Annotated in this window: 102 protein-coding genes, 4 tRNA genes and 1 pseudogene; 30 read left to right on the top strand and 77 right to left on the bottom strand. The window is 69.8% G+C overall.

The genetic code is table 11. The features are described 5' to 3' along the window. Position 1: 1 nt before the first annotated feature. The 10 genes from coaBC to pyrR form a co-directional block, all read right to left on the bottom strand. On the bottom strand, positions 2-1,204 hold the full coding sequence (coaBC, locus tag ACYVIP_RS14450; RefSeq protein WP_460396232.1) for a bifunctional phosphopantothenoylcysteine decarboxylase/phosphopantothenate--cysteine ligase CoaBC: 1,203 nt from the start codon (positions 1,202-1,204) through the stop codon (positions 2-4). A 35-nt stretch (positions 1,205-1,239) separates the two neighbouring features. Beyond that, the gene (gene rpoZ / locus ACYVIP_RS14445) at positions 1,240-1,530 is read right to left on the bottom strand and encodes a DNA-directed RNA polymerase subunit omega (protein ID WP_075123567.1); all 291 of its coding nucleotides are present in this window, start codon (positions 1,528-1,530) and stop codon (positions 1,240-1,242) included. Continuing rightward, positions 1,527-2,135 (bottom strand): guanylate kinase, encoded by a 609-nt coding sequence (gene gmk / locus ACYVIP_RS14440; RefSeq protein WP_460396231.1) that lies wholly within the window; start codon positions 2,133-2,135, stop codon positions 1,527-1,529. Before gmk ends, rpoZ begins: the two co-directional genes overlap by 4 nt. Further along, complete coding sequence (mihF, locus tag ACYVIP_RS14435; RefSeq protein WP_460396229.1) at positions 2,132-2,449, bottom strand: integration host factor, actinobacterial type; 318 nt, start codon at positions 2,447-2,449, stop codon at positions 2,132-2,134. Before mihF ends, gmk begins: the two co-directional genes overlap by 4 nt. 412 nt (positions 2,450-2,861) lie before the next feature. Beyond that, the gene (gene pyrF, locus ACYVIP_RS14430; protein ID WP_460396227.1) at positions 2,862-3,695 is read right to left on the bottom strand and encodes an orotidine-5'-phosphate decarboxylase; all 834 of its coding nucleotides are present in this window, start codon (positions 3,693-3,695) and stop codon (positions 2,862-2,864) included. After that, the gene (gene carB / locus ACYVIP_RS14425; RefSeq protein WP_460396225.1) at positions 3,692-7,018 is read right to left on the bottom strand and encodes a carbamoyl-phosphate synthase large subunit; all 3,327 of its coding nucleotides are present in this window, start codon (positions 7,016-7,018) and stop codon (positions 3,692-3,694) included. Before carB ends, pyrF begins: the two co-directional genes overlap by 4 nt. After that, positions 7,005-8,126 carry a glutamine-hydrolyzing carbamoyl-phosphate synthase small subunit gene (carA, locus tag ACYVIP_RS14420; RefSeq protein WP_460396223.1) on the bottom strand — a complete coding sequence of 374 codons (1,122 nt, stop codon included), beginning with the start codon at positions 8,124-8,126 and terminating at the stop codon, positions 7,005-7,007. Before carA ends, carB begins: the two co-directional genes overlap by 14 nt. Continuing rightward, the gene (locus ACYVIP_RS14415) at positions 8,123-9,430 is read right to left on the bottom strand and encodes a dihydroorotase (RefSeq protein ID WP_460396221.1); all 1,308 of its coding nucleotides are present in this window, start codon (positions 9,428-9,430) and stop codon (positions 8,123-8,125) included. The genes carA and ACYVIP_RS14415 overlap by 4 nt, the downstream gene beginning before the upstream one ends. Next, a complete protein-coding gene (locus tag ACYVIP_RS14410) occupies positions 9,427-10,359 on the bottom strand; it encodes an aspartate carbamoyltransferase catalytic subunit (protein ID WP_460396219.1) in 933 nt (310 codons plus the stop codon). Before ACYVIP_RS14410 ends, ACYVIP_RS14415 begins: the two co-directional genes overlap by 4 nt. Before the next feature lie 154 nt (positions 10,360-10,513). Next, positions 10,514-11,104 (bottom strand): bifunctional pyr operon transcriptional regulator/uracil phosphoribosyltransferase PyrR, encoded by a 591-nt coding sequence (gene pyrR / locus ACYVIP_RS14405; RefSeq protein ID WP_460396218.1) that lies wholly within the window; start codon positions 11,102-11,104, stop codon positions 10,514-10,516. Positions 11,105-11,361: 257 nt separating this feature from the next. Here pyrR and bldD point away from each other — a divergent pair, with 257 nt between their 5' ends. Together bldD and ACYVIP_RS14395 are read left to right on the top strand one after the other, a co-directional pair. Then, a complete protein-coding gene (bldD, locus tag ACYVIP_RS14400) occupies positions 11,362-11,850 on the top strand; it encodes a transcriptional regulator BldD (protein ID WP_075123575.1) in 489 nt (162 codons plus the stop codon). 113 nt (positions 11,851-11,963) lie between these two features. Further along, a complete protein-coding gene (locus ACYVIP_RS14395; protein ID WP_460396216.1) occupies positions 11,964-12,599 on the top strand; it encodes a DUF3558 domain-containing protein in 636 nt (211 codons plus the stop codon). Positions 12,600-12,602: 3 nt separating this feature from the next. Here ACYVIP_RS14395 and ACYVIP_RS14390 read toward each other — a convergent pair whose 3' ends face one another. The 6 genes from ACYVIP_RS14390 to ACYVIP_RS14365 form a co-directional block, all read right to left on the bottom strand. Then, on the bottom strand, positions 12,603-13,658 hold the full coding sequence (locus ACYVIP_RS14390) for a hypothetical protein (RefSeq protein WP_460396214.1): 1,056 nt from the start codon (positions 13,656-13,658) through the stop codon (positions 12,603-12,605). Between the two features lie 32 nt (positions 13,659-13,690). Beyond that, on the bottom strand, positions 13,691-14,095 hold the full coding sequence (locus ACYVIP_RS14385; protein ID WP_460396212.1) for a hypothetical protein: 405 nt from the start codon (positions 14,093-14,095) through the stop codon (positions 13,691-13,693). A 101-nt stretch (positions 14,096-14,196) separates the two neighbouring features. Continuing rightward, a complete protein-coding gene (locus tag ACYVIP_RS14380) occupies positions 14,197-15,114 on the bottom strand; it encodes a DMT family transporter (protein ID WP_460396210.1) in 918 nt (305 codons plus the stop codon). Positions 15,115-15,191: 77 nt separating this feature from the next. Further along, positions 15,192-15,611: a transcription antitermination factor NusB gene (nusB, locus tag ACYVIP_RS14375; protein ID WP_460396208.1), complete on the bottom strand. Its 420-nt coding sequence runs from the start codon at positions 15,609-15,611 to the stop codon at positions 15,192-15,194. Further along, positions 15,611-16,174: an elongation factor P gene (gene efp, locus ACYVIP_RS14370; RefSeq protein WP_460396206.1), complete on the bottom strand. Its 564-nt coding sequence runs from the start codon at positions 16,172-16,174 to the stop codon at positions 15,611-15,613. The genes nusB and efp overlap by 1 nt, the downstream gene beginning before the upstream one ends. 32 nt (positions 16,175-16,206) lie before the next feature. Further along, entirely contained in the window at positions 16,207-17,295 is a 1,089-nt protein-coding gene (locus tag ACYVIP_RS14365) for a M24 family metallopeptidase (protein ID WP_460396204.1), read from the bottom strand. 38 nt (positions 17,296-17,333) lie between these two features. Between ACYVIP_RS14365 and ACYVIP_RS14360 the strand changes: the two genes are divergently transcribed. Then, a complete protein-coding gene (locus ACYVIP_RS14360) occupies positions 17,334-17,753 on the top strand; it encodes a B-4DMT family transporter (RefSeq protein WP_460396202.1) in 420 nt (139 codons plus the stop codon). Between the two features lies 1 nt (position 17,754). Here the strand turns inward: ACYVIP_RS14360 and ACYVIP_RS14355 are convergent, their stop codons facing one another. From ACYVIP_RS14355 to aroC, 7 genes are all read right to left on the bottom strand, one after another. Then, a complete protein-coding gene (locus ACYVIP_RS14355) occupies positions 17,755-19,305 on the bottom strand; it encodes a glycoside hydrolase family protein (protein ID WP_460396200.1) in 1,551 nt (516 codons plus the stop codon). A 55-nt stretch (positions 19,306-19,360) separates the two neighbouring features. Then, entirely contained in the window at positions 19,361-20,266 is a 906-nt protein-coding gene (locus ACYVIP_RS14350) for a GNAT family N-acetyltransferase (RefSeq protein WP_460396198.1), read from the bottom strand. Further along, a complete protein-coding gene (gene aroQ, locus ACYVIP_RS14345) occupies positions 20,263-20,691 on the bottom strand; it encodes a type II 3-dehydroquinate dehydratase (protein ID WP_460396196.1) in 429 nt (142 codons plus the stop codon). The genes ACYVIP_RS14350 and aroQ overlap by 4 nt, the downstream gene beginning before the upstream one ends. 99 nt (positions 20,692-20,790) lie before the next feature. Continuing rightward, positions 20,791-21,861: a 3-dehydroquinate synthase gene (gene aroB / locus ACYVIP_RS14340; RefSeq protein ID WP_460396194.1), complete on the bottom strand. Its 1,071-nt coding sequence runs from the start codon at positions 21,859-21,861 to the stop codon at positions 20,791-20,793. Between the two features lie 95 nt (positions 21,862-21,956). Continuing rightward, positions 21,957-23,090 carry a DNA glycosylase AlkZ-like family protein gene (locus ACYVIP_RS14335; protein ID WP_460396192.1) on the bottom strand — a complete coding sequence of 378 codons (1,134 nt, stop codon included), beginning with the start codon at positions 23,088-23,090 and terminating at the stop codon, positions 21,957-21,959. Between the two features lie 46 nt (positions 23,091-23,136). Next, positions 23,137-23,658: a shikimate kinase gene (locus ACYVIP_RS14330; protein WP_460396190.1), complete on the bottom strand. Its 522-nt coding sequence runs from the start codon at positions 23,656-23,658 to the stop codon at positions 23,137-23,139. Between the two features lie 5 nt (positions 23,659-23,663). Next, a complete protein-coding gene (aroC, locus tag ACYVIP_RS14325; RefSeq protein WP_460396188.1) occupies positions 23,664-24,851 on the bottom strand; it encodes a chorismate synthase in 1,188 nt (395 codons plus the stop codon). 127 nt (positions 24,852-24,978) lie between these two features. On the opposite strand from aroC, the gene ACYVIP_RS14320 reads away from it, so the two are divergent. Next, on the top strand, positions 24,979-25,641 hold the full coding sequence (locus tag ACYVIP_RS14320) for a prepilin peptidase (RefSeq protein WP_460396186.1): 663 nt from the start codon (positions 24,979-24,981) through the stop codon (positions 25,639-25,641). 6 nt (positions 25,642-25,647) lie between these two features. On the opposite strand, the gene ACYVIP_RS14315 is transcribed toward ACYVIP_RS14320, so the two are convergent. The 8 genes from ACYVIP_RS14315 to ACYVIP_RS14280 all read right to left on the bottom strand — a co-directional run bounded on the left by ACYVIP_RS14315 (position 25,648) and on the right by ACYVIP_RS14280 (position 33,858). Next, positions 25,648-26,235, bottom strand: coding sequence for a GrpB family protein (locus ACYVIP_RS14315; RefSeq protein WP_460396184.1), 588 nt, complete (start codon positions 26,233-26,235; stop codon positions 25,648-25,650). A 10-nt stretch (positions 26,236-26,245) separates the two neighbouring features. After that, a complete protein-coding gene (locus ACYVIP_RS14310) occupies positions 26,246-27,139 on the bottom strand; it encodes a shikimate dehydrogenase (protein ID WP_460396182.1) in 894 nt (297 codons plus the stop codon). Beyond that, positions 27,120-28,319 (bottom strand): endolytic transglycosylase MltG, encoded by a 1,200-nt coding sequence (mltG, locus tag ACYVIP_RS14305; RefSeq protein ID WP_460396180.1) that lies wholly within the window; start codon positions 28,317-28,319, stop codon positions 27,120-27,122. Before mltG ends, ACYVIP_RS14310 begins: the two co-directional genes overlap by 20 nt. After that, positions 28,316-28,801 (bottom strand): Holliday junction resolvase RuvX, encoded by a 486-nt coding sequence (ruvX, locus tag ACYVIP_RS14300; RefSeq protein WP_460396178.1) that lies wholly within the window; start codon positions 28,799-28,801, stop codon positions 28,316-28,318. Before ruvX ends, mltG begins: the two co-directional genes overlap by 4 nt. A 121-nt stretch (positions 28,802-28,922) precedes the next feature. Further along, the gene (gene alaS, locus ACYVIP_RS14295; protein WP_460396176.1) at positions 28,923-31,592 is read right to left on the bottom strand and encodes an alanine--tRNA ligase; all 2,670 of its coding nucleotides are present in this window, start codon (positions 31,590-31,592) and stop codon (positions 28,923-28,925) included. Between the two features lie 71 nt (positions 31,593-31,663). Next, on the bottom strand, positions 31,664-32,002 hold the full coding sequence (locus ACYVIP_RS14290) for a hypothetical protein (RefSeq protein ID WP_460396174.1): 339 nt from the start codon (positions 32,000-32,002) through the stop codon (positions 31,664-31,666). Then, on the bottom strand, positions 31,999-32,409 hold the full coding sequence (locus ACYVIP_RS14285) for a DUF948 domain-containing protein (protein ID WP_460396172.1): 411 nt from the start codon (positions 32,407-32,409) through the stop codon (positions 31,999-32,001). Before ACYVIP_RS14285 ends, ACYVIP_RS14290 begins: the two co-directional genes overlap by 4 nt. 111 nt (positions 32,410-32,520) lie before the next feature. Next, a complete protein-coding gene (locus ACYVIP_RS14280) occupies positions 32,521-33,858 on the bottom strand; it encodes a replication-associated recombination protein A (protein WP_460396388.1) in 1,338 nt (445 codons plus the stop codon). A 109-nt stretch (positions 33,859-33,967) separates the two neighbouring features. Here ACYVIP_RS14280 and ACYVIP_RS14275 point away from each other — a divergent pair, with 109 nt between their 5' ends. Further along, on the top strand, positions 33,968-34,552 hold the full coding sequence (locus ACYVIP_RS14275) for a hypothetical protein (RefSeq protein WP_460396170.1): 585 nt from the start codon (positions 33,968-33,970) through the stop codon (positions 34,550-34,552). 5 nt (positions 34,553-34,557) lie between these two features. Here ACYVIP_RS14275 and ACYVIP_RS14270 read toward each other — a convergent pair whose 3' ends face one another. The 4 genes from ACYVIP_RS14270 to aspS all read right to left on the bottom strand — a co-directional run bounded on the left by ACYVIP_RS14270 (position 34,558) and on the right by aspS (position 39,247). Then, positions 34,558-35,142 (bottom strand): SMI1/KNR4 family protein, encoded by a 585-nt coding sequence (locus tag ACYVIP_RS14270; protein ID WP_460396167.1) that lies wholly within the window; start codon positions 35,140-35,142, stop codon positions 34,558-34,560. Positions 35,143-35,187: 45 nt separating this feature from the next. Then, positions 35,188-36,387 carry a hypothetical protein gene (locus ACYVIP_RS14265; RefSeq protein WP_460396165.1) on the bottom strand — a complete coding sequence of 400 codons (1,200 nt, stop codon included), beginning with the start codon at positions 36,385-36,387 and terminating at the stop codon, positions 35,188-35,190. A 132-nt stretch (positions 36,388-36,519) separates the two neighbouring features. Next, positions 36,520-37,461: a DUF389 domain-containing protein gene (locus ACYVIP_RS14260; RefSeq protein WP_460396154.1), complete on the bottom strand. Its 942-nt coding sequence runs from the start codon at positions 37,459-37,461 to the stop codon at positions 36,520-36,522. A gap of 4 nt (positions 37,462-37,465) precedes the next feature. Beyond that, the gene (gene aspS / locus ACYVIP_RS14255) at positions 37,466-39,247 is read right to left on the bottom strand and encodes an aspartate--tRNA ligase (protein WP_460396152.1); all 1,782 of its coding nucleotides are present in this window, start codon (positions 39,245-39,247) and stop codon (positions 37,466-37,468) included. Positions 39,248-39,465: 218 nt separating this feature from the next. Between aspS and ACYVIP_RS14250 the strand changes: the two genes are divergently transcribed. Beyond that, a complete protein-coding gene (locus ACYVIP_RS14250) occupies positions 39,466-40,470 on the top strand; it encodes a hypothetical protein (protein ID WP_460396150.1) in 1,005 nt (334 codons plus the stop codon). A 9-nt stretch (positions 40,471-40,479) separates the two neighbouring features. Here the strand turns inward: ACYVIP_RS14250 and ACYVIP_RS14245 are convergent, their stop codons facing one another. The 8 genes from ACYVIP_RS14245 to pqqA form a co-directional block, all read right to left on the bottom strand. Next, positions 40,480-41,508, bottom strand: a complete 1,029-nt coding sequence (locus tag ACYVIP_RS14245) for a PLP-dependent cysteine synthase family protein (RefSeq protein WP_460396148.1) — start codon at positions 41,506-41,508, stop codon at positions 40,480-40,482. Between the two features lie 111 nt (positions 41,509-41,619). Next, the gene (locus tag ACYVIP_RS14240; protein WP_460396146.1) at positions 41,620-43,545 is read right to left on the bottom strand and encodes an intein-containing Rv2578c family radical SAM protein; all 1,926 of its coding nucleotides are present in this window, start codon (positions 43,543-43,545) and stop codon (positions 41,620-41,622) included. A 565-nt stretch (positions 43,546-44,110) separates the two neighbouring features. Then, a complete protein-coding gene (idi, locus tag ACYVIP_RS14235) occupies positions 44,111-44,686 on the bottom strand; it encodes an isopentenyl-diphosphate Delta-isomerase (protein ID WP_460396144.1) in 576 nt (191 codons plus the stop codon). A gap of 58 nt (positions 44,687-44,744) precedes the next feature. Then, a complete protein-coding gene (gene pqqB, locus ACYVIP_RS14230; protein WP_460396142.1) occupies positions 44,745-45,635 on the bottom strand; it encodes a pyrroloquinoline quinone biosynthesis protein PqqB in 891 nt (296 codons plus the stop codon). Continuing rightward, on the bottom strand, positions 45,632-46,732 hold the full coding sequence (gene pqqE / locus ACYVIP_RS14225; protein ID WP_460396140.1) for a pyrroloquinoline quinone biosynthesis protein PqqE: 1,101 nt from the start codon (positions 46,730-46,732) through the stop codon (positions 45,632-45,634). Before pqqE ends, pqqB begins: the two co-directional genes overlap by 4 nt. Further along, positions 46,729-46,986, bottom strand: a complete 258-nt coding sequence (pqqD, locus tag ACYVIP_RS14220) for a pyrroloquinoline quinone biosynthesis peptide chaperone PqqD (protein WP_460396138.1) — start codon at positions 46,984-46,986, stop codon at positions 46,729-46,731. The genes pqqE and pqqD overlap by 4 nt, the downstream gene beginning before the upstream one ends. A gap of 2 nt (positions 46,987-46,988) precedes the next feature. Further along, positions 46,989-47,696, bottom strand: coding sequence for a pyrroloquinoline-quinone synthase PqqC (pqqC, locus tag ACYVIP_RS14215; RefSeq protein ID WP_460396136.1), 708 nt, complete (start codon positions 47,694-47,696; stop codon positions 46,989-46,991). Positions 47,697-47,773: 77 nt separating this feature from the next. Beyond that, complete coding sequence (pqqA, locus tag ACYVIP_RS14210; protein WP_260190578.1) at positions 47,774-47,872, bottom strand: pyrroloquinoline quinone precursor peptide PqqA; 99 nt, start codon at positions 47,870-47,872, stop codon at positions 47,774-47,776. A gap of 349 nt (positions 47,873-48,221) precedes the next feature. Here pqqA and ACYVIP_RS14205 point away from each other — a divergent pair, with 349 nt between their 5' ends. Continuing rightward, positions 48,222-50,225: a YibE/F family protein gene (locus ACYVIP_RS14205; protein ID WP_460396134.1), complete on the top strand. Its 2,004-nt coding sequence runs from the start codon at positions 48,222-48,224 to the stop codon at positions 50,223-50,225. 39 nt (positions 50,226-50,264) lie between these two features. Here ACYVIP_RS14205 and ACYVIP_RS14200 read toward each other — a convergent pair whose 3' ends face one another. The 4 genes from ACYVIP_RS14200 to ACYVIP_RS14185 form a co-directional block, all read right to left on the bottom strand. After that, on the bottom strand, positions 50,265-50,894 hold the full coding sequence (locus ACYVIP_RS14200) for a hypothetical protein (RefSeq protein WP_460396132.1): 630 nt from the start codon (positions 50,892-50,894) through the stop codon (positions 50,265-50,267). A 1-nt stretch (position 50,895) separates the two neighbouring features. Continuing rightward, the gene (locus ACYVIP_RS14195; RefSeq protein ID WP_460396130.1) at positions 50,896-51,594 is read right to left on the bottom strand and encodes an MBL fold metallo-hydrolase; all 699 of its coding nucleotides are present in this window, start codon (positions 51,592-51,594) and stop codon (positions 50,896-50,898) included. A gap of 104 nt (positions 51,595-51,698) precedes the next feature. Continuing rightward, complete coding sequence (locus ACYVIP_RS14190) at positions 51,699-52,475, bottom strand: GGDEF domain-containing protein (protein ID WP_460396128.1); 777 nt, start codon at positions 52,473-52,475, stop codon at positions 51,699-51,701. A gap of 193 nt (positions 52,476-52,668) precedes the next feature. Continuing rightward, complete coding sequence (locus tag ACYVIP_RS14185) at positions 52,669-53,244, bottom strand: LOG family protein (RefSeq protein WP_460396126.1); 576 nt, start codon at positions 53,242-53,244, stop codon at positions 52,669-52,671. A 67-nt stretch (positions 53,245-53,311) separates the two neighbouring features. Between ACYVIP_RS14185 and ACYVIP_RS14180 the strand changes: the two genes are divergently transcribed. Beyond that, complete coding sequence (locus ACYVIP_RS14180; RefSeq protein ID WP_460396123.1) at positions 53,312-54,265, top strand: nucleoside hydrolase; 954 nt, start codon at positions 53,312-53,314, stop codon at positions 54,263-54,265. Here the strand turns inward: ACYVIP_RS14180 and ACYVIP_RS14175 are convergent. Next, positions 54,254-56,497, bottom strand: coding sequence for a tetratricopeptide repeat protein (locus ACYVIP_RS14175; RefSeq protein WP_460396121.1), 2,244 nt, complete (start codon positions 56,495-56,497; stop codon positions 54,254-54,256). The two genes, ACYVIP_RS14180 and ACYVIP_RS14175, sit on opposite strands and share 12 nt — an antisense overlap. A 192-nt stretch (positions 56,498-56,689) precedes the next feature. Here ACYVIP_RS14175 and ACYVIP_RS14170 point away from each other — a divergent pair, with 192 nt between their 5' ends. The 3 genes from ACYVIP_RS14170 (at position 56,690) to ACYVIP_RS14160 (ending at position 60,123) form a co-directional block, all read left to right on the top strand. Continuing rightward, on the top strand, positions 56,690-57,523 hold the full coding sequence (locus ACYVIP_RS14170; RefSeq protein ID WP_460396119.1) for a peptidylprolyl isomerase: 834 nt from the start codon (positions 56,690-56,692) through the stop codon (positions 57,521-57,523). A 148-nt stretch (positions 57,524-57,671) separates the two neighbouring features. Beyond that, a complete protein-coding gene (locus ACYVIP_RS14165) occupies positions 57,672-59,366 on the top strand; it encodes a flavin monoamine oxidase family protein (protein ID WP_460396117.1) in 1,695 nt (564 codons plus the stop codon). Between the two features lie 43 nt (positions 59,367-59,409). Then, positions 59,410-60,123, top strand: a complete 714-nt coding sequence (locus ACYVIP_RS14160; RefSeq protein WP_460396115.1) for a helix-turn-helix domain-containing protein — start codon at positions 59,410-59,412, stop codon at positions 60,121-60,123. Between the two features lie 19 nt (positions 60,124-60,142). Here the strand turns inward: ACYVIP_RS14160 and ACYVIP_RS14155 are convergent, their stop codons facing one another. Further along, positions 60,143-62,500, bottom strand: coding sequence for a RelA/SpoT family protein (locus tag ACYVIP_RS14155; protein WP_460396113.1), 2,358 nt, complete (start codon positions 62,498-62,500; stop codon positions 60,143-60,145). A 30-nt stretch (positions 62,501-62,530) separates the two neighbouring features. Here ACYVIP_RS14155 and ACYVIP_RS14150 point away from each other — a divergent pair, with 30 nt between their 5' ends. Further along, positions 62,531-63,295: a dioxygenase family protein gene (locus tag ACYVIP_RS14150; protein ID WP_460396111.1), complete on the top strand. Its 765-nt coding sequence runs from the start codon at positions 62,531-62,533 to the stop codon at positions 63,293-63,295. A 79-nt stretch (positions 63,296-63,374) separates the two neighbouring features. Here the strand turns inward: ACYVIP_RS14150 and ACYVIP_RS14145 are convergent, their stop codons facing one another. The 7 genes from ACYVIP_RS14145 to ruvC form a co-directional block, all read right to left on the bottom strand. Further along, positions 63,375-63,896, bottom strand: coding sequence for an adenine phosphoribosyltransferase (locus tag ACYVIP_RS14145; protein ID WP_460396109.1), 522 nt, complete (start codon positions 63,894-63,896; stop codon positions 63,375-63,377). Between the two features lie 11 nt (positions 63,897-63,907). Next, positions 63,908-65,179, bottom strand: coding sequence for a protein translocase subunit SecF (gene secF / locus ACYVIP_RS14140; protein ID WP_460396107.1), 1,272 nt, complete (start codon positions 65,177-65,179; stop codon positions 63,908-63,910). A gap of 2 nt (positions 65,180-65,181) precedes the next feature. Continuing rightward, positions 65,182-66,948: a protein translocase subunit SecD gene (gene secD, locus ACYVIP_RS14135; RefSeq protein ID WP_460396105.1), complete on the bottom strand. Its 1,767-nt coding sequence runs from the start codon at positions 66,946-66,948 to the stop codon at positions 65,182-65,184. Positions 66,949-67,102: 154 nt separating this feature from the next. Then, positions 67,103-67,474: a preprotein translocase subunit YajC gene (gene yajC, locus ACYVIP_RS14130; protein WP_460396102.1), complete on the bottom strand. Its 372-nt coding sequence runs from the start codon at positions 67,472-67,474 to the stop codon at positions 67,103-67,105. Between the two features lie 41 nt (positions 67,475-67,515). Next, positions 67,516-68,616, bottom strand: coding sequence for a Holliday junction branch migration DNA helicase RuvB (gene ruvB, locus ACYVIP_RS14125; RefSeq protein WP_460396099.1), 1,101 nt, complete (start codon positions 68,614-68,616; stop codon positions 67,516-67,518). Positions 68,617-68,622: 6 nt separating this feature from the next. Continuing rightward, complete coding sequence (ruvA, locus tag ACYVIP_RS14120; RefSeq protein WP_460396097.1) at positions 68,623-69,234, bottom strand: Holliday junction branch migration protein RuvA; 612 nt, start codon at positions 69,232-69,234, stop codon at positions 68,623-68,625. Further along, positions 69,231-69,812, bottom strand: a complete 582-nt coding sequence (ruvC, locus tag ACYVIP_RS14115; RefSeq protein WP_460396386.1) for a crossover junction endodeoxyribonuclease RuvC — start codon at positions 69,810-69,812, stop codon at positions 69,231-69,233. The genes ruvA and ruvC overlap by 4 nt, the downstream gene beginning before the upstream one ends. Positions 69,813-69,930: 118 nt before the next feature. On the opposite strand from ruvC, the gene ACYVIP_RS14110 reads away from it, so the two are divergent. From ACYVIP_RS14110 to ACYVIP_RS14090, 5 genes are all read left to right on the top strand, one after another. After that, positions 69,931-70,704, top strand: a complete 774-nt coding sequence (locus ACYVIP_RS14110; protein WP_460396095.1) for a phosphotransferase family protein — start codon at positions 69,931-69,933, stop codon at positions 70,702-70,704. A 121-nt stretch (positions 70,705-70,825) separates the two neighbouring features. After that, positions 70,826-72,091 (top strand): sugar ABC transporter substrate-binding protein, encoded by a 1,266-nt coding sequence (locus ACYVIP_RS14105; RefSeq protein ID WP_460396093.1) that lies wholly within the window; start codon positions 70,826-70,828, stop codon positions 72,089-72,091. A gap of 4 nt (positions 72,092-72,095) precedes the next feature. Further along, on the top strand, positions 72,096-73,010 hold the full coding sequence (locus tag ACYVIP_RS14100; protein WP_460396091.1) for a carbohydrate ABC transporter permease: 915 nt from the start codon (positions 72,096-72,098) through the stop codon (positions 73,008-73,010). Next, entirely contained in the window at positions 73,000-73,842 is an 843-nt protein-coding gene (locus ACYVIP_RS14095) for a carbohydrate ABC transporter permease (RefSeq protein WP_460396089.1), read from the top strand. Before ACYVIP_RS14100 ends, ACYVIP_RS14095 begins: the two co-directional genes overlap by 11 nt. A gap of 12 nt (positions 73,843-73,854) precedes the next feature. Beyond that, positions 73,855-75,411, top strand: coding sequence for a glucoamylase family protein (locus tag ACYVIP_RS14090; RefSeq protein WP_460396087.1), 1,557 nt, complete (start codon positions 73,855-73,857; stop codon positions 75,409-75,411). A 5-nt stretch (positions 75,412-75,416) separates the two neighbouring features. Here ACYVIP_RS14090 and ACYVIP_RS14085 read toward each other — a convergent pair whose 3' ends face one another. Continuing rightward, positions 75,417-77,126 carry a metallophosphoesterase gene (locus ACYVIP_RS14085; protein ID WP_460396085.1) on the bottom strand — a complete coding sequence of 570 codons (1,710 nt, stop codon included), beginning with the start codon at positions 77,124-77,126 and terminating at the stop codon, positions 75,417-75,419. A gap of 29 nt (positions 77,127-77,155) precedes the next feature. On the opposite strand from ACYVIP_RS14085, the gene ACYVIP_RS14080 reads away from it, so the two are divergent. Then, positions 77,156-77,602, top strand: a complete 447-nt coding sequence (locus ACYVIP_RS14080) for a cupin domain-containing protein (protein WP_460396083.1) — start codon at positions 77,156-77,158, stop codon at positions 77,600-77,602. 14 nt (positions 77,603-77,616) lie between these two features. Here ACYVIP_RS14080 and ACYVIP_RS14075 read toward each other — a convergent pair whose 3' ends face one another. The 6 genes from ACYVIP_RS14075 to ACYVIP_RS14050 all read right to left on the bottom strand — a co-directional run bounded on the left by ACYVIP_RS14075 (position 77,617) and on the right by ACYVIP_RS14050 (position 81,189). Further along, on the bottom strand, positions 77,617-78,006 hold the full coding sequence (locus tag ACYVIP_RS14075) for a hypothetical protein (protein WP_460396080.1): 390 nt from the start codon (positions 78,004-78,006) through the stop codon (positions 77,617-77,619). A 46-nt stretch (positions 78,007-78,052) separates the two neighbouring features. Beyond that, positions 78,053-78,556: a DUF4262 domain-containing protein gene (locus tag ACYVIP_RS14070; protein WP_460396078.1), complete on the bottom strand. Its 504-nt coding sequence runs from the start codon at positions 78,554-78,556 to the stop codon at positions 78,053-78,055. Positions 78,557-78,663: 107 nt separating this feature from the next. After that, a complete protein-coding gene (locus ACYVIP_RS14065; protein WP_460396076.1) occupies positions 78,664-79,416 on the bottom strand; it encodes a YebC/PmpR family DNA-binding transcriptional regulator in 753 nt (250 codons plus the stop codon). Positions 79,417-79,486: 70 nt separating this feature from the next. Next, complete coding sequence (gene pdxT / locus ACYVIP_RS14060) at positions 79,487-80,113, bottom strand: pyridoxal 5'-phosphate synthase glutaminase subunit PdxT (RefSeq protein ID WP_460396074.1); 627 nt, start codon at positions 80,111-80,113, stop codon at positions 79,487-79,489. 30 nt (positions 80,114-80,143) lie between these two features. Continuing rightward, positions 80,144-80,500: an AzlD domain-containing protein gene (locus ACYVIP_RS14055; protein WP_460396072.1), complete on the bottom strand. Its 357-nt coding sequence runs from the start codon at positions 80,498-80,500 to the stop codon at positions 80,144-80,146. After that, positions 80,497-81,189, bottom strand: coding sequence for an AzlC family ABC transporter permease (locus ACYVIP_RS14050; protein WP_460396070.1), 693 nt, complete (start codon positions 81,187-81,189; stop codon positions 80,497-80,499). The genes ACYVIP_RS14055 and ACYVIP_RS14050 overlap by 4 nt, the downstream gene beginning before the upstream one ends. A gap of 74 nt (positions 81,190-81,263) precedes the next feature. On the opposite strand from ACYVIP_RS14050, the gene ACYVIP_RS14045 reads away from it, so the two are divergent. Beyond that, positions 81,264-81,815, top strand: a complete 552-nt coding sequence (locus ACYVIP_RS14045) for a helix-turn-helix domain-containing protein (protein WP_460396067.1) — start codon at positions 81,264-81,266, stop codon at positions 81,813-81,815. Between the two features lie 5 nt (positions 81,816-81,820). Here ACYVIP_RS14045 and pdxS read toward each other — a convergent pair whose 3' ends face one another. Beyond that, the gene (gene pdxS / locus ACYVIP_RS14040; RefSeq protein ID WP_460396065.1) at positions 81,821-82,726 is read right to left on the bottom strand and encodes a pyridoxal 5'-phosphate synthase lyase subunit PdxS; all 906 of its coding nucleotides are present in this window, start codon (positions 82,724-82,726) and stop codon (positions 81,821-81,823) included. Positions 82,727-82,953: 227 nt separating this feature from the next. Here pdxS and ACYVIP_RS14035 point away from each other — a divergent pair, with 227 nt between their 5' ends. Beyond that, positions 82,954-85,077: an elongation factor G-like protein EF-G2 gene (locus ACYVIP_RS14035; protein WP_460396063.1), complete on the top strand. Its 2,124-nt coding sequence runs from the start codon at positions 82,954-82,956 to the stop codon at positions 85,075-85,077. An 81-nt stretch (positions 85,078-85,158) separates the two neighbouring features. Here ACYVIP_RS14035 and ACYVIP_RS14030 read toward each other — a convergent pair whose 3' ends face one another. From ACYVIP_RS14030 to ACYVIP_RS14010, 5 genes are all read right to left on the bottom strand, one after another. Continuing rightward, a complete protein-coding gene (locus ACYVIP_RS14030; RefSeq protein ID WP_460396061.1) occupies positions 85,159-86,172 on the bottom strand; it encodes an NUDIX hydrolase in 1,014 nt (337 codons plus the stop codon). Positions 86,173-86,179: 7 nt separating this feature from the next. Further along, positions 86,180-87,310 carry a glycosyltransferase family 4 protein gene (locus ACYVIP_RS14025; RefSeq protein ID WP_460396059.1) on the bottom strand — a complete coding sequence of 377 codons (1,131 nt, stop codon included), beginning with the start codon at positions 87,308-87,310 and terminating at the stop codon, positions 86,180-86,182. A 10-nt stretch (positions 87,311-87,320) separates the two neighbouring features. Continuing rightward, positions 87,321-88,250: a phosphatidylinositol mannoside acyltransferase gene (locus ACYVIP_RS14020; protein ID WP_460396057.1), complete on the bottom strand. Its 930-nt coding sequence runs from the start codon at positions 88,248-88,250 to the stop codon at positions 87,321-87,323. After that, complete coding sequence (gene pgsA, locus ACYVIP_RS14015) at positions 88,247-88,873, bottom strand: phosphatidylinositol phosphate synthase (protein ID WP_460396055.1); 627 nt, start codon at positions 88,871-88,873, stop codon at positions 88,247-88,249. Before pgsA ends, ACYVIP_RS14020 begins: the two co-directional genes overlap by 4 nt. A 62-nt stretch (positions 88,874-88,935) precedes the next feature. After that, positions 88,936-89,418, bottom strand: a complete 483-nt coding sequence (locus tag ACYVIP_RS14010; protein ID WP_460396053.1) for a MarR family winged helix-turn-helix transcriptional regulator — start codon at positions 89,416-89,418, stop codon at positions 88,936-88,938. Positions 89,419-89,535: 117 nt separating this feature from the next. Between ACYVIP_RS14010 and ACYVIP_RS14005 the strand changes: the two genes are divergently transcribed. After that, positions 89,536-90,108, top strand: coding sequence for a YceI family protein (locus tag ACYVIP_RS14005; protein WP_460396051.1), 573 nt, complete (start codon positions 89,536-89,538; stop codon positions 90,106-90,108). Positions 90,109-90,161: 53 nt separating this feature from the next. Here ACYVIP_RS14005 and ACYVIP_RS14000 read toward each other — a convergent pair whose 3' ends face one another. The 3 genes from ACYVIP_RS14000 to ACYVIP_RS13990 all read right to left on the bottom strand — a co-directional run bounded on the left by ACYVIP_RS14000 (position 90,162) and on the right by ACYVIP_RS13990 (position 93,537). Then, positions 90,162-90,719, bottom strand: coding sequence for an HIT family protein (locus tag ACYVIP_RS14000; protein ID WP_460396049.1), 558 nt, complete (start codon positions 90,717-90,719; stop codon positions 90,162-90,164). Between the two features lie 10 nt (positions 90,720-90,729). After that, positions 90,730-92,754, bottom strand: coding sequence for a threonine--tRNA ligase (gene thrS / locus ACYVIP_RS13995; RefSeq protein ID WP_460396047.1), 2,025 nt, complete (start codon positions 92,752-92,754; stop codon positions 90,730-90,732). A gap of 87 nt (positions 92,755-92,841) precedes the next feature. Further along, the gene (locus ACYVIP_RS13990; protein WP_460396045.1) at positions 92,842-93,537 is read right to left on the bottom strand and encodes a DUF305 domain-containing protein; all 696 of its coding nucleotides are present in this window, start codon (positions 93,535-93,537) and stop codon (positions 92,842-92,844) included. A gap of 184 nt (positions 93,538-93,721) precedes the next feature. Here ACYVIP_RS13990 and ACYVIP_RS13985 point away from each other — a divergent pair, with 184 nt between their 5' ends. The 6 genes from ACYVIP_RS13985 (at position 93,722) to ACYVIP_RS13960 (ending at position 96,580) form a co-directional block, all read left to right on the top strand. Then, the gene (locus ACYVIP_RS13985) at positions 93,722-95,065 is read left to right on the top strand and encodes an LVIVD repeat-containing protein (RefSeq protein WP_460396043.1); all 1,344 of its coding nucleotides are present in this window, start codon (positions 93,722-93,724) and stop codon (positions 95,063-95,065) included. A gap of 245 nt (positions 95,066-95,310) precedes the next feature. Next, positions 95,311-95,382 (top strand) — tRNA-Val (locus tag ACYVIP_RS13980). A 362-nt stretch (positions 95,383-95,744) separates the two neighbouring features. Then, entirely contained in the window at positions 95,745-96,170 is a 426-nt protein-coding gene (locus tag ACYVIP_RS13975; RefSeq protein WP_075123646.1) for an SsgA family sporulation/cell division regulator, read from the top strand. 105 nt (positions 96,171-96,275) lie between these two features. Next, a tRNA-Gly gene (locus ACYVIP_RS13970) sits at positions 96,276-96,348 on the top strand. Between the two features lie 84 nt (positions 96,349-96,432). Further along, positions 96,433-96,504 (top strand) — tRNA-Cys (locus tag ACYVIP_RS13965). A 1-nt stretch (position 96,505) separates the two neighbouring features. After that, a tRNA-Val gene (locus tag ACYVIP_RS13960) sits at positions 96,506-96,580 on the top strand. 14 nt (positions 96,581-96,594) lie between these two features. Here ACYVIP_RS13960 and ACYVIP_RS13955 read toward each other — a convergent pair. Both ACYVIP_RS13955 and ACYVIP_RS13950 read right to left on the bottom strand, forming a co-directional pair. Then, positions 96,595-97,800 (bottom strand): tyrosine-type recombinase/integrase, encoded by a 1,206-nt coding sequence (locus ACYVIP_RS13955; RefSeq protein WP_460396041.1) that lies wholly within the window; start codon positions 97,798-97,800, stop codon positions 96,595-96,597. Between the two features lie 102 nt (positions 97,801-97,902). Further along, on the bottom strand, positions 97,903-98,145 hold the full coding sequence (locus ACYVIP_RS13950; RefSeq protein WP_460396384.1) for a helix-turn-helix domain-containing protein: 243 nt from the start codon (positions 98,143-98,145) through the stop codon (positions 97,903-97,905). Between the two features lie 840 nt (positions 98,146-98,985). Here ACYVIP_RS13950 and ACYVIP_RS13945 point away from each other — a divergent pair. Both ACYVIP_RS13945 and ACYVIP_RS13940 read left to right on the top strand, forming a co-directional pair. Then, positions 98,986-102,939, top strand: a complete 3,954-nt coding sequence (locus tag ACYVIP_RS13945; protein WP_460396039.1) for a P-loop NTPase family protein — start codon at positions 98,986-98,988, stop codon at positions 102,937-102,939. Positions 102,940-103,203: 264 nt separating this feature from the next. Beyond that, positions 103,204-109,161 carry an NACHT domain-containing protein gene (locus ACYVIP_RS13940; RefSeq protein ID WP_460396382.1) on the top strand — a complete coding sequence of 1,986 codons (5,958 nt, stop codon included), beginning with the start codon at positions 103,204-103,206 and terminating at the stop codon, positions 109,159-109,161. Here the strand turns inward: ACYVIP_RS13940 and ACYVIP_RS13935 are convergent. Next, positions 109,139-110,336 (bottom strand): annotated as a pseudogene (locus ACYVIP_RS13935) (IS3 family transposase). The gene ACYVIP_RS13940 and the pseudogene ACYVIP_RS13935 overlap by 23 nt on opposite strands. Positions 110,337-111,159: 823 nt before the next feature. On the opposite strand from ACYVIP_RS13935, the gene ACYVIP_RS13930 reads away from it, so the two are divergent. Next, positions 111,160-112,296, top strand: a complete 1,137-nt coding sequence (locus tag ACYVIP_RS13930) for a hypothetical protein (protein ID WP_460396037.1) — start codon at positions 111,160-111,162, stop codon at positions 112,294-112,296. 329 nt (positions 112,297-112,625) lie between these two features. Here ACYVIP_RS13930 and ACYVIP_RS13925 read toward each other — a convergent pair whose 3' ends face one another. Further along, positions 112,626-114,773, bottom strand: a complete 2,148-nt coding sequence (locus ACYVIP_RS13925; RefSeq protein ID WP_460396035.1) for an ATP-binding protein — start codon at positions 114,771-114,773, stop codon at positions 112,626-112,628. Positions 114,774-114,924: 151 nt separating this feature from the next. After that, positions 114,925-115,343, bottom strand: a 419-nt coding sequence (locus ACYVIP_RS13920) for a tetratricopeptide repeat protein (RefSeq protein WP_460396033.1), incomplete at its 5' end; no start/stop codon positions are given.

Here is a 115,343-nt window from a genome sequence, read left to right as displayed (position 1 = left end):
GTCACGCCTGTATGAACGGCACTACCGCATCCCATATATCGGACGCCATGTGCGACTTGCTACTCAGCGCGACAGCCCGTTCCGATCCATCGGCAGATAGTAGCCACCCGGAGTTGTCCTCGGTCTCGAAGGCCTTGCCCTCGCCGACGGCGTTCACCACCAGCAGATCGGCGCCCTTGCGTTTGAGCTTGACCCGCGCGTGCTCGAGCACGTCGCCCGCGCTGTCGCCCGTCTCGGCCGCGAAACCCACGATGACCTGCCCGACGACCTGCCCGTCGGTGCGCGCCCGCACCAGCTCGGCGAGGATGTCGGGGTTGCGGGTGAGCGCGATCGGGTCGGGGTCGCGGTCGGTCTTCTTGATCTTGTACGTGGCCCGGTCGGTCGGCCGGAAGTCGGCGACCGCGGCGGCCATCACCACCACGTCGGCGCCCACCGAGACCGTGTGCATGACCGCGCGCAGTTCTTCGGCCGTGCCGACCTTGACCAGCTCCGCGCCGGCGACGTCGGGCAGCGCCACGGTAGCGGCCGCGACCAGCGTGACGGTGGCGCCGCGCTGCACGGCGGTACGGGCCAGCGCGTAGCCCTGCTTGCCCGACGAGCGGTTGCCGAGGTAGCGGACGGGGTCGAGCGGCTCGCGGGTGCCGCCGGCGGAGATGACCACCCGGCGGCCCTCGAGGTCACGCGGGAGCGCGTCGGGGCGGTCGAGCAGCAGCCGGGCGAGGTCGACGATCTCGGCCGGGTCGGGCAGCCTGCCCTTGCCGGAGTCCTTGCCGGTCAGCCGGCCGCTGGCCGGCTCAGCGACGACCACACCGCGCGCACGCAGCGTGGCCACGTTGGCCGTGGTGGCCGCGTGCTCCCACATCTCGGTGTGCATGGCCGGGACCATCAGCACCGGGCAGCGCGCGGTCAGCAGGGTGTTGGTGAGCAGGTCGTCGGCCAGTCCGCCCGCGGCTTTGGCGAGCAGGTCGGCGGTGGCCGGCACGACCAGGACGAGGTCGGCCTCCTGCCCGAGACGTACGTGCGGCACCTCGGGCACGTCGGCGAACACCTCGGTGTGCACCGGGTTGCCCGACAGCGCCTCGAAGGTGGCCGCTCCGACGAACCGCAGCGCGGCCGCCGTCGGCACCACCCGGACGTCGTGTCCGGACTCGGTCAGCCGGCGGAGGACCTCGGCCGCCTTGTAGGCCGCGACCCCGCCCCCCACGCCAAGAACGACGCGAGGTCGGGACGCGGCCTCGGTCACTCGCCCTCGGTGTGTTCGAGCAGGCCGGCGTGGATCTCGCGGAGCGCGATGGACAGCGGCTTCTCCCGCGGACCCGGCTCCACCAGTGGGCCGACGTACTCCAGCAGGCCTTCGCCGAGCTGCGCGTAGTAGTCGTTGATCTGCCGAGCACGCTTGGCCGCGTAGATCACCAGCGCGTACTTCGAGCTGACCTTGTCGAGCAGGTCGTCGATCGGGGGGTTGGTGATGCCTTCGAGCTGTGGGCTCGTCGGGTCACCCAGTGCGCCCAACTCGGTGGGGGTGATCACTCGTGGTTCTCCAGCTGGTCAGAAGATTTGTCAAGTACCAAGGTTAGCAACTCCTTGGCGGCGGTCCGCACGTCGGTGTTCACCACGACGGCGTCGAACTCGTCCTTGGCGGCGAGTTCCTCCTTCGCGGTGCGCAGCCGGCGCTCGACGATCTCCGGCGACTCGGTCCCCCGCCCGACAAGGCGTTCGACCAGAGCCTCCCAGCTCGGCGGGCTGAGAAAGACCAGGAACGCCTCCGGCATGCTGCGCCGCAGCGCCCTGGCGCCCTGCAGATCGACCTCGACCAACGCCGGCTGGCCGGCGTCGAGACGATTCTCGATCGGTGCCCTCGGAGTGCCGGAACGATGAGTGCCGCGGTGGATCTCCGCCCACTCCAACAACTCGTCCTCGGCGACCATGCGGTCGAACTCCGCGGGGCTGATGAACGTGTAGTCCACGCCGTCGCGCTCACCCGGCCGCTGTTCGCGGGTGGTGACCGAAACGCTGAACCACAGGTCGGGATAGGTCACGAGCAGCTCGCGCACCACGCTGCTCTTGCCGACGCCGGAGGGGCCGGCCAAAACAATCAGCCGACCCCTCCGGTTGTCGCGGGGCGAGTAACTCACTCGCCGCTGAACTCGGCGAGCAGCGCCTTACGCTGACGCTCGCCGAGACCGCGCAGGCGGCGGCTCGGCGCGATTTCCAGGCGCTCGATGATCTGCTGGGCACGCACCTTGCCGACGCCTGGAAGGGCCTCGAGTAGTGCGGTGACCTTCATCTTGCCCAGGACCTCGTCTTTTTCAGCTTGGGTGAGCACGTCCTTGAGGGTGGTGCCACCTCGCTTCAAGCGCTCCTTGAGCTCAGCTCGGGCGCGACGGGCGGCAGCCGCCTTCTCCAGCGCTGCGGCCCGCTGCTCCTCGGTCAGCTGGGGAAGGGCCACGATTTCCTCCGGGGGGGTGGGGTTGTCTGTGGATCGGTGCCGCGACGTTACCGAGGTCGGAGCGGTCGCGACAACGCGGGTCCACCTTAGTGCGCAACGTAGCGCTTTCCGAAGCCGAGATCTACTCTCCGTAGCACTCAACGCCCGGACCTGGGGCAACGCGGACACAGACCTTGATCATTTTCGGGTTTTCCGCTACAGGGGGTGCCGGAATCAGATCATCGAACGCATACAGAAAATGCCGGAATTCAGATTGGACAATGCGGTGGGAGTGCCATTCTCCGGGCCGCGCGGCACGCCAGTTCAGTCCGTATGAAGACTCGTGCCGACCAGCGCATGCCATCGACCGTCCGGCGATTCGCCACGATGCAAGAACTCGCAGCTCGGGAGGCACTACCTACGGCCGAACGGCCTAATGCGGGTGCGCAAGCGCCAATGAGTCGCGCACGCGGTGCGCGGCGGCCCGCAACGAGGCCACCTCCGGGCCGTGTTGGAGCACCGCACGCGACGTGGACGGCAGGACATGGCGCAGGTTCTGGCCGAAGACCGTGCGCAGATCGGCCACCGTGCCGCCCTGCGCACCGAAGCCCGGCGCCAGAAACGCACCGTGGTGCGCCGAAAGGTCGAGACCGTGGTCGCCGACCGTGGCCCCGATGACCAGCCCGACCGGGCCGAGCGGACTGCCACCGGCGTTGCGTGCCGCGGCCTCGTCGACGATCGACTGCGCCACCGTGCGCTCCCCGGACACCGCGCGCTGGACCGAGGCCCCCTCCGGGTTCGAGGTCAGCGCCAGGACGAACACCCCTCGGCCGGTCTGCTCGGCGAGCGCGAGCGCCGGCTCCAGCGAGCCGAAGCCGAGATAGGGAGACACCGTCACCGCGTCGGCCGCGAGCGGCGAGTCGTCGGCGAGGTAGGCCGTGGCGTAGGCGGCCATGGTCGAGCCGATGTCGCCGCGTTTGACGTCCAGCAGCACCAGCGCACCGGCCTGCCTGCTCTCGGCGATCACCCGCTCCAGGACCGCGACCCCGGCCGAGCCGAACGTCTCGAAGAAGGCCGACTGCGGCTTGAGCACCGCGACCTCCCCCGCCAGCGCCTCGACGCAGGTCAGCGCGAAGCGCTCCAGCCCGGCCGAGGACACCGGCAGGCCCCAGTCGACCAGCAGCGACGGGTGCGGGTCGATGCCGACACACAACGGCCCCCGCAGGGAGACCGCGGTCGTCAGCCGTGCGCCGAACGGTGCCCTCATCGCGCGCTCCTCATGGTCGCCTGCAACGACTGCAGCGACTCGACGTGGATGTCCTGGCGGATCAACGCCTCGATGCCGTGCACCGCGGCCGCCGCGCCCTGGATCGTGGTCACACACGGGATGTCGCGGGACACCGCGGCGGTGCGGATCTCGTAGCCGTCGACCCGGGGGCCGGGGTTGCCGTACGGGGTGTTGATCACCATGTCGACCCCGCCCGCCCGGATCAGCTCCACGATGTTCGGCTCGCCGTCCCGCGAGGTCTCGAAGTGCTTGCGCACCTCGGTACACGGGATCCCGTTGCGCCGCAGCACTTCCGCGGTGCCGGCGGTGGCCAGCACCTCGAAGCCGAGGTCGGCCAGCCGCTTGACCGGGAACACCATGGCGCGCTTGTCCCGGTTGGCCACCGAGACGAACACCCGGCCCGAGGTCGGCAGCGAGCCGTAGGAGGCCGTCTGCGACTTGGCATAGGCCTTGCCGAACGACGCGTCGATGCCCATCACCTCGCCGGTCGACTTCATCTCCGGGCCGAGCAGCGAGTCCACGCCGTGGCCGTCTGGGGTGCGGAAACGGTGGAAGGGCAGCACCGCCTCCTTGACCGCCACCGGGGAGGCCGGCGGCAGCTCGCCGCCGTCGCCGGTCGCCGGCAGCAGGCCCTCGGCCCGCAGCTGCGCGACCGAGGCGCCGAGCATGATCCGGGCGGCGGCCTTGGCCAACGGCACCGCGGTGGCCTTGGACACGAACGGCACGGTCCGCGACGCGCGCGGGTTGGCCTCGAGCACGTAGAGCACGTCGTCCTTGAGCGCGTACTGCACGTTCAGCAGCCCGCGCACCCCGATGCCCTCGGCGAGCGCGGCCGTCGACCGGCGGATGGCGGCGAGGTCGGTCCGGCCGAGGGTGATCGGCGGCAGCGCGCACGCCGAGTCGCCGGAGTGGATGCCGGCCTCCTCGATGTGCTCCATCACCCCGCCGAGGAACATCTCCTCGCCGTCGTACAGGGCGTCGACGTCGATCTCGATGGCGTCGTCGAGGAACCGGTCGACCAGCACCGGGTGCTCCGGGGTGATCTCGGTGGCGCGCTGGATGTAGCCGGCCAGCGACGACTCGTCGTAGACGATCTCCATGCCGCGCCCGCCGAGCACGTAGGAGGGCCGGACCAGGACCGGGTAGCCGATCTCGTCGGCGATCCGCTTGGCCGCGGCGAACGAGGTCGCCGTGCCGAACCGGGGAGCCGGCAGCCCGGCGGTGGCGAGCACCTCGCCGAACGCGCCGCGGTCCTCGGCGAGGTGGATGGCCTCGGCCGGGGTGCCGACGACCGGCACGCCCGCCTCGGTCAGCCGCCTGGCCAGACCGAGCGGGGTCTGCCCGCCCAGCTGGACGATCACCCCGGCGACCGTGCCCGACTGCCGCTCGGCGTGCACCACCTCGAGCACGTCCTCGAACGTCAGCGGCTCGAAGTACAGCCGGTCGGAGGTGTCGTAGTCGGTGGAGACGGTCTCCGGGTTGCAGTTGACCATGACGGTCTCGTAGCCGGCCGCGCGCAGTGCCATGGCCGCGTGCACACAGGAGTAGTCGAACTCGATGCCCTGCCCGATCCGGTTCGGCCCGGAGCCCAGGATCAGCACCTTGGGCCGGTCGCGCTGCTCGGTCACCTCCGACTCGGCTTCCGGATCGAACTCGTAGGCCGAGTAGTGGTAAGGCGTGCTGGCGGCGAACTCGGCGGCACAGGTGTCGACGGTCTTGAACACCGGCCGGACCCCGAGGCGGTGGCGCAGCGTCCGCACCCCGTCCTCACCGGCCAGCTCCGGGCGCAGGGCGGCGATCTGCCGGTCGGCGAAACCGGACCGCTTGGCCCGACGCAGCAGGGGCTCGTCGAGCACGGGCGCGTCGCTGACCTCGGCCCGCAGCTCGACCAGCGAGGCGATCTGGTCGACGAACCACGGGTCGATCCCGGACGCGTCGCTGACCTGCGCGACCGTCGCGCCGAGACGCAACGCCCGTTCCACGGTGTACAGCCGGCCGTCGTGCCCCACCCGCAGCGCCTCGATGGCCTCCTCGACGGCCTCCTCGACAGTGGCCGAGTCCGGGTCGGGGGTGGTCCAGAAGCCGGCGGCCTTGGTCTCCATCGAGCGCAGTGCCTTGCCGAGCGCCTCGACGAAGTTGCGGCCCATCGACATGGCCTCGCCGACCGACTTCATCGTGGTGGTCAGCGTCGGGTCGGCGCCGGGGAACTTCTCGAAGGCGAACCGGGGCACCTTGACCACGACGTAGTCCAGCGTCGGCTCGAACGAGGCCGGGGTCTCGCCGGTGATGTCGTTGCGGATCTCGTCGAGGGTGTAGCCGATGGCGAGCTTCGCGGCGATCTTGGCGATCGGGAAGCCGGTGGCCTTGGACGCCAGCGCGCTGCTGCGCGACACCCGCGGGTTCATCTCGATCACGACCAGCCGGCCGGTGCTCGGGTGCACGGCGAACTGGATGTTGCAGCCGCCGGTGTCCACGCCGACCTCGCGCAGCACGGCGATGCCGACGTCGCGCATGTGCTGGTACTCGCGGTCGGTCAGGGTCATGGCCGGGGCCACGGTCACCGAGTCGCCGGTGTGCACGCCCATCGGGTCGATGTTCTCGATCGAGCAGATGACCACGACGTTGTCGTTGCGGTCGCGCATCAGCTCGAGCTCGTACTCCTTCCAGCCGAGCACGCTCTCCTCGATCAGCACCTCGTGCACCGGGCTCTCCGCGAGCCCGGTCGAGGCGAGCCGGTCGAGCTGGTCGGCGGTGTGCGCCATGCCGGAGCCGAGCCCACCCATGGTGAACGACGGCCGGATCACCACCGGCAGACCGAGGTCGGCCACGGTCTTGCGGACCTCGTCCATCGAGTGGCACACCGCGCTGCGCGGGGTCTGCGCGCCGACCGCGGCGCAGATGTCCTTGAACCGCTGGCGATCCTCGCCGCGCTGGATGGCCTCGATGTCCGCGCCGATCAGCTCGACGCCGTACTTGTCGAGCACGCCCCGCTCGTGCAGCGCGACCGCGGTGTTGAGCGCGGTCTGGCCGCCGAGGGTGGCCAGCAGCGCGTCCGGCCGCTCCTTGGCGATCACCTTCTCCACGAAGTCCACGGTGATCGGCTCGATGTAGGTGGCGTCGGCGAACTCGGGGTCGGTCATGATCGTCGCCGGGTTCGAGTTGACCAGGCTGACCCGCAGGCCCTCCTCGCGCAGCACCCGGCAGGCCTGGGTGCCGGAGTAGTCGAACTCGCACGCCTGGCCGATGACGATCGGGCCGGACCCGATCACCAGGACGTGTTCGAGGTTGTCACGTCGAGGCATGCGCGTCCTCCATGAGGCTGACGAACTCGTCGAACAGGGGGGCGGCGTCGTGGGGCCCGGCGGCCGCCTCCGGGTGGTACTGCACGGAGAACGCCGGCACGTCCAGCGCGCGCACGCCCTCGACGCAGCCGTCGTTCGGGCAGTAGTGGCTGATCTTCGCGTCGCCGAACGGGGTGGCGAACCGCTCCCCCGGCTCGCCGGCGAGCGCGAAGCCGTGGTTCTGCGAGGTGATCGCGACCCGGCCGGTGTCCACGTCGATCACCGGGATGTTGATGCCGCGGTGGCCGTAGCGCAGTTTGTAGGTGTCCTTGCCCAGGGCCCGGCCGAGGATCTGGTGGCCGAAGCAGATGCCGAACACCGGCAGCCGCCGGGCCAGCACGTCGCGGGTGAGCTTGACCGGGCCGTCGGCGGTCGCCGGGTCACCGGGGCCGTTGGCCAGGAAGAAGCCGTCCGGTTCGAGCGCGAGGACGTCCTCGATCGTGGCGGTCACCGGCAGCACGTGGGTCTCGATGCCGCGGGCGGCCAGCATGCGGGGCGTGTTGGTCTTGATGCCGAGGTCCAGGGCGGCCACCCGGTACCGGCGCTCGCCGACGGCCGGCACGACGTAGCCGGTCGGGGTGCTGACCTGCCCGGCGAGATCGGCGCCGGTCATCGGCTGACTGGCGAGCACCTGGTCGACCATGGCCTGGAGGTCGGTGACCGCGTCGCCGGCGAAGACCCCGCCGCGCATGGCGCCGCGCTCGCGGAGGTGCCTGGTCAGCGAGCGGGTGTCGACCCCCGCGATGCCGACGACCCCCTGCTCGGCTAGCGCGGCGTCCAGCGGGCGCCGGGAGCGCCAGTTGGACGGCACCCTGGCCGGGTCGCGCACGACGTAGCCGGCGACCCAGATCCGGCGGGACTCGTCGTCCTCGTCGTTCCAGCCGGTGTTGCCGATCTGTGGCGCGGTCGCGACCACGATCTGGCGGTGGTAGGACGGGTCGGTCAGGGTCTCCTGGTAGCCGGTCATCCCGGTGCAGAACACCACCTCGCCCAGGGTGGCGCCGGTGGCGCCGAACGCCGCACCGCGGAACACCCGGCCGTCCTCGAGAACCAGCGCGGCTGGCGTCATGCGCGTACCTCTCCTTCCCGAGCGGTGATCCGCCCGCGCAGCAACGTGGTGACCACTCGGCCGGGCAGGTCCATGCCCTCGTACGGGGTGTTGGCGGCGATGCTGGCCAGCTCCGCGCCGCGCACCGTCCAGGTCGCGGCAGGGTCGACCAGGGTCAGCGTCGCCGGCTCGCCGACCGCGATCGGCCGGCCGTGGTCGGCCAGCCCGGCGATCTCGGCTGGGCGTTCGCTGAGCACCCGCGCGACCCCGCGCCAGTCCAGCAGCCCCGGCTCGACCATCGTGGCCACCACGATCGGCAGCGCGGTCTGCAGGCCGAGCATGCCGGGACGGGCCGCCGCCCACTCGCAGTCCTTGTCCTGCGGCGCGTGCGGGGCGTGGTCGGTGGCCACACAGTCGATGACCCCGGTGGCCAGCGCCTCGCGCAGCACCTTTGTGTCCTCGGCGGTGCGCAGTGGCGGGTTGACCTTGTTCACCGGGTCGTAGGTGGCCAGCCGATCGTCGTCGAGCAGCAGGTGGTGCGGGGTGACCTCGGCGGTGACCTGGATGTCCCGCTCCTTGGCCCAGCGCAGGATCTCGGCGGTGCCGGCCGTGGAGACGTGGCAGATGTGCAGGCGGGCGCCGGTGTAGCCGGCCAGCAGGCAGTCGCGGGCGACGATCGACTCCTCGGCGACGGCCGGCCAGCCGGCCAGGCCGAGCCTGGCGGCCTGCTCGCCCTCGTGCGCCTGGGCGCCCGCGGTCAGCCTGGGCTCCTCGGCGTGCTGGGCGATGACCACGTCCAGCGCGGTGGAGTACTCCAGGGCGCGGCGCATCAGCAGCGGGTCGTGCACGCACTTGCCGTCGTCGGAGAACACCCGGACCCTGGCCTGGGAGTTGGCCATGGTGCCCAGTTCGGCGAGCCGCTCCCCGCCGAGGCCGACAGTGACCGCGCCGACCGGGTGCACGTCGACCAGGCCGACCTCACGGCCGCGCCGCCAGACGTGTTCGACGATCACCGCGTTGTCGGCCACCGGGTCGGTGTTGGCCATGGCGAACACCGCCGTGTACCCGCCGAGCGCGGCGGCGGCCGAGCCGGTGGCGATGGTCTCGGTGTCCTCGCGGCCGGGTTCGCGCAGGTGGGTGTGCAGGTCGACGAACCCGGGCAGCAGGACCTGCCCGCGCGCGTCGATCACCTCGGCGGCCGCGATGTCCGTGGCGGCGTCCACGGTGGGTTCGATGGCGGCGACCAGGCCGTCGCGCAGCAGGACGTCGACCGGGTCGCCGTCGCCGTAGGGCCGTACGCCGCGCAGCACCAGCGGTGTCGTCACGCCATCTCCTCTTCGTGGGCGAGCAGGTGGTAGAGCACCGCCATGCGGACGTGCACGCCGTTGGCCACCTGCTGGGTGATCGCGGCACGCGGCGAGTCGGCCACCGAGGAGGCGATCTCCATGCCGCGCAGCATCGGGCCGGGGTGCAGCACGACCGCGTGTGCCGGCAGCGTGGCCAGCCGGGCCTCGCTCAGGCCGTAGGCGATGGCGTACTCGCGGGCGGAGGGGAAGAAGCCGCCGTGCATGCGTTCGGCCTGCACCCGCAGCATCATCACGGCGTCCACGCCGGGCAGCTCGGCGTCGAGGGTGTGCGAGACGGTGACCGGCCAGCGGCCGACGTGCGCCGGCAGCAGGGTCGGCGGGGCGACCAGCACGACCTGCGCGCCGAGGGTGGTGAGCAGGTGGACGTTGGAGCGGGCGACCCGGCTGTGCAGCACGTCGCCGACGATCGCGATCCGCCTGCCGGCCAGGTCGCCGAGCCGTTCCCGCAGGGTGGCGGCGTCGAGCAGGGCCTGGGTCGGGTGCTCGTGCATGCCGTCGCCCGCGTTGACCACCGACGTGCCGGCCTCGGCCAGCCAGCCGGCGAGCCGGTGCGCGGCGCCGGAGGCGGGGTGGCGCACGATCACGCAGTCCGCGCCGGCCGCGGCGAGAGTGAGCGCGGTGTCGCGCAGGGACTCGCCCTTGCCGACCGAGGAGCCGCTGGCCGAGACGTTGATCACATCGGCGCTCATCCATTTGCCGGCGATCTCGAAGGACACCCTGGTGCGGGTGGACGCCTCGTAGAACAGGCTGATCACGGTGCGGCCGCGCAGCGTCGGGAGCTTCTTGACCTCCCGGCCGAGCAGGGTGCGCTTGAGCGCCTCGGCGGTGTCGAGCACGGCGGTCGCGGCCGCGGCGTCCAGGCCCTCGGTGCTGAGCAGGTGCCTCACTGTGCCGCCTCCCCGCGCTTCAAGGTGTTGGTTGCGTTGGGGAGGAAGGGTGCTGTTTGTGTGCGTCCTTGTGGCTGGGTTGCGTCACGTTCCCCTGAGGTGCGGTTGGGGAGGACTCGGGATGGCTTCGATCCTGAGGTTGGCCGAGGGTGCCTCACAGGGTGTCCTCCGCCCGCTGCAGCAGGACGGCGTCGTGGCCGTCGGTCTCGGCCAGTCGCACGTGGACCTCCTCGCCGCGGGAGGTTGGCACGTTCTTGCCGACGTAGTCGGCGCGGATCGGCAGCTCCCGGTGGCCGCGATCGACGAGTACCGCGAGCTGGACCGCGCGCGGCCGGCCGGCGTCGCGCAGCGCGTCGAGGGCGGCGCGGATGGTGCGGCCGGAGTAGAGGACGTCGTCGACCAGGATCACGAGCAGGTCGTCCACGCCGACGGGGGGCAGTTGGGTGGCGACGAGCGGACGGGTCGGCTTGCGGCGCAGGTCGTCCCGGTAGAGGGTGACATCAAGCACACCGGTCGGGACGGAGACGCCGCTGAAATCGGCGATCCTGGCTGCCAGCCGGGTGGCGAGTGGGGCTCCCCTGGTGGGGATGCCAAGCAGGACGACCGGTGCGGCGTCTGGCACGTCGAGTGCCGTTCGCTCGATGACCTGATGGGCCATTCGGGCGACAGTGCGTGCGACGTCGCCGGCGGAGAGCAGCTCACGCTGCCCAGCCGGTTCCGCCGCACCGCGGTTGCGCGGTGCCACGGCTTGACCTCCTTCCCCGCCTCGCTGGACGGGTCTTAAAGGACGTCGGACTCGCGCCCAGGTCGGGCGCGCTAGCACCGTACCAGGGCCAATGGATCCACCAACCGGGTGGTACTAATGCGGATCAACCACAGATATTCACAGATCAGCTTGACCTGGTGACAACACTAAGTAACCATTACTCTGCGTGTTGATATGCGGCTACCCGCGGCGTACACAGATCGGCCAGCGGGGCGAATGAATGGGAGAATCGCCATATGGGCGACTACGCCAAGGCGCTGGGGAGCAAGCTCCGCGGCATCCGCCAACAGCAGGGCCTGTCCCTGCATGGCGTCGAGCAGAAGTCCGGCGGCCGATGGAAGGCCGTCGTGGTCGGCTCGTATGAGCGGGGAGACCGCGCGGTGACCGTGCAGAAGCTGGCCGAACTGGCCGACTTCTACGGGGTCCCGGTGGTCGAGCTGCTGCCAGAGGGACGGGTGCCCTCCGGTGCCGAGCCGGCGACCAAGATCGTGATCAATCTGGAACGTCTACAGCAGCTGCCCGCCGAGAAGGTCGGTCCGCTGGCCAGGTACGCGGCGACGATCCAGAGCCAGCGCGGCGACTACAACGGCAAGGTGCTCTCCATCCGCACCGAGGACCTGCGCTCGCTGGCGATCATCTACGACATGACACCCGGCGAACTGACCGAACAGTTGATCGACTGGGGCGTGCTGCCCCCGGAAGCTCGACCGTCCAAAGAAGACTGATCGCGGCCGAGCCGGTGGCTGGCGCGCCGGCTCGGTTTTCGATGCCGTTTTCCAGGTCACAAGACAGTTCTACCGGTAGGCTCACCCTCTGACGCACGCGATCAGGGGGGCCGATGCGCATGCCACGGGTCAGGTTCCACCACGTCGCCGTCGTCTTGTCGGCAACGCTGCTGGCCGCATGCGACAGCGAGGCCTCACCACCACCGCCGACCTCCACGACGTCCTCCCCCACGGTCACGACCACGACGTTCACCCCGCCGGCTGGCGTCCCCCGTGTGGCAAACCCGCTGGACGGCAGCACCTTCGAACAGGACCCGTGCACAAGCCTCACCCCCGCCCAGCGCACCCAGTTCGATCTGGGTGACGGCAGGCTTGGCACCGGCCAAAACCCGGAGCAGTCCGACGACAACTGCACCTATTTCGACCACGACCCCAAGACCGAACTCCTGGTGTACGTCAACTACTACCCGGACGACGGAACCGGCCTGACCCACCGGTACAAGCAGCACCACGACGGCCAATGGCCCGAATGGGAGCCGACCGATGTCAACGGGTATCCGGCCGTGGGATTCCACTACAACCCCGCTGAGCCGTCCGAGTGCAACCTCGACGTCGGCATCAGCGACACCACGGTCTTCAACATCAAAGTGCTCTACTACCAGTGGAAAGGCCTCCACGGCCAGGACGTCTGCGCCGAGGCGAAAACCATCGCCTCGGCGGTGCTGACGACCATCAAGGCCGCGAACTGACCCTCATGGCAAGTAGCTGCCAATCCTGGGAACAGCGCCCGAAGTCTCGCCGCTCTGCGGCACGACCTCCTGGATGCGGTCCTGCCGTAAACTGTCCAACTGGCGTCGAAGGCTGTCGCGGAGGTCGTTGATCGCCTGGGCGGTGTCACGCTCGATCTTGTCGACCTGATCCAGGTACTGCCGAGCGGTGTCTCGCAGGTACGTGTGGATGTCCAGCACCAGTTCGTTCTTCGTGCCCTTTACCTCGGCGGTCTTCACCGCCTCACCGATCATCTCGGTCACGACAACCCCCAGCAACACCGGAGTGGTCACCCCACCGGACCCGGCACCGATGACCGTAGCCGCGGCTGCGACCAGCCCGGTGACAAGCACCGAGAACAGATTGAGGCCACCCTGTCCCTCCGGTACTTTCTTCGGACACATCTCCACCATGGCCTGTACGAGTTCCAGGATGTCCTCGCCAGCCTTGTGCAGGACGGCTCGGTAGCGAACCAGGTGCTCGGCCACCACGAAGAAGGCGTTCTCCGTGAAAACCTGGTACCGGAGAAAATCCTCCTCATAGGCATGCGCCGATGCTGCCTCGATCGCCGTCCAGCCCGTACGCATCGCCACCCAGTTCGCCCGAGTGGCGTTCTTCTCCTCATACGAGATGTCGCCGACGCGTCCATTGCCCGGGTCTTTCGCGTCCTCTGCGTCCTTCCAGGTCAGGCAGCCCTTGGTGAGCTTGTCGTAGGTGACCTCGATCATGGCGGTGCTGATACCGCTCACCGCCTGGGCCGCCTTGTGGAACACCGTGGTGTCGGCCGCGAAGTCCTCAAGCACCGAGATCGTCTCGTACTCGCGCGGGTCGTCGAACTGGGGCGCGCCTTCCCTGAGCTCCATGCGGTACGGGCTTTCCACCTCCCCGATCGCTTCCATCTCCGGAGTCATCGGGGGTATTGGCCGGTAGATGCGCGGACCGTCGTTCGACTCCGGCCGCAGCAGGAACTCGACCCACGCGGCCAACTCGCCGGACGCCTTCGACAACCGAGGATTCGTCGACTCCTCGATGCCTGGCACCGGAACAGCGTCACGCCCAGGAGGAAGCGCCATCAGGACCACCGGAACCCTTCCAGCTCACGCTGGATCGCCGCGAACCGGTCAGCATGCAACTGGTCCTGCTTGCGTGCCCAGTCGGCGTGGTTGAGCAGAAACGCGCGGTACTCCGTCAACGAGGACGCCAGCCCGCTCTGGTCGGCAACCAGTTGCTCCAGCTGAGAGCTGACCTCGCTGAGAAACGAGCTGCTCGCAGCCTTCACCTCGCCGTTGCCCTCGCCACCGAACCAGCCGGGAGTCTCGTTGCCGTGCGCCGCCCGTACCTCGGCCCCGGCCTCGGTGTAGCCGTCCCGCAGCTCGCCGAGCTTGTTGATCACCGGCGTGAGGTACCACTCGATCATCTGTTCCATGTAGCCCGGGCTGATCTTGTAGACCTTGGTCGGATCGTCGTCCTCGTCCATGTGCGTTCGCCCCCTCAGGCGGACACTCCCAGTCGTGTCCACGCGCTCACCCATCGTGGCAGAACGCGGGAGTCATGCACACAAGAATTGAGGATCCGGGGTCAGCTGACGGCCACCGCCTCACGGTGGACCGGCCTGACTCGCCGTCGCATGCGGGAGACCGCGACGCCGGCCAGGCACAGCGCGCCGCCGGCGACGCTCAGCCAGCCAGGCACCTCGTCCAGCAGCAGCCACGACATCGCGACCACGAGCGCGGGCACCACGTAGGTCGTCGCGCCCATCTTCGCCGCCGTGGTCCTGGCCAGCGCGTAGGCCCAGGTGAGGAACGCGAGCGCGGTCGGGAACACGCCGAGGTAGACCAGGTTGAGCGTGGCCGACAGCGGCGCGTCCCCGAGTTCGCCGACCAGTTGGCCGGCGAAGGGTAAGCAGGCGACCATGCCGACCAGACAGGCGAACGTGGTGAACTGCACGCCCGACACGTGCCGCAGGGCGGGCTTCTGGCACGTCACGCCGATCGCGTAGGTGATCGCGGCCACCACGCACAGCACGACCCCGAGCACCGACGCGTGCGTGTCACCGGAGATGGAGACGCCGACCACCACGGCGCCGGCGAACGACACCGCGATCCCGATGAGCACCTGGCGGGAGAAGCCCTCCTTGAGCAGCCAGCCGGCGAGTAACGCGATCAGCACCGGGCCGATGTTGACCACCATGGCCGCCGTGCCGGCGTCGACCTCGCGCTCGCCCCAGTTGAGCGCGACCATGTACACGCCGAACCACAACACGCCCGCGCCGAGGATGGCCGGCCAGGCGGCCCGAGGCGGCCAGCTCTCCCGCCGCCACAGCAGCACGGTCACCAGCACCGCCGAGCCGGCGAGCAGCCGCCCCAGCGCCAGCGCGCCCGGCGAGTAGTGCTCCCCCGCCACCCGGATCGACACGAACGCAGACGCCCACAGCAGGACGGTGGTCCCGGCCGCGGCGAGGCTGCGCCGGTCGACGCCGGCCTGATTGATCTCCATGCCGCCAACCTAGATCGCGGCACCGACAATTCTCGTGCCCGATTCGGACAGGAGAATTGCAGGTCACATGATGCTGGTCACAGCGTGGCGCGCAGCCGGTCCGCGATCGTGGCCAAGCGGCCGAGGACACCGTTGACGAAGCGCGGCGAGTCATCGGTCGACAGGGACTTCGCCAGCTGGACGGCCTCGTCGATGGCCACCGGGTCGGGCACGTCGCCTGCCCACAGCAGCTCGTACACCCCGAGTCGCAGAATCGCCAGATCCACGAACGGCATCCGGTCCAGGGTCCAGCCCTCGGCGTGCTCGGTGAGCAGCTCGTCGATCCGCTCCCGGTTGGCGACCACGCCCTCGAGCAGGGAGGTCGCGTAGTCGTCCGGCGGCGGGTGCTCCGCCGCCGCGGTGCGCTCGCGGTGCAGCACCAGCGGATCGGTGTCGCGCAGCGCGGCCGCGTACAGGATGTCGACCGCGCGTTTACGTGCCTTGCTGCGCGCGCCCACTAGGAGCTGACGCGGCCGAGATAACGGCCGTCGCGGGTGTCGACCTTGACCTTCTCGCCGGTGGACAGGAACAGCGGGACCTGGATCTCCGCGCCGGTCTCCAGCGTGGCCGGCTTGGTGCCGCCGGTGGACCGGTCGCCCTGCAGGCCGGGGTCGGTCTGCTTGATGATCAGCTCGACCGACGTCGGCAGCTCGATGAACAGCGGCGCGTCCTCGTGCGTCGCGACCACCGCGGAGTGGTTCTCCAGCAGGAACCGCGCGCTGTCGCCGATGACGTCGCCGTCGATGTGGATCTGCTCGTAGGTCTCGCCGTCCATGAAGACGAACTGCGTGCCGTCCTGGTAGAGGTAGGTCATCTCACGCCGGTCGACGGTGGCGGTGTCCACCTTGATGCCGGCGTTGAAGGTCTTGTCGACGACCTTGCCGGTGAGCACGTGCTTGAGCTTGGTGCGCACGAACGCTGGACCCTTGCCCGGCTTGACGTGCTGGAACTCCACGACGGACCACAGTTGTCCTTCGAGGTTGAGCACCAGGCCGTTCTTCAGGTCGTTGGTGGAAGCCACGGGATAGATATCTCCTGTACTCGCAACGGGGTCTACACGACGACGAGCTGTTTGGTCGTCAACGTGAGAAGCTCTGGATCGCCGTCCCGTACTACGAGCGTGTCCTCGATGCGGACCCCGCCCCTACCGGACAGGTACACGCCCGGCTCCACGGTGACTGCCATGCCGGCGGACAGTCTACCTTCACCCGTCTTGGCCAGGGCCGGGGCCTCGTGGATCTCCAGTCCGACGCCGTGGCCGAGGCCGTGGACGAACTCCGCGCCACGCCCCGCGTCCTCCACCACACCCCGCGCGGCCGCGTCCACGTCCCGGACCTCGGCGGCCACCCGCAGCGCGGCCCGACCGGCGGCCTGTGCCGCGGCGACCAGGTCGTACAGCTCCCGCTGCCAGTCTGCTGGCTGGCCGATGACGAAGGTGCGGGTCATGTCCGAGTGGTAGCCGTCGACCAACGCGCCGAAGTCGAGTTTGACCAGGTCACCGGTGTGCAGCTCGGCGTCGGTCGGCCGGTGGTGGGGCACCGCGGAGTTGGCGCCGGTGGCCACGATCGACTCGAACGACGGGCCGGCGGCGCCGTGGTCGAGCATGCGGCCCTCCAACTCGCGGGCGACCTCGCGCTCGGTGCGGCCGGCGCGCAGGCCACCGTGCTCGATGAGATCGGCGAGCGCGCGATCGGCCGCGGCGCAGGCCATCCGCAACGCCTCGATCTCGGTGTCGTCCTTGACCACGCGCAGCTGCTCGACCAGGCCCGGTGCGCGAACCAACTCGACATCACCCGCTGCGCGCAGCGTGTCCAGCTCGTCGACGGTGACCCGATGGCTCTCGTAGGCGGTGCGGCGGTAGCCCCGCGCGGCCGCGTGCTCGACCAGCGCGGGCGGGCACGGCCGTTCGATGATCCGCTCGAGATCGGGCACCTGCCGCGCGGACTGGGTCAGATAGCGCCCGTCGGTGCACAGGACCGTGCGCTCCTCGTCGGTGGCGTGCACCAGCAGGGCGGCGTTGGACCCGGTGAAACCGGTCAGGTAGCGGACGTTGCGCAGATCGACCACGAGCAGGGTGTCCAGGTCACGCGCGCGCAGCTGGGATCGCAGCGCGGCGCGGCGCCGGGCGTGGTTGTCGGGCATACGTGCGACTGTAGCGGGCACCGGCCTAGGCTGGTGCGATGCGAACCTGGCTGCTACGCGGTGCGGTGCTGGCCGTGGTGCACGCGGTGGCGGAGACGGTGCGCACCGACTTCGGGGTGCACAATCCGACCTCCCGCACGTTCTTCGAGGCGATCACGCTCGGGGTGCTGGTCGGCGTCGCCGCGGTGTGGGGCGCGACGGACACCTGGCGCGACGTGCCCGACCGCGGCCGGATGTGGCTGGGTGCCGCGCTGGTCGCCGGCTGGGCTGGTGCGGTGCTCGGCGTCGTTGGCAAGGCGAGTTTCGTCGACCAGTCGGGGGTGGCCGACCTCGGTGCGGCGGTGACCGGCGGCGCGGCGTTCGTCGCGTTGCTGGTGCTGGTGCCGGCGGGGGTGGGCATGCTGGCCGGCCGCTGGATCGGCCGGTCGCGGCAGCCCGCCGACGACGCGCGCGCCTGACCTAGCTGGGCGGTCCGAGCAGGTCCGGCCCGCGCTTGTAGTCGTGCTGTTCCTGCTCGGTCAGGTCGAGTACGGCCGAGGAGTTCAGCGACGCGACCTCCTCGGAGTTGACCGCCCAGAGTTGGCCGTCGAGTACGAAGGCGATGCCGCCGTCGGGAGTCCTCCTGGCCTCCGTGCCCGGTTTCAGTCGCGCGGCGACCTCGGTCTTCGCCAGTGCCGCGACCGGTTGGTCGAGCACCCGCAGGGCGAGCTTCTCGGCGACCGACCGGCGGTCGACGCGCACGAGCATGCCGTCCACGACCAGGTCGATCGTGCGTTGCGGCGAGGGCAGCGCGAAGCCGTCGAGCGCGCGCAGGGCACGGCTCTCCTCGGCGCAGGCGTCGAAGCCGACGATGTCCAGGCCGAAGTGGCGCAGGTTGGACGGCCCGAAGCGGCCCTGGTGGGTGGCGCGCACGAGGTCGATGGCGACCGTGCCGCACGGGTCGTCGACCGACACCGGCGCGTGCCCGTCCGGCCGACGGACCAGGCCGGGGCCTTCCCGCCAGGTGCCCGGTACGAGCACCGGCTTGTAGGGCTGGTGGCGGAAGTTCAGGTCCCAGAACGTGAGCGTGGTGCCGCCGTGGGTCTCGTGGGCGATGGCGAACGCGGCGAGCGAGTCGACCCACATCCAGTCGGCGCTGAACGCGTCGACGATCGAGCGCAGCCGCTCGCCGGTGTTGGACACGTCCCGGAACCCGCCGGGGGCGAGGGCCTGGACGTCGCGCTGAAAGGCCGGATCCGGTGAGCGGAGCACGAACTGGCCGGCGCCGTTGTGCCCGGTGTGCTCGCCGGTGGTGTCGGTGAACATCAGGTAGAACTGGCCGGCGAGGTGAAGCACGGACGGCTGGCCCGCGCCGTAGGTGTTGCCGTTGTCCACGTCGCGGGCCGAACCGACGATGGGTTTGCCGCCGTTGGCTCGGGACCACACCCGGCCGTCGGGGCTGGTGGCCAGGCCGATGGCGTTGCCGTGGGCGTGGTCGCCCGCGGCGCCGGTGTAGTACATGAAGTAGGTGCCGCCGACGCGGATGACCGAGGGGTCACAGGTGTGCATGCCGTCGAAGCCGCCGGGGCGGCCGGAGAACACCGGGGTGGCGGCCTGACCGTCCGGACCGCGGAAACCGCCGCCGACCGAGGCGGACTCGGCCATCAGGATGTCGTCGCCCGGCGGGTTGGCGACGCCGAGTTGGCTGCACCACCACATCCGGTACCTGCCCTGGTCGAGCAGCAGGGTCGGGGCGTAGTTGTAGGGGGCGTCGCCGCCGCCCGCCGCGATCGTGCCGGCGCTCTTCCGGCCGCGGGCGGTGTTGAGGATGGCGGGTTCGGGGGCGCGTTTCCTGGGTTCGGCGGCTGGTGAGGTCTCCTCACCGGGACCGACGTCGGTCGTCGGCGCGGTGGTCGGCGGCGAGGCCTCGCTCGCGGTGCAGGCCGCGACCAGCGCCGATCCGAGTACCAGGGTTAACCCGAGCACTACGGCGGGCACCAACGCCGATCTTCGACGGTGCGTAACGCGCATCGTGGCTGTGTCCTCCGAAACGTTGCCCCATCGAGAGCCCTGCCCAGTGTAGTGATTACACCGTGTGTTCGGCTGCAACCAGTTCGAGTTCGAGCCCCGCGTCGTTCTCCAGGTACGTCGCGTAGTGCTCGGGACCGCCGGCGTAGGGGTGCCGATCGGCGAACATCAGCCGCCAACCGTGATCGGGCGCGGCGGTGGTGATGCGGTCCAGCTCTGCTCTGGTACGCACGTGCAGGGCGAGGTGGTTCAACCCGGGCCGCAACCGGTCGTACCCGTCGTTTGCTCGATCGGGTGAATCCTCGACGACGATGTAGGACGTGCCAAGCCGCCAGCTCACGCCCTGCGCCCAGCGTTGGTACTCGCGCCAGCCGAGTTCACCGAGCAGCCAGCCAAGGGACTTCTCGACGCCGGGGAGGTCGGCCAGCCACAGCTCGACGTGATGCACGCCGCCGGGTGGCCGTTGGCTCATCATCACCCGGTGCGGAGCGCCGTAGTGCTCACCGTCACCGAGGTCGACGAACCCCAGCCGCCTGGTGAACCGATGTGCGCGGGCGTTGTCGTGGTGCACCAGCGCGAGCACGACCGGGGCACCGAGCATGTCGTGCGCGTGCCCGACGATCGCCCGCGCCGCCTCCTCGGCCAGGCCGCTGCCCCAGTGTTCGCGGGCCAGGTACCAGCCGGCTTCGAGCACGCCGCCGGCGAACTCGGTCGACGTGCGCACGTGACCAAGGCCGACCGGCCGGCCGGCCAGCTCGAAGACCCAGTCGCCGGTGCCCCGCGCACCGCGGTAGGCAAGCCTGCGCTCGACGAGCGCGGCGACCTGGTCTGGCCGGGTGAGGTCGTCGCCGTGGTAGCGGCCGACCTCGGGATCGGCGAACAGCCCGGTCAGCGCGGCGGTGTCCTCGGCGCGGATCGGCCGCAGGGTGAGCCGGGGCGTGCGCAGGGTGTCCGGGGTGGTCATGCGTTGGTCGCGAGCCAGCGCAGCGCCAACGGGTAGCCGTCGACGCCGAGGCCGACGATCACCCCGCTCGCGACGGCCGAGATGACGCTGTGCTGCCGGAACTCCTCGCGCCGGTACACGTTGGTGATGTGCACCTCGACCAGCGGCGCGGTGAGCTGGGCACAGGCGTCCCGGACGGCGATCGAGTAGTGCGTCCAGGCACCGGCGTTGAGCACGACCGGGGTCGAGTCCGTCGCCGCCTCGTGCAACCAGCCGAGCATCTCGCCCTCGTGGTCGGTCTGGCGGACCTCGACGTCGAGGTCGAGGTCGCGGCCCGCCTTCTCGCACAGGCTGACGAGGTCGGCGTGGGTGGTCGCGCCGTACAGGTGGGGCTCACGCGTGCCCAACCGGCCGAGGTTGGGTCCGTTGAGCACCAACACCTTCATCTGGTTCCGCCTTCCTCGTGGCACCGTCGGTCGCCGTCCACCGTAGTCGCGCGCGGCACGCGGCCCGCCGGTACCGTCGTGGACCGCGCCGCCCCCTGGTCAGTCCTCTGTGGACACCGCACGGTACGCGGCCGCCAGCAGCTCGGGGTCGGGATCCTCGAGCCGTCCTGGCCGCGCGAGCCCGTCGAGCACCACGAACCGCAGCACGCCGGCCCGGGTCTTCTTGTCCCCGAGCATGCCCGCCACCAACTCCGGCAACGCCCCGGCGGCGTACCCGGTCGGCAGGCCGATCGAGGCCAGCACCGCGCGATGCCGGTCGGCGGTGTCCGCGTCGAGCCGCCCGGCCGCGCGAGCCAACTCGGCCGCGAACACCAGTCCGACGCTCACCGCGGCGCCGTGCCGCCAGCGGTAGCCCTCCCGGCGCTCGATCGCGTGACCGAGGGTGTGGCCGTAGTTGAGGATCTCGCGCAGGTTCGACTCCCGCAGGTCCGCGGCCACCACGTCGGCCTTGACCTGGATCTTGCGCCGAACCAGCTCGGCCAGCACGTCCCCGTCCGGGTCGAGCGCGGCGGTCGGGTCCGCCTCGACCAGGTCGAGGATCACCGGGTCGGCGATGAACCCGCCCTTGATCACCTCGGCCATGCCCGCCGCGAGGTCCGCGCGCGGCAGCGTGCGCAGCGAGTCCAGGTCGGCCAGCACCGCGCTCGGCTCGTGGAACGACCCGACGAGGTTCTTCCCGGCGTCGATGTTGATGCCGGTCTTCCCCCCGACCGCCGCGTCCACCATCCCGAGCAGGGTGGTCGGCACGTTGACCAGCCGCACCCCCCGCATCCAGGTGGCCGCGACGAACCCGCCGAGGTCGGTCACCGCCCCGCCACCGAACGCGACGACGACCCCACCACGGTCCATGCCCATCGCGGCGAGCGCGTCCCAGCAGCCGCCGGCCACCGCGAGCGTCTTGCCAGCCTCGGCGTCCGGGACCGCGACCGGGTGCGCGTCGACCCCGGCGGCGCGCATCCGCCGCAGCATCGACTCCGTCTCGGCCAGCAGCGTCGGCGGATGCACCACGGCCACCTTCGGCGCCGCGGCGACGGCCTCGATGAGCGCATCGCCCAGCCCACGCCCCACCGTGACCTCATAGGGCCGCCCGGTCGCCACCCGGATCCGCACCGGCCGAGCACCATCCAGTGGGCGCCGCTCACGGTCGCCAGGTGACCTCGATTCGCTCGCAGGCTCGATCATGCGGTGAGCATGTCACCGTGCGGTCAGTCCTCCCACACCACCTCCGGCTCTCCCTCATGTCCACGTACCTCGGCCACGACCTCGCCCTGTCGGGTCACCGCCGCCCGCTGGTCGACCGTCAGCTTCCGGTGCGCGGTCACCGAAAGCCGCAATGTCCTGCCGGCCAGCCGCGCCCGCCAGACACCCACGATGTCGCCGGCCACCACGACGACCCCGGGACTGCCGACCGACCGCCAGACCGTCCTGGCCGCGGCCCTGTCCGGCACCAGGAGCGACCGGTTGCCGAGCACGAACGCGTCCCGCGCCGGCAACAACAACACGGGCGGCGGGTCCGGGACCTTGGACCCCGCCGCGACGGTCTCGGCGTGGGCGAGCAACGTCGCCGGGACACCGGCCACCCGCACCTCCACCGACTCCTCACCCAACTCGTCGAGGATCGGCTTCAGCCAGGTCGGCGGCGTGGTGACCGATCGGGTGGCCAGCCACGCCACCAGGTCACCCGGCGTCGCCGGACCGGCCAGGCGCAGGTAGGTCCGCAGCAGGCCGAGCAGCGCCGAGTCGTCGTCGGCGACCTCCGGAGCGGGCCCCAGCCGGAACCGCTGGCGCCGGCCGTCGTGCGGCACCAGCTCGATGCCGGCGAACAGCGTGCCCAGCCGGAACAACCCCTCGGCCACGTGCGCGACCCCGCAGCCGGCGCACCACGGCCGCGCGATCTCGGGTAATCGCGGGGTGACCGCGGCGGACAGCTCGCCCTTGCCGGCCGTCTCGCCGGGGAAGACCGCCCGCAGCCGCTCCGCCACGGTCGCGAGCAGCGCGGGCCCGTCGACACCGGACGCGACCAACTCGTCGCCGTACCCACCGAGGTGGATCCGGAGCATCTCGTTGTCCAGCGGCCGCAACGCGGCCCGCAGTAACGGCAGGTCGCCGCGCCGGTGCAGGTGCGGCGAGCCACGGACGGTCAGCGCGACCACCAGCTCGGGACGGTCCAGCCCGCCGTCCCCGGTGCGCTGGCGCAGGCCGAGCGCCGCCGACCCGGCCGGCGTGTCCTGCAGGCCGAGGGTCAGCACGTCCAACGCGTCGACCGAGGCACCACCGTGCAGGCCGTGTGCGGCCACCCGGTGGGCCACCACGGCGCGTCGATCCAGCTCAACTGCCATGGTCACAGGTGTACCCAACGGCACCGACAATTTCTGAACGTGCAGGTCAGCCCGTTGTGGAGGGCAAGGTTGCCAGCACGTCGGCCAGCACCTCGGCCGGCTCCCGGCCACTGGTCGGCACGGTCGCGGCGGCCACCTGGGTGTAGACCGGCCGGCGCGCGTTGAGCAGCTCCCGCAAGTGCGCGCGCGGGTTGGGCATCAGCCACGGATGCAGCGGCAACAGCCCCTCGCGGCGCAGCAGATGCTCGAGCTCGACGTCCAGGAACACCACGTGGAACGGCTCGAGCAACTCCGCCACGCCGGGCGCGGTCGGCGTGCCCCCACCCAGCGCCAGCACGCCGGCGAACGTGGGCAACAGCCCCGACAGCAGCTCCCGCTCGGATTCCTGGAACTTCTCCCGTCCCAGCCGCACGACCAGCTCACCGGCCGGCAGTCCGTGCCGGGCCTCGACGTCGTCGTCGAAGTCCCGGAACGCGACCCCGAGGCGGTCGGCGACCAGCCTGCCGACGGTGCTCTTCCCGGAGCCGGGCGGGCCGACCAGGATCAGTACCGGACCGGGTGCGCTCACCGGGTTCACCACCGCTCCCGCAACGCCTCGAGGTACGCGTCCGCGTTGCGCCTGGTCTCGGTCAACGAGTCACCGCCGAACTTCTCCAATGCCGCCTCGGCCAGTACGAGGCCGACCACCGACTCCAGCACCACCCCGGCCCTGGGCACCGCACACACGTCCGAACGCTGGTGAATCGCCACGGCCGGCTCACCGGTCCGAACGTCCACAGTGGACAACGCGCGGGGCACCGTGGAGATCGGTTTCATCGCCACCCGCACCCGCAACGGCTCGCCGTTGGTGATGCCGCCCTCCAGCCCACCCGCCCGGTTGGACCGCCTACTGACCCCGCTGACCCCGTCGGCGCGATCGATCTCGTCGTGCGCCTGACTGCCCCATCGGCGCGCGGTGGTGAACCCGTCGCCGACCTCCACGCCCTTCATCGCCTGCACCCCCATCAGCGCGCCGGCGAGTCGGGCGTCGAGCCGACGGTCCCAGTGCACGTGGGAGCCAAGACCCGGCGGCAGGCCGTAGGCGAGCACCTCGATCACTCCGCCGACCGTGTCACCGGCCTCCTTGACGGCCTCGACCTCGGCGACCATCGCCTCGGTCCCCGCCGGATCGAACGCCCGCACCGGACTCTCGTCGATCATCGCCAGGTCGCCCGGCCGCGGCGGTGGGCCGTCGGGGGCCTGCGCACCGCCGATCGACACCACGTGGCTGATCACCTCGACGTCGATGAGCTGGCGCAGGAAGGCACGAGCGACCGTGCCGAGCGCGGTCCTGGCCGCGGTCTCCCGCGCGCTCGCGCGCTCCAGCACCGGCCGGGCGTCGTCGAAACCGTACTTCTGCATGCCGGGCAGGTCGGCGTGTCCCGGCCGGGGGCGGGTCAGCGGCTCGTTGCGCGCGAGGCTGGCCAGCTCGTCCTCGTCGACGGGGTCGGCCGCCATCACCTTCGCCCACTTCGGCCACTCGGCGTTGTCGATCCGCACCGCGATCGGGCCGCCCTGGGTGCGGCCGTGCCGCACACCGCCGAGGAACTCCACGGCGTCGGTCTCGAAGCCCATCCGCGGACTGCGACCGAACCCGAGACGGCGGCGGGCGAGTTGCTCGCCCAACGCGGTGGTGGTGACCTCCACCCCGGCCACCATGCCTTCCAGGACGGCGACGAGGGCCGGCCCGTGCGATTCCCCAGCGGTAATCCAACGCAGCACCCGTTGATCCTGCCATTGCCCAATGCACCGCCTCCCACCAGGTACTTGGGCGACGAACCCGAGCGAATGGTCCATTCGCTCGGGTTCGTCCTTGCCAGCCGGCGGCGGCCAGGTGGACCGTGGAGGCATGTTCCCGTCACCACCCGGCACCCCGCTGCTCACCACCTCAGTGCTGGCCACCGCCGGCGTCCTCGCCGGCCTCACCGGTCGCCACCTGCTCGCCGTGTTGCGCCGGGGCGCCGTTGTCCACAGTGGATTGTTGGCGGTCTCGGTCGCCGTCTTGTGGGCGATCCTCGGCTGGCGGGTGTCCACGGGCCTGTTGCCGGCCTGGTGGTTACCGGTGCCGTTGGTGCTGACGTGGTTCGCCGTGCTGCTCACCGCGACCGACCTGTGTCATCGTCGGCTGCCGGACGCGTTGACGCTGCCGGCCTATCCAGTGCTCGGGGCGGCCACGGTGCTCGCCGCGGCCGTCGGAGGCGGCTGGCAGCTCACCGCGGGCGCGTTGGCGGGTGCGGTGGTGTTCGGCATGGTGCACGCGATGATCCATCTGGGCAGTCCACGATCACTCGGCGCGGGCGACGTGAAGTTGTCCGGGAGCGTCGGTGGGGTGCTGGGCGCGGTTGGCTGGCCGGCGATGGTGCTCGCCACGGCGCTCGCGGCCGTGGTGACGCTGGCGCTTCGGGTCATCGCCCCGCGCCGTTGGCACGACGGCGTCCCCCACGGCCCCGGACTGCTGGTGGCCACCAGCCTGCTCGCCCTGTTCCCCGGCACCGCGCTGGAGGCCCGATGAACACCGTCAGCCCAGGGCCCTGGCCAGGATCTCCTCGACGATCTCGGTCTTGGCGTCCGCGTAGTCCTGGACGTACTTCCACTCCTTGGACGCGAGCTCGCGTTTGGTCGCGGCGTAGCGGTCCCGGTCATCGTCGTGGGCGCGCAGCCAGTCCCGGAAGCCAAGGATGCGGGCGATCTCCGCCTCGGCCAGGAGCGGGGAGAGCACGTGCAGGTTGATGTTGTGCGGGTCGCCGTGCGCCACCCGGCGGTAGAACACGCGGTGTTCCAGCCACTCGGGTTCCCGGATACGCAGGACGAATCCGGCGCGTTCGAGGTCCGGGACATAGGTCGACTCGTCGGCACTGTCGGCGATCTGGAGGAGGATGTCGATGATCGGTTTCGCCGGCAGACCGGGGACCGAGGTCGAGCCGGTGTGGTCGATGGCGAGGGCGCGCTCGCCCAGTGCGGCGGCGATCGTCGCCCGGTCGTGGGCGAACAGCGCTGGCCAACGCGGGTCGTAGTCCTCGACCACGACCGCCGTCCCGTACGGGGTCAGTTCGCCGATCGTGACCGCTCGCAGGTGGTCGTCGCGCTCGTCCACGGCGTCGTCCATGGTCGTCATGCTAGAGCGGTAGCGGGAGGATCCCGCCGGTGGCCGCACGCAACGCGTCCCGCATCTGGACGCGTGGTGCCGGCTGCCCGGTGAACTGCTCAACCTGACCGAAAGCCTGGTGCAGCAACATGTCCAGGCCGGTCGCCAGCCCGCCGCCCCGGGTGGCGACCGCTTCGGCCAGTGCTGTCGGCCACGGGTGGTAGATCACGTCGAGCACGTGGGGCGCACCAGCCAGGTCCGCCACGCACGACTCGATCGCCGCGGCCGGAGCGGTGTTGACGAGGACGTCCGCGCCGCTCGCGAGCGCGCCGAGGTCGGTATCGGCCCACCGGGTCACCTCGGCGGCCATCCCGAGTTTCGCGGCACACCGGACGACGGGTTCGGCCCTGGCCGGTTCGCGGGCCACCACGTGAACCGTCTGGATGCCGAGGTCGGCGAGTCCGGCAACGGCGGCACAGGCAGTGCCGCCCGCACCGAGCACGACACCGAAGGAGGAGGTGGGAGATGACGTCGTGAAGCCGGCCGCGCGGCGGAGGGCGCCGGTGACACCGTCCACGTCGGTGCAGTCGGCATGCCAGCCCGTGCCGGTCCGCACCAGGGTGTTGGCCGCGCCGACGGCCACCGCGCGCGCGGTGGCCGAGCCGGCGATGGCCAGTGCCGCCTGCTTGCCCGGCATGGTGACGGACAACCCGACCCAGGTGTCGTCGAGGGAGTCGACGAGCGCGGACAGGGCCTCGGCGTCGGCCTCGAGACGCTCGTAGGTCCAGCCCGTCAGGCCGAGCGCCCGGTAAGCGGCGTCATGGAGCACGGGCGACAGCGAGTGCGCCACCGGCGATCCGACCACGGCGGCACGGCGTACGCCCCGAGCACCGCTGTCGGGTGGATCAGTAGGCGCCACGGGCATCGGCGTCTCGTCGGTTCTGCCTGTGCTCTTCGTCGGTAACCGCGAAACAGGACGCGCCATCGGTCTGGCACCGCACGAAGAACAGCCACTCGCCGTTCTCCGGCGCCACCGCCGCCTTGACCGCCCCCTCGCTCGGCGCGGAGATCGGGGTCGGGGGGAGTCCGGTGTTGTCGTAGGTGTTGTACGGCCCGGCCTTCTCGCGATCCGACTCGTCCGTCCGGATCGTCGGGCGGTGGAGGACGTAGTTGATCGTCGAGTCGTACTGCAGGCGCATGCCCTCGCTCAGCCGGTTGTAGGTCACCCGGGAGACCTTGGAGAAGTCCTTCTCGATCGCCTCGCGCTCGATCAGCGAGGCCATCGTCAACACCTGATAGGGGGTGAAACCTGTCTCAGCGGCGACGTTCGGTAGGCCGACGGCCTGCATCCGGGTGGCGGAGTCGGTCACGAGCAGCTTCCACAGCTCGTCGGCGTTCGCGCCGGGGCGTACGTCGTACACGCCTGGCATGATCAGGCCCTCGAGGCGGCGTTGCGGCTCGGCGCGGCTGGCCGGGCCGGTGGCCCAGTCCGGCACGCCGAGCTTGGCCAGGTCGCCCTTCTCCACGCTGGCCCGCAGCTGCTCCGGTTTCACACAGGTGCTCTCGCCGTTCAGCTCGGCGCAGGAGGCCGCGGCGAGCTCGGAGACGATGCCGGGGTTCACCGAACCGTCGGTCTTGGTGATGTCCTGGAGTTGGCTGCCTGGAGTGATCTGCAGGTTGCCGACCCGCGCCTCCGGGGTGACGATCTGGACGACCGCCGCCTCGCCGGACGACTTCGTCTTCATCACGTAGTAGCCGGGCTGTACGGCGCGGACCCGGTCGTCGGTCTCGGCGGCCACAACGAACGCGCTGGAGCTGGCCACGACTTCGGCATCGACGAGGGCGGCGGCGATGTCACCGGTGGAGTCGCCGACCTCCACCCGGATGACGACGTCGCTCTCGCCCTTGCCGGCGTAGTCGTCGTAGCTGCCGATGTCCACGATCTGCCGGATGCCGTAGTACCCGCCGGCGGCGATCAGCACGAGGACCACGCCCATCCCGACCCAGAGGGCCGTGCGGCGCTTCTTGCGCTTCTTGGTCGGTCGGCGGACCGGCTGTCTGCGGTCGGTGTTGGGATCGAACAGGTCGAGGTCGTCGTTGCTCATTGGCGTGCCTCCGGAGGCAGGTGCCGTGCCCGCCCGTCCAGCCAGGCCTGCAAGATCTCGACGGCCGCCGCCTGGTCGACAACCGCCCGCTGTCGCTTCCCGCGAACCCCGCGATCGCTGAGCATCTTGGTAGCGCTAACCGTTGTGAGCCGCTCGTCTGCCAACCGGACGGGTACCGGACGTACCCGCCTGGCCAGCTTCTTAGCGTAGGACACCGCTCCGGCAGCCGCCTTGCCATGGCGAGCCGCAAGCGTCCTCGGTAAACCGACCACCACTTCGACCACCTCGTGCTCGACGACGAGATCGGCCAGCTGATCGAGATCCGTGCCGGCGCGCTCGTCGCGGGACAGCGTAACGAGTGGTGTCGCGAGAACCGGAGCGGGATCACTCAGCGCGACCCCGACGCGCACGGAGCCGACGTCGACACCGAGCCTGCGGCCGGGTCCCGGATCGTGGGAACCTGGCCGGTCAGGCTCGGTCACCTGACGACCCCCGCCTCGGCACGCCCCCGCATCGCACCTCGACCAAACGTGACAGTTGTCACGGTCCTGGGCACCGTCCGCGACGCCGCCCAGGACCGGTCGACAACAACAACGGCTCGGCTCACACCACGCCTTCCGCCAGCGCGCGGCGAAGCGCGACGACCGCGTCGGGAATCCCGGCCGCGTTCGTGCCGCCGCCCTGCGCGAGATCCGGCTTGCCGCCGCCGCGACCGCCGACCGCCGTGGCGAACGACGGGACCAGCTTCCCGGCCGCCAACCCCTGGTCACGACCGGCCGCCGTGGTGGCGACCACGAAGTTGACCTTGCCGCCGTCCGCGGAGAACAGCGCGACCACACCCGGCCGCGCGCCAAGGCGGTTGCGTACCTCGGCGGCCAGCGAGCGGAGGTCGTTGCCGCCGATGCCGTCGGGCACCGCCGCGGCCACCAGCGCGACACCGGAGATGTCCTCCGCCTGGTCGGCCACCGTGCCGGCCGAGGACAGCAACTGCGCCCCGCGCAGCTTCTCGAGTTCCTTCTCCGCCGCGCGCAGCCGCTCCACGGTCTGGCCGATGCGCTCGGGCAACTCCTCCGGGCGCACCTTGAACTGCTCGGCCAACTGCCCGACCAGCACGTGCTCGCGCGCCAGGAACCGGAACGCGTCCAACCCGACCAGCGCCTCGACCCGGCGCACTCCGGCGCCGATCGACGCCTCGGACAACAGCTTCACGACACCGATCTCACCGGACCGATGCACATGCGTGCCACCGCACAACTCTTTCGAGTAATCCCCGATCGTGATCACCCGGACCTTCTCGCCGTACTTCTCACCGAAGAACGCGATCGCCCCGGACTTGCGCGCCTCGTCGAGTGTGGTGACCTCCGCCAGCACGTCGTAGTCGTTGAGCAGCACGTCGTTGACCTCGTCCTCGACGTCGGCCAGCACGCTCGCCGGCACCGCGCCACCCGGTGAGGTGAAGTCGAACCGCAGCCGGCCCGGCGCGTTCAGCGAGCCCGCCTGCGCGGCCTGCGTGCCCAGCGCCCGCCGCACCCCGGCGTGCACGAGGTGGGTCGCGGAATGCGACCGGGACACCGCGCGCCGGCGGCTCGGGTCGACCTCGGCACTGACCGTCGCGTCGAGCAGGACCTCGCCGGAGAGCACCTTGCCCCGATGCACGTTCAGCCCGGCGACCGGCGACTGCACGTCGTGCACCTCGACCTCGAACCCGTCGCCGACGATGCGACCGGTGTCCGCGAGCTGACCGCCGCCCTCCGCGTAGAACGGCGTCCGGTCCAGCACGACCTCGACCTCCGCGCCCGCGCCGACCGACACCGCCGACGCACCGCCGGCGAGCAGGCCGACGACCGTGGCCTCCGTGGTCAGATCGCGGTAGCCGAGGAAGTCGCTCACCCCGTGCTTGTCCAGGATCGACCGGTAGGCGCCACCGTCACCGTGACCGACCTTGCGGGACGCCGCGTCCACCTTGGACCGCTGGCGCTGCTCGGTCATCAGCCGCCGGAAGCCGTCCTCGTCGACCCGCAGCCCCTGCTCGGCCGCCATCTCCAGCGTCAGGTCGATCGGGAAGCCGTAGGTGTCGTGCAGCTGGAACGCCTTGTCCCCGGCCAACACCGCGCCGCCGGCCTGCTTGGTCTCCGCCGCCGCCACGTCGAAGATCCGCGAGCCGCTGGTGAGCGTCGCCAGGAACGCCTCCTCCTCGGCCCGCACCACCGACTCGATCCTGGCGAAGTCGCTGACCAGGTCCGGGTAGGCCCGGCCCATCGTGTCGCGCACGACCGCCGCGAACTCCGGCAGCACCGGCTCCTGCACACCCAGCAGCCGCACCGAGCGCACGATCCGGCGCAGCAGCCGGCGCAGCACGTACCCGCGCGCCTCGTTGCTCGGCGTCACGCCGTCGCCGATCAGCATGACCCCGCTGCGCGCGTGGTCGGCGATCACCCGGAACCGCACGTCGTCGACCTGGTCGGTGCCGTAGCGGCGCCCGGACATCTCCTCCGCCCTGGAGATCACCGGCCGCACCAGATCGGTCTCGTAGACGTTGTGCACGTCCTGCAGCAGGAACGCCACCCGCTCGATGCCCAGGCCGGTGTCGATGTTCTTCGCCGGCAGCGTGCCGATCGGCGGGTGGTCCTCCTTCGGGGACAGCTCGCCGCGCTCGTCCTGCATGAAGACCAGGTTCCAGATCTCCAGGTACCGGTCCTCGTCGGCGATCGGCCCGCCCTCGCGGCCGAAGTCGGGACCCCGGTCGAAGTAGATCTCCGAGCACGGGCCACCGGGGCCGGGCACGCCCATGTCCCAGTAGTTGTCCTTGCCGCCCCGGCGCTGGATCCGCTCGTCGGGCAGGCCGGCGATCTTGCGCCACAGCTCGATGGCCTCGTCGTCGGTCTTGTAGACCGTCACCCAGATCCTGGCCGGGTCGAAGCCGTAGCCGCCATCGGCCTGGCTGCCGGTGATGAGCTGCCACGCGTGCTCGATCGCGCCGGCCTTGAAGTAGTCGCCGAAGGAGAAGTTCCCGGCCATCTGGAAGAACGTGTTGTGCCGGGTCGTCCGGCCGACCTCGTCGATGTCGCCGGTGCGCACGCACTTCTGCACGCTGGTCGCGCGCGGGTACGGCGGCGGTTCCTCACCGAGGAAGTACGGCTTGAACTGCACCATCCCCGCGTTGACGAACAACAGGTTGGGGTCGTCGAGGATGAGCGAGGCACTCGGCACCGCCGTGTGCCCGGCGTTCTTGAAGTGCTCGAGGAAGCGCTGACTGATCTCGTGTGTCTGCACGGTTGGTCCTAAGAAGTGGAAGCGACGGAGGTCCGGTCACGGCGGACAGCAACGCGCCACCCAGGCGCGGGTCAGCTGCCCGCCCGGCGAGCTCGCGCGTCAGCCGCGCCGCGGTACCGCGCCGGAGAGGTGTCCGAGCGCGACTCGTCCCGCGCGGGCAGCGCGTGCCGGGCCCGGGACCTGATCCCCGACCGCTCCTCGACCACGTCCGACAACTCCCCTTCTCGTTCCACCATCCCGGCCCGGACATCGGCCCCGAACGAGCCGATCGCCCCGGCCAGCTCGCGCATGGCGTCCCCGACATTGCCGGCGATGCCGGCGGGGGTGGCCGCACGAGCGGTTTCCTTGGCCTTCTTGGACAACGCTACGCCGGTGGCGACACCGACTCCAAGCCAGAAAAGGCGCCTCACTTACGGCCTCCCCGCCTGCGCCCGCGCCGCGCGTGCTTGCCTTCGACGGAGTCCTTGGACCTGCGCCGTGCCTTGAGCGCCTTGTTCACCCCGTAGGAGAACGCGGCCGCCTTCACCAGCGGGCCACCCAGGGTCGCGGTGAACACCGAGGTCAGCGCGGAGACGTTGCCGGTGACGGCCTGGGTGTTCGCGGTGATGCCGTCGACCCGCTCGAGCTGGGCGTTGACGTGGGTCAAGGCCGTGTTGGCCTCGTCGAACAGCGGATCGGTGTTCGTGTGGGCCTTGCGGATCGCGATCGTGGCCTCGTCGAGCGTGCGCCCGAGTTTGATCAACGGGATCGCCAACAGCAGAACGAGCAGTACGAACGCGCCGGCCGCGATCAGCGCGGCGACCTGCCCTGCTGACACGAGCCCTCCTAGGGTGCCAAACGTCGTGGAATTGCGCGTCAGGTTACCGCGCGGCTACGACACGGGCCTTCCCGGATCACCGGGTGCGCGCGGACTGTCGATCATGAGCACTCACCGTCCGCCACGGATGGCTCGGCGCAGCTTGGGCAGCCGTTCGGCCAGTGCCCGCTCGGCGCCGCGCTGGGTCGGCTCGTAGTAGTCGCGCCCGACCAGTTCGTCCGGCGGGTACTGCTGGGCCAGCACGCCCTCCGCGACATCGTGCGGGTAGCGGTAGCCGGCGGCGTTGCCCAGCTTCTTCGCGCCGGCGTAGTGGCCGTCGCGCAAGTGGGCGGGCACCGTGCCGGCGGCCCCGCCACGCACGTCGGCCATCGCCTGCGAGATCGCCGTGGTGACCGCGTTGGACTTCGGTGCGGTGGCCAGGTGGACCGTGGCGTGGGCCAGGTTGAGCGCGCACTCCGGCAGGCCGATCAGCGCCACGGCCTGCGCCGCGGCGGTGGCGGTCTGCAGTGCGGTCGGGTCGGCCATGCCGACGTCCTCGCTCGCGTGGATGACCAGCCTGCGCGCGATGAACCTCGGGTCCTCCCCCGCCTCGATCATCCTGGCCAGGTAGTGCAGCGCGGCGTCCACGTCGGAGCCGCGGATCGACTTGATGAACGCGCTGGTGACGTCGTAGTGCTGGTCGCCCTGACGGTCGTAGCGCACCGCCGCCTTGTCGACGGTCGACTCCACGGTGGCCAGGTCGATCAGGCCGTCCGTGGTGGCCAGCGCGGAGTCGGCGGCGGCCTCGAGCGCGGTGAGCGCCCGGCGGGCGTCGCCGCCGGCGAGGCGGACGACGTGGTCCTCGGCGTCGGGGGCCAACGTGACCGCGCCGGCCAGGCCGCGCTCGTCCGCGATCGCGCGCCGCACCAGCGCCCGGACGTCGTCGTCGGTCAGCGAGCGCAGTTGCAGCACCAGTGACCGGGACAGCAGCGGGGACACCACGGAGAAGAACGGGTTCTCCGTGGTCGCCGCCACCAGCAGCACGATCCGGTCCTCGACCGCGCCGAGCAGGGCGTCCTGCTGGGTGCGGGAGAACCGGTGGACCTCGTCGATGAACAGCACCGTGGACTCGCCGGAGTGCGTCAGCCGCCGCCTGGCCTCCTCGATGACGCCGCGGACCTCCTTGACCCCGGCCGACAGCGCAGACAGCGCGACGAACCGGCGGCCGATGGCGCTGGACACGAGCATCGCGAGGGTCGTCTTGCCGGTGCCGGGCGGGCCGTAGAGCAGCAGCGAGGCCGGCGCCGCGCCCTCGACCAGCCTGCGCAGCGGGGCGCCTCGGCCGAGCAGGTGGTCCTGGCCGATGACCTCGTCGAGGGTCGCCGGCCGCATGCGCACCGCCAGCGGCGCGTTCGCGGCGATCCGCGCGCTGCCCCCCGGATGCGACTGCTCCTGGGGGTTGTCGAACAGTTGGAGGTCGGGCCCGTCGTCCACGGGTTCGACGCTACCCGGCGGCCCCGACAACCCTCGGGCGCGGAGGCCGCCGGATCGGCGTGCTCGCTCCCGCTACGCTGCCGCCGTGCAGCGAACGACCCGGATCCCCGAGGACCGCACCCTGGTGGTACGCCCGGAGCGGCGCGCGGCGATCCGCGGGCAGTTACCGACACTGGTGATGTTCGCGGTGACCACGGTGATCGCCGTACTCGGCATGGTCGCCACCGGCACCGCGTTCGGCGTGTGGGGCGTGATCGGCGCGCTCTGCCTGCTCGGCTGTGTGCTCGAGGTGCTCGGCCTGCGGTCGGAGATCGCGTTCGGGCCCGCGCTCGCGGCCGACGACACGCATGTCTGGGTGCGCACCGGTGGTTTCCTGCGGCCGGCGTCGGTGCGGCTGGACTGGTCGGAGATCAAGGGCATCGCGCTGACCACCTGGCACGGCCGGCGCAAGTCGACCGCCCGCTATCTGACCTTCGACCTTCCCGAGCAGGTCCGCACCGAGCTCGCCGGCTCGCTGGACGGCGCGCAGGACCGCCGGATGCGGCGGCTGGCCATCACCTTCGGCTCGCCGATCGCGATCTCCGAGCAGTACAAGGACATCACGCTCGACGAGACGGTGCGTGACCTGCGCGCGCTCGCCGGAGACGGCGTGCGGTTCACCAAGAACTGAGGCGGCTAGACCCAGTCGAGGATGCCGTCGTCGCGAGCCGTCGCCCGGACGCCAGCGATCTCCGTGCCGTGCTCCAGCGCGTCGGCGATCTCCGTGAGCATGGTGGCGACATCGGGCCATTTCGGCTCCAACGACGCGCCCTCGGTCTCGATCCAGTCCATGACGCAGCCGCGCTCCGCGCCGGGACGTAAGTCGACGAACAGGCAGTCGCCACCGCTGTCGTGGGCGATGGGCACCCACATCGGCAGCCAGTTCCAGCTGGGGGTGCCCGCGGGTTCGGCCGACAGCTCGGACAGGTCCGCGTCGTCCAGGCCCCCGATGTCCAGCATCATCGCGCGGCACTCGACGGCCTCGGCGATCGAGTACGGGGCGTGTCCGAGCAGCAGGCGACCGGCGATGAAGTTGGTCGTCCCGCACGAGCGACGCCACCACGCGACCAGCTCATCGGGCAGCGGCTCGTCGACCAGGGTCGCGACGGGCGGGATCTCGTCCCGGCGCGCCGGGATGCCGAGATGCTCGTCGCTGGTGGGGGCGTTGGTCCGCAACCAGGCCTCGATCCGGTCCCAGCTGCCGTCGACGTCGTGGGGCATCGCGACATCATGCCAACCGGTGGTGCGCCGGTTTCGCTGGGTCAGTCAGCGAAAGGCGGGGTAGAGCGGCAACGGCTGGTCGTTGTCGTAGCGCCGCCGCAGGGCCTCGTGCACCCTGGTCGCGTGTTCGGCGACCGGATCGACCCCGGCCGCGACGGCCGCGTCGACGAGCCTGCGCCAGCGGTCGGTGAGCACCTGGCTCTCCCTCGGCGTGTGCGCGAGGTTCGTCGAGTGGGTCTGGGCCGCCTCCGGGCTGGTGAAGTACTGCCAGGTGGTCAGCCACACCCAGAACAGCTGGGCGTCCAGCAGACGCGGGACGAGCACGGAGTCCTCGTCGAGGTCCGGCCACACCACCCGCACCTCGGCGCGCCAACCGGCCAGCATCGCGTCGGTCATCCCGGCCGGCAACGCGAACGGGCACCAGCACGACGGGAACGGCACCCGCAGGTACGCCGCGTCGAAGATCGCGTTGCGCACGCAGCCGCCCTCGAAGTCGAGGAACCGCACGCCCTTGGTGGTGATCAGGTTGTTGTCCGGACAGGAGTCCGACGGGCTGAACGCCCGGTGCCGCCCGTTGTCCAGCAGCAGGCGACTGCGTTCGGCGCATTCGAGGGTGGCCGAGGAGATCGGCAGCCCGATCTCGTCGGCGAGCAGGCCCGGCAGCTCGGCCAGCGCGGTGGCGCCGTCGACGGCCAGCGGGTCCTTGAGGTCGGGCGGGGTCAGCCTGCGCTGCAGCGCGTCGAAGTCCGCCTCCCGGCCGGCGGTGGTGGCGTGCAGCCGGCCGAGTGAGCGCGCGTAGGACAGCAGCGCGCGCTCGGCGGCCCGCGCGTCGTTGCCGAGCAGCTTGTCGGCCAGGGTGGGCGCGCCACCGAGATCCTCGAGGACGACCAGCCTGCTGTCCGCGCCGTGCGCGAACAGCTCGGGGCACATCCGGTCCTCGGAGGCCAGCGCGGTGAACAGCTGGTAGCTGGCCGCCTCACGGGTGAAGCTGTCGCAGTGGTTCTCGAGCGGCTCGACGTACCGTTTCAGCACCATCGTGCGGGGCAACGAAAACGGGCTTGTCGAGACCCGGACCCGCACCACCACCGATCGCTCACTGCCACCGAGGTCCTCCGCCTCGGTCAACTTGATCTTCGCGCCGAACCGGCGGCTGAGCACAGACTCCGCCGCGACCACGGTCGCCAACACTTCTGGATCCGCTTCGCCACCGATTGCCGGTGGGTCCGCGGCGGTTTCCACACTCATCTCCTCAGACCCTACTCCCGCTCCTGGCACCGACCGTAGTCATGTCCATCGATCAAGTAGCCAGCATTCCGGGGACAAATAACGGAAACGGGTTCATCTCGAGTACGTTGCGGCTGGTTGGCCAGGCTCTGGTCACCCGGTCGGGAGCGGCCGGCCCGCGTCCCGCGACGTCCAGGTCGCCCGGCGCACCAGCAGCACCACCGCGGCGGCGACCACGATGCCGATCAGGTTCACCCCGAGCTGTCTGGTGGACTCGAAGAACCGGGACCACTCGCCGAGAATGGCCGCGACGCTCGCGTAGCCCGCGGCGGGCACGGTGGTGACCGAGATGAACACGCCGACCAGCGCGGCCGACTTGGCCGAGGTCATCGCCAGCATCCCGGCCGCCCCGGCGAGCACCGCGACGATCAGCGACCACGGGCCGACCTCGTAGACGAAGTCCACATCGTGCTCGCCGGTCAACGCGCTCGCGTCGAACAGCCCGGCCGCGCTGCCGACGAACGTGCCCAACGCGGTGATCGCCATGGCGACCGGGAAGCCGATCGCGAGCGCGATCGACGCCCGGCGGACCAGGTCCCAGCGCCCGCGCACGATCCCGACCGCGAGCGCGGCGAGCGGCCCGAACTCCGGGCCGAGAACCATCGCCCCGACGATCGTGACCGGTGAGTTGATGATCACACCCACGGCCGAGAGCAGACAGGCGATCGACAGGAACGCGACGTAGACGCCGTTGAGCCGGGACTCCTCCCCCGTGCGGGCGAGCAGTTCCTCCCACACCACCGCGTCGGCCGCGTCGCCGGGCGCGTTGCTCTCGGCCCGGTCGGCCGCGTCGGACAGGGCGGTGTCGATCTGCTCCAGGGTGATGCCGCCGGTGTGGTCCAGGCCGAGCGCGCACAGCGAGCTGAGCACCTCGTCGGCGGCCTCGCGGGCGATGTCGGCCTCGATCAGGTCGCCCGGCGGCGCGACCGCGGCACCGCGCAGCACGATCAGATGCGCGGTGCCCGGGTGCGCGGTCAGTCGTTCGAGGACGTCGTCGGTCTGCGCCGGCGGGCTGATCACCCGGAGGTGCAGCACGTGTCTAGCCCTTGGCCGGGGCCGGTTTCGCGTCCACGCCGGCCTCCTTGCGCTGCTCCGGCGTGATCGGGGCCGGGGCACTGGTCAGCGGGTCGTAGCCGCCGCCGGTCTTGGGGAAGGCGATGACCTCGCGCAGGGACGGCTCGTCGGCCAGCAGCATGACGATGCGGTCCCAGCCGAACGCGATGCCGCCGTGCGGGGGCGGGCCGAACTTGAACGCCTCGAGCAGGAAGCCGAACTTCTCCTCGGCGTCCTGCGCGGCGATGCCCATCACCTCGAAGATCCGCTTCTGCACGTCGGCCTGGTGGATACGGATGGACCCGCCGCCGATCTCGTTGCCGTTGCAGACGATGTCGTAGGCGTAGGCCAGCGCGTTGGCCGGATCCTGTTCGAAGCCGTCGATCCAGTCGGCGTTCGGCGAGGTGAACGCGTGGTGCACGGCCGTCCACCGACCGCCGCCGACCGCGACGTCGCCCGCGCTGCGGGCCGCCTCCGCCTCCTCGAACAGCGGGGCGTCGACCACCCAGACGAACGACCAGGCCGACTCGTCGATCAGACCCAGCCGCTTGCCGATCTCCAGCCGGGCCGCGCCGAGCAGCGCACGGGCGTCCGACGGCGTGCCGGCGGCGAAGAACACGCAGTCGCCAGGCTGGGCGCCGGTCACCTTGGCCAGGCCATCGCGCTCGGTGTCGGACAGGTTCTTGGCGACCGGGCCGCCGAGGGTGCCGTCCGCGCCGACCAGGACGTAGGCCAGGCCCTTGGCGCCGCGCTGCTTGGCCCACTCCTGCCAGGCGTCGAGCTGGCGGCGGGGCTGGTCGGCGCCGCCGGGCATGACGACCGAGCCGACGTAGGGCGCCTGGAACACCCGGAACGGCGTGTCGGCGAAGTAGTCGGTCAGCTCGGTGAGCTCGAGGTCGAAGCGCAGGTCCGGCTTGTCGGTGCCGTAGCGGGACATGGCGTCGGCGTAGGTCATCCGCCTGATCGGCAGCGGGATCTCGTGGTCGGCGAGGTCGCGCCACAGCGCGGCGACGATCCGCTCGCCGAGCGCGATCACGTCGTCCTGCTCGACGAAGCTCATCTCGATGTCGAGCTGGGTGAACTCGGGCTGGCGGTCGGCGCGGAAGTCCTCGTCGCGGTAGCAGCGGGCGATCTGGTAGTACCGCTCGAGACCGCCGACCATGAGTAGCTGCTTGAACAGCTGGGGGGACTGCGGCAGCGCGTACCAGGAGCCCGGCCGCAGCCGGGCGGGGACGAGGAAGTCGCGGGCGCCCTCGGGGGTGGAGCGGGTCAGCGTCGGGGTCTCGACCTCGACGAAGTCGTCGTCGTGCAGCACCTGACGGGCGATGCGGTTGGCCTCGCTGCGCATCCGCATGGCGCGGGCGGGGCCGGCGCGGCGCAGGTCCAGGTAGCGGTAGCGCAGCCGGACCTCCTCGCCGACGGTCAGGTGCTCGTCGAGCTGGAAGGGCAGCGCGGCGGCCTCGCTGAGCACCTCGAGTTCGGTGACCAGCACCTCGACGTCACCGGTGGCGATCTCCGGGTTCTCGTTGCCCGCCGGCCGGCGGGACACCTCACCGACGACCCTGATGCAGAACTCGGAACGCAGCTGGTGGGCGCGCTCGGCCATCTCCCCTTCGCGGAAGACGACCTGGGCGACCCCGGAGGCGTCACGAAGGTCGACGAAGATGACCCCACCGTGATCACGCCTGCGGGCGACCCAACCGCTCAAGGTGACGGTCTGACCAGCGCTTTCGGCGCGAAGCGTGCCAGCCTCGTGCGTGCGGATCACGGCGTGCTCTCTCCTGTCGGGTTTTCGTGGGAACGAGAGCAGGCTAGCCAACGCCACGGCGGTTCCGCCCAGCAGGTTTGCGGGTTTACCATCACCCTACGCAGCAAGGTGATCACTCGCGGATTTAACGTGACGGCTACCAAGCCTTGCGGTCACCCCGTAGGGTGTTGGTTACCAGGTGGTAGGAATCGCTGGGGGGCGAACGCAGGGAGACCACGATGGCTGGCGGCGCGACCCGCGAACCAGTTCGGGAATTGCACCGAGCGGCGGCAGGCGACATTCGGCGCGCACTCACCAACCAGCCAACGGACAGCCTGGCGGCCGACGCGTTTCCCACCGCGCTGCGGACCGCGATCCAGGCCAGTGGGCTCAGCCTGGACCGGATCCAGTACCGGTTACGGGCGCGCGGGGTGTCGGTCAGTGTCACCGCGCTGAGCTACTGGCAGTCCGGCAGACGACGGCCGGAACGCGCCGAGTCCCTGGCCGCCTTGGGCCATCTGGAGTCGGTCCTCGGGGTGGCGCCCGGCTCGTTGATCGCGTTGCTGGGGCCGCCTCGGCCGCGGGGGCGCGTGCAGCGCGAGTCGTCGAGGCTGCCGATCGAGGCGATGTGGCCGGAGCGCGAACCGGTGACCAAGCTGCTCAAGCGGATCGACTTCACCACCGAGACCGCGCTGACCAAACTCAGCCAGCACGACCGGATCGATGTCGGCGTCGACCGGGGCGACAAGCGGATCGGTGTGCGGCAGGTGCTGCGCGCCGAACGTGACGGTGTCGACCGGACGCTGATGGTCTACGACCTCGAGCGCATCGGCCGCCCGTTCCCCGAGATCACCGCGCACCAGTCGTGCCGCATCGGCCGCATCGCCCGCGACGAGGCCGCCGGCCTGATCGCGGCCGAGATCCTGCTCAACGCCCCACTCGCCCGAGGCGAGACGACGATCGTCGAGTACGCGCTCAACCACCCCGGGCCGCCGTACTCGCGGGGCGATGACACCTACTGCCGCAAGTTCACCACCCCGGTGCGCGAGTTCGTGCTGGAGTTGCGGTTCGACCCCCGCGCCCTGCCGGCCTACTGCGAGCAGTACACGGTGGATCCCGAGGAGCAGACCACCACGCGCCGCAAGGTGGAGGTCAACGCGGCGGGCGAGGCGCACGCCGTCGCCCTCGACTTCGGCCCGGGGACGTTCTGCATCCGCTGGGACTGGCCGCACGACCGCGCCTAGTTCCACTCGCTAGTTCCACTCCGCCATCTCGTCCTCGAACGAGGTGGGATCGATTCCTCGAGCGCGGACCCACTCCGGGTCGAGGTGGGTGCCGCGGTAGGCCTCCCCACCGTCGCCGTTGATCGTCACGACGCTGCCGGTCCTACTCTCCGTACGCATCAGTTCGGCCAGATACCGCGCACCCCACAGATTGGCCCCGGTCGCCGGCCCCGCGTCGATGCCGGCCCGGCCGCGCAGCCACCGCATGCCCGCCACCGAGGCGGCGTCGGCCACCGGGATCACCAGGTCGATGAGGTCCGGCTGGAACCCGGGCTCGACCCGCGGCCGACCGATTCCCGGAATGCGGGACGGCATGCCCGTGCCGTAGTCCGCCGCGCCGGTCACCCACGCCGGGAAGTACGCCGAGTTCTCCGGATCCACCACCGCGAGCCGGGTCGACAGCCCGAGCCGCCGCAGGTGCCGGCCGATGGCCGCCGAGGTGGCACCGGTGCCCACACCGACCACGATCCACTCCGGCGTCACCTCCTCGAGCACCTCGTCGGCGATCGTCGGCCCGCTCTCGGACATCGCGGCGTCCACGTCGGCGAAGTGGTCGAGGAAGTAGCCACCGAGCTGTTGTGCGAACGCGGCGGCCTCCTCCTGGATCGACACCGGCGGCAACTCGCCGAACCGCCAACGCCCGCCGTGCCGCTCGATCCGCGCCAGCACATCCGCACCGGTCCTGGCCGGAACGACCGCGGTGAACGGGAGTTCCAGCAGTTGGGCGAAGTACGCCCCGGCGACCGCGACCGACCCTCCGGTCGCCACGACGACGTGCGTGCCGGCGGTGATGTGCCCGTTGGCGATGGCATGGCAGAACATGGCCCGCAGGTGGCGGTACTTGAGACTCCCGGTTGGCAGGACGGATTCGTCCTTGAGCAGGATCTCAACTCCGCCACCCGAGGCCGGTGCCAACCGTCGCAACGGTGTGGCCCGAAGCTCCGCCCGCACCCGCCGGATCGCGTCCTCCGCCCACGGCTCAGTGTTGCCCGCTCCCATGGCGCGGACCCTATCCGGCAGCCCACCGGTCGATCCGTACGCGACACGACCCCTTTCCGGTACGACATGGCGCAGAGTCATGGCCAAGAAACAGTGGCCAGGAAACAGTGTTCAGAGCAGTTCCAGTTGCTCCTGCCGCACGGGTGTGGCCTGCTCCGGGATGGACACCAGGCTGCCCTTCGGCCAGGTCGGTTCCTCCTCTCGTGGTGATCGGCTCTCTTTCCCAGCCAGGCCGTGTTTGCGCAACAGCGGTCCGACCCGCCGCCCCAGCCAGCGGCGGTAGCGGATGTCCGCGTTGGCGCCCCGCGCGTAGATCTGGCGATAGCTCGGCACCAGTTCGGGATGTTCGCCGGCCAGCCACGTGGCGAACCATTCCCGCGCCCCGGTGCGCAGATGCAGCGGGAGCACCGTGACCCCGGTCGCGCCCGTCGCCGCGATCGCCGCCAGCAGCGAGTCCAACTGTTCGATCGAGTCGGTCAGCCCGGGTAACACCGGACCGACGAACACCCCACACGGCAGGCCCGCGTCGACGATCTTGCGAACCAGCTCCAGCCTTGCCTGCGGGCTCGCGGTGCCCGGTTCGAGGCTGCGTTGGAGTTCTCGGTCGACCAGCGCGATCGAGACACCCAAGCCGACCGGGACGTCGGCGCTCACTTCCCGCAGCAACGGGAGATCCCGGGACAACACCGTGCCCTTGGTCAGGATGTTGAACGGGGTGCCACTGTTGGCCAACGCGCGGATGATCCCCGGCATCAGCTTGTACCGGCCCTCCGCCCGTTGGTACGGGTCGGTGTTCGTCCCCATGGCAACGTGTTCGTGGGTCCAGCGCGGTGAGCGGAGCTGCGCGGTCAGCACCTCGACCGCGTTCACCTTCACCACGACCTGGGTGTCGAAATCCTTGCCAGAGTCCAGATCGAGGTAGGTATGGCTGTTTCGCGCGAAACAGTTGTGGCTCACCACGCCGTTCGCGATGAAGTCGCCGGTGCCGGTGGTGATGTCGAACAGCGGCAGCTCCAGATCGAGCGCCTCGACCGTCTCGATGCCTAATCGCTCGGCCGCCTTGATCGCCGTGCCGGTCAACTCGCCGTCGCCGGTGCGGACCGGATCGACGGTGTGCAGGAACCGGAGATGTTCGGCCAGGCCGCCGCTGAGCCGGATCCGCTGGACGCCGCTGCGATGGCCCGAGTCGTCCAGCACGAACCGGAAGTCCAGACGCAGCAACGCATCGCAGAGCGTGCTGACGTTGGCCCTGGCCGTGCGGGCCACTCGCAGACGCCCGTCGACGAACTCGCCGTCGACATCGAACGCGCCGGCCAGCAGGCCCTTGTGCCACTCCTCGCTTGGCACGAGCGGCCGTTCGACCGGCAGGCTGATCGACTCGGCGCCGGTCAGATACTCCTGCGCCCGCGCGAGGACCTGCGGGTCGGTGGGTTGGGCCAACCCGCCGGCGATGCCGGACAGGTAGCCGCACCGGTACTCGATCCGGCCCTTGGGCGCGGCGGCGAACCCACCGGTGCCGACCAGCTTGTCGCCCGTGCTGAGCACCGCTCGTCGCCGGCGTTCGGTGTTGGGCGCCACGTGCCGCCAGCCGCGGTCGGTGAGAAACCGGTGGTCGCCGCTGGCGATCAGTTGGGTGCCGTCGCGCAGGGTCAACCGGTAGGCGGGCTTGACCGTCGACCAGTGCGCGAGCACGGTCGTGGTCACATACCGGCGGCGACCGCCCTGACGCTCGGTGCCGTAGATCTCGTCGCCCACTCTGAGCTCGGCCAGCGCGCGGGTGCGCCCGTCGGCGAGCAGAATGGGCGTGTCACCGGCCAGGCAGTACCGGCACGCGTGACTGCATCCTCGGTATGGGTTGATCGTCCACTGAAACGGCATGGCCGACTTGCCAGGCACCTTGTTAAGCACCGATCTGGCCCGCACCTCGTGGAAGACCATGCCGGCGAACTCCGGCGTCTCCACGCTGCGCACCAGGCCGGGCAGGCCCGGCAGGGCCTGCTGTCCTTGTTGGTCTACCCGTTGGCTGTCCCATCGCACGATCACAGTCGAACACACGTTCGAGACGGTGTCAATCAAGGTCACCCGGTCGGGTCGGCGGCGCCGAGCGGACCGATTCCCGGCCGCCGAGCACACCCAGCCGCACCGGCCCCCGCGACCGGCCCACGGACGCCAATAACACTCCTACCTGCGGAAACACCCTCCATTCCACAATTGTCGGACCCACTGTCTAACGTGTTCGTCATGACATTGCGGCCGAGAACCGACACCCCAACCGACCAGCGCACGGTCGGCTGGGTCGAGGTGCGCGTTCCGGCCGCCGACGCCTGCCGATTACCGGTGTCCCGTCGGCTCGTCGCGTAGCCAGCCAGCCGGCGCCAGCACACCGACGACCCCCGAGGTGGTCGTCGACGGCGGTTCGGCCGACCACACCTGAACCGCCAGGACCCACCTCGGCCATGCGGGCGGCGGTGGTCGGCCCGCTCGCCCCGGCGTCGACCACCACCGCCCGCACCACCCGATCAGTCAGCCGGGTTCGCTCGCCTGATCACGTTGGCCTCGTACCAGCGTTCGCTGTTTGACAACCCAAGAAAGTCGACTCGCCCTAGTCGGCGGCGGCCGGCGGCAGTTCCGCGTCGTCGGCGACCGGCCAACCCAACGGGTCGTCGCCGAGGGCCACCAGTTGCTCGACCTGTTCGCGACACCACGGCGAAACGGCGAGCTCGCCGCCGGTCACCAGGCTGACGAACAGCGGCCACGACACCCAGCCGTACTCGTCCACCTCCGCCGGGGCGAGCCGCGGCCGGGCGTCGCTGACCGCGCGGAACACCGGGCACAGCTCGTTCTCGACCAGACCGTTGGCCATGACGGCGCGATAGCGGAACCTGGGCAGCAGCAGGTCGACCGTGAGCGCCGGCAGGCCCAACTCGTCGCGGAGCCTTCTGGTGATCGCGCCGGTGAACGGCTCACCCGGTGCGGGGTGGCCGCAGCAGGAATTGGTCACCACACCCGGCCAGGTCATCTTCGACCGTGCCCGCCGAGTCACCAGCAACTCGCCGGACCGGTTGAACAGATAACACGAGAACGCCAGGTGTAATGGGGTGTCCCGGTGGTGCACCGTGGCCTTGTCCTCGGTACCGATACCCCGCCCCTGCTCATCGAGCAGGACGACCTGTTCCATGCACATCTCCTCGTTCGGCGACCTGCTCAAGCATGCCTGGCCCGGCAACCGGGACGCCTCACAGGTCCAGGGACGTCCCATCGACCGGCACCTCGACCCCGGCGGCCACCACCTGTCGGTACTCGGGGGTGCCGCGGTCGAGTACCGGGTTGGTGTTGTTCAGGTGGGTGTACAGCCAGCGAGTTCCCGGCGACGCGAGCGACCGGATCCGGGCGAGGCTGCCGTCCGGACCGTCGATCGGGACGTGGCCCATCGCGTGCTGGGCCGCGGCACTCGTGCCGGTACCGGTCATCTCGCGGGCGGAGTGGAACGTCCCGTCCAGCAGGACGCAGTCCGCTCCGGCGACGAACTCGTCGAAGCCGACGGGCCAGGTCGCCAGACACGGCGCGTACACCAGGGATCCGCCGGTGGCCGGGTCCTCGATGCGGTACGCCACCACCCACGGGCCGGCCACCGTGGAGTCCCTGGCGTACTTGGGGCGCTTGTCGCTCACCGCGAACGACGACACGGTGAGACCGCCGATCGCCGCGCCCACCGGCTGCCACCGCCAGTCGCCGTAGCGGGCGACGGTGTCGCGGATCGGGAACCGGTCGGCGAGCGCGTGCAGCACCGCCGGCGGCGCCCACACCGGCAGGCCGCCGCTCTCGCGGAGCAGCATCAGGCCAAGGGTGTGGTCCAACTCGGCGTCGGTGAGCAGCGCGCCGCGCAGTGGGGTGTCCCGAGGACCAGGGCCGGGGGTGAGCGCCGGCTCGGCGAGGAGCTGCGCGCGGATGTCGGGCGAGGCGTTGACCAGGTACCAGTCCTGACCGTCCTGGCTGACGGCCAGGCAGTCCTGGGCGCGCGGCGGCACGTCGGGCGAGCCGGCGCGGCAGGCGGCACACCGGGGGCAGGCGCAGTTCCACTGTGGGAAACCGCCGCCGGCGGCGGTGCCGAGCAGTCGGACCTTCACCGCACCACCGTCGGCGCGCGCATGACGAACTCCGGAGTGCCGGCCGACCGGACGGTCTCGGCCTCGCTGGCGAGGATCCCGTCCACCAGCTGGCGGTTCGGCGACCGGGAGCACACCGGGTCGGTCGCCGAGGCGTCACCGGTCAGCATGAACGCCTGGCACCGGCAGCCGCCGAAGTCGAGCGCGCGACGGTCGCAGGTCCGGCACGGGTCGCGCATCCACCCCTCGCCACGGAAGGCGTTGAACGACTCCGACTCGTACCAGATCTCGGCCAGCGGCCTGCGGGTCACGTTCTCCACCGGCAACGTAGTGATCACCGACGCCGCCGGGCACGGGAGCACGTCGCCGTTGGGCGCGACGGTCAACTGGCGGGCGCCCCAGCCGTACATACACGGCTTGGGGAACTTCTCGTAGTAGTCGGCGACGACGTAGACGATCTGCATCCGGCCGCGGAGTCGTTCGGTGGCGGCGCGCACGATCGGTTCCGCGGCGGCGAGCTGCGCCGGCGTCGGCATCAACGCCGTGCGGTTACGCAGCGCCCAGCCGTAGTACTGGGTGTTGGCGAGTTCGAGGCGGTCGGCGCCGAGCTGTTCTGCCAGCTCGATGAGCGCGCCTACCTGGTCGTGGTTGGCCCGGTGCAGGACAACGTTCACGCTCAACGGCAACCCGACCTCGTGCACCACCGCGGCCGCGTCGATCTTGCGGGCATGGGCCCGGGCGCCGGCGATGAGGTCGGCGCGGGCCGCGTCGGCGCCCTGCACCGACAACTGCACGTGGGCCAGGCCGCGCTCGGCCAGGTCGGCCAGCCTGGGCTGGGTGAGGCCGAGGCCGCTGGTGACGAGGTTGACGTAGCAGCCGAGGTCCGAGGCGCGACCGACCAGTTCTGGCAGGTCCGGGCGCAACAGCGGTTCGCCACCGGACATGTGCACCTGCAGCACCCCGAGGTCCCTGGCCGCGTCGATCACCTCGAGCCACCGCTCGGTGGGCAGCTCGTCGCGCTTGGCGGCCAGCTCGACCGGGTTGGAACAGTACGGGCAGTGCAGCGGGCAGCGATGGGTCAGTTCGGCCAGCATTCCGAGCGGTGGTTCGACGGTCACGTCCACTCCACGACCCTCCTGTCCTCGAGCCGGGTGAGCACGTCGGTCACGTCCTGGGCACGGACGCCGCGAAACCGCGTGCCGAGTTTCGCGGCGATCTGGTCGACATCGCTGGTGCCGTCGCAGAGCGCGAGCACCGCGGCCGCGGTCGCGTTGGGCACCAGCACGCCCTCGGGGAACAGCAGCACGTGCGTGTCCCTGGTCTTGTCGAACGTGAGCCGGACCCCGCGGCGCAACCGCGGCTTTCCCGACATGACTACTCCTTCGCCGCCGCGCGCTCGATCGCGTCCAACATCGACCACAACACGTCACACTTGAACGACAGCGCCGCGATCGCCAGGTCCTGCTGCTCGCGCGTGACGCAGTGGCGGACCACGATGTCCAGGGTGGATTTGCCCTCCTCGGACACCGCGTCGATCCGGTTGGTGAAGTAGACGAGGTCCTCGCGGCGGATCCAGGAGTAGTTGGCGAGCATGTCGCCGACCCGGCGTTGCATCAGGTGGCCGGAGAACATCTCGGTGAGCCCGGAGGCGACCGCCTCGACCCACGGTCTGGTGCGCGCGAAGGTCACGTAGGCGTCGACGGCGAACCGGACGCCGGGCGCCACATGCCGCTCGTCGAGGACCTCGGCCCGGTCGAGACCGACCGCCTCACACAGGCGCAGCCACCGCTCACGGCCGCTGCCGCCATCGCCCTCAGCGGTGCCGTCGTGGTACACGATGCGATCGAGCCATCCCCGGCGCACCTCGGGCACCGGGCAGTTGCTGATGATCGCCGCGTCCTTCCTCGGCAGCACACACTGGTAGTACCACCGGTTCGCCGCCCACACCCGTAACTCGTGCTCGGTGAGCTCGCCGGCGTGCATGCGGACGTGGAACGGATGGGTTCCCCAGTAACGGTGCGAAAGGCCACGCAACGCGGCGACGAACTCCTCGGCGTTGCGCGCGGGACTCGACGTGGACACGCTGACACCTCCGATGTGTGTCCCCGCGGTCCGGGACCGGGCGCACCCGACCCGGACCGCTGGACTGGATGTTCTGGTCAGTCCATCCGCGCCGCGTAGGCGGTGACCTCCATCGGCGTCTCGTACTCGACGAAGTCGGGAGTGGTCCAGACCTCCAGCTCGGGGGTGTCCTGCATCTTCCCTCCAAAGGATCGATGACGTGACCTTGCGTTTTCAGGGTATCCGCAATGTGCGGAAATCCCAGGTGAAGAAGTCGTACCGCACTCACGACTGACTCGAATGCCCGCAAGATCACGGTCATTCACCGTCCATTGTTGACCCGGAGGGATCCGAGGTCCCGGCCGTCTGGCGGAACACCGGCCGCCGGTCGCCGAGGAGCGGCGTGACCACCGAAAAGCCTGGTCCGGTGTGGACGGTCACCGGTCGCCGCACCACCGCCGCCAGCCGGATCGATGATCCACCGTTCGCGGCGGCGCGCACCACCACCTCACGTGGTCGAACACCCCGACCTGAGACACTGCGCCGGTGTACGAGGGCGAGACGGAACGGATTCCGCGGGTCACTGACCCCGGCAAATCCGACCTGCGCGACAAACCCGGCTCGTCCGCTCATCACCATCACCACGGTCCCCCGCCGCCGGCGTCCCGGCGGGTGCGCACGCTGGTGGCGATGCTGCTCGTGCCGTTCGCGCTGGCCGCGGTGGTCGGCACGGTGCTGCTGTTCCCGTTCGGCGACGGGCCGGAGACCGACGGGGGCGCCGGGCGCCCGGTCGACGGGGTGGTCACCGCCACCGAGACCGGCCCGTGCAACAGCGAGGTTCAGGTCGGCGAGGAGCAGCCGGACGCGCCGCAGTGCCTGGTCGTCCGGGTCCGGATGACCGACGGCGAGGCGCCTGGCCAGGAGATCAGCGCGATCGTGCCGCAGGAGCCGAGCACGCCCCGCTTCGCGGTGGACGATGACGTCGTCCTGTCCTACGGGGGCAGCGACCCACGCGAGAGCAGCTCCTACCAGCTCGTCGACTTCCAGCGCGACCTGCCGTTGGCGCTGCTCGCCGGGTGGTTCGCGGTCGCGGTCCTGGTGATGGGCCGGTGGCAGGGGCTCCGGGCGTTGCTCGGGCTCGGGTTGAGCATGTTGGTGCTGGTGTTCTTCGTGCTGCCGGCGATCATCGCGGGGGAGAACCCGCTGCTGGTCGCGGTCTGTGGCGCCGGCGTGATCATGTTCGCGGTGCTGTACCTGACCCACGGGTTCTCGGCGCGAACATCGACGGCCGTGCTCGGCACGATGGTGGCCCTGACGATGATCGGGGTGCTCAGCACGCTGTGGGCCTCGCTCACGAAGCTGACCGGCCTCGACGACGAGACCGCGACGCTGGTCGGCTTGCTGGACGCGCCCATCGACACCCGTGGGCTGCTGCTCGCCGGAGTGGTGATCGGCGCGCTCGGCGTGCTCGACGACGTCACGGTGACGCAGACGAGCGCGGTGTGGGAACTACGGGCGGCGAACCCGTCGCTCACCAAACGCCAGCTGTACGCGTCGGCGTTGCGGATCGGCCGGGACCACGTCGCCTCGGCGGTGAACACCCTGGTGATGGCCTATGCCGGCGCGGCGCTGCCGCTGCTGCTGTACTCGTCGATCTCCGGGGTCGGCCTGGGCAGCATCCTGACGTCGCAGTCGATCGCCCAGGAGTTGGTGCGGACGCTCGTGGGCAGCATCGGTCTGGTGGCCGCGGTGCCGATCACCACGGCCCTGGCGACGGCGGTCGCCACACAGGAACAGGTGGCGGGGTCGGACCAGCCACGACGCGACCGCGCTACCAAGGGACAACCGGGGCGGGCTACCGCCCACCCGGACCGGATCGACGACCGGCCGGGCATGCCCGGCGCGGTACGCAACGGCCACGGACCCCGACCCGCGCCAGGCGACGCCTCGGCTGATGCCCCGACCGAACGGCGGCGGCGAGTCACGCCCGCCGGCCAGCCGGTTGGTCAGAGCGCCGTGGACCCGGGACGGACGGCGGGTCGACAGGCTCCGGCGGAGGCGGCCAACGGGGACCGGACGCGCGCGGGTCGCGGCCTGCCAGGCGGTGCCGGCCGCCCGGTGCACGCCGCGCGCGGCCAGGAGCCTGGCCTACCGAACGGCGCGGCCAGCCACGCGGTCCAAGCTGGGCGTGGCCAGGAAAACGGTCTACCAAGCCATGGCGGGAGTGCTGGACCCGCGGCCCAACCGGCCGACGGCCAGGTGGGCGGCTTACCGAGACGCGGCGGAAACCCCAACCCCGCCGTACACGCCGCGCACAGCCAAGGGGGCGCCCTGCCACGACGCGGAGCCGCCAACGCGGCACAAGCCGCTCGTGGCCAGGAAAGCGCCCTGCCACAGCGCGGCGGGGGCGCCAACAACCCCGCGCGCCCGGACGGGCGAGCCAATGGCGGGGGGCAACCTGGCGGCATCCCGGGCCCGCCGGCCAGGACCGACGGCCCAGCGCCGAACCCGCCAACGCGATCGGCATGGTTCGACGACGACCTGGAATAGCCGGGAGCCGGCATAACCGGCTGCCTCAGGGACGCGTGGCTAGTCCAGGCTGGCGACGAACCGGGTGATCGCCTCTGGCTTGAGTCGTTGGGCCAGCCGGCCACCCGGCGCGAGGGACGCCAGCCGGTACAGCGGACGGTCCGCGGCCGCGTCGCCCTTGGCCTCCGCGCGGAGTTGGGCGACCAGCAGCTGCGAGAAGATCAGCCCACTCGTGTTGTCACTGCCCGCCAGGATGTCGGCCAGCCGCCGCAGCACCAGGATGCCCAGCTCGCGCCCACCGGTCCCGGCGTACACCGCCAACGACAGGTTGACCGTCTTCTTCTTGGCGCCCACGAGCAGCCCGACGGTCCTGGTCCCCCGAATATCAGTGACCAGCAGCTCGATCCGCTCCGCGTGCCGCAGGTCGACCGACTTGCGGCCGACCGCCTTGGCCACGACCTGGTCGCCCTCCAGCCACAGATGCCGCCGACCGGACACCCAGAAGAACCCGGTCAGCACCACGATCACCACCGCCACGGTCACCAGCGCCGCGGTCTGGGACGACAGCAGGCCGACCAGCCCGCCGATCGCCGCGCCGAACAACACCGCCACCCCCAGCGCGGCACACCCCCGTCGGCGGGCGCTGGACACTTCGGTGAGGTTGAGGGGGATTCGCTCCGGCTCGGTCAAGTCAGAGTCCTCTACTCGGTCCGGCGCCGCGCGGGTCGCCCATACCTGACAGGAACGGGTTGCTCGCGCGCTCCCGACCGATTGTCGTGCTGGGACCGTGGCCGGGCAGCACCACCGTGTCGTCGGGGAGGGGCAGCATCTTCGTGCGCAGGGTCTCGGTCATGGTCGTCATGCTGCCGCCGGGCAGATCCGTGCGGCCGATCGAACCGGCGAACAGCGTGTCACCGGCGAACATCACCCGACCGCCCTCCGCCAACTCCGAGCGGAAGACCACCGAACCCCGGGTATGGCCAGGGGTGTGGTCCACCGTCAGCTTCAGCCCGGCCAGGTCCAGTTCGACACCGTCGGCCAGCGCCAGCACCTCGGCCGGCTCCCGCATCTCCAGCCGGCCACCGAAGAACGCCGCGCTCTCCTTGCCGAGCCCCTTGAGCGGATCGCTGAGCAGCTCGCGGTCCTCGGGATGGATCCACGCCGGGATGTCGTTGCCGTCGCAGACCGGCGTCACCGAGAAGACGTGGTCGAAATGCCCGTGGGTCAGCAGCGCGGCCACCGGCGTGAGGCGATGTTTCCGCAGCGCCTCAGCGATCGGCTCCTCCGCGTCCTGACCAGGATCCACGATCACACACGGCTCACCTTCGCCTGCCGCGACCAGGTAACAGTTGGCCTGGAACGCCCCGGTGGGAAATCCGACAACGAGCACGAAGGCAACTTACACGCGGCCCGACAAGACGGAACCCGCGAGCCCTGCGCGTAGGGCTCGCGGGTTCCTCCGGTGTATCCGTACTACGTCAACCTGAAGCCGGCCTAAACCGACCGCAGGCGACGGAACCGCGACCAGCTCGCCAGCCGCCGGTCCGCCTGGGTGTTCTTGACCTGCTCACCGGTCACGTCCACGTTGGCCACGCAGACCCGGTCCCGGCCGTGCCGTTTGGCCGCCCGCAGCGACACGTCGGCGTCCAACATCAGATCCTCGAGGTCGAGCTCGGCGAGATCCCCCAAACAGTAGGTCGCCACCCCGATCGACACCGTCTGGCCCTCGATCGCGGCGGACATGTCCCTGGTGACCTTCGCGGTCACCGACATCGCCGTGATCCCGAACCGAAGACGCTCGGCCACGGCCAACGCCTCCTCCAGTCCGGATCTCGGCAACAGCACCATGAACTCGTCGCCGGCCGAGCCGCCGTAGCGGCACGCCAGGTCGCCGTCGCGGGTGGTCTCGCGGATCACGTCCGCCACCCCCCGCAGCACGGCGTCGCCCGCGAGGTGGCCGTAGTTGTCGTTCACATCCTTGAAGCGGTCGAGGTCGAGCATGATCAGCGCGATCGCGTGGCCATTCCCCCTCGCTCGGGCCACCTCCTCGGCGGCGACCTCGTCCCAGTGCCAGCGCTCGATCAGCCCGGTGGGCGGATCGGTGAGCAACTGACCGCACGACCCGCAGCGCCGCCCCCCGGCGGCCGGGCTCGGCGTGCACACCGACTGCAGCGGCCGGTCCCCTGACGACCTCGGCGCCACAATCTCCGGCTCACGTTGCGCGGTGACCGGCTCAGCTCCCTCTCCGGTTCCCGCCCTAGCGGTGTTCATCGACATCTCCCCTGGTCAAAACACCTGTGGATAGATCACTCCTGACCGGATCCCCCGATCACGCCCAATCAAACGGCGCATTCACCGGCCGTATACAGCTAACTATCCGGAGTCACAGGGGCGCTGAACAGTGTTGACGTGTTGACCGTTTGAGGAAACACCGAATGGGTGAGTCACGCTGGACACATTTTGGTCACTCTTCGTGTTTGGAAGCCCACTTGGCGCGCGCGGGTGAGTAACTCGCATAACGATCGAGCACCCGTTCCACGTCCGTCTCGACGATGAGCAACTCCCGGAACTCCCGGCCGAGGAAACCCTCGTCGACCATGTGGTCGAGGAACCGCGACAGCGGCTGGTAGTACCCGTCGACGTCGAGCAGCGCGATGGGTTTGGCGTGCAGCCCGAGCTGGGCCCAGGTGTACACCTCGAACAGCTCCTCGAGGGTCCCCGCACCGCCGGGCAACGCCAGGAACGCGTCCGCCGACGAGGCCATCAGCGCCTTGCGTTCGTGCAGGTCAGCGACCACGCGAAGGTCCGTAAGACCCCGGTGGGCGACCTCCTGGTCGACCAGTGACCTCGGGATCACCCCGAGCACCTCGCCACCGGCCGCCATGGCCGCGTCGGCGACCGCGCCCATGGTCCCGACGGCGGCCCCGCCGTAGACCAGCCCGATGCCCCGCCCGGCCAGCGTGCGACCGACCTCGGTCGCCGCGGCCAGGTAGCCGGAGCCCTTCCCAGCGGAAGATCCGCAGAAAACACATACCCGCATGCCGAGGATCAGATCATGTGCACCCGGTCTGGCACGAGGACCGGGTCGTCTGGTTGAGTGCCACAGCGTGCGCATCATTCTCGACACCGATCCGGGGGTTGACGACGCCCTCGCGATCATGTATTTGGCGGCCCAGGAGGACGCCGAAATCGTCGCCGTGGGTAGCGTCCACGGCAACGTGCCGGCCCCGCTCGGGGCACTCAACGCGCTCCGGGTGCTCGAGCTGGTCGGGCTCACGCCACCGGTCACCGTCGGTGCCGCCCGGCCGCTTGCCCAGCCGTTGCAGACCGCGGAGTTCGTCCACGGCGACGACGGGCTCGGCGGACACGCCGGCCCGCCGCCGGCCGGCACCATCGCGCCCGGCTCGGCCGCCGAACAGCTCGTGCGGCTGGCCCGCGCGCACCCGGGCGAGCTGACCCTGCTCGCGCTCGGCCCGCTGACCAACATCGCGCTCGCGGTCCTGCTCGAACCCGAGTTACCTGATCTGCTGCGTTCGGTCGTCGTCATGGGCGGTGCGGTAAACGTTCCGGGAAACATCACCCCGTATGCCGACGCGAACTTCTTCCACGATCCGGAAGCCGCCGACCTGGTGCTCGGTGCGGGTTTTCCGGAACTAATTCTTGTCGGTTTGGACGCCACCGAACAAGCCCGGGTCGGCGGGGACTGGCTGACCGCATTGAATTCCCTCGACAGCCCCCGGGCACGGTTCGCCAGCCTGCTGCTCGACCATTACGGCCGGTTCTATTCGAATATGTTCGGCGAGCACACCTGCACGCTGCACGACCCGCTGGCGGCGGCCATCATGCTGAACCAGAAACTGGCCAGCTACAAGGAGATCGCGCTCGGTGTCGAGCTGACCGGGACGCACACCCGGGGCCAGGTCGTGTCCGACCGGCGGCTGATCTCCAGCGACGACCACATTCCCACCGGCGCGGGCTCGGGACGAGTTCCGGTAAAGGTCGCCGACACCGTGGATGTGCCGCTGTTCCTCGACCAGATGTTCAAGGCACTACAGGGCTGATCCCTGACTGGCCAGCAGTTCACGCAAATCCGCCGCCCGCGGATCGCCTAACTCGTCGAAAATCGCGTACGCCGCGCGGAACGACGCCACCGCGAGTTCGCGTTGCCCACTGTCGTGCAGCACCAGACCGCGTTTGTGCAGGGTCTCCCCCTCGCCCCAGCGGTCACCGAGCTCCCGGCGGGCTTCGAGCGCGCGCTCGAAGCAGTCCAGCGCGTCCGACGCCCGGTTCAGCTCCGAGTACGCGTCCCCGAGCTTGACCAACGTGTAGCCCTCGCCGTAGCGGTCCTGCATCTCGCGGAAGATGTCCAGCGCCTGGCCCAGCGCCTCGGCCGCCCGGTCGTACTCACACAGCGCCCGGTAGGCGTCACCGACGTTGGCCAGCGCGATGCCCTCGCCGTGCCGGTCGCCCACCTCGCGGAAGATGTCCAGCGCCTCACCGAAGTACAGCGCGGCGTCGTCGAACCGCCGCTCGTCGAAGCCGATGAAACCGATGCCGGTCAGGCTCCAGGCCTGCCCGACCCGGTCACCGAGCTCGATCCGCAGCGCCCGCGCCTGCTGGAAGCACTCCTTGGCCTCGTCGGTACGGCGCAGCTCCCGGTAGGCGATGGCCAGGTTGTTGAGCACCCAGGCCTCGCCGTAGCGGTCGCCAACCCGGCGCGCGCCGGTCACCCCGATCTCGTGCGACGCCACCCACGGCGTCCACCGTTTCCGCAGGTTTAAAAAGTTGAACGAGCCAGCGGGCAGCTTCCACGCGGCGACGTCCTCACCGACCTCGATCGCGGTCCGGGTGGCCATCGCGATGTTGTGCATCTCCAGCTCGCACCACTCCAGCGCGGAGCCGTAGTCGAAGTCGGCCACTTCGACGGCGAACTCGGACTTCTCCAGCTCCGGGTCGTGGCGCTGCGGGGCGAGGGCGTGGTTGGCCGCGTAGGCGTTGTGCAGGTACCAGTCGACCATCCGGCGCAGCGCCAGCCGCCGCTGTTCGGCCGGCTCCTCCAGCACGGCCTGCTCGGCGGCGTAGACCCGCAGCAGGTCGTGCATCCGGTACCGGTCGTTGCCAAGGCCCTCCAGCAGGTGCACGCCGGTGAGCCGGTCGAGCAGCCGGCGCGCCTTGGTCAGCCGTTGGTCGGCGAGCGCGGCCGCGGCGCCGGTGCTGACGTGCGAGCCCACGTGCAACCCGATCAGCCGGAACATCCGCGCGGCGTCGGCCGACAGGTCGCGGTAGGACCAGGAGAAGACCGTCTTCACCGCCACCGAGTCGTCGGTCGACAGCGCCTCCAGCCGCTCGTCCTCGGTGTCCAGCTCCTCCACCAGCAGGCTCACCGCATGGTGGGGATGGGTGGCCACCCGTTCGGCGGCGATGCGCAGCGCCAACGGCAGGTTGCCGCAGCGGTTGGCCAGCCCGCGCACCGCGTCGGGCTCGGCGGCGGCCCGCTCGTCGCCGATCACCTTGCGCAGCAACGTGATCGCCTCGTCGTCGGCCATCGGCCCGAGGGTGACCCTGCGGTCGCCGCGGATGGTCAGCCCGCCGAGGCGCTTGCGGCTGGTGACCACGACCCCGCAGCCGGCCGAGGCCGGCATCAGGTGGTGCAGCTGGGAGGAGTCGGCGGCGTTGTCGAGCACCACCATCACCCGCCGGTCGGCGAGCACCGAACGGAACAGCTTGGCCCGTGCCTCCAGGCCCGCCGGGATCACGTCGATCTGCACGCCGAGCGCGGTGAGGAACTCCTCGAGCACCTCGTCGACGATCCGGGGCTGGCCGTCGGGAGAGTATCCGCGCAGGTCGACGTAGAGCTGGCCGTCCGAGTAGTGGTCGACCACCGCGTGCGCCACCCGCAACGCCAGCGCGGTCTTGCCGGCACCCGGCGGGCCGTCGATGGCGACGGTCTGCGGAATGCCCGGCTCACCCTCGCCGGTCAGGATCTCGGAGAGCTCGTACTGCTCGGCCGCCCGGCCGACGAAGGTCGCCGCCGCCGCCGGCAGCTGCGCGAGGCGGACCGGGCCGCCGGTGGACGCGGCCAGCGCGATCAGCTGTCCCTCGGCCTCCAGCACCTGGTCGCACTTGCGCGCCAGCTCAGCCGATGGCGGGGCACCGTGCTTGATCTTGGACAGCCAACTCGGCGTGTAGCCGATCAGGTCGGAGAGGCGACGCCAGGACAGCCCACGCTTGCGCAGCAGGCGTTCCAGTTCATCGGCGAACGGCGAGGTCCCGTCGTCACGCCTGTCTTGCATGGAGTCCACCTTGTCAGTACCCGCTGGCATGGTCCATGGGTCACCACCCTGCCACGCCCAGTATCCAGGTTCCCACTCTCCCACCGGAACCTGGCAATCCCCTGAGTTTCCCGGGACCTCCACACAGTTCTTACGCCCCCTACCCATAGACTGCCGCTCGGTCAGGGACACAGACGTCAGGGAGGGTGCCCGGTGCCGAGCAACGAGCAGCGTCGGCAGGCAGCCAAGCGCAAGCTGGAACGACAGCTCGCCAGGCGGGCGGAGCGCGCCAAGCGCCGCCGGATCTGGGGCGTCAGCCTGACCGTGATCGTCGTAGTGGCCGTTGTCGGACTGGTGTACTGGCTGGCCAACCTGGGTCCGGAGGACTCGGAGGCGGCCACCAACCCCACCGACGAGCCATCGACCAACACCACCGACGGCTCGTGCGCCTACGCGGAGAACAGCGCCGAGCAGCCGCCCAAGGACGTCGGTCTGCCAGAGGACCCGGACCAGACGCCGTCGTCGGGCACGGTCAAGGTCACGGTCACCACCGACCAGGGCGTGATCCCGCTGACCCTGGACCGGGCGAAGGCCCCGTGCACCGTGCAGAGCATGGAGCACCTGGCCAAGTCGAAGTTCTTCGACGGCACCATCTGCCACCGGCTGACCAGCTCGGCCGGCCTGAAGGTCCTGCAGTGCGGTGACCCCAACGGCGACGGCACCGGCGGCCCCGGCTACTCGATTCCCGACGAGCTGCCCACCGATCTGGCCGACGCGCAGGACCCGGGCGGACAGCCGGTGAAGACCTACCCGCGCGGCACCCTGGCGATGGCCAACAGCGGCCCGGACACCGGCGGCAGCCAGTTCTTCATGGTCTACGGCGACTCCACCCTGCCGCCGGACTACGCCGTCTTCGGCACGGTGGACGCGCCGGGGCTCACCGTGCTGGACAAGATCGCGCAGGGCGGCATCACGCCGGGCAACAGCCCGGAGGACGGTTCCCCGAAAATGCCGGTGAACATCAAGACGGCCACGGTCGAGGGCTGAGTTTCTCGCGACCGTACGTCATAACCGGTCAATGATCGACACCTCTGAGTGGTTGTCGCCGACTGGCGAGTGACTGCGTTCGCTCCCGCCCGCACACGGCTTTAGGTTCCTCTGCGAAAAGCCGTGTGTGGGAGGGGAGCAACAGAACGTGTCCACAGTCGACAAATCCAGCGAGAATTCCGGGGTGCCAGCCGATCCCCGGCTGCCGTCGCGTCGTCGTTTTCTGAGCGTGATCGGGGCAGCGACCGCTGGCTCGGCATTGTTGCAGTCGATGACCGGTGCGCTGCCGGCCACGGCCGCGCCCGCCGGGGAGAATTCCCGGAAAGCACCGAACGGTGGCCGGGCCGAGTCCGTGCTGATCATCGGCGCGGGGGTCGCCGGGCTGCGGGCCGCGCGGCTGCTGCTCGACCAGGGCTACTCCGTCGAGGTCATCGAGGCGCTCGACCGGCCGGGCGGCCGCAACTTCACCGCCCGCGCGGGCGACAAGGTGATCGAGCAGGCCAGCGGCGCGCAGACCACCAGCCAGACCTGCACCTTCGACGATGGCCTCTACCTCAACCTCGGGCCGGGCCGGATCCCGTACCACCACCGGCGCGTGCTCGACCTGTGCCAGCGGCTGAACGTCGACCTCGAGCCCTACATCATGGAGACCACCGCCAACCGGTTCGCCGGCATCGCCGGCCGGTCCCAGCCCAACCGGCAGATCGCCAACGACACCCGAGGCCACCTCGCCGCGCTGCTGCACCAGGCGGTCAAGAAGGGCGCGCTGAGCGCCGAGCTCGCCGCGCTCTCCCCCGCCCAGCAGGACAACCTGCTGGACCTGCTCGCCGTCTTCGGCGACCTCGACGCGACCAAGGACTTCGGCTACACCGGCACGACCCGCAGCGGCTACCGGGTGCCGCTGAGCGTCACCGACCTGATGCAGCCGCCGACCCCGGTGGGTCTTGGTGACCTGGTCGACGCCAGGTTCTGGCAGCACCAGTTCTACCACCCGCTCGGCCACCTGTGGCAGGCCACGATGTTCCAGCCGATCGGCGGCATGGACATGGTCGTCAGGGCACTCGTCGCCGACCTGCCCGCGGACGTGATCACCTACAGCGACCCGGTCACCAGCGTCGAGATCCTGCCCGACGGGGTGCGGGTGCGCACGAGCACGGGCGAGCGGATCGTCAACTACTGCCTGAGCAACATGCCCCTGCCGGTGCTGCACAACCAGGTGTCGAAGGTCGGTTTCTCCGACGAATTCCAGAAGGCCGCCGGCACCCTCACCTTCGACCCGGCGTGCAAGGTCGGCTGGCAGGCCAACAAACGATTCTGGGAAACCGACAAATACCAGATCTACGGTGGCATCAGCTGGACCGATGACATCATCCAGCAGGTCTGGTACCCGTCGAACGACTACTTCTCCGAAAAGGGCACCATGACCGGTGCCTACAACTTCGACGAGGACGCCATCAAGCTCGGTGAAATGCCGCTCCAGGAACGGCTGGACACCGCGCGCCAGTCGGCGACCAGGCTGCACCCCGAGTTCGGCGACACCAGCATCGTGCCGGACAACGGGATGTCCATCGCCTGGCACAAGGTGCCCTACCAGTCTGGCGTGAGCGCCCACTGGAGCCCCAGCGACGTCAACGCGGCCTTCGCCTACAGCCGGTTGCTCGCGCCGGACACCCCGAGCAACCGCCGCTTCTTCGTCATCGGCGACCAGGTCTCCCCGCTGCCAGGGTGGCAGGAGGGCGCGCTGATGTCGGCCGAGTACGTGGTCGGCCAGCTGCTCGGCACGGAGCGGTCCGAGCCCCCGGTGATCCACCAGGTGCCCGACTCACGGGCCATCCGGCCCTGACGGCCGGCCGAGGCTGTCGGGGGTCGGTGGCAGACTGCCGGACGTGGACCGGTACGCCGAACGACCCCCGCCAGCCCCGGCCAGGCAGCTGCTGACCAGGGTGTGGTCCCGACAGACCAGCGCGCCCGCTGCCGTGGCGGCGCGCATCGTGCCGGACGCCTGCGCGGACCTCATCTGGCACCGGCAGACCGGCAGGCTGTTCGTCGCCGGCCCGGACACCCGCGCACACCTGACCCGGCTGGTGCCCGGGGAGCTCGTTGGCGCGCGGTTCCGCTCCGGACACTCGGCCGCCGGGCTCGGTGTCCCGGCCGACGCGGTGCGTGACGAGCGCGTCGACCTCACCGAGCTGTGGGCGGGCCCGCGGGTCCGACGCCTGTCCGACCAGCTCGACCGCACCACCTCGACGGCCCAGGCCCAGGACGTGCTCGCCATGGCGATGCTCGACGGCGTGCGCCAGGGTCCCGACCCGGCCGTGCCGACGCTGCTGGACCTGGCGGGCGGCGGGCAGCGGGTCAGCGCCATGGCCGACGCCGTCGGGCTCACCGAACGGCAGCTGCACCGGCGCTGCCTGGCCGCGTTCGGCTACGGGCCCAAGGTGCTGGCGCGGGTGCTGCGCTTCGACGGCGCGGTGCGGCTGGCCAGGGCGGGCACCGGCCTGGCCGAGGTCGCCTACCGGTCCGGTTACGCCGACCAGGCCCACCTGTCCAGGGAGGTGCGGGCGCTCGCCGGCGTCCCGCTGACAGCCCTCGTCGGCTGAGCTCGTCGGCTGAGCGAGCTCAGGACGCGGAGGTCACCCGGTACACGTCGTAGACGCCCTCGACACTGCGCACGACCTTCAGCACGTGGCCGAGGTGTTTCGGGTCGCCCATCTCGAAGCTGAACCGGCTCACCGCCACCCGGTCGCGCGAGGTGGTCACCGACGCCGACAGGATGTTCACCTTCTCGTCGGCGAGCACCTTCGTCACGTCCGAGAGCAGCCGATGCCGGTCCAGCGCCTCGACCTGGATGGTCACCAGGAACACCGAGGACTCCGACGGCGCCCACTCGACGTCGAGCAGCCGCTCCGGCGTGGCCAGCAGCTCGCCGGCGTTGGTGCAGTCGGTCCGGTGCACCGACACCCCGCCACCCCGGGTGACGAAGCCGAGGATGTCGTCGCCGGGCACCGGGGTGCAGCACCTGGCCAGCTTGACCCAGATGTCGCTGGCGCCCTTGACGATCACGCCGGCGTCGCCGGTGGAGCGGCGGCGGGTGATGGTCGAGGGGGTGGCCCGCTCGGCCAGCTCGTCCTCGGCGTGCTCGACCCCGCCGAGCAGCGCGACCAGCCGCTGGACGACGTGCCGCGCGGAGATGTGGCCCTCGCCGACGGCCGCGTACAGCGAGCTCATCTCGGTGTAGCGCAGCTCGCGGGCCAGCGCGGCCATCGAGTCGGCCGACACCAGCCGCTGCATCGGCAGGCCGACCCGGCGCACCTCCTTGGTGATCGACTCCTTGCCGGCCTCGATCGCCTCTTCCTTGCGCTCCTTGGCGAACCACTGCTTGATCTTGGCCCGCGCCCTCGGCGACGCGGCGAAGGCGAGCCAGTCGCGGGAGGGGCCGGCGCCCTCGGCCTTGGAGGTGAAGATCTCGACCACGTCGCCGTTCTCGAGCTTGCGCTCCAGCGCCACCAGCCTGCCGTTGACCCGCGCGCCGATGCAGCGGTGCCCGACCTCGGTGTGCACGGCGTAGGCGAAGTCGACCGGCGTCGAGCCGGCGGGCAGCGTGTGCACGTCGCCCTTGGGGGTGAACACGAAGATCTCGCGGGCGGCCAGGTCGTAGCGCAGCGACTCCAGGAACTCGCCGGGGTCGGCGGCCTCCCGCTGCCAGTCGAGGAGCTGGCGCATCCAGGCCATCTCGTCGACCTCGACCGCGTGGCCCTCGTGGGTGCCTCTGGTCTCCTTGTACCGCCAGTGCGCCGCGATGCCGAACTCGGCGGTGTTGTGCATGTCGTAGGTGCGGATCTGCACCTCGAGCGGCTTGCCCTCCGGGCCGATCACCGTGGTGTGCAGCGACTGGTACACGCCGAACCTCGGCTGGGCGATGTAGTCCTTGAACCGGCCGGGCATCGGCTGCCACAGCGCGTGCACCACGCCCATCGCCGCGTAGCAGTCACGCACGTCCTGCACCAGCAGCCGCACGCCGACCAGGTCGTGGATGTCGTCGAAGTCGCGGCCGCGGACGATCATCTTCTGGTTGATCGAGTAGTAGTGCTTCGGCCTGCCCTCGACCTTGGCGTTGATCCGGGACTGCTCCAGGTGCGCGGCCAGCTCCTCGGTCACCTTGTGCAGGTAGATGTCCCGCGACGGCGCCCTGGTGGCCACCAGGCGCACGATCTCGTCGTACTTCTTGGGCTGCAGGATGGCGAACGCGAGGTCCTCGAGCTCCCACTTGACGGTCGCCATGCCGAGCCGGTGGGCCAGCGGGGCGAGCACCTCCAGGGTCTCCCTGGCCTTCTTGGCCTGCTTCTCCGGCGGCAGGAAGCGCATCGTGCGCATGTTGTGCAGCCGGTCGGCGAGCTTGATGACCAGCACCCGGGGGTCGCGGGCCATGGCGATGACCATCTTGCGGATGGTCTCGGCCTCGGCGGCCGAGCCGAGCTGCACCTTGTCGAGCTTGGTCACGCCGTCGACCAGCCGGGCGACCTCCTCGCCGAAGTCGTCGTGCAGGTTCTTCAGCGAGTACTCGGTGTCCTCGATCGTGTCGTGCAGCAGCGCGGCGACCAGCGTGATGGTGTCCATGCCCAGCTCGGCGAGGATGGTCGCGACGGCGAGCGGGTGGGTGATGTACGGGTCGCCGGACTTGCGCCGCTGCTCGCGGTGGGCCTCCTCGGCCACGTCGTAGGCGTGCTGGAGTAACGCCAGGTCGGCCTTGGGGTGCAGTTCCCGGTGGACCGTGGCCAGCGGCTCCAGCACCTGCTTGACCGGCGCCGACCGCTGGGCGGTGATCCTTCTGGCCAGGCGGGCGCGCACCCTGCGGGTCGCCGATGGCGCGCGCGCGACGTTCGGCTGGGCGGCGCCGTCCTGCGCCGCACCGGTCTCAATGTTCTGGCTCACTCGCGGCTCCCGGGACTCCAAGCCCTGAGAATAGCCTGCTACCATATAGTTGAAGTTTCAACCTCAGGAGCGGCCATGTCGATGCCGGTGATCTACCTCAGCCACGGTGCCCCGCCGCTGGCCGACGACCAGGTCTGGACCAGGCAACTCGCCTCGTGGTCGGCCGAGTTGCCGGCGCCGACGGCGATCCTCATCGTCTCCGCGCACTGGGAGAACGCGCCGCTGACGATCGGCGCCACGACCACGGTGCCGCTGGTCTACGACTTCTGGGGCTTCCCCGAGCGCTACTACCAGGTCACCTATGCCGCGCCGGGCGCGCCGGAGCTGGCCGCGCGGGTGCGTGGGCTGCTCGGGCCGGCCGTGCACGACGACCCGGCCCGTGGCCTGGACCACGGCGCCTACGTGCCGCTCAAGGAGATGTACCCGGACGCCTCGGTGCCGGTGCTGCAGGTCTCGATGCCCTCGCTCGACCCGGCCGAGCTGCTCACCGTCGGCCAGAAGCTGGCTCCGCTGCGTGACGAGGGCGTGCTGATCATCGGCTCCGGGTTCTTCACCCACAACCTGTCCGCGATCACGATGAGCGACCCGGGCGTCGCGCCGCCGTCCTGGTCGGCGGAGTTCGACGACTGGGGTTCGCGGGCGCTGGCCGAGCAGGACCTCGACGCCCTGCTCGACTTCCCGCACAAGGCGCCCGCCGGCCGGCTGGCCCACCCGCGCACCGAGCACTTCGCGCCGCTGTTCGTCTCACTTGGCGCCGGCCTGGCCACCTCGGCGCCGCCGCGGTCGGTGATCGACGGCTACTGGTACGGCCTGTCGAAGCGGTCCGTTCAGTTCCCCTAGCACCAGGAACGGGTCAACTGCCCTGAATGCCCCATTCGGGACGCTGAACGTCGCCAATGCCTCATTCAGGGCGGTAGTGCTAGACCGTGCCGAGGGTCTCGATCTTTCGGTCGGGGAGCAGGGCCCGGCCGCCGAGCGCGGTCAGCTCGAGCACCACCGACACCACGGCCACCTCCGCGCCCGCGCGCTCGACCAGCTCGCACACGGCCGCCGCCGTGCCGCCGGTGGCCAGCACGTCGTCCACCACCGCCACCCGCTGACCCGGTCGCAGCACCCCGGCCGGCAGCTCGAGGGAGGCCGTGCCGTACTCGAGCGTGTAGTCGACCCGGTCGGCGACCAGCGGGAGCTTGCCCGGTTTGCGGATCGGCACCATGCCAAGGCCCAGCGCGATCGCGATCGGGCCGCCGAGCAGGAAGCCCCTGGCCTCCACCGGGGCGACCACGTCCACGTCGGACGGCAGTCCGGCGGCCATCGCGGCGATGACCGTCCGGACCGCCCCCGCGTCCGCGAACATCGGGTTCAGGTCGCGGAACAGCACGCCCGGCTCCGGGAAGTCCGGGACCGTGCGCACCAGCTCCAGCGCCCGAGCTACCGCCGCCACCGCCGCCACCGTCAGTGGCGCTTCCGGCCGCCGTGCTTGCCGGCCGGGCGGCCGCCCTGCTTACCGGCCGGCCGGCCACGACGCGGGCCCTCGGCCGTCTTCGGGTTGCGGGCCGGCACGCTCGACGCCGCCGCCATCGCCTTCTCCTTGCGCAGCTCGGCGGCCAGCGCGTCGTCGTCGCTCGCGTCGAAGTCGTCCTCGGCCTCGGCGACCACCTCGTCGCGCTCGGCGGCCTTGCGGGCCAGGTTCTCCCGGCGGGCGTGCACCCGGCGGGCCTGGTCCCTGAACTTCGGATCGGTCATCTTGAGATCGACCAGGATCGGCGTGGCCAGGGCGATCGAGGACAGCGCGCCGGCCAGGATGCCGGTCAGCTGCACGAGCGCCAGGTCCTGCAGGGTGCCGACACCGAGCAGGCCGACGCCGACCACGAGCAGCCCGATGATCGGCAGCACCGCGATCAACGAGGTGTTGATCGAGCGCATCAGCGTCTGGTTCAGCGCCAGGTTGGCCGCCTCGCCGTAGGTCCGTCTGGTCAGCCCGAGCAGGCCCCGGGTGTTCTCCCGGACCTTGTCGAACACCACGACCGTGTCGTACAGCGAGAAGCCGAGAATCGTCAGCAGGCCGATCACCGTCGCCGGCGTGACCTCGAAGCCGATGATCGAGTACACCCCGGCGGTCACCACGACGTCGTGGATCAACGCGGCCAGCGCGCCGACCGCCATCCACTTCTCGAAGTAGACCGCGAGGAAGATCGTCACCAGCACCAGGAACACACCGAGCGCGATCAGGGCCTGTTGGGAGATCTCCCCGCCCCACGACGCGCTCACCGCGCTGTCGGAGATCGCCTGCTCGCTGGGCTGGCCGCTCGCGTTCAGCGTGCGGAAGTCGTTGAACAGCGCCTCGCGCAAGTCCGAGACCTCGCGGGAGTTCAGCGTCTCCGAGCGGATCTGGATGGTCGCGCTGTCGCCGGCGCCGACCGACTGCACGGTCGCCGGCTCCTTGCCGAGGGTGTCGGTGAAGACGTCGGTGACCTGCTCGGTGGAGATGTTGCCGGACTCGCCCTGCGCGGGCATCGAGATCCGGGTGCCACCCTCGAAGTCGATGCCGAGGTTGAACCCCTTGAACACGATCGAGGCGATACAACCCAGCATCAGCAGCGCGAAGAACACGTACCACCGCTTGCGCGCGCCGACCACGTCGAACGCGCCGTTGCCGACATAGAGCCGCTCGCGGAGCTTGCCGCGCGGCTTGGACGCCGGCCGGGGGGATTCGTCGATCGCCACCGTCACGCCTCCTTCGTCGCGGTGCGCGCGCGACCGTTGGCGGTCCGGTCGGACACTCGCTGCACGTTGCCGAGGCCGGACAGTTTCGGACTGGAGAGGGTCTTCGACTTGGAGGCGAGGATGACCAGCGGGTGGGTCACGAAGAACACCACGATCAGGTCAAGCACGGTCGACATGCCCAGGGTGAACGCGAAGCCCTTGACCTGGCCGACCGCGAGCACGTAGAGCACGGCGGCGGCGAGGAACATGACCGCGTCCGCGGACAGGATGGTCCGCCGGGCGCGCACCCACGCCCTGGGCACCGCCGATCTGAACGTGCGGCCCTCGCGCATCTCGTCTTTCAGTCGTTCGAAGAACACGATGAACGAGTCGGCCGTGATGCCGATGGCGACGATGAACCCGGCCACCCCGGCGAGGTCGAGGGTGAACCCGATCCACCGGCCGAGCAGCACCAGCACCGCGAACACGATCACACCCGAGAGCACGATCGACAGTCCGGTCAGCAGGCCGAGCATCCGGTAGTAGAACAGGCAGTAGAGGAACACCAGCGCGATGCCGACGGCCCCGGCGATCAGCCCGGCCTCCAGCGAGGCGAGCCCGAGGGTCGCGGAGACGGTCTCGGCCTCGGAGGTGTCGAACGACAGCGGCAGCGAACCGTACTTGAGCACCTCGGCGAGGCTCTTGGCCTCCTCGGCGTTGAACCCGCCGCCCGCGCCACCGCTGATCTGGGTCTGCCCACCGGAGATCGGCTCCCGGATCTCCGGGGCGGACACCACCTGGGTGTCGAGCACGAACGCGGCCTGCTTGCCGACGTTGGCGGTGGTGTAGTCGGCCCAGATCCGGGTGCCCTCGCTCTTGAAGTTGAGCGTCACCACGTGGCCGACGCCCTCGGGGTTGACCGCGGAGTTGGCGTCGGAGATCTCGGTGCCCTGCAGGAAGGTCGGGCCGAGGATGTACTTGGCGGTGCCCTCCTGGTCGCAGGCGACCAGCGGCAGGGCCGGGTCGTCGTTGCCCACCAGCGGGTCGGTCTTGGCGCAGTCGAGCGCGGCGACCGCCGCCTGCTGGGCGGCCTCGTCGGCCGGGGTGCCGTCCGCGCCCGCGATCAGGGTCGGCGCCTGGCGGAGTGCCTTGGCCTCCTGGATCTGCTTGGCGGTCTCCGGGTCGACCGCGTCGTCCCCCTCGGCCGGCGGTGCGGACTCCGGGGGCGCGCTGGCCGGTGGCCCGGTGCGGTGCTCGCCGACCGGCTGGCCGGCCTGCGCCGGGGCCGGACGTCCCTGCGGCGCGCCCGAGGCGCTTGGCGGGGACGACGCGCCGGTCGGCGGCGGCTCGGAGGCGGGCGGCTCGGAGGGCTGGGTGCCCGGCGCCGGCTCCTCGGTGGGCACCGGCTCGGCCGGGACCGTGCCGTAGACCTGCCGGAAGCGCAGCTGGGCGGTCTGGCCGAGGTCCTTGGCCTGGTCGCCCTCCTCGCCGGGCACGGTGATGACCAGGTTGCTGCCGTCGAGCACGACCTCGGTGCCGGAGACACCGATACCGTTGACCCGGTTCTCGATGATCTGCCGCGCCTGCTCGAGCGCCTCGCGCCCGGGGGCGCTGCCGTCCTCGGTCCTGGCGGTCAGGGTGACTCGGGTACCGCCCTGCAGGTCGATGCCCAGCTTGGGTTTCGCCTGATGATCCGGCGTGGCGAACACCAAGGTGTAGAGCAGGACCACGATGAACAGGAAGAACGCGAGATAGCGCCCTGGGCGGATCTGCCCTGCGGGTGGTGCCACGGTCGGTCGGTCTCCTCGGGCTGGCGTCGGTCGGACGCGTCTGGTCACACACGACTGCGCCCGCACCCGTTACAACGTGTTGGGTGAAGGCGCAGCGTACCTGGCGTGATGTGAGGCCGATGTCACACGGTCACGTCACGCTCACAGCCTATGGCTACTTCTGCTTGGAGTCAGCCTTCTCGTCGTCCTTGACGTCGATGTCCTCGACCTCGTCGACCACGGTCTCGTCCTCGGCCACGTCGACGTCCTCGTCGTCATCGACGACGTCCTCGTCCTCGACGACCGGACCGACCTTCTCGCGGACCGCCGCACGCAGCCATTCGGTCTCCAGACCGGGCGCGATCTCGATGCCGATGGTGGTGTCGTCGTCGGTGTCGGTGACGGTGCCGTAGAGACCGGAGGTGGTCATCACCCGGTCACCGACCGCCAGCGAGTTCTGCAGCGCCACTTGCTGCTCCTGCGCCCTGCGCTGGCGCCGGGACATGAAGTACATCATGACGCCGAGCAGCCCGAACAGCAGAAGCATGGGAAGCAGTTCCATTTTTCTCCATCCGTGGAAAGCTGTATTCACTCTGCGACGTGCGCAGGGTCACTGTCGAACAGAGTAGGCGGAATCGGACCTGGAGCGTTAGCCGGGGCCGACAGCCCGAGGTGCGTCCATGCCGACGCGGTCGCCACCCGTCCTCTGGGCGTCCTGGCCAACATGCCTGCTCGAACCAGGTACGGCTCGCACACCTCCTCCACCGTACTTGCCTCCTCGCCGACCGCGACGGCCAGTGTGGACACCCCGACCGGTCCCCCGGCGAACGAGCGCACCAGCGCGTCCAGTACCGCCCGGTCGAGGCGGTCGAGCCCCAGGTCGTCGACGTCGTAGACGCGCAGCGCGGCCATCGCGATCTCGCGGGTGATGATGCCGTCGGCACGCACCTCGGCGAAGTCGCGCACCCGGCGCAGCAGCCGGTTCGCGATCCGGGGCGTGCCGCGGGAGCGGCCGGCGATCTCCCGCGCGCCGTCGTCGCGCAGGTCGATGTCCAGGATCGAGGCCGACCGGCGAAGCACCTGCTCCAGCTCGTCGGCGGTGTAGAACTCCATGTGCGCGGTGAAGCCGAACCGGTCGCGCAGCGGGCCGGTCAGCGAGCCGGACCGGGTGGTCGCGCCGACCAGGGTGAACGGCGCGATCTCCAGCGGGATGCTGGTGGCGCCGGGGCCCTTGCCGACGACCACGTCGACCCGGAAGTCCTCCATCGCGAGGTAGAGCATCTCCTCGGCGGGGCGGGCGATCCGGTGGATCTCGTCGATGAACAGCACGTCGCCCTCGACCAGGTTGGACAGCATCGCGGCGAGGTCACCCGCGCGTTCGAGCGCCGGGCCGGAGGTGATCCGCAGCGCGCTGCCGAGCTCGGCGGCGATGATCATGGCGAGGCTGGTCTTGCCGAGTCCCGGCGGACCGGACAGCAGCACGTGGTCGGGTGCCGCGCCGCGCTGGGTCGCGCCCTGCAGCACCAGCTCGAGCTGCTCGCGGACCCGTGGCTGGCCGACGAACTCGGCGAGCCTGCGTGGCCGCAGTGACGACTCGTCGTCGCGTTCGCCCGGCGTGGCCAGCGGGGACAGCTCGGAGCCGTCCGCGCCGCCGCCGATCTCGTCCTCGGTCACCGGGTCATCGTGCATGACCCGCTACCGCTTGCGGCCGAGGGTGGCCAGTGCCTTGCGCAGCACGGTGGCCTGGTCGCTGTTGGCCGAGCCGTTGGTCGAGCCGGTGGCACCGTTGCCGGTGAGCACGCCGTCGACCGCCTGCTCGGCCTGTTTGGCCGGGAAACCCAGCCCCACCAACGCCTCCACCACCGAGCCGCGGACCGCGCCGGTGGCTGCCGGGGCCGCGGCCGGCAGCGCGCCGACCTTGTCCCGCAGTTCGATGACCATCCGCTCGGCGCCCTTGCGGCCGATGCCCGGCACCTGGGTGAGCACCGAGTGGCTGCCCTCGGCCAGCGCGGCGCGCAACTGGTCGGGGTCGAGCACGGCGAGGGTGGCCAGCGCGATCCTCGGCCCGATGCCGGAGACGGTCTGCAACAGGCCGAACAGGTCGCGGGCCGCCTGGTCGGCGAACCCGAAGAGGGTCAACGAGTCCTCGCGCACCACGAGCGCGGTGGACAGCTGGGTCTCCTCGCCGGTGCGCATGGTGGCCAGGGTCGTCGGGGTGGCCTGCACGGCGAGCCCGACGCCGCCGACCTCGACCACGGCGTGGTCCAGGCCGATGGCGAGCACCCGGCCGCGGACGGAGGAGATCATCGTTTCGTTCCTTTCCCGGTCCCCCGGGTCGCCTCGGCGAGCCGGGCCCGGTGGCGGCGGGCCAGTTCGGCCGCCTTCGCCTCGGCCTCGGCGAGGCGGGTGCGCATCGGTGCGCGCCAGAGGTGACAGATGCCGAGGGCGAGCGCGTCCGCGGCGTCGGCCGGCCGGGGAGCCTCGGTGAGCCCGAGCAGCCGGGTGACCATGGTGGTGACCTGTTCCTTGTCCGCGCGGCCCGATCCGGTGACCGCGGCCTTGACCTCGCTGGGCGTGTGGAAGGCGACCGGCAGCCCTCGGCGGGCGGCGGCCAGCGCGACCACGCCGCCCGCCTGTGCGGTGCCCATGGCGGTGCGCACGTTGTACTGGCTGAACACCCGCTCGACGGCGACCACCGCCGGTTGGTACCGGTCGAGCCAGTCCTCCACCGCGTCGGCGACCGCGAGCAGCCGGATGGCGAGGTCGTCGCCCGGCGGGGTGCGGATCACGTCGACCGCGACGCACCGCACCGCGCGCCCGGTGCCCCCGTCGACCACGGCGATGCCACACCTGGTCAACCCGGGGTCGACGCCCAACACGCGCATGCCGCCACCACTTCCCGTGAACATCAGTTCGAACCCTAGCGAGCGCGCGGGCCGACCACGAGCAGCGACACGGGTAACTCCGGCGACAGCGGTGGTCGTCCCCGCGATACTGGCCGGCGTGGCTGAGGTGGAGGTCGTGGAGGTCGTGGAGGTCGTGGAGGTCGTGGAGGTCGTCGTCGCCCATCACGAGTGCGCGACCCTGCGTGTCGGCGACGTCTTCCTGAAGATCGACGCCGACCAGGCGCGGACCGACGTCGAGGTCGCGGCGATGGCCATGGCGCCGGTCCCGACACCGGAGATCCGGTGGCGCGAGCCGCCCGTGCTCGCGCTCGCCGCCCTCCCCGGCACCGCGCTTGGCCGGCTCGGCGAGCCGTCGACCGCGTCGCCGGTGGCCTCGGCCGCGGCGGGGGCCGCCGTCCGGCGGTTGCACGACGCGCCACTGCCGCCATGGCCCGGTCGCGGTCCTGCCGAGCTCGCCGCCCTGCTCGACGCCGAATGCGCCTGGCTGGTCACCAACGGCGTCCTGCCCACCGACGTGGTCGCCAACAACCATCGGCTCGCGCGGACCGCGCTCCGGCCGTGGCGGCCGGTGTTCATCCACGGCGACCTGCAGGTCTGCCACGTGTTCGTCGACGGTGACGAGGTCACCGGCGTGCTCGACTGGACCGAGGCGGCCAGGGGCGACGCCCTGTTCGACCTCGCCACCCTGACCCTGGGCCACCCCGAGCACCTCGACGACGTGGTCGCCGGCTACGGCGCCGAGGTCGACCTGGACGTGATCCACGCGTGGTGGTCGGCGCGCAGCCTGCTGGGGGTCCGCTGGCTGGTCGAGCACGGCTTCGACCCGGCTTCGCCAGGCTGCGAGTTCGACGTGCTGCGAGCCAGGATGTGAGGCCGCCCGAGCCGGCTTGACATGCGTGCTAGAAACATCCCCAGGCAGGGAATGTAAGCGCTTCCAATCTGGGCGCTCGATTGCGCACCGGTGTCCACGACGGCCGACCCGGAGGTACGCGATGACACCACGACCCACCAGACTTCTCGCGGTCCTCACGGCGGTGACGCTCCTCGCCGCCGCCTGCGGACGGGACGAGGGCGGCGGCGGTGCCGAGGAGGGCGCCGGGGTCGACCAGGGCAAGGCCTCCGGCGAGATCACCGTGTGGGCCATGGGCGCCGAGGGCGAGAAGCTGTCGGTACTGGCCAAGGACTTCATGGCGGAGAACCCGGACGCGCGGGTCACGGTGACCCCGGTGCCCTGGGACGGCGCGCACAGCAAGCTCGCCACCGCGATCGCCGGCCAGGAGACGCCGGACGTGAGCATGCTCGGCACCACCTGGATCGGCGAGTTCGCCGACACCGGCGCGCTGGACGTCGTCCCGTCCGACCTGGTGTCCGAAGAGGACTTCTTCCCCGGCGCCTGGCAGACCGGCGTGGTGGACGGCACCTCGTTCAGCGTGCCCTGGTACGTCGAGACCCGGATGCTGTTCGTGAACAAGGCGGTGGCCGAGAAGGCCGGGATCACCGAGGCGCCGCGCACCTGGGACGAGCTCACCACGGCCGTGACCGACCTGCGCACCAAGGGCGGCGCCACCTGGGGCATCTACCTGCAACCCGGCCAGGCCGGCGCGTGGCAGACGGTGTTGCCGTTCGTGTGGCAGAACGGCGGCGACATCCACGACGGCGAGCAGTTCGTGCTCGACGCGCCGGCGAACGTCGAGGCGCTGGCCTACTACGAGTCCTTCTACACCGCCGGACTGTCCACACGGGACCGGTTACGGGAGGGCGAGATCGAGCCGAAGCTGCTGTCCGGCGAGACCGCGTCCTTCGTGTCCGGGCCGTGGCACATCGGGCTGCTCAACGAGCTCGGCGGCGAGGGGAAGTTCGAGCTGTGGCCGATGCCAAGCGGGGACAGTGAGGTCACCTCGTTCATCGGCGGGTCCAACCTGTCGGTGTTCAAGAACGCCGAGAACCGGGACGGCGCCTGGAAGTTCGTGTCCTACCTGATGCGCCCGGAGGTCCAGGTCAAGTGGTACCAGACGGTCAAGGACCTGCCGTCGGTGCCGGCGGCGTGGGAGGACGAGGCGCTGGCCGGTGATCCGCTGCTGACGACGTTCGGCGACCAGCTGGACAAGGCCAAGGCGCCGCCGCCGATGCCGACCTGGGAGCAGATCGCGGCCGGCGTGGACACCGAGCTGGAGAAGATCGCCAAGGGCGCCGCCTCCCCGGAGGAGGCCGCCAGGGCGATGCAGCAACAGGCGACCTCGATCGGCACGGGCGGCTGAGGCCGTGGAAGCGCCGCGGCGGAGACGGCCGTACGGCGCCGCCCTGTCCCGCGCGCTGACCGGTTGGGCGTTCGCGTTGCCGTTCGCCGGGCTGTTCCTGGTGTTCACCGCGGGGCCGGTGGTGGCGTCGCTGGCGATGAGCGTGACCGACATCCGCAGCGCGGACCTGCTCGACCCGCTCGGCGTCGAGGTCGTGGGGTTCGAGAACTACCTGCGGTTGTTCGAGGATCCCAAGTTCGTGCGGGCCGCGGCGAACACCGCGATCTTCGTCGTGGTCGGCGTTCCGCTGACGATGGCCGCGGCACTGCTGGTCGCGCTCGGGCTGAACTCCGGGTTGATCCGGTTCCGGACGCTGTTCCGGGTCGGCTACTACCTGCCGGTGGTCACCAGCATCGTGGCCATCTCGGTGGTGTGGCGGTTCCTGCTCCAGCCGGAGTCCGGGCTGTTCAACGAACTGCTCTCGCTGGTCGGCGTCGACGGGCCGAACTGGCTCAACGACGAGACCTTCGCGCTGCCGACGCTGATCGTGCTGGCCGCGTGGCGCAACCTCGGCTTCGCCATGGTGATCTTCCTGGCGGGGTTGCAGGCCATCCCGCGTGAGCTGTACGAGGCGGCCACGATCGACGGCGCGCGGCCGGTGGCCCAGCTGCGGTTCCTGACCGTGCCGATGCTGCGGCCGACGATGCTGTTCGTCGCGGTGATCACGACCATCGGCTACGTGCAGTACTTCGAGGAGCCGTTCGTGATGACCCAGGGCGGGCCGCTGGACTCGACCCTGTCGATGGCCTACCACACCTACAACCAGTTCGGCTTCGGCAACTACGGCTACGCGTCGGCGATGGGCTACGTGCTGTTCGTCGTCGTGGTGGTGCTGTCGATCGCCTGGTTCCGGCTGTTGAGGAACAACGTTGACCGGTAACGGCTTACGCGCGAAGGACCGGGTCGCCCGGCTGGTGCTGTACGGGGTGCTCGGCATCGGGCTGGTGGTCATGGTCGGGCCGTTCGTGTGGATGTTGTTGTCCTCGTTCAAGACCGAGCGCGAGATCCGCCAGGTGCCGATGACCTGGCTGCCGGAGAACGTCACCTTCGACAACTACGGCGACCTGTTCGCCCAGCTGGACTTCCCGACCTACTTCACCAACTCGGTGGCCGTCGCGGTGCTCACCACACTGGCCAACCTGCTGTTCGGCTCGGCGGCCGGGTACGCGCTGGCGAAGCTGCCCTTCGCCGGCAAACGGTTGCTGTTCGGGGTCGTGCTCGGCACGATCATGGTGCCCAACATCGTGACGATCGTCCCGCTGTTCGTGCTGTCCAGCAATCTCGGGCTGGTCAACACGCTCGCCGGCCTGGTGCTGCCCTTCGCCGCGCAGGCGTTCGGGGTGTTCCTGATGCGCCAGTTCATCCTGTCGATCCCCGACGACCTGCTCGAGGCGGCGCGGATCGACGGCGCGAGCGAGTTCCGGATCTTCCGCAGGATCGTGCTCCCGCTGTGCCGGCCCGCGTTGGCGACCCTGGGCATCCTGACCTTCCTGGCCTCCTGGAACAACTTCCTCTGGCCGCTGGTCGCCGCGTCCACAGAGGACACGTACACGCTGCCGGTCGCGCTCGCGCTGTACGCCATCGGGCAGAACCGGACCGACTACGACGTGCTGCTGGCCGGCTCGGTCGTGGTCGTGCTGCCCGTGTTGGTCGTGTTCGTCGTGCTGCAACGCCATTTCGTCCGGGGTATCGCGACCACCGGACTCAAGTAGGAGGGTTCCCCGATGGCCCGATCAGCTTTCCGCCTCGCCGTGGCGGCGGTCCTCGCCGGCGCGCTGGCCACACCGCTCGTCCCCGCCGTGGCCGATCCCATGGCCGATCCCGTTTCCTTTGCCACGCCGGGGATCGAGCGGCTCGCAAAGGACACCTGGCGGTCGTTCACCGCGCTGGTCGCGCCGTCGACCGGCCTGCCGGCCGACAACATCGACGGCGACCTGGACCCCGGCTCGCGGTCGGGGTACACCTCGCCGACCAACATCGGCTCGTACCTGTGGTCGGCGGTGGTCGCGGAAAAACTGGACCTGATCGACCGGCGGGAACTGGTCGCGCGCACCACCAGGACCCTGGACTCGATGGCCAGGCTGGAGCGGCACACCGGCTCCGGCCAGTTCTACAACTGGTACGACCCGGTGACGTTGGCCAAGCTGCGGGTGTGGCCGGAGGACGGTTCGGTCGTCCACCCGTTCCTGTCCAGTGTGGACAACGCGTGGCTGGCGACGGCGCTGATGGTGGTGCGCAACGCCGTGCCGGAGGCGCGGACCATGGCCACCGCGCTGCTCGACCCGATGCGCTTCGACGCCTACTACGACCCGGTGGCCCGGGGCGCGGACGTGCCGGCCGGCCTGATGCGCGGCGGGTTCTGGGACGAGGAGCCGCCGGGGTGTTCACTGCCGGACAACTACCTCGGCGTCGGCCAGGACGTCTACTACACCTGCCACACCTACGGGAACTTCGCCAGCGAGGTGCGGATGATCGGCTACGTGGCGATCTCGCTCGGACAGGTGCCGCCGGCGCACTACTTCGCGCCGTGGCGGACGTTCCCGGACACCTGTGACTTCGGCTGGCAGGAACAGAAGCCGGTCGGCGAGTTCGTCGACTACCTCGGGGTGCCGGTGTTCGAGGGCCATTACACCTACCGCGGCCTGAAGTTCGTGCCGACCTGGGGTGGGGACATGTTCGAGGAGCTGATGCCGGACCTGTTCGTGCCGGAGGTCAAGTGGGGCAAGGACTCCTGGGCGCGGCAGCACTCGGTGTACGTGCGCGGCCAGATCGAGCACGGGCTGCGCGACGCCGAGTACGGGTACTGGGGCTTCTCCCCGGCGTCCAATCCCGACGGTGGCTACCGGGAGTACGGCGTCGACGTGATGGGCATCGACTCCGTCGGCTACCCCAGCGACCAGGAGCGCACGGCCGTGGACGTAGGCTTCGACGGCTGCCGCGACGCCCAGCCCGCACCCCCGAGCTACGGCGACGGCGTGGTGACCCCGCACGCGGTGGTGTTGGCACTGCCCTACCAGCCGAAGGCGGCGGCGACCGAGTTGGCGAAGCTGCGCCGGGACTTCGACAGCTACGGTCCCGGCGGGTTCTACGACTCGATCGCGGTGGGCAGCGGGCAGGTCGCCAAGCGGTACCTGGCGCTCGACCAGGGCATGATCATGGGCACGCTGGGCAACCTGCTGGCCGACGACGTGCTGCGGAAGGCGTTCGTCCCCGGTGGCCCGCAGCGCCACCTCCGTCCGGTGATGGCGATGGAGGAGTTCAACCTCCCGCGCCACCAGTGACTCGGTCAGGGACGCGGGATCCGGATCGGCGCCTCGATCAGTTCCGGGCGTAACTCCCCCTTCGGGAGCAGCCACGGATCGGTCGGCGCGCCGGCCGGGTTCACCCGCCAGTCGCGGCAGATCCTGGCCAGCTTGATCGGGTAGACGGTCAGCGTGCCGTCCTGGTCGATGTGCAGCCGCAGGAAGCCCTTGTGGTCCTCGATGCCCTGCCCGGCGAACGCCTCGTTCGAGTTGATCCCGAAGCGGCTGGCGACCAGCAGGTACAGCGCGACCAGCTGCGCGTCCACGAAGCCGAGCACCAGCGGGGTCAGCACGGCCACGAACCCGAACACCAGCCAGTCCCCCACCGCGCCCGCGGGCAGGACGTCCCGGTACAGCCAGCGCACCACCAACGCCCAGCCGACGCTCAACGCCAGGTGCCCGGCGGCGTGCAGGAACCCGGCGAACGCGTTGGTTCTGCCGGTCTTCGGCAGGTCGAACCGCGCGAACGCGACCCCGACCAACACGAGCACGGCCGCGGCGAGCGCCGTCGGCGCCCACGCGACCACCTGACCGAAGACGCCCTGCCGGTCCGGCTGGTCGGACTCGGTCATGCCGAACAGCACGGCCAGCGTCATGGCCGTCTGCAGCACGCCGGTCAACGCCCAGAACCCGGGGTTGCGCCACGGTAACCGGAAGATCCCGGTGGCCAACCACGCCGACTCGGTCCGTCCCGGATACCGTGCGGCGAGGTCGAAGCGCCGTTGCTCGGCGGGCGCGCGCACCCGCGAGCGCGCGGGCGGCAGGGTGAGCGTCTCAGGCAGCGTGTGGGTGCTGGCAAGGTAGGCGCCACCCAGCCCGCAGGTGATCCGCTGCGCGCCGCCGCCGTGTTCGGCGTAGCGCACGTAGTGGTGCTTGTCGCCCGACAGCATCAGCGGGACGCTCGCCCCGCGCGGGCGGATCACCTCCCGCAGGAAGAACTCGACCGTGTCGTACCCCTTGGCCGGGCCACCGGACCCGGCCGGCACCCACGCCGGTTTCGAGGTGCACAGGATGACCGCGTCGCCGTCCTCGAGCGCGGTGGCGGCCTCCCGGAAGTAGGCCAGCTGCGGGGCGTCGACGTAGTCGTCGAACTGGGTGTCCACGGCGTAGAGCCACCATCGGCCGGGTAACTCGACGGCGAAGTAGCTGCGGGTCTGCGCGGTCGCCCAGCCGCCGAAGGGCCGCCCCTGGCCGAACACCCGCAGGAACGAGGTCAGCCCGTCGTACCAGTCGTGGTTGCCCGGCAGGGCGAACAGCGTCGGCGCCTCGGGCGGGGCGACCGGGAGCGCGGCGCGGTAGACGCCCTTGCTGCGGTCCTCGTAGGCGTCGGTCGCGGCCACCGGGTAGACCTCGTCGCCGCCCATGACCAGGACCTGCCCGCGCGGCAGGGTCTGCCCGCCGACGATGAGCTCCGGCGCGGCCAGCAGCGAGGCGATCGAGTAGGTGGCGTCGAACCCGTCGCCGAGGTCGGCGACGAAGTCGAGCCAGTGCCCGTCGCCGTGGTGGTGGACGGTGGCCGGCAGCGTGCCCTGAAGTTCCCGTTTGTCCGCGAAGGACCCGAAGATCGAGGCCATCACCGACTGCGCGCCGGTGGAGATCAGCACTCCGGGGTTGAGCCAGCGGACGGCGGGTTGTGGCTGGAAGCCCAGCTGTTCCTCGGTGATCTCCCGTGGGCGGGGCCTTGGCTCTGCCATGCCGACCAGCCTCGTGCATGATCGGGACTATGTCGAGTGTCCACGAGATCACCGAGCTCCTCGGCCTTGAGCCGCTGCCGATCGAGGGCGGCCTGTTCACCCAGAGCTGGCGCGACGAGACCTGCTCGGCGATCTACTACCTGTTGGCGGCGCCGGAGTTCTCGGCCTTCCACCGGCTGGACCGGATCGAGATCTTCGCCTACCACGCCGGCTCGCCGACACGAATGCTGTTGCTGGACAACGGAAAGGTGACCGAGCACGTGCTCGGTCCCGACCTGGCCGCCGGCCAGCGGCCGCAGGTGACCGTGCCGCCAGGGGTCTGGCAGGCCGCGGAGACCCTCGGCGAGTGGACGCTGCTGGGCACGGTCGTGGTACCGCCCTACACCGACGGCTGCGTGGAGTTCGCCACCGGCGCCGAGCTGGCCGCGGCCTACCCGGACGACGCGCCGCGACTGCGCGCCCTGTGCCGCGATTAGGGTTCCGGCCAGAGCTAACGGTCGACAAAACCCTCGGGCAGGGAGAGAAACGCGACCACGCCCACGATGAGCGCGCCAAGCATGGTCAGGACCATGCCAGGGCCGGGACCGATACGGACGTTCTCCGCGCGAGATACTCGTCGGATCAATGTCATACTTCCGATCCACTGGTACAACGAGAACCCAGCGGGCGCGATCAGAAAACCCAGCAGGTCCTGCAGGTTCTGCTGGATGGACGCGATCACCAGACCAACTGATGCCAATCCCGCCAGCATCGACATGATGCTACCCGGGCTGAACAACTCGTCAATTCCAGGAAAGAGGTCCGGTCTGGACGTGTAGTGCAGGACCGCACCCACCAACAACAGCACGCTGCCGGCGAATGCCGCGATTATGAGCACCATCGCACCTCCGCGGCCGGGGCGGCGTCGATGATACAGCTGGACCCGGCTAGGGCCCGTTGACGCCAGGTACCCAGCTCTCCGGGCGGCCGCTGACGGTCAGGATCGGTTGCCAGCGCGCGAAATCCGGTGGGGCGTGCTCGTCCCACGGCCAGACCAGCGCCGCGGTCGGCACGATCAGCTGCACCGCGGGGAAGTCACCCGCGGGGTGGAGCAGGAACGCGGTGCCGAGATAGGGGAAGTAGTGCCCCTTCGCCACCCGCTCGAACGTGATCGGCACGCCGTCGAAGAAGTCGTGATAGCGCACGCCGGGAATGTACTTCTTGCCCGCCGCCGCCCGGCGGACATAGGTGTTCACCAGATGCCGGCCCGCCTCCGGCGGCAGGCCGACCGTGATCCCCTCCGGCACACCGAAGCGCCGCCACGCGCCGACGGAGAACGTGCACGGCCCCTCGCCGTCCTCGGCGGCGACCTCGACGATCGCGTTGCCCGTCGCGTCGGACTCGGCGATCAGCCGGTCCCGAAGGTCGACTTCCTCGGCGGTCAGGTCCACTGGGCCGCCTCCCCGGGATTAACTGTGTTGGTTGCGTTGGGTAGGTGGGTGGTGGTTGGGGGCGTGCCTGTGGCTGGGTTGCGTCACGTTCCCGGTGGGTGCCGCGCTCAGGCGTCCACTTCGGCCATGATGTCGTCGGAGACGTCGAAGTTGGCGTAGACGTTCTGCACGTCGTCGCTGTCCTCGAGGGTGTCGATCAGCCGGAACACCTTGCGCGCGCCGTCTGCGTCCAGCGGCACGCTGACCGACGGCAGGAAGCTCGCCTCCGCCGACTCGTAGTCGTAGCCGGCCTCCTGCAGCGAGGAGCGCACCGCCACCAGGTCGGTCGCCTCGCTGACCACCTCGAAGCTCTCGCCGAGGTCGTTGACCTCCTCGGCACCCGCCTCGAGCACGGCCAGCAGCACGTCGTCCTCGGTGAGGTCGTGCTTGGGCAGGATCACGACACCCTTGCGGTTGAACAGGTACGACACCGAGCCGGGGTCGGCCATCGAGCCGCCGTTGCGGGTCATCGCGGTGCGGACCTCGCTCGCGGCGCGGTTGCGGTTGTCGGTGAGGCACTCGATCAGCACGGCGACCCCGTTGGGGCCGTAGCCCTCGTACATGATCGTCTGCCAGTCGGCGCCGCCCGCCTCCTCGCCACCGCCGCGTTTGCGGGCGCGCTCGATGTTGTCCTGCGGGACGGAGTTCTTCTTGGCCTTCTGGATGGCGTCGAAGAGCGTCGGGTTGCCTTCGGGATCGCCACCGCCGGTGCGCGCGGCGACCTCGATATTCTTGATCAGCTTGGCGAACAGCTTGCCCCGCTTGGCATCAAGTGCGGCCTTCTTGTGCTTCGTAGTCGCCCACTTTGAGTGGCCGCTCACGACTCCCCCTCGCAGGCTCGGTCGAGCCGCTCGCGGTCGCCCTGTATCAATGATTCGCTCGCAAGCTCGCTCACAAGTCCTCCGTCACCATCTTCACGAACAGTCGATGTACGCGCGTGTCTCCGGTCAGCTCCGGGTGGAACGCCGTGGCCAGTACCGAGCCCTGCCGGACCGCGACGATCCTACCGGCGGCCGCCTTGCCACCCGGGACGTCCGGGGTGTCGCTCACCCGAGCGAGCACCTCGACCTCGGGTGAGGCCGACTCGACCCACGGCGCGCGGATGAACACCGCGTGCACCGAGCCGACCCCGGCGAAGTCCAGATCCTCCTCGAAGGAGTCGACCTGGCGGCCGAAGGCGTTGCGCCGCACGATCACGTCCAGCCCACCGAGTTGGTGCTGGTCCTCCCGACCGTCGAGCACCTTGGTGGCCAGCAGGATCATCCCCGCGCACGAGCCGTAGACCGGCAGGCCGCCGGCGATCCGCTCGCGCAGCGGCTCGAGCAGGCCGAACGTGGTCAGCAGCCGGGAGATCGTGGTCGACTCGCCGCCAGGCAGCACCAGACCATCCACTTCGGACAGCTCGGTCGCCCGCCGGACGGGCTCGGCCCGCGCGCCGCTGGCGCGCAACGCGCCGACGTGCTCCCGCACGTCGCCCTGCAACGCGAGCACCCCGATGAGCGGTTCCCCGCCAAACACCTGCTGACCTCCCGAAATCCCGATTCAAGCCTACGGCACACCCAGTGCCCGAAGTCCGGCCGCCACCCCGGCCGCGACGATCACCACGACCACGAACGGCACCTTGCGCCACGCCAGCACGCCCGCGGTCAGCACCCCCGCCGGCAGCGCCACCCCGGCGAACCCGCCGGCCGAGGTGAGCGACGAGGTCGCCACCAGCGCGACCAGCAGCACGGTCGCCGCGGTCGACATCAGCTCGGTCGCCCGCGCGGGCAGCGCGACCTCGCCACCGGCCGACCCATCCGCCGACCCGCCGACCCGGCGTACCAGCCACTGCCGCACCGCCGGGCCGGCGATGCGGAACGCGTAGGTCCCGGCCGCGAGCACCAGGATCGCCGTGACCGTCACGCCGTCGCCGCCTCGTGGCTCGCCGGCTTCGGGATCAGCGCCACCAGGCCAACCAACGCCGCCAGCACCGGCACCCCCGGCGCCAGGATCGGCGTGGTCACCAACGCGACCACGGCGCCGAGCAACGCGGCCCGCCGGGTGCGGGCATCGCGCAGGGCGGGTAACAGCAACGCGAGCAACGCCGCCGGGAACGCGGCGTCCAGGCCGAACGCGTCCGGGTCGCCGATCACCTGGCCGGCGAGCGCGCCGACGACGGTGCCGACGTTCCACGCGCAGAACAGCGCGATCCCGGCCGCCCAGAACACCGCCGGGCCCCGCCGGGGGTCGCGCTGGGCCATGGCGAACGCGACCGACTCGTCGATCATCAGATGGCTGCCGACCAGCCGCGCGGGCCATGACCGGCCCATGACCGGCCCGATCGCCAGCCCGAACGGCAGGTGCCGCGCGTTGAGCAGCAACGCGCCGAGCACGGCGGTGACCAGCCCGCCGCCCGCGGCCACGACGCCGACCACCATGAACTGGGAGCCGCCGGCGAACACCGCCACGGACATCAGCGAGGCCATCCACCACGGCAGGCCGGCGGCGACCGCGATGGTCCCGAACGACATGCCGACCACGAGGATCGCGCCGGCCAGAGCCAGCAGGTCACGGCGGAGCGCCGGAGTGAGGGTTCGCCATATCGAACGCATAGCCTCATATACTGAACACCTTCGGCGGTGTTCGTCAACGCGAACACTGTGTCCGATATACCGAACGGAGAGTCATGGGTGGCGCACCGCTCGACGTCATCGCCCAGTCACTGCGCCGCGAGCGCGACCGGGCCGGCTTGTCGCTGACCGAACTGGCCAGACGGGCCGGCATCGCCAAGTCCACCCTCTCCCAGCTGGAGGCCGCGAGCGGCAACCCCAGCGTGGAGACGTTGTGGGCGCTGGGAGTCGCGCTCGACGTGCCGTTCAGCAGGCTCGTCGAGCCGGTCAAACCCCGCGTCCAGGTCATCCGGGCGGGCGAGGGCCCAGCGGTGGCCTCCGAGCACGCCGACTGGGTGGTCACCCTGCTGGCGTCCTGCCCGCCCAACGCCCGCCGCGACGTCTATCTGATCACCGCGGAACCCGGCGCCGCCAAGGAGTCCGACCCCCACATGCCCGGGGTGGTCGAGCACGTGGTGGTCGGCGCCGGCTGTGCCAGGATCGGCCCGGCGCAGAGCCCGGTCGACGCGCGCCCCGGCGACTACGTCGCCTATCCCGGCGACGTCGCGCACACCTTCGAGGCGCTCGAGCCCGGCACGGTCGCGGTCATGCTCTCCGAGCACACCTGAGGGGACTACCAGCCGCGATCGGCCAGCCGGTGCGGCTCGGGGACGTCCTCGACGTTGATGCCGACCATGGCCTCGCCGAGACCGCGGGACACCTTGGCGAGCATGTCCGGGTCGTCGTGGAAGGTGGTCGCCTTGACGATCGCGTCGGCGCGCTTGGCCGGGTCGCCGGACTTGAAGATGCCCGAGCCGACGAACACGCCCTCCGCGCCGAGCTGCATCATCATCGCCGCGTCGGCCGGGGTGGCGATACCGCCCGCGGTGAACAGCACGACCGGCAGCTTGCCCAGCGTGGCGACCTCGCGGGCGAGCTCGTATGGCGCCTGCAGCTCCTTGGCCGCGACGAACAGCTCGTCGGGCGGCAGCGAGGTGAGCCGCTTGATCTCGCCGCGGATCTTGCGCATGTGAGTGGTCGCGTTCGACACGTCGCCGGTGCCGGCCTCGCCCTTGGAGCGGATCATCGCCGCGCCCTCGGTGATCCGGCGCAGCGCCTCGCCGAGGTTGGTCGCGCCACACACGAACGGCACGGTGAACTGCCACTTGTCGATGTGGTTGGCGTAGTCGGCCGGGGTGAGCACCTCGGACTCGTCGACGTAGTCCACGCCGAGGGCCTGCAGCACCCGTGCCTCGACGAAGTGGCCGATCCGCGCCTTGGCCATCACCGGGATGGACACCGTGTTGATGATCGCGTCGATCAGGTCGGGGTCGCTCATCCTGGCCACGCCGCCCTGCGCGCGAATGTCGGCCGGCACCCGCTCGAGGGCCATCACCGCGACCGCGCCCGCGTCCTCGGCGATCTTGGCCTGCTCGGCGGTGACCACATCCATGATCACACCGCCCTTGAGCATCTCCGCCATGCCGCGCTTGACGCGGGCGGTGCCCGTCTGCGGTTCGGTGGTCGACACGTCAGTCACCGGTGTTCCTTCCGCTCGTGGTAATCCCGGATGCCAGTCTATGAGCGACGTGGCCCCCTCTTCCGTGCCAATTCGAAGGTATTCCGGCAGGCCACTTTTGTTTCAGTGATCACCTTGTGACGCTCCGTCGAAGACGTCATCGACGGCACTGGTTCAGACTGGTAAACAGGTGTGAGATCGAGCACGTTCGGGCAGACAGTGAGGTCGCACCGAAAGGGTTGAGTGGTATGGCGAGCAAACACGCGGACAACGGCAACGGCGGAGCCGCGGTCGCTGTGGCGGACCCCGCCAAGGTACGGAACATCGTTCTCGTCGGGCCGTCCGGCTCAGGGAAGACCACGCTCACCGAAGCCCTGCTCACCGCGGCGGGGGTGATCAGCAGGGCGGGCACGGTCACCGACGGCACCACCGTGTGCGACCACGATCCGGCCGCGCAACGCCAACAACGGTCCGTCGGGTTGTCGATCGCGCCGCTGGTGCACGGCGACATCAAGATCAACCTGATCGACACCCCCGGCTACGCGGACTTCGTCGGCGAGGTCCGCGCCGGGCTGCGCGCCGCCGACGCCGCGCTGTTCGTGGTGTGTGCCGCCGAGGGCGTCGACCCGGCGACCACCGCGCTGTGGGCGGAGTGCGCGGCCGTCGGCATGCCGCGCGCCGTGGTGATCGCCCGGCTGGACCACCAGCGGGCGGACGCGAACGCGGAGATGTCGGCCTGCCAGGAGGCGTTCGGTGCCGGCGTGCTGCCGCTGTACCTCCCGTCCCCTGGCCGGCCGGGGCTCCTCGGGCTGCTGACCCGCCGGTTCTTCGACTACGCCGATGGCTACCCGCCCAAGCTCGGTGAGCCGACCGAGGACGAGCTCGCACTGATCGACGGCGCCCGCGACGAGCTGATCGAGGGGATCATCGCCGAGAGCGAGGACGAGACCCTCATGGAGCGCTACCTGGAAGGCGAGGACATCGACCAGGCGACACTGATCAACGACCTCGAGACCGCGGTGGCCCGCGGTGCCTTCCACCCGGTCATCCCGGTCTGCTCGACCACCGGCGTCGGCGTCGCGGAGCTGCTGGAGGCGCTGACCGGCGCGTTCCCCTCACCGCTCGAGCACCGCCTGCCCGAGGTGACCGAGGTGCACGGCGACGGCGCCCGGCCGCTGACCGCCGACCCGGACGGCCCACTGGTGGCCGAGGTCGTGCGCACCGCGATCGACTCCTACGTCGGCCGGGTCTCGCTGGTCAGGGTGTTCTCCGGCACGCTGCGCCCGGAGCGGCCGGTGCACATCTCCGGGCACGGCATGGCCGACCGGGGCCACGAGGACCACGACGTCGACGAGCGGGTGGCGCACATCTACTCCCCGCTCGGGTCCAACCTGCGGGAGGTGCCGCACTGCGTGGCCGGCGACATCTGCGCGCTGACCAAGCTCGGCTCAGCCGAGACCGGCGACACGGTGTCCAGCCCGGAGCGACCGTTGCTGATGCGGCCGTGGCAGATGCCGGAACCGCTGCTGCCGGTGGCGGTCGTGGCGAAGACCCGCAGCGACGAGGACGCGTTGTCGCGCAACCTCGCCCGGCTGGTCGCCGGCGACCCGACGCTGCGGCTGGAGCGCAACGCCGAGACCCATCAGCTGGTGTTGTGGTGCATGGGCGAGGCGCACGCGGACGTCGTGCTCGCGCGGCTACGGGCCGGTGGTGCGGACGTGGAGACCGAGCCGGTGCGGGTGGCGCTGCGGGAGACCTTCGCGGTCAAGGCACGCGGGAAGGGCCGGCACGTCAAGCAGTCCGGCGGGCACGGGCAGTACGCGGTGTGCGACCTGGACGTCGAGCCGCTGCCGGTCGGGTCGGGCTTCGAGTTCGTGGACAAGGTGGTCGGCGGCTCGGTGCCCTCGCAGTTCATCAGCTCGGTGGAGAAGGGGGTACGCGTGCAGCTGGAGAAGGGCCTCAGCGGCGGCTACCCGGTGGTCGACATCCGGGTGACGTTGTTCGACGGCAAGGCACACAGCGTCGACTCGTCGGACGCGGCGTTCCAGACCGCGGGCGCGCTCGGCCTCAAGGACGCGGCCGCCAACGGCCGGGTGGCATTGCTCGAGCCGGTGGACGAGGTCCTGGTGCGCCTGCCGGACGAGCACCTCGGCACCGTGCTCGGCGACCTGTCCAGCCGCCGGGGACGCGTGCTGGGCACCGAGGCCGCCGACACCGTCGGCTACAGCCTGGTCCGCGCCGAGGTCCCGGCGACCTCCCTGTTGCGCTACGCCATCGACCTGCGCTCGATGACCTCCGGCTCGGCCACCTTCACCCGCGCCTTCTCCCGCTACGACCCCCTCCCCGAATCCCACCCCGCCCACGTCACCTAGCCCAGCTCACCCGCGAGTCCAACCCTCCGAACACGCGAGTCCAACGCTCCCGACATGGGCAGGAGGGTTGGACTCGCGGGGTCAGCGGACGGGGCGGACGGTGCCGTCCCAGGTGGACTTGAGCAGGTCGGGGAGGAGGGTGGGGAGTTGGACGGGGTAGACGGTCTCCTCGGTGTGACGTAGTTCCTCCGCGCTCCACCAGCGGTGGCCGTCCACGGTGTTCTTCTCCACGTCGGTGAAGCCGGAGGTGTCGATGCGGATCTCCACCTCGTCACCGCCGGACAGGTCGGCGAGGAAGAACCACTCCTCGCCGTCGTAGGTCCGCCCGTCGAAGCTGAACACCACCCGGCGCCGCCACATCGGGCCGACCAGGTCGTCGGCGGCCAGCTGGATACCGGTCTCCTCGGCCAACTCCCGCAGCGCCGCCGACCGCAGGTCCTCCCCCTGCTCGACCCCGCCACCGACGGTGAACCACCACCGGGTGTCCGGCCGCCCCGGGTCGTGGCCGTTGAACAGCAGCACCCGCCGCTCCTGGTCGACCAGCAGCACCCGCGCCGATGGCCGGGGCAGCGGCGCGCCGGCCGCGTCACCGGTCATCGACGGCTCGACGATCTCGAAGTACTCCGGCTGCGGGGCGGTGCCGGCGAGCTTGAGCCAGCGCACCGGCCGGCGCCGCCGCTGACCAAGCGTGTCCCGCACGGCGTCGTTGTGCACCCGCCGGGCGATCACCATCCGCTGCTCGGCGTCCAGTAACTCGGCGGCCAACGCGAGCGGTAACCGGCCCCGGTCCACCGCCGCCAGCTCGAGTGACAGCGCGTTCTCCGCCTCCTCGCGCTCCGAGCGCGGCATGCCCTCCGCCCGCTCGGCGACCGCGCGCAGCTTGTCCGCGCCGACGTCGTCCAGCGCGGTGGCCGCCGCGACCGCCCGCGCCACCACCGCCCGTCTGGCCAGCGCCGCGTCCAGCGCGGCCCACGCCGCGTCGGTCCGGACGTGCAGCCGGTCGAGCCGGTTCGCGGTGGCGGCCAGCCACAACCCGAGCACCAGGGCCACCACGATGCCGATGACCAGCAGGGTCACCAGAAAGCCAACGCTCATCAGAACATCACCCGGATTCGACCACGTGCCGCGGATCCGCGGCGATCGCCTGCTCGTACACCCGCAAGACCTGACCGGCCACCACCGGCCAGTCGAAGGCTCCGACCCGCTGCCGGGCCGCCGCGGCCAGCTCGGCCCGCCGGTGCTGCTCGGTCAGCATGCCGCGCAGCGCCGAGGCCAGCCCGACCGGGTCCCCCACCGGGAACAGCATCCCGGCGCGGCCGTCGTCGAGCACCCGGCGGAACGCGTCGAGGTCGCTGGCCACCACCGCCGCCCCCGCGGCCATCGCCTCGGTGAGGATCATGCCGAAGCTCTCGCCGCCGGTGTTGGGCGCGCAGTAGACGTCGACGCTGCTCAGCATGCTGGCCTTGACCTGGTCATCGGCCTGGCCGATCAGCGAGAGGTGCTCGACGAGCTTGGGCCCGGCCTGGCGGCGCAGCTCGGCCTGGTCTCCCCCACCAACCACCACCAGCCGCAGGTCCGGGAACTCCGGCAGCAGCACACGCAGCGCGTCCAGCAACACCGCCATGCCCTTGCGCGGCTCGCCGAACCGGCCGACGAACCCGACCGTGCCCCCGGTCCGGGGATAGCCGGCCAGTGGCTCGGCAGCGGCGAAGAACTCGACGTCCACCCCGTTCGGGATCTCCACCGCGTCCCCTCCGAGGTGCTCCACCTGCACCCGGCGGGCCAGCGCGGACACCGCGATCCGCGCGGTGATCTTCTCCAGGAACGGCTGCAGCACCATCTGGAACGCGCTCAGCGTCCGCGACCGCGTGGTCGAGGTGTGGAAGGTCGCCACGATCGGCCCGTCGGCGAGCATCAAGGCCAGCATCGACAGGCTCGGCGCGGTCGGCTCGTGCAGGTGCAGCACGTCGAAGTCGTGCTGGCGGATCCACCGCCGCACCCTGGCGTAGGACACCGGCCCGAACGACAGCCGCGCGACCGAGCCGTTGTACGGGATGCCCAGCGCGCGCCCCGCCGGCCGGACGAACTCGGGCAACGGGGTGTCCTCGTCGGCCGGGGCCAGCACGTCGACCTCGTGGCCGAGCTTGCGTAACGCCTTGGCCAGGTCGACGACGTGCCCCTGCACCCCTCCCGGGACGTCGAAGGAGTACGGGCAGACCACACCGATCCTCACGGGCCGATCCTCACCGGGGCTCCGACGCCTCGCCCGCCAGCGAGGCCTGGCGCTGCGGCGGCAGGTCGTCGATCCACAGCTTCTGCATCATGTGCCAGCCGGCTGGTTTGGTGGCGATGTCGGCGGCGAACGCCTCGGCCATCCGCTGGGTCGCGGCCGGCACGTCCTCGCGGCCGTGCACGGTGATCGGCGTGTGGAACCGCACCTGCCAGCCGTCGTCGGTGAACGAGTTCTCCGCGATCAGCAACTGCGCGCCGGTGACCGCCGCGAGCCGCGCCGGACCGGCCGGCATCCGCGCGGCCGCGCCGAAGAAGGTCACCGGGATGCCGCGCATGGACAGGTCCCGGTCGGCCGGCAGGCAGACCACCTTGTTCTGCCGCAACCGGTCCATCAGCAGCCGGTAGGGTCCGACGCCGTCGCCGGAGGCCGGCACGATCTCGAACCCGAGCGCCTCGCGGTAGGCCACGAAGCGCTGGTACACCGACTCCGGGCGCAGCCGCTCGGCGACCGTGGTGAACTGGCCGACGCGGTTGGCCAGCCAGAGGCCGGCGATGTCGTAGTTGCCGGTGTGCGGCAGCGCGATGACCAGGCCCTTGCCCCGGTCCAGGGCGGCGGCCACCAGCGGCCAGCCGCCGATCGTCGCGTCGACCCGCTCGACGATCTCCCGGTGGTCCAGCTTCGGCAGCCGGAAGGTCTCCAGCCAGTACCTGGCGTAGGCGCGCACGCCGTCGCGGACCAGTTCGTCCAGCTCGGCCGGCCCGGCCTGCGGCACGACTCTGGCGTAGTTGCGGCGCAGCTGGGCCACTCCCGCCCGGCCGCGGCGGGTCGACAGGTCGGCCGCGGCCTGGAACGCCCCGCGCGCGACCGACTCCGGCAGCCCGCGCACCAGTCCCCACCCGGCCGCGTAGCCGAGGTCGACGATCCGGTGTCCAAGACTCATTCGCCCGCCTCCGAGGTCGAGATCGCGATGGCCGAGCGTCGCACCGCGACGATCCGCTGCACAACCGTGACGACCGAACCGGCGACCAGCAACCACAGGGCGATGTCCACGGCGTAGGGGACGCCCAGACCCGCCAGCCCGGTGCCGACCAGCGCGGTGATCAACCGCTCCGCCCGCTCCACCAGCCCGACGTTGGCCGACAGTCCGGCCGCCTCGGCCCTGGCCTTGATGTAGGACACGACCTGGCCGAGTACCAGGCAGATCAGCGCCGCCGCGGCCATCGAGTGCCGCTGTTCGACCTCGAAGGCGTACCACGCGATCGCCGCGAGCAGCGCGCCGTCGGCGAGGCGGTCACAGGTGGAGTCCAGCACCGCGCCGAACCGGGTGCCGCCGCCCTGCGCCCGCGCGATCGCGCCGTCGAGCAGGTCGAGCATCATGAAGCCCCACACCACGAAGGTGCCGGCGAGCAGCTGCCCGGTCGGGAACAGCCACAGTGAGAAGCCGATCGCGCCTGCCGTGCCGAACAGGGTCATGGCGTTGGGCGTGACCCCCAGGCGCACCAGCCGTACCCCGATCGGGTCGGTGACGCGCGAGACCGAGTCTCGGGCGAATATGTTCAGCATGTGATCGAGCGCGCCCTTTGTTCTGCGCTGGTGTGCGAGTCACCGCAGCCTAACCGCCCGGCCTACGCCCCAGGGCAGCGCGGCGGGGTCGGCGTGCCGAGGCCGTGCAGAATGGCCCGGCTGATGTCGCCGAGCTGCTCGATCTGCTCGGGGGTGAGCACGTCGAACAGCTTCTCCCGGACCTCGGTGACGTGCCCTGGCGCGGCGTCGGCGAGGGCGGCGAACCCCTTGTCGGTGAGCTCGGCGAACGAGCCGCGCTTGTCGGTCGGGCAGTTTCGCCGACGGACCCAGCCGACCTCCTCCAGGCGCGCGACCGCGTGCGACAGCCGGCTGCGCGACGACTTGCGCGCGCCGGCCAGGTCACTCATCCGCAGCGTGCGACCGGGCGCCTCGGACAGCGCGACGAGGATCTCGTAGTAGGTGTACGGCATGGCCGCGTCGCGCTGGAGCTGGCGGGCGAACTGGTCGGTGAGACTCTCGACGGCCGTCATGAAGGTGCGCCACACCTCCTGCTCGTGGGCGCTCAGCCAGCGGGTCTCGGACATGCCACCAGTGTACTTGGTTGAACTCTCAACCATGGAAGGTGTACGGTGTCGGTTGATCGCTCAACAACTGATCGTTCAACTATCTCTGCTCAGCCATTCCATGGAGGGACCTTCACTATGACCAGCACCACCGTCGTTCCCGGGTACACAGCCGGTACCTGGGAGATCGACCCGGCGCACACCGACGTGGGTTTCGTCGTCCGCCACCTGGTGGTGACCAAGGTCCGCGGCAAGTTCTCCGACGTCAAGGGCACGATCGTGACCGCGGAGGACCCGCTCGACTCGTCGGTCGACATCACCATCGGGCTGGACTCGATCAGCACGCACAACGAGGCCCGCGACAACCACCTGCGGTCCCCCGACTTCTTCGAGGTCGAGACGTTCCCGGAGATGACCTACCGGGCCTCCGGCGCCCGCCAGGACGGCGAGAACTACGTCCTCGACGGTGAGCTGTCACTCAAGGGCGTCACCAAGGTCGTGCCGCTGACCTTCGAGCTCAACGGCTTCAGCGCGGACCCGTGGGGCGGCACCCGAGCCGGCTTCAGCGCCACCGCGCAGATCAACCGCAAGGACTTCAACGTCAACTTCGAGGGCGTGCAGAACGGCCTCGCGGTCGTCGGCGACAAGATCGACATCCAGATCGAGGTCGAGGCGGTCCTGGCCCAGCCCGAGCAGCAGCCAGAAGCCTGACCGGTTTCCACCGACGGCGCCTCCCGACACGTCGGGGAGGCGCCGTCGGTGTCTCAGGCCGGGTCGGCCCACGCCGTGGCGAGCAGCGCCCTGGTCTCGGTCAGCAGTTGGGGCAGCACCTTCGTGTGCCCGATGACCGGCATGAAGTTCGAGTCGCCGCCCCAGCGCGGGACCAGGTGCTGGTGCAGGTGGGCGGCGATCCCGGCGCCGGCGATCACACCCTGGTTCATACCGATGTTGAACCCGTGCGGCGAGGACACCGCCCGCGCGACGGTCATCGCCCGCTGGGTGAACTCGGCCAGCTCGACCGTCTCCGCCTCGGTCAGGTCCGGGTAGTCGGCCACGTGCCGGAACGGCACGATCATCAGGTGGCCCGGGTTGTACGGGTACAGGTTGAGCACCGCGTACACCGACCGACCGCGCGCGATGACCAGCGCGTCGGCGTCGTCCATGTCGACCAGCCGGCAGAACGGGCAGCCGTCGGCGTCGTCGCCGACCGGCTTGTCCTGGCCCCTGATGTAGGCCATGCGGTGCGGCGTCCACAGCCGTTGGAGGGCGTCGGGCACGCCGACACCCTCCTGCGACACCAGCTCGGGCGGGTCGGTGGTCATGCCGCCGATCCTAGTGTTCGGCCCGCAGGCTCTCCGCCGTCGGCGACGCGTTCTCCCGCCGCGCGATCCACTCGGTGATCAGCTCGACGGCCCGGTCCACCGGCACGCCGTTGACCTGGCCGCCGTCGCGGAACCGGAACGACACCGCGCCCGCCTCGACGTCCTTGCCACCCGCCAGCAGCAGGAACGGCACCTTCTGGGTGGTGTGGTTGCGGATCTTCTTCTGCATCCGGTCGTCGGAGGTGTCCACCTCGACCCGGACCTTGCGCGCCCGCAACTGTTTCGCGACCTGCTCGAGGTGCTCGACGTGCTCGTCGGCGATCGGGATGCCGACCACCTGCACCGGCGCCAGCCAGGCCGGGAACGCGCCGGCGTAGTGCTCGGTGAGCACGCCGAAGAACCGCTCCATCGACCCGAACAACGCGCGGTGCAGCACCACCGGCTGCTGACGCGAGCCGTCGGCCGCAGTGTACCGCAGGTCGAACCGCTTGGGGTGGTTGAAGTCCACCTGAATGGTCGACATCTGCCACGACCTGCCGATGGCGTCCTTGGCCTGCACGGAGATCTTCGGCCCGTAGTACGCGGCGCCGCCGGGGTCGGGCACCAGCTCCAGTCCGGAGTCGACGGCGGCCTGCCGCAGGGTCTCGGTCGCCGCCGCCCACTCCTCGTCCGAGCCGATGAACTTGCCGGTGTCGCCCCGGGTGGACAGTTCGAGGTAGAAGTCCGACAGCCCGTAGTCGGCGAGCAGATCGAGCACGAACCGCAGCAGCGACCGCAGCTCGGCCGGGGCCTGCTCCTGGGTGCAGTAGATGTGCGAGTCGTCCATGGTGAACCCGCGCGCCCTGGTCAGCCCGTGTACCACGCCGGACTTCTCGTACCGGTAGACCGCGCCGAACTCGAACAGCCGCAGCGGCAGCTCCCGGTAGGACCGGCCGCGGGAGCGGAAGATCAGGTGGTGCATCGGGCAGTTCATGGCCTTGAGGTAGTAGTCCTCGCCCTCGAACGACAGCGGCGGGAACATCGTCTCCGCGTAGTACGGGAGATGGCCGGAGGTGTGGAACAGCCCGCCCTTGGCGATGTGCGGGGTGTTCACGAACTCGTAGCCGGACTCCTCGTGCCGCTGGCGCGAGTAGTTCTCCATCTCGCGCCGGATGATCCCGCCCTTGGGGTGGAAGACCGGCAGCCCGGAGCCGAGCTCGTCGGGGAAGGAGAACAGGTCGAGCTCGGCGCCCAGCTTGCGGTGGTCGCGCCGCTCGGCCTCGGCCACACGCTCCAGATAGGACTCCAGCGCCTCCTGGGACTCCCACGCGGTGCCGTAGATCCGTTGCAGCTGCGGGTTCTGCTCGCTGCCGCGCCAGTACGCGGCGGCCACGCGGGTGAGCTCGAAGGCCGGGATGTGTTTGGTGGTCGGCACGTGCGGACCCCGGCACAGGTCGCCCCACAGCCGCTCGCCGCTGCGCGGGTCGAGGTTGTCGTAGACGGTCAGCTCGCCGCCGCCGACCTCCATCACCTCTTCGGTGTCCACATCGGACTTGAGGTCGACCAGCTCGAGCTTGAACGGCTCGTCGGCCAGCTCGGTCCTGGCGCCCTCGACCGAGTCCAGCACGCGCCGGGAGAAGCGCTGGGCGGACTTGATGATCTGCTTCATCCGCTTCTCGAGGGACCGCAGGTCCTCGGGGGTGAAGGGGCGTTCGACATCGAAGTCGTAGTAGAAGCCGTCCCGCACCGGCGGGCCGATGCCCAGCTTGGCCTCCGGGAACTGCTGCTGCACGGCCTGGGCGAGCACGTGCGCGCACGAGTGCCGGATCACCGCGCGGCCGTCGGCGGTGTCGGCCGCGACCGGCTCGACCAGCGTGTCGGCGGCCGGGGCCCAGGACAGGTCACGGAGCTGGCCGTCGGCGTCGCGCACCACCACGATCGCATCCGGTCCCTTGCCAGGCAGGCCGGCCTCCCGGACCGCGGTACCCGCCGTGGTGCCCGCCGTGACCGCCACGCGTGGCGTGGGTTCGGCGACTGGTGGGCGTGACTGGGACACGGCTACTCCTCAGGAGGGCTCGACAATCGACAGGCGTTGATGCTAGCGAGCCAGGCCGGGGGTTGGCCTGCGGGTTTACCCGACGGCTCAGAGCATCCCGCGCATCCGGTCGATCTCGTCGAGCTGGGTGACCGCGACGTCGTCAGCGATCTCCTGCACCCGGACGTCCACGCCGGTGGTGCGGACCTGTTCGACCATCGCCAGCGCGCCCTCGTGGTGGGTGACCATCATCTGCAGGAACAGCGTGTCGAACCGCTCGCCCCTGGCGGCGCGCAGCGTGTCGAGCTGGGCGGGCGTGGCCATACCGGGCATCGAGGTGTGACCGCCGTGACCGCCGTGATGGTCGGGGGCACTCGGGTCGACGGTCGGCTGGTCGGCCCGCTCGAGCCAGCGGTTCATCATGTCGATCTCCGGCTGCTGGCTGTCGCCGATCCGGTCGGCGATGCCCCTGACGTCCTTGGCGACCGCGCGCTCCGGCACGAGCTCGGCCATCTCGACGGCCTGGGCGTGGTGGACGATCATGTTCCGCACGAACTCGATGTCGGCGGCGTTTGGCGGCTCCTGCTCGATCGGGGTGGCCTCGCCGGGGGCGATGGTGCTGGCCTCCTCCCCCGGCTTGCCCGGCACGATCACCGGCGCGGAGTTGGCAGGCGCGGCGGGTTCCTCGTCCTCGGCCGTGCATCCGACGACGGCGACGGCCGCGACCAACAGCACCCCCGCGAGCGCCGCCGAGCGTCGTGACCAGATCCGATCCGTACCAACCGTCCGGCATGTCCGAGTCATGGGTAATCGTGTTCCGATCTGCCTTAGCCAAAATGAGATGGAGCTAGTTTATTCCTCACCATGCTGGTCATAATGTGGTCACTCAGCAGACCGGAGAGGGGTAAGTGTGGTGAGATCGACCCTGCGTGGGTGGCGCCGACGCGCGTCAGCCGCGGCGATCGGGGCGGCCGTTACGGCAACCGCGATGGTGGCGGGAGTCCCCTCGGTCGCGGCCCAGGACTTCCCGGAGCCCGACGAGATCGTCAGCAGCTCGAACATGCGGCAGGTCGCAAGCCTGCCACCGACCGCGCCACTGACGGGCGGCACCGGTACCGACATCGCGTTCCAGGGTAGGTATGCCTTCGTCGGCAACTACCTCGGCTTCACCATCTACGACATCAAGCATCCGAAGAAGACCAAGATCGTCAGCCAGGTGCTCTGCCCTGGCTCGCAGAACGACATCACCGTGGTCGACAACCTGCTGTTCCTGTCGACCGACGCGCGACGCAGCGACGACTCGTGCTCCTCGACCGCCCAGAACGACGGCAGCCAGCCGTACTGGGAGGGTATGAAGATCTTCGACGTCAGCGACAAGCGCGCCCCGCGCTACATCAAGTCGGTGGCGACCGACTGCGGGTCGCACACCCACACGCTGGTGCCGGACAAGCGGGGCCGGAGCGTCTACCTCTACGTCTCGTCCTACAGCCCGTCGGCGAGCCTGTCGGACTGCCAGCCGCCGCACGACAAGATCTCGATCATCGAGGTCCCGCTGCGGCACCCGACCAAGGCCAAGATCGTCGCCGAGCCGGTCCTGTTCCCGGACGGCGGCAACCCGGGTGACGGCAACTCGTTCCCGGACGGGACCTCCGCGACCACCGGGTGCCACGACATCACGGTGTACGCGGAGAAGGACCTGGCGGCCGGCGCGTGCATGGGTGACGGCGTGCTGTTCGACATCTCCAACCGGACCGCACCGCGGGAGATCCACCGGGTGCAGGACGACGAGAACTTCGCGTTCTGGCACTCCGCCACGTTCAACAACGCCGGCACGAAGGTGGTCTTCACCGACGAGCTCGGTGGTGGCGGCGCGGCGACCTGCAACGCCGAGATCGGCGACACGCGTGGGGCCGACGGCATCTACGACATCGTCGGGCGGGGCGATCACCGCAAGCTGGTCTTCAAGACCTACTTCAAGATCGACCGGTACCAGACGGACGACGAGAACTGCGTCGCGCACAACGGCTCGCTGATCCCGGTGAAGGGCAAGGACATCATGGTCCAGTCCTGGTACATGGGCGGCGTGCAGGTGTGGGACTTCACCGACTCGGCCAAGCCCAAGCGGATCGGCTTCTGGGAGCGCGGCCCGGCCGCGAACCCGGAGGAGGGCGGCGGCACCTGGTCGGCGTACTACTACAACGGCTACATCTACTCGTCCGACCTCGGCAAGGGCCTGGATGTCCTGGAGATCAACGATCGCCGGACCAACCCCGCCAAGGCGGTCAAGATGGATGAGCTGAACGTGCAGACCCAGGGCCGCTACGGCCGCTGACGCCAGCACGTGTTCTGGGCCCCGCCGGCACACCCCGGCGGGGCCCAGCTTTATGATCACATCAAGTCATCATTCGTGACGCTTCGCGGCGACCTATAGGCCATTCGGGTGCACTTCGCTCCCGCCTGATCGAGAAATCCCGCCCCACCCACCCCCCGAAACGGCAAACGCCCAGCAAGACCGCGTACGGGCCCCCCAGTGAGCCCCACCAGCGGCATCCGGTATCGTTTCCACTCGTTCGCGAAGGGCGATTAGCTCAGCGGGAGAGCGTTCCGCTCACACCGGAAAGGTCACTGGTTCGATCCCAGTATCGCCCACGCAAGGCCCCCAAGCTGCCTGGTAAACCCGGGTGCGAGGGGGCCTTTCGCGTGTTCCGCGCCACCCCGAGGCGCCGAAATGGCGGTCGGCACGGGCCGACCGGGGTTGTCCTGAGGTAAGTTGCCGAGAGCGCGACGAGCAACATTCGGGCCACAACGCTATCGCGAGCCGACTTCCTCTTGCCAGGATGGGAGAGGCCAGGGGTAGGTTCACGGAGTGTCGTCCCCTGGGCGCAGGGTACCGGAGCGCTGACCCATTTGGGTGAAGTACGCCGTGCCAGTGACCGAAAGGGGCCTCCCAACCGTCACAGGGAAGGGACTCAGTCGTTCAACGACTGGGAAGGGAGAGAAGGGTAGCGACGATGCGCAACGACCACGTCACGCTCCGCTCAACGGCGGTGTTCGACCTGCTGGCACCACGAACACCCGCGGTGCCGGTGAAGGTCGAGCTGCGTTACGACACCCGCGACCCGTACGCGGTTGTCGCAGCCTTCCGCACCGGCCGCGCGGGCTGGGTGGAGTGGGTGTTCGCCCGGGACCTGCTGGCCGACGGCCTGATCGCGGAAGCCGGCAACGGCGACGTGCGAATCCGCCCCGCGGTCGACGACCCCGAGGTGGTTGTGATCGAGCTGAGCTCGCCGTCCGGCCACGCGGTGTTCGAGGCGTCGGCCCAGGAGCTCGCGGATTTCCTTGACCGGACCTATGACGTCGTGGTGCCCGGCAACGAGCACCTGTGGGTGGATGTCGACGAGGCGCTGACACATTTGATCTCCACCGACCTGACCTGAGCCTTCACCGCAAGGCAACCCCCGGTTTGATGGTGGCGCAGGGGGTCCGATAGAGTTTCGCTCGCACCACGGGGGACGGGATCTTCCTGGAACAACGTGGGTTTCGCGGACGTGGCGCAGCTGGTAGCGCATCACCTTGCCAAGGTGAGGGTCGCGGGTTCGAATCCCGTCGTCCGCTCGAAGAGGGGTCGGTCTGCCCAGGACCGAATCCTGGCCCCTCGGTCCGAGCCTGGCGCCCTGTAAGGGATACGCTCGGGCAACCGGCGGAGTGGCCGAGTGGCTTAGGCAAGGGCCTGCAAAGCCCTGTACGCGGGTTCGATTCCCGCCTCCGCCTCGGGCGATTAGCTCAGTGGGAGAGCACTACCTTGACACGGTAGGGGTCACTGGTTCAATCCCAGTATCGCCCACCAGGAATATACCCTGGTCAGACAGCCTGTTGGTGATCATCACCAGCGGGCTGTTTCTGCGTTGTGGGAGCAAATTGGGAGCAACTGATCTTGACCACACTTGCGCCCAGGTAGTGGTCACCCAGATCCGTGCGCCCAAACTGCTCCCACCGCCGCTGCAGACCGTCGACCATGGCGGCGACCATGGGTGGGGTGACGTGCGAGTAGATCCCGGACACGCCCTTCAGCCGGTGCCCCATGCGACGATGCCGCAGCACGTCCGGAACATGGTCCTCGATCAACCACGTGTTGTGCGTGTGACGCAGATCATGGAAATGCAGGCCGGGTGCGATCGGCTCCCAGTCGCGCTTCGTGTCGCCGGCGACGGCTGGCAGCCAGACCCGTCGCCGGAAGTTCGCCCGCCGATGCCACCCGCCCTCCGCAGCGGTGAACAGATACCGCGTCCCGGGATGTGACGCGCGCAACTCGAGGAGTAGCTCGACCAGGAATGGCGGCAGGTGCACGGTGCGGACGCTGGCTTTAGTCTTCGGTGGCCCGAGCGACAACGTCCCGCCCACCTCGTGCAGCGCCCCATCCTTGCTGTCGATGCTCAGTTGGCCGCTATCCAGGTCGACCCGGCGCCACTGCAGACCAGCGAGTTCACCCCACCGCATCCCGCCATACGCGGCCATGATCATCATCACCCGGTCCACCAACCTGGCGCGCCCCGCGATCAACGCCACCTGCCCCGCAGTCGCGATAGGGCGCTCATCCCCGGCACCGGTGTTGATCCGCAACCGACGACACGGGTTCGCTCCGATCAGCCCCTCGTCGACGGCTTCGTTCATGATCGTCGAGAACAGGGACACCACGTCCTGCACGGTCGGTTCCGCCAACGACCGACGCAGCGACTTCACCCACGCCTTCACCGTCATCCGCCCGATCTCACCCAACTCGGCCTCGCCGAAACGGGGCAGGATGTGGTTCCGCAGATGCGAGTCATACTTCGCCCACGTCCCCGCACCCACATCGTGCGCATCCGACCACCGCCGAACCCACTCCCCCACACACGTCTGAGCCAACCGCGGATCCACAAACACCCCAGTCCGCTGCTCAGACTCCACATCAGCCGCCCGATCACACGCCACCCGATACGAGCTGAACCCCGTCTCGGACGGCACACTCCCATCCGGCAACCGATACCGGACCCGAAACCCCGACCCATGCTTCTCAACCCACGCCATCCAGCATCACTCCTTCGTCGAAACAGGACACGCCCCGGCCAAACCCACAGGGCACAGCACCATGGACGCTCCGTACACCCCAGAGAGCAAGCCCGTATGTGGTCACACCCGCCCATCAGATGAACCCGACCAGCCGTGATCCCGAGATGGGCGAACGCGTCGAGGCGCTGCACCTCTGGCCGAACGGGCACCGTCAGCCACGATCGCCTCAAGATCCGCCCACGAAAACCGCAAATGCTTACCCACAAAACAACACGGCACCCGACCCTCCCCAGCCCGACGCCGCAACCACGACTCCCGCACCTGCAACACCTCAGCCGCCTGCCCCGGCGTCAACAACAACACCTCGTCCACCACAACACCTCCGAACACCCGCCAACCGGACACACCTGAACTCCGGAAAATCGGGCTCACGGGGACACCGACAAGCAAACTTCCTCAGACAAGGCATCCCGTCGACCCACAACCCCTGGAGGCGGGATCCAGCCAAAGGCGCAGGCGACCTCACCCGACCCACACCCGCCGCGACCATCACCGCCATCAGATAAATCTGACACGGACAGGTCACAATCGTCGCTCATGCCGCGACCGGTCTGTCGGGCGGATGCCACGAGCGTTGATGATGTTGAGTTGCGGTTGGCGGCGTCGGCCTACCTGGGCACGCCGACCGCGTCCTGGTGGTGGCTTCCGAGGATCCGGGCAACCGGGGACGGCAACGGCCCGAACACCATGACCCAGCCGTTTCGGTCCGAAGCCGCGCTCCTGCGGCAACTCGTCGACACCGCGGGGCAGCCGCTACGCCCCGCGGGGCGAGCGCCGGTAACGAGGACCGAAAACTGGGGCCCTGCTGGCGGTATCTTGAAGCAATGTCGACCTGGAGACGCGCCACCGCTGCCGCGATGTCGGTCCTGCTCGCGACCGGTATCGGATTCCTCACTAATGTGCTCACGACGCGATGGAACGTCGCCGTCGCGGTTGCATTGGGTGCGTTGATCGTTCTCGGTTGTGCTACCCAGGTATACCTCACGTTGGAGAATCGGCGAAAAAGCACCGCAGGAAGCAGAACTTCCGGTCAGAAGGCATCGGCCAGGGGTGGCGGCGTCGTGGTCCAGGCAGGCCGCGACGTCTTCAATTCAGGCAATCTGCGGGCGTACTCCAGTCGACCAAACAAGGCGAGAAATGCCGATGGATGAGCCCGGCGCTAGCCAGCGCGCCGTCGCAAAGTCTGGCTCCACGGTTCTCCAGGCCGGGCGCGATGTCATATCCGGCAACGTGTTCGTCGGCCGGTTCGCCCGGCTACGCGACGTCTGGCTTGACCCGGCTCCCGTGTTCGACGAGGTCGACGTCGACCACTTTGTCGGGAGGAAGTGGCTGATCGACGCGATCGAGAAATTCATGCGCGCCCGGGACCGAGGATATGTCATCGTCGAGGCGCCGGCCGGCCTGGGGAAGACTGCGTTCGCCGCGTGGCTGGCCCGCCGACACAGCTGGCCGTGCCACTTCACCAGGCGGCGCAAGGGACGATTGTCGGCTGTGGCGCTGCGCAACCTCGCCGCGCAGCTCATCGCCCGCTACGACCTCGCGGAGCAGTTCGCCCCGGGTGGCATGATGCCGGAGACGGCAGGCGAGCCGGGGTGGTTCGATCATGTGCTGCGCGCGGCCCGCGCCGCTGCGCCCGGGGAGCGGATCGTGCTCGTCGTCGACGGCCTGGACGAGGCGGAAAACGTCGACGGCGACCTCCCGCTGGGCCTACCGAACTCGCTTCCCGCCGGCGTGTTCCTGATCATCACCTGCCGTGTCGGCACCAATCTGTCCGCGCTTCGACAACCGTGGACGGCGCTCTCGATCGAGGCCGAGGACCGCCGCAACACCAACGACCTGCGGCGCTACCTCGTGGCGACGACGCGGGAGCCATCACTGGCCGTGCTGCTTGACGCAAACGGGATGTCCGCCGATCTCTTCGCGAGGCGGTTGGCGGCCCAGTGTGGCGGCGTGTGGGTCTACTTGCGCTATGTGTTGGACGAGTTGCGGCTCGGCCTGCGCTCGGTCAGCGACCTGGACCGCCTCCCGGCCGACCTGGTGCACTACTACCTCGAGAGTCTCAGTGCCTCGTCGGACCGGGCTGGGTGGACTGAACTGCGGCTGCCCGTGCTGGCGACGCTGGCCGCGATCGCCGAGCCGGTTCCGATGGCCGCCCTTACCGGGCTGGCCGGGCTGCTCGACACAAGCGCGGTCGCGGACCTGTGCCACGGCCGCCTGCGCCCCTTCCTCACGACGACCACGGTCGGCAACGATGTGTTGTACGGGATCTACCATGCGAGCCTTCGCGAGTTCATGACGAACGGCCCATCCGAACACCACCTGGACACGCTGCGCACTACAACTCGCGAGCTCGCCACCGCGACCCGCCGGGCTCACGGCAGCATCGCGAACCGGTATCTCGCGGAGTTCGGCGAGCTTGCGAACGACCTGCCCACACTCAGCGATGACCTCGACCTCGCCGCGATGGACAGGCAGTACGCACGCCGGCACCTGGCCTTCCACCTCGAGCACGCGGGCCGCACCGACGACCTGCACCGGTTGCTGGCCATAGAGCACGACACACCCCGGCATGGACCGCGCAACCTCTGGTTCGACGTGCACGACCAAGCCGGACAACTCAGCGAGTACCTCGACGACCTCCGGCGGGCCTGCCGGCTGGCCGCGCAGGACACCGACGCACAGCTCCAGGCCGGTGCGCTGGCCACCGACCTCGGCCGCGAACTGCATTACGCCGTCATCATTGCCACGGTCACAGCCCTGACCGCGCACGTGCCCGTCCCACTGCTCGTGCGCATGGTCGCGACCGGGCAATGGACCGCCGCCCGCGGTGCCGAGCACGCGAGGAACCTCCATGACCCGGGAACGCGTGCGCACGCACTCACCGACTTGCTCGGCCTCCTACCGCCCGCCGAACGACCGGCGGTCGCCGCGGAGGCCCTGGCCGCAGCGCGCGCCTCCGTTGACGGTGCGGAACGGATCTGGCTGCTCCGCCGCCTGCGACCGAACCTCGGCGCCGAGGACCGGCAGCACGTCCTGGCCGAAATGCACGACGCCGCTGACGCGATCCCCGAGGCAGCCGCACGCGCGACCGCCCTGTTCGAGGTGGGCCTGGACCTCCCGGAGCCACATCAGCGACAAGTCCTCTCTCATGCCGTCACCATCGCGACCGGAATCGCCGACACCGCCGCGCGGGCCGAGGTGCTCGCCACGATCGCCCGGCGCACGCCCGACTTCCTCACCGGCCAGGTGCTCGACGCCGTAGCCACCGTCAAAGACGGCGAAGTCAGGGCGTACGTGCTGGTCGTCCTGGCACCCCGACTCCCCCGTTACCGGCTACCGGACGCCCTCGCCGTCGTCAGAGGGATCGAGCAGCCTGACTTCAGGTCGTGGGCCATCGGCGTGCTCGCGGGGACGTGGCCGGCGGAGGAGCACGACCTCGTCGCCGAGGCCGAGCGAGACGCCCGCGCAGCCGAGGAGCCCGGCGACCGCGCGTGGGCACTGTGTCTGGTCGCTGACGTCGTCGACGATCGACAGCACCGGGCGACGCTGCTGGAGAGCGCCCTCGCCGATGCCCGCGAAGTCGACCTCAAAACTTCCCTACGCGCGTGTCGGCTGACCGAGATCGCGAACCGCCTGGACGACGTCGCCGTCCGCGAAGAAGCGCTGAACACGGTGCGTGCCACCACACACGCCCCAACCCGCTGCCGGCTGCTGCACCAGTTGGCGACCATGGTCGACGAGCCGCAAGTCCGGGACGCGATGCTCGTCGAGGTCCTCGGCGAGGTGCGACAGCTGGGCAACGACTACGTCGTCGAACTCCTCGCGGAAATGGCCCCAACCCTGCCGGCCACATTGTTTCCCCAAGTCCTGGAGGTCGTGGGGGCGCTCTCCGACCAGTATCAGCGGGGCTGGATCCTCGGCGTGATCACCGAACACCTCCCGGCCGCACTCGTGACCGAGGCCGTTGCGGCCGCACGTTCGGTCAGCCACGAGTTCGGCAGGGCACAACTCCTCGGCGAGATCGCGGCCCGCCTCCCCCAAGACCCGGGCCAGTACGCTGAGGAGGCACTCGCCTCCGCCGAGGCCATCACGAGCACCTACTTCCGCGCACTCGCGTGCGCCGACCTCGCCATCAACCAACCCAACCGGCGAGAGCATCTCTTCGCACGCGCGTTAGCCATTGCCAGGACAGCGGAGGGCTTCCCACGGATCAGGCTGATGAAGAGGTTGGCTGTGCACGTCGAGCCAGGCGTACTCGTCGAACTCAGGTCGGAAGCACTGACCGCGGCACGCTCGATGCGCGACCCATTGGACCGGGCACAGGCGCTGGCACTGCTCATACCCCACCTATCCGGACAACTGCGTGCCGAGGTCATGTCCGAGGCCGTCGCTGCCACTCTCGACATGACACCCGAGTACCAGCGCGGAGCTATGTTGGGCCTTCTTGCAGGATTGAGCACCGGTGCCCAGCGGACGTCGCTTCTGAACAAGGCATTGACGACGCTCGAGCACATGCCGACCGCTGGTCCGCCGATCGCGAAATTCGCCCGACGGGCTGCCCGCCTCGCGCGCCTCCTGCCCCAGCGCCTGGTGCTGGGCCTCATCACCAGGTTTCTCGAAGCCAACGTCGACGAAGTGGCACGAACCACCGCAACGGCCAAGGCAGCACCGATCATCCGCAGATTCCCGGAGAAACTCATCGCCGACGGCATCGAGGCGCTCCACACCCTGCCCGCCAGCATCAACATCACTGCGGAACTCGCCGCGATCGCCATTTACCTGCCACCGTCCCTTCGCGACCGGGCGCTTACCGAGGCATTGACACTCGCCCGGGAAACCCGGGCTGCCCGCCGCAGGGCGTTGCAACAGGCCCAGCACGTCCGCACCACAGCCCCCGAAGACGATCTCGCGCTCCTGCGCCGGTGCGTCGAGAACGTCGAACTCAACGACTGCCTCAGCATTCTCGCCGCCGCCGTACCCACCGTTCACGAACTCGCCGACGACCGGACACTGCACTCCCTGGTCCAGTCAATCCGGACCGTCGAGCGGTGGTGGTACCAGCGCACGAACACAAACCGCCTCTCGACGGTGCCCTGACTCGGCCTAGCCTCAATGCCACTGAATTAGGCTGTCCTGACTGGTCGCTCAGGGTCTATCCCGTGATCGTTTGACAGACCCCTGGGGTGAGGCTCAGGGCTGCCGGCGTGTGGGGCCCTGACAGATGCCGCGTGGCGATACCGTGTTCGGTGTCTGGTCACTGACGTAGGGGGTCCAGAACAGGCCGTTTCGTCCAGTTGGTACGGGAGGGTATTGGTGACGAGGGTTATCGTGGTTCACCACCCGGAGCGTGTTGTCTTGGACGTGGTGTTCGTCCATGGGCTGGACGGTGATGGACGTGGGACGTGGTCGCGGAAGGACGCGGAGTCCTTCTGGCCGGAGTGGTTGGCCACTGACCTCGCCGAGGTCGCGGTCTTTACCGTTGGCTACGACGCCTGGTCGAGTGGTTGGCGTGGTCGGTCGATGCCGATGCAGGACCGGGCGGTCAACCTGATGGCTCAGCTGCAGAATCACGGGATCGGCCAACGGCCGCTGTGCTTCGTCACGCACAGTATGGGCGGATTGCTGGTCAAGGAGATTCTTCTGCACGCTGCCGAGTGCCGTACCGAGTTCGCCGCGTTCGCGGAGGCCGCCAAGGGCGTCGTTTTCCTTGCCACTCCACACACCGGCGCAGGCCTCGCGAAGGCTGTCAAAGCGCTCGGGGTCCTCTACCGGGGAAGCCCTGCCGTCGACGATCTGGAGCGCAACAAGCCTTACTTGCGGCATCTCAACGACCGCTACCGGAATTGGGTCGACGACGTCAAGATCGGCAATCTGGTGTTCTTCGAGACTCGGGCCACCAAAGGTCTGCGTGTGGTCGACGAGATGTCAGCCAATCCGGGTCTGGCCCGGGTCACCCCCATTGGCGTGGATGCCAACCATGTCGACATCTGCAAACCTGTGGACCCGCAGTCACTCGTCTACGGCCAGGTCAAAAGATTCGTCAGCTCGTTGTGCGACACTCTCGGCCACCCAGGACCAGCCAAGGCGGATACCGATGCCACATCAGTGGCCGGCTGGCGCCAATCACCCGGGTTCTCCCCAGCCATCCGATCACTGATGCACGCTCAGGTCCAGGCGGCACTGGAACTTCCCTACCGGCTGCCGGGGGCTCGGAGGCCGTCCCTGGCGACCGTCTACGTGCGGCAGGACCTGGGCAGCGGGGTGGAGGAGCCCCAGTCGGAGCAGCCCAGACCCACCCCGATCCTCGACGACCGCGGGCGGATCGTGGACCTGCCCGATGCGCCGAAGGTCCGGGTCGCGGTTCGGCCGCCAGCTCGCACCGTGCGTGACGCGCTGGACAGCGACCGGCATCTGGTGGTCGCGGGTGGTCCTGGCCAGGGCAAGTCCACGTTGTCTCTGCGTCTGGCCGCGGACATCGCGAATCGATGGCACGGACCGGCCGACGCGGACGTGCCCCTCACCGAACCAGTGGTCCCGCTGCGGCTCACCGCCCGTGAGCTGGCCACTCGGCTGGAGCTCCCGTTCGCGCAGGCGCTCGCGGAGAGCGCGCGCGTCGAGTACGGCGCGCTACTCCGTGTACCGCTCGACGCGTCCACGCTCAGTGACCGGGTCGATGGTTGTCCTTGGCTCGTGTTGGTGGACGGTCTCGACGAGGTTGCCAACGCCGCGGAACGCGACCGTTTGGTGTCGGTGCTGTCCGCGTGGGCATCGGAATCGCCGGACTCCCCCTACCGGGTCGTGGTGACCACCCGGCCAATCGAGGGTGCCGCGCTCGCTCCCTTGCAGCGCATCGGGGCTGCGCGCTACGAGCTGCAGCCGTTCGACGAGGATGCGCTTCGGCACTTCGCCGAGAGCTGGTTCGGCGACGTCGGGGTAAGCACTGCGGATAGGTTTCTCCGCGAGGTCCGGGAGGCGCACCTCGATGAGCTGGTCAAGGTGCCGCTGCTGGCCACGATCGCAGCGATCGTCTTCGAGCAGTACGGGGACCGGCCGCTGCCGGACAATCAGTACGAGCTCTACGAGGCGTACCTGTCTTACCTGGCTCCAGCGCGTGCCGACGTATCGGAGCTGTTCGGCCATCATCGGACGCCGTTGCTAGAGCACCTGGGACGGGTTCGGCTGGAGTCCGACGCCTCACTCGTGGCGGCGGCCCATGACTGGGTGCTGGTGAACATTCCCTCGCGGGAGCTCGTGATGGGCTGGCAAGACGTGTTGACCACGTTCCTCGCCTCAACGGGCCCGTTGGTGATCCGCAGCGACGACCTGTCGTTCCTGCACCACAGCTTTGCCGAACATCTCGCCGCCACCGCGATAGCCCGGGGTCTGCCGGAACGGTTCTCCCCTGATGACGACGGTTTCGCGACCTACCTGCACACGGGCCAGGTGAAGGAATCTGGCCGGCATGCCAGGGCGGTGCTGCTGCACTACACGCGCCTGCGGCCCAATGAGGCGGACCGGGTGATGCGGTGGATGCACGTCGGCACCCCCGACCAGCACCTGCTCGCGGCGCGGCTGCTCGCACGCCACATCCCGGCAAGCACCGGCGCGGTGGACGAGTTTCTGGAGACGGTCCGCGGCTGGGCCATGACCAGTCAGGACACCGGCAAGGAGATCCTGCGCCAAGCCTGCCGCGCCGCACACCACCCGGGGCTGGACCGCTGGCTGTTCGACCTCATGCGGAACACAGACACGCCTTGGTACTCCAGGATCGAGACCGCCACAGCCTTGGTCACCCGGTTGCGCAGCACCCACACAGTGGCGGCGGCCACCCTACTCCGTACGGTCGTGGACGACATCGAGGTGCCGGTCGGCCATCGGCTCAAGGCCGCCGAGGCCCTCGCTGACAGTCGGGCCGACGAGTGCGGCTCCGCTGAACGGGGTTTGCGGGCAGTTTTGGACGACCCGCTGGCCTCCGGTGCCCACTGCCGGACCGCCGCCGTGGTTCTCTCAGCGCTCGGGCCCCGCGCCCGAGCGAACGCGGTGGAAGCACTGTCACGGCTGGTGTCTGACCCAGCGACCCCCACAGTCGACCTCGTCGAGGCGGCCACCGGACTCGTGGAGATCGACATCGAGTTCCACGAAGGTTGTGCCGAGGTCTTCCTAGGTGTGCTGAACGACCAGGTGGATAGCATAAGAGGCCGGCGGGACGCCGCGCTCGGCCTCTCTTCGCTGGGACCTCAACACCAGGCGGAGGCCGTCACCGCGTTGGTGGCACTGATCACCAATCACCGCTTCGCTCATACCCAACGTGCGGTCATGGCGAGAGCGCTCGGTGAGCTTGGCCCCCAACACCGACTCGCCGCTGGTGAACAGATCATCGACATGCTGGCCACCCCCGGGGTCAGTCCGCTCGAACGTGCCCACTGCGCGACCCACCTCGCCGAACTCGGGACCGAGTTCAAGGAACACGCGATCTACCAGCTGCGATCGGTCTTGAGAGATCCGGACGCCAACGAATACGACGTCCTGTCGGCGGCTCGGTATCTTGCTGGGATCGGTCCGGAGTATCGGACCGAGTCGATGGTTACGATGTGGAAGACACAGTCCAATCCGCTGGCTGGTGCGGTGACTCGTTTCGAGGCGCTTGCTGACATCGTTCGCGTAGGCGACCTGGAGAACCGACAACAAGCCGTAGATCTGCTGCGTGCAGTGCTGGCTGATTGCGCCGCGGACCCGATGAAACGTTGCAAAGCGGCCGAACACCTTGTAGACGCGGGACCTGAGTTCCACACCGAGGCAGCTGTGCACCTGCAGGCCCTGGCGACCAGCCATTACGACCCAGAGGTGGCCGCGCACGCGTGGACGGAGCTGCTCAAACTCGGCTCAGCCTACCGCGAGCAGGCTTTCGCGAACCTGCTCGAGTTTTTGCGGTCAACGGACTTCGGTCGCGGTCTCCCCTACAGCGCCATCGTCGCATTCGCCTCGTCGAACGCCGAACAGACGGAACTAGCCGCAAGTGCGCTGGTTCTCGCTCTGACCGATAAGACACGAACGCTGAGAACCCGGATCACAGCCAGCAACTGCCTGCTTATTCTCGGGCGGAACTTCCACCAATGCGCAGTCGCTGGAATGCGCGACCTCCTCCGCGCGACGGAGTCCGCCGACATGGACTTCCCTTTCGCAGTACAGGCCTTCACCAACGCGGGCACCGGCCCTCGCGCGGAACTCGCCGAACTCCTACGCGACGTCATCCTCGATCCACCTTCTCCTTCCACAAGGAAATGGCAGGCGGTGAAAGGGCTCGGTTTGCTCGGGTTCACACTCGACCCGAACCTGGTCCCGATGCTCTGCGCGATCGTCGCCGATCCATCGGTCAAGCTGAAAACCCGTCACGAGGCCGCGGTCGTCCTGGCAAGAACGTCACCCGAGCACCTCCCAGCAGCCACCGAAGCGATCCTCAGGGTCGACGACAAGCTCGCGTTTCAGGACTGGGTATCCGCTGTCGTCGAACTCATCCACCTCGGGGCGAACGTGGAGCCAAGGCTGCGCGCCATACTCGAGGATCACGACACCATACTTGAAACCCGCAGAGCCGCAGCCACAATGCTCATCGCACTCGACTCCGACTCGACAGAGACCGCCCATGCGGAACTACTGACCCAAGCCGAGGATCAGACCCTGGGATCCTACCAGCGCTCGGAAAGCTGGCAGGGCCTCGACCGCTCTCATCGTACCGACCTTCCACGCAGATCACTCACGTACCACCAGGAGGTGTTCGAGGACGAACACGAGAGCGTCACCAATCGAATAATCGCAGCTGGTCATCTCGCCAGACTCGATACTGCCCGCACAGACCAAACACTTGCCTTTCTATACCGGATCACCGAAGACCAAGGAACACCGACCGATGATCGCCGGTACAGCGCCGAATGGATAGACCATCTGAAGTCACGTATGTTCAACGCCGCCGACCCGCAGCTGCCCGCGCTCCTGCGTGATCCCCGAACCAGGCCGTCCGATCGGCAACGACTAATCACACGACTCCCCCGGCAGCATCGCACCGAGGCCGAACGCGACCTGCTGATGAACCGGTCAATTCCTATCAACGACAGGATGCCTAAGCGCGACATCTGGGACGACCTGCCACTCCAAACCGAGGCCGAAGAGGAAGCCCGCGCAGCCCTCACGGCGATTGAGTCTCCACCAGCGGAGCGAGTCGCCGCCGCAGCAACCCTCGCGACCCTGTCGTGGCGGTTGATCCCCGAGTCGGTCCGTCTGCTGAAGCAATTCGCCCACGACGGGTTCGCCGCACACCGTGCTAGACGGGAGCTGTCAGGCCTGGGGCAGGAGGCCAGACGGTACGTTCTCACCTGGGCTGAGGACCAGGTTCGGGGCGAGACTGCACCACGGCGCGCCCGCTACCGCGCTGCCCGTCTTGCCATGGACCTCACAACGGATCCGCCACCCGTCGTGTCCAGCTATCTCCGGCAGAGGATCCAGGACGAACACACCTCTGACCAGGACAAGGTGGAAGCGCTCTTCGCGCTAAGACGCGTCGCCGGCCTGAATGCCCTCCGTGCCGTACGCGACGACGAACGGCGATCACCGGTCACCCGCTGGCAAGCAGCGGCGAAGCTCCTCAATCGGAGCACCGAGGACCGCACCACCGCAATCCGACTATTCCATGAGATCGCCGCAGACACCACCCTTCGACCAGCTCTACGTTGGCGCGTCGCAGAGTCCCTCTCCCAACTCGGCCGCGCCGGACGCGACCGCGCCGCGATCGTCCTCCGCTCCATGACCCTCGACACCACGCTGCCCACCACCTCACGTGCGCAAGCAGCCCGAGTACTCAGCGACACCATGCCAAGCGCACGCCGTGACATGCTCAAGATGCTGCGCGGTATGGCAGCAGAGACACCACTACACCGCAGACAAGTACTACTCGCCGCCGGAGCTGTCGACACGTCCGCCGCGACCACGGAACTCATCGCCACGGCGGACAAGGACGGCATCAGCGCGCTAGCGCGGCTCCGCTGCGCCGAAGCACTGATCCATCTCAGGAGTGACCATCGCGAAACCGCAGCAAAGGTGGCTCGCTCCGTCGCTCACGACACGTCCGTCGCGACACATATCCGCAGGCACGCCGCATGCGACCTCGCACGCTGGAGCGACCTGTGCCGCGCGGAAGCCCAAGAGCTGATACGCACGCTAACCACAGCGAGCGAGATCAGCCGCACTTGCCACGAGTCCATCCCATACCTAGGGGACTTCACCCCGGACGTTGGACACGGGGTTATGCGGCGTGGGTCAGCTTAGCCGGTGTTGGTAGCAGGCTGTTCTCGTAGTCGATCGGGGACATCCGGCCGGAGGTGTGAGTGGCGTCGTCAGGTGTTGCAGCGGTGCGCCCAACCGAACACCGCAAGCCGTGCTTCCTTGTCACTGCCCCAACTCTTGGGTGCCTTGGAGAGTCTCGCGTTTGAAGGAGGCGTTGAGGCTTTCGGCGGCGGCGTTGTCCGCGGAGCTACCGACCGCGCCCATGGACCGGGTCACTCCGGCGGCGCGGCAGGCGTCGACGAAGGCCCTGGCGCCGTAGTGGGCTCCATGGTCGCTGTGGAAGATCGTCCCGGCCAGGCTGCCGCGTGTCCGCTCGGCCGCGTGCAGGGCGTTGAGGACGAGGTCGACGCGCCTATGGTCAGCCACGGCCCAGCCGACCAGTCGACGCGAGCACAGGTCCATCACCGTGGCCAGGTAGAGGAACGTGCCGTCGGCGATCGGCAAGTAGGTGATGTCGTCGACGTAGTGGGTGTTCGGTGTCTGGGCGGTGAAGTCGCGTCCGAGCAAGTCGGGGGCCTTGACCCCTGCTGGGTCGACGAGGGTGGTGCGGTGCCGGCAGCGCAGCCGCAGCCCGACCAGGCCGATCCCGCGCATGACCCGGGCGACGCGCTTGTGGTTGACCACCTGCCCCATGTCGTGCAGTTCGGCGGTGATCCGCGGGACGCCGTAAGGTGCCCGCCGACTCGCGGTGGATCACCCGGATACGAGCGGCCAAGCGCGCGTCGTCCGCAACACGGGCAGCCCGCTCGGGCGCGGTGGCCTTCCAGTGGTAGTAGCTGGACCGGGCGACACCGATGACCTGGCACATCCGCTTCACGCCATGGTGGCGCTGGTGATCGTCAACGAACTGGAAGCGTTCACCAGCGCGTCTCCCCGGCGAAATACTTGGCCGCCTTGCGCAGGATGTCGCGCTCCTCCTCCAACTCGCGGATCCGCCTGCGCAGCGCGGCGTTCTCGTCCTCCGGCGAGGACGGCGCCGAGGCGCTCACGGTCGGTGCCCCGGTGCGCTGCGCGTCATCAAGGCGGATCCAGTTGCGCAGCGTCTCGAGGTTGATCCTGAGATCGTCGGCCACCGAGCTAACCGTCACGTCGGGGCAGGACCGGTAGAGCGCGACCGCCTCGGTCCGGAACTCCAGCGGGTAGTGCTTCATCACCATCTGAACGGGACTCCTGTCCACCCGGATCGTCCGGATCCACGTGTGTCTGGTGTCCAACATCCAGGGTCAAGTCCCGTCCGTTGTGCGAGATGAATCTGCCCAACACCCCGAACCGTTACTACCGATCACCGCACGTGGCCATACAGAACGCGGAATACTCCGAGCAGGGCCCATTTTTCAAACTGATGATCTAAACCCGGACCTGCGTCCCTGCATTCGGACGACTCTCGGCTCCCCATTCATTGGAGTTTCATTCATAGACGGCCACTGCCTGCCTGGTTCGAGCACCCGGAGCTCGCCCGCGTGGATGGCGGCCAGGTATGCGGTGATCTCGCGACGTTGAGACCAGCCGCGAGTAGTCCGCCGCGCACGTGCCGGATGGTCGCCGCCTCCAGCCGGTCGCAGGCCAGTCCGCCGACCGGGAACGAACCAGCTGCGGCGACCTCCACCAACCAGCCTCGCGCAACCAACGCCCGCGACAGGGTCCAGCCGTAGCGCGGGTGCACGCCCCAGCGGGACAGCTGGGGTCCGTCGTGCCACTCGGGTGTAGCCGTACTTTCAGTGATGCGTGGTGGGCGACGGCGGTCATTTCGATGGTCCAGGCGTCGATGGTGCTCTGGTCGCCTGACGTGTCGAGGACGCGGCCGAGGAACAAGCGAGTGTGCGGGTTTCACTCGATCGGTCGAGCGTGTGTCCCGGGGTCTGTCCCGGTTGCTGTCCCGTGTGCCTGTTGATGCTGGTTGTCATGCGAAATGGTCGATGGGTACTGAGTCCGATCGGGCGTCACGGGGTGCCGTGGCTGACCCGTACGGGGTGCAAGCAGGTGCTGGTCATGATGGATCAGATCGTGGCGGGCACGCGGTTGCTGGATGTGTTGCCGCTGCTGGAGCCGGACCACCGGGTGCAGACGGTGTTTACGGTGCCGGAGCCGCCGGAGTTCTGGAGAGCCAGCCACGATTTCGTGGAGGCGCAGGGTGGTGTGGTGCTTCCGTGGTCGCAGGCGCGGCATGAGCGGTTCGACTTGGCGATCGCGGGTGGCCAGTTCGGCATCGATGAGGTGGATGCGCCGGTCATGTTGGTGCCGCACGGGTACGGGTTCGGTCAGTATCGGCTCCGTCCGCGTACTTGTGGTGATGATCGGGAGTTGGTGATGAACCTGGACCGTGAGCGGTTGATGCGGGACGGGCGGGTTCGCGCCGAGGCGATCGTGTTGATCCACGATGCCGAGCGGGAGGTGCTTGCACGCACGTGCCCGCCGGCGTTGCCGCACGCGGTCGTGGCGGGCAACATCGCCTTCGATCGGCTGCTGACCAGTCGGGGTGAGCGTGCGCGCTACCGCGAGGCGTTGCAGGTAGACGAGCGGCGCAAGCTCGTCGTGGTCAGTTCCACCTGGACTTCGCAGTCGGCGTTTGGTCGTCACCCGGACTTGTTTGAGCGGATCATGCGCGAACTGCCGCCGGAGGACTACCGGGTGGTGGGGCTGCTCCACCCGAATATCTGGTCTCATCACGGTCATCGGCAGGTGCGGGCGTGGTTGCAGGATTGCCTTCGGGCTGGGTTGGGGCTGGTGCCTCCGGAGGAGGGGTGGCAGGCGGCGCTGATCGCCGCGGACTTCGTGATCGGCGACTACGGTTCCGTGACCGGCTACGCTGCGGGGCTGGGCGCGCCGGTGTTGCTGGCCGCAGAGCCGGACGATGCGCCGTTGGAGGGCAGCCCCTCGGCGGCGCTGTTCGACACCGCGCCGCGGTGGGAGCCATGCCGGGCCTTGGTACCGCAGCTGGAGGAGTTGGCGGCGCGCCACACCCTGGACACTCATGCCGAGGTTCGCCGCCGGTTGACTTCGCGTCCTGGCCAGGCAGCGACCCTTCTACGGCGGACGATGTATCGGCTTCTTGGCCTGTCCGAGCCCGCCCAGCCGGCACGGGTGGCCCCGGTCGCGGTGCCGAGGCTGATCCCGTGACCAGCCACAGGCGGGTGTTCCCGCCGCCCCACCAGGGGACAGTGGGGCGGTTCGTGCTGGCCTGCGCGGGCGATCTCCGTGTGGAGTCTGTGGCTGATGTCGTCGTCCATGTCGCGCAACCGCGTCTGGCCGACGCGCGAGCTGTGCTGGTGGCCACCCTGTGTCGGCTGCCCGGCCTGGGGTTGGCCGCGGTCACCTACGGCGGCGATCACTGTCTTCTGGCGACCCCGAGCGGGGAGACGGTGTCGGTGCGAGGCGCGTCGGTGGTGGCGTGGGCCGTGGCGGGCTATCTGCGGATGCTGGCGCGTGGACGGCTGGCCGAGGCCCGCTCAGCCGGAGGTGGCCTGGTCGAGGGCGGCGAGGCGAGCGTGGATGCGTTCCTGCTGCGGGCCGTCGAGATCGCGACACAGCACCAATGCCTCGGACAGATACCGACGGGCGGAGTCGAGGTCGCCGTGGTCGTGACTGATCTCCCCGTAGGCAATCAGCACGTCCGCGTGGAAGATCGCCGAACCTAGCCCGGACAGCACCTCCAGCGCCTGGGCCAGACGGCTTTCCGCTTGGTCGCGGTGTCCGGCGCGGGAATCGACCCGCGCCAGACTGATCAACACCTGCGCTTCGTCTCGGGGGTCGGACTGTGCGGCGAAAACGACACGTGCCTGCTCCAGGTGCGCGGCGGCCTCGGCATCTCGCCCGGCGCCGAGCAGTACCTCGCCGATGCGCCGGTGCCGCAGCGCCACGCCACGGTCGATGCCCAACTCCTGCTCGATCAGCAAACTCCGGGTGAGGTACTCCAGGGCGCCCTCGATGTCCCCGAGTCCTTCGGCAGCAAGCCCCAACTGCTGTAGCGCAACGGACTCGTTGCGACGGTCACTCGCCTGACCGGCAAGCACCCTAGCGTGTTCTGACTCGTGCCGGGCCTCGTCGAAACGGCCCAGGTCCAGATAGGCGCGGCCCAGTTGGCACCGTAGGCGGGATTCGGCCACCGCGTTCCCGCATCGCCGGGCCGCCTCGATCCCCACCGCATGGGAGGCGATCCACTCCCGGTAGTGCCTGCGGAACACGAACAGTTCCCACAGCGCCTCGCACACCTGCCAGGCCAACTCATCCCATCCCCGCTGGGCCGCGTCTGTGAGCACGGCCAAGACGTTGGGCAACTGGGCATCCAGCCACTCCACCGCCTCCTGGCGGCTGGCGAACAGCGCGGGCGCGTCCCGGTACTGCTCGCACACGGTCGCAACCCGCCAGCGGATCGGGATCACCATCATGTTCGCCCTGGTCATCCTGTGCAGGAACCAGTCACCGATCCGCCGCCGTGCCGCCTCACGCTCTCCGTCAGCGTGGGCGCGGGCGTGCAGCCGGACCAAGTCGTGGAACCGGTAGCGATCCGGCCCGATCTCCTCCAACAGGTTGACGTCCACCAGCTCCTGCAGCCCATCCTCGGCCTCATCCTCGCTGGTCAGTGCCGCCGCAGCGGCGACTCCGGCGGCGAAGTCCGGTCCCGGATGCTCGCTGGCCAACCGGTACAGCCGCGCCACCCCACCGGGCAGCGTCTGATACGACAGATCGAAAGCCGCGCTCACCGACACCTCCCCACGACTGGACAAGCGGGCAAGCCGCTGGCGCTCGTCGGTCAACTCGGCCACCACACGCGCCACCGCCCACCGCGGACGCGCCGCCAGCCGTGCACCGGCCACCGACAACGCGATCGGCAACCCCCCGCACAACGACGCCAACTCCCGCAACTCCGACGACTGGTCGGCGGCGCGCTGCCGACCGATCGAGCGGGACAGCAACTCCACCGCCTGCGTCGACGGCAACGGCGCCACCTCCACAAACCGCGAGCCGTCACCGTTGAGCCCTTCCAACCGCACCCGGCTGGTCACCACCACCATGCACCGCGCCGACGCCGGCAGCAGCACCCGCACCTGCGCCGCCGACAGCGCGTTATCCAACACCAACACCAACCGCTTGCCCGCGGTCATCGACCGGAACATCGTGGCCTGCTCGGACAACTCCACCGGAACCCGATCCGGAGCCAGACCCAGCGCACGCAGAAAACGTCCCAGGATCACCTCCGGATGCACGGCCCCTTCGGTCGAATAGCCCTGCAAGTCCGCATAAAGTTGACCATCCGGGTACCGATCAGCATTTCTCGCCGCCCAGGCCACCGCCAAGGCCGTCTTGCCCACACCCCCCGGACCGGTCAACACAGCAAGACCCGCCAACCCGGCCGCACCGGAAACAGCGGCCGCCTCATCCAACACCGCCAATTCCGCCACCCGATTCGTGAAATGCGCAGCCACCGGCGGCAATTGCCGAAGAACAGATGGCACCCACGACTCAGCGGCGCCAAAGCGCACATCACCGTAAATGACCCCAGCCTGCACCACAGGCCCCGACACCGTACCCGCGAGACCATTCGTGACCACCGGGCCCGCACAGCCACTCCTGTCATCGTCGATCCCGATCGTCACCACCTCCTCGCGCCTTCACCAAAGCCAACCTCCTGCCCAGCCAAGCACACATGACCGCCCGCCAACACCAACAACGGCAGCCCCACAAACCGGACAGCGGAAGCAGCACCCGCACGAGTAGGAACGGCAGCACACCACTCGGCACGACGCATCAGGAATCATCGAGACCTGCCAGCAGTTCCCGCACCTCGTCAACCTCCGCGCGCGTCCCAGCATCGGAAAACTGAGCCCACACCGTCAACGCCTCACCCCACCACCGCCGCGCCTCCGCACGTTCACCCCGCGCTACACACACCTCCCCCAACGCCCGCAACACCTTTCCCTCCCAAAACCCGTCCTCAACCTCACCGAACACCACCAACGCCTCGCGGTGAACCTCCATCGCCTCGTCGAACCGCCGCAACGCCCGGTAGACGACGCCGAGGTTGGTCAACGTCTCGCCTTCGCCGTGCCGGTCGCCGACCTCCCGGCGAATCGGTAGGGTTTGGTTGTGGCAGGCGATGGCCTCGTCGAACCGCCGCAACTCGCGGTAGACGACGCCGAGGTTGTTCAACGTCTGGCCTTCGCCGT

Source organism: Actinophytocola sediminis (assembly GCF_054779715.1).
This window is presented reverse-complemented; position numbering and strand designations above follow the sequence as displayed.

Bases quoted from the DNA above. Each gene is read 5' to 3' on its own strand.
- ACYVIP_RS14045 (WP_460396067.1), top strand. From the start codon at position 81,264: ATGGGTGGCGCACCGCTCGACGTCATCGCCCAGTCACTGCGCCGCGAG.
- ACYVIP_RS14080 (WP_460396083.1), top strand. From the start codon at position 77,156: ATGTCGAGTGTCCACGAGATCACCGAGCTCCTCGGCCTTGAGCCGCTG.
- ruvC (WP_460396386.1), bottom strand. From the start codon at position 69,812: ATGCGCGTGTTGGGCGTCGACCCCGGGTTGACCAGGTGTGGCATCGCC.
- ACYVIP_RS13990 (WP_460396045.1), bottom strand. From the start codon at position 93,537: ATGACTCGGACATGCCGGACGGTTGGTACGGATCGGATCTGGTCACGA.
- ACYVIP_RS14395 (WP_460396216.1), top strand. From the start codon at position 11,964: ATGCGCATGCCACGGGTCAGGTTCCACCACGTCGCCGTCGTCTTGTCG.
- ACYVIP_RS14035 (WP_460396063.1), top strand. From the start codon at position 82,954: ATGGCGAGCAAACACGCGGACAACGGCAACGGCGGAGCCGCGGTCGCT.
- ruvB (WP_460396099.1), bottom strand. From the start codon at position 68,616: ATGCACGATGACCCGGTGACCGAGGACGAGATCGGCGGCGGCGCGGAC.
- ACYVIP_RS14050 (WP_460396070.1), bottom strand. From the start codon at position 81,189: ATGCGTTCGATATGGCGAACCCTCACTCCGGCGCTCCGCCGTGACCTG.
- carA (WP_460396223.1), bottom strand. From the start codon at position 8,126: ATGACGCCAGCCGCGCTGGTTCTCGAGGACGGCCGGGTGTTCCGCGGT.
- idi (WP_460396144.1), bottom strand. From the start codon at position 44,686: ATGGAACAGGTCGTCCTGCTCGATGAGCAGGGGCGGGGTATCGGTACC.
- ACYVIP_RS14250 (WP_460396150.1), top strand. From the start codon at position 39,466: ATGGCTGGCGGCGCGACCCGCGAACCAGTTCGGGAATTGCACCGAGCG.
- ACYVIP_RS14005 (WP_460396051.1), top strand. From the start codon at position 89,536: ATGACCAGCACCACCGTCGTTCCCGGGTACACAGCCGGTACCTGGGAG.
- ACYVIP_RS13985 (WP_460396043.1), top strand. From the start codon at position 93,722: ATGGTGGCGGGAGTCCCCTCGGTCGCGGCCCAGGACTTCCCGGAGCCC.
- pqqA (WP_260190578.1), bottom strand. From the start codon at position 47,872: ATGCAGGACACCCCCGAGCTGGAGGTCTGGACCACTCCCGACTTCGTC.
- ACYVIP_RS14175 (WP_460396121.1), bottom strand. From the start codon at position 56,497: ATGCAAGACAGGCGTGACGACGGGACCTCGCCGTTCGCCGATGAACTG.
- ruvA (WP_460396097.1), bottom strand. From the start codon at position 69,234: ATGATCTCCTCCGTCCGCGGCCGGGTGCTCGCCATCGGCCTGGACCAC.
- ACYVIP_RS14270 (WP_460396167.1), bottom strand. From the start codon at position 35,142: ATGCCCCACGACGTCGACGGCAGCTGGGACCGGATCGAGGCCTGGTTG.
- ACYVIP_RS14155 (WP_460396113.1), bottom strand. From the start codon at position 62,500: ATGGTAGCAGGCTATTCTCAGGGCTTGGAGTCCCGGGAGCCGCGAGTG.
- ACYVIP_RS14310 (WP_460396182.1), bottom strand. From the start codon at position 27,139: ATGCCCGTGGCGCCTACTGATCCACCCGACAGCGGTGCTCGGGGCGTA.
- ACYVIP_RS14335 (WP_460396192.1), bottom strand. From the start codon at position 23,090: ATGGCAGTTGAGCTGGATCGACGCGCCGTGGTGGCCCACCGGGTGGCC.
- ACYVIP_RS14000 (WP_460396049.1), bottom strand. From the start codon at position 90,719: ATGACCACCGACCCGCCCGAGCTGGTGTCGCAGGAGGGTGTCGGCGTG.
- ACYVIP_RS14265 (WP_460396165.1), bottom strand. From the start codon at position 36,387: ATGAGTGTGGAAACCGCCGCGGACCCACCGGCAATCGGTGGCGAAGCG.
- ACYVIP_RS14350 (WP_460396198.1), bottom strand. From the start codon at position 20,266: ATGACCACCCCGGACACCCTGCGCACGCCCCGGCTCACCCTGCGGCCG.
- ACYVIP_RS14185 (WP_460396126.1), bottom strand. From the start codon at position 53,244: ATGCGGGTATGTGTTTTCTGCGGATCTTCCGCTGGGAAGGGCTCCGGC.
- pyrF (WP_460396227.1), bottom strand. From the start codon at position 3,695: ATGAGGGCACCGTTCGGCGCACGGCTGACGACCGCGGTCTCCCTGCGG.
- ACYVIP_RS14020 (WP_460396057.1), bottom strand. From the start codon at position 88,250: ATGAGTCTTGGACACCGGATCGTCGACCTCGGCTACGCGGCCGGGTGG.
- ACYVIP_RS14075 (WP_460396080.1), bottom strand. From the start codon at position 78,006: ATGGTGCTCATAATCGCGGCATTCGCCGGCAGCGTGCTGTTGTTGGTG.
- ACYVIP_RS14090 (WP_460396087.1), top strand. From the start codon at position 73,855: ATGGCCCGATCAGCTTTCCGCCTCGCCGTGGCGGCGGTCCTCGCCGGC.
- bldD (WP_075123575.1), top strand. From the start codon at position 11,362: ATGGGCGACTACGCCAAGGCGCTGGGGAGCAAGCTCCGCGGCATCCGC.
- pqqD (WP_460396138.1), bottom strand. From the start codon at position 46,986: ATGTCGGGAAAGCCGCGGTTGCGCCGCGGGGTCCGGCTCACGTTCGAC.
- ACYVIP_RS13955 (WP_460396041.1), bottom strand. From the start codon at position 97,800: ATGGCGTGGGTTGAGAAGCATGGGTCGGGGTTTCGGGTCCGGTATCGG.
- ACYVIP_RS14355 (WP_460396200.1), bottom strand. From the start codon at position 19,305: ATGCGCGTTACGCACCGTCGAAGATCGGCGTTGGTGCCCGCCGTAGTG.
- ACYVIP_RS14085 (WP_460396085.1), bottom strand. From the start codon at position 77,126: ATGGCAGAGCCAAGGCCCCGCCCACGGGAGATCACCGAGGAACAGCTG.
- ACYVIP_RS14365 (WP_460396204.1), bottom strand. From the start codon at position 17,295: ATGCCCGACAACCACGCCCGGCGCCGCGCCGCGCTGCGATCCCAGCTG.
- ACYVIP_RS14010 (WP_460396053.1), bottom strand. From the start codon at position 89,418: ATGTCCGAGACCCGCTGGCTGAGCGCCCACGAGCAGGAGGTGTGGCGC.
- pgsA (WP_460396055.1), bottom strand. From the start codon at position 88,873: ATGCTGAACATATTCGCCCGAGACTCGGTCTCGCGCGTCACCGACCCG.
- ACYVIP_RS14030 (WP_460396061.1), bottom strand. From the start codon at position 86,172: ATGAGCGTTGGCTTTCTGGTGACCCTGCTGGTCATCGGCATCGTGGTG.
- ACYVIP_RS13975 (WP_075123646.1), top strand. From the start codon at position 95,745: ATGCGCAACGACCACGTCACGCTCCGCTCAACGGCGGTGTTCGACCTG.
- ACYVIP_RS14360 (WP_460396202.1), top strand. From the start codon at position 17,334: ATGCGAACCTGGCTGCTACGCGGTGCGGTGCTGGCCGTGGTGCACGCG.
- yajC (WP_460396102.1), bottom strand. From the start codon at position 67,474: ATGCTTCTGCTGTTCGGGCTGCTCGGCGTCATGATGTACTTCATGTCC.
- ACYVIP_RS14385 (WP_460396212.1), bottom strand. From the start codon at position 14,095: ATGGACGAGGACGACGATCCGACCAAGGTCTACAAGATCAGCCCGGGC.
- ACYVIP_RS14190 (WP_460396128.1), bottom strand. From the start codon at position 52,475: ATGAACACCGCTAGGGCGGGAACCGGAGAGGGAGCTGAGCCGGTCACC.
- ACYVIP_RS14105 (WP_460396093.1), top strand. From the start codon at position 70,826: ATGACACCACGACCCACCAGACTTCTCGCGGTCCTCACGGCGGTGACG.
- ACYVIP_RS13945 (WP_460396039.1), top strand. From the start codon at position 98,986: ATGGATGAGCCCGGCGCTAGCCAGCGCGCCGTCGCAAAGTCTGGCTCC.
- aroQ (WP_460396196.1), bottom strand. From the start codon at position 20,691: ATGAAGGTGTTGGTGCTCAACGGACCCAACCTCGGCCGGTTGGGCACG.
- carB (WP_460396225.1), bottom strand. From the start codon at position 7,018: ATGCCTCGACGTGACAACCTCGAACACGTCCTGGTGATCGGGTCCGGC.
- ACYVIP_RS14245 (WP_460396148.1), bottom strand. From the start codon at position 41,508: ATGGGAGCGGGCAACACTGAGCCGTGGGCGGAGGACGCGATCCGGCGG.
- ACYVIP_RS14380 (WP_460396210.1), bottom strand. From the start codon at position 15,114: ATGGAGATCAATCAGGCCGGCGTCGACCGGCGCAGCCTCGCCGCGGCC.
- ACYVIP_RS14320 (WP_460396186.1), top strand. From the start codon at position 24,979: ATGTTCCCGTCACCACCCGGCACCCCGCTGCTCACCACCTCAGTGCTG.
- ACYVIP_RS14150 (WP_460396111.1), top strand. From the start codon at position 62,531: ATGTCGATGCCGGTGATCTACCTCAGCCACGGTGCCCCGCCGCTGGCC.
- mltG (WP_460396180.1), bottom strand. From the start codon at position 28,319: ATGAGCAACGACGACCTCGACCTGTTCGATCCCAACACCGACCGCAGA.
- ACYVIP_RS14315 (WP_460396184.1), bottom strand. From the start codon at position 26,235: ATGGACGACGCCGTGGACGAGCGCGACGACCACCTGCGAGCGGTCACG.